Here is a 112,971-nt window from a genome sequence, read left to right as displayed (position 1 = left end):
ATATAATGACCATGGTTTTTGAGTTGGGACGCCCTGGTGCTGCTGTAATGGGTAGCACGCTAACGGGGCGTCCTTTCCTTTCATAAGATAAGGTCATTATACCTAGCAGTTGTTGGACAGGCAATACCGTCAACTTATGGGCTATATGGCTCAGCAAAAACAGCGCTGACAAAGCCTCCTACGGTTTGTTACCTGTACAAATCGATGGTCAAGTTAAATATTGTCAGTAAGATGCCTCGATATCTGTGTTCAACTTAATCGGGATGGTAAGTTAGTGCCCTACATTCTTTTGTGAGGTTAAGGCCAGGCCCGGCTTTGACAGGGCCTGGACCAGCTCAAGAGTTATCTGAGTAATGCCAAGCAGTCGGACGCCAGCTATAACAATGTGTTTAGTTTTCCCAGCACTTCCTGCATCTTTGCTTGTGGTAGTGTTTCAATAAACTTAGCATTACGCGCCTTCCAATCAAAACTTTTTACTTGGTCTGCCAGGATAACTCCAGAAACGTGTAATGTAGACGGTAGCGCTACCTCGTAAGGATAACCTTTGCTCTGGGCGGTAATTGGACAAAATAAGGCGAGACCTACCTTCTGATTATATTGTCTGGGGGACAGGCAGACTGCTGGTCTGTGCCCGGATTGTTCGTGGCCGGTTTGCGGTGAGAAATCTAACCAGACAAGATCACCTCTTGCAGGTACGTAACTTACCATTGTTCATCGCCAACTGGTTTATCGACAAGATATTCTTTGTGGAGATTGTCTTCTGTTACTTTAGAAAGTAATTCCTCTAGCTCGTATTCACCAGTGTCTATAGGCTCAATAATTAATCGATTATCTTTCAGTGACAGGTTGACGGTAGACCCATTTTGCAAGTTGATTTCTGTTGCGAAGGATTTGGGGATGCGCAACGCTATGCTGTTGCCCCACTTCTGCACTTTAACACGCATTATAATCACGCTCCATTTAACGTATCTACAATGATTATACATGTAATGTCTGAAGTGTGCAACTTTGCTGATTACCGCCAAGCCCAGTGGCCATACGGTGGTCGCGGGCTCCGGCAAGACTACCCTTGCAGTATACCGGGAGGAGTTCTTGCTGGATAATCATTGCATTGATGACAAATGGGTTAGGTTGGACAAAACACAACCAGCCATTTTAAAGGCTGGTTGTATATGCATATCGATCTTTGGCATCGAGAAGAAGAACATTGCGGAAATTAGTAGCGGATCTTTGATAACTCGTCCTGGAAGGCAGGTCGTTGGGGATATCTCTTCTTTAGTTTGTTAACTATGGCCTCAACGGCATCTCTGTCGGCTATTTTTCTTAGTTTCCGGATAAGTGAGCAGATTTTCCGGTAGTGGCTGCGATTACCGGCATCCGTTGCCTTTTCCAGAATTAGCTCTGTCATGATGACTGTTACTTCTTCTTTGTAATCAGGCAGCAAATGACGATAATAGTCAGTCACTTGGTATTTATGCTTGCTTAGGTATTTCATTAGCCTGGGCATGTCTTCTTCGGCGAGCAATACTTCGGTGTAAATGCGGCTTTGCTTTTGTTCGAGCATTTGGATTACCTCAGAATATACTTCTGGCCATTGGTCAGTCGGGTAAGCGGCCTTTAGTTCTTTGTAATGCTCAATGCTGTTGCCGAGGACTAACTCCTTGGCCAGGGTGCGTTGCTTTTCCAGCTGCCCAGATTTTTTGTATGTCTCGTAGCGCATTTTCTTCCAGTCACTGACCAAGCCTCGGAATCGGGCGTCATGGCTTTCACCGTCAAGGGCTAATTTTTCTGCGGTAGAGTAATCTTCCGCCTCCAGGGCAGAATTGATTGCCATTCTCCGGAAGTCGGGGCGATGGATGTTTTGTTGCAGATATTCTGCAGCTAGTTTCGGGTTGTCTTCGTCTAGCAATTGATGGCGGAGTAAGGCTATTTCATCCTCGTAATACTTGTCCTGACTGGATTTTGAGATTTGGTTAAGATAGTGATCTAGTTTGCTTCGTTCGCTGGAAGTTGGCGCCAGCAGTGCGCAAGTTTCCAGGAGGGATAATTGCCATTCATTATTCCAGGTTGAGTAGATATCTTTTTGGGCTTCCGAAAAGGTTTTCTCAAACAATTCAAGAATGTTAATTTCAGGGTGTACTTGGGCCTTGTGGCTTAGTACGCTTATTGAATCGAGCGTTTCATTGATTAGACCGCTCATGAAGCCGTCGGAGTCGTCACAATAGTCCAGGGTAGGGACAATTTCTTGGAGAATTGTGAAATACACGACTAAGGCTGTACTGAATTCTTCCTCCTCAACCAAGGTATTCGCCTTGTTCAAGACCATTTCCGCACCAGTGAGGGCTTCATCAACTTGGTGGTAGCCGATAAATCCGGATTGGTCGCTATGGCGGTCCAGGTAAGTGTGAATTAGCCTCCGGCAATGAATCAGGGTTTCGGATTTGGTATCGCCAGAAAATTGCAGGTTGATTTTTTGCCGGATTTCTGGGTAGGAGTCAGTTAAACCGAGGATGAATTCCACCAGCTTGTCCTTGCTCTGGCTGGAAAGTGTGTTGCGGATGTCTTTGTGGTTGGTAGTTGATTTAAATTGTGTGACAGTGGTGGACTCTTCGTAAAGGTCGCGTATGGCAAAGAATACGGCAACTTCATGTTTGCAAAATGGTCCCGCATCGTAAGGACAGTCGCAATTAGAGTGTTCGATGTTCTCTGCGCCATCTAGGGTGACGGTCACAGAGTAAAGGTCTGTTCCCTCGACAAATGCTACATAGGTAATAGCATCTTCCTGTTCAAGGGATGTGACTCGGTCTGTCTGAAAATAGTCCCAGCCACGTTGGAGAATTACTTCGGAGATATTTTTTTCAAAGTCCCGGATATTCATCTATTAGCCCCCCCTGTGAATAAATCTTTACTGTGATTATAAAGCATGTAATGGGTTTCGTCATTCTAAAATCGGAAGGCTTTCTTTAATGCCCTGCCTTATTAAATGCTAATTGGATGAATTTTAAATTGGATTAGTTACACTTATGCATCTTGAGTGAAGCGGTTTTGTCTAGATGGTTCAACTGGTACTCTACCGGTAGACATTGGAATTGTCCACAATTTGGCCAGTATTACTTTGGGTGGGGGGCATGCACGGCGTTGGAGTGGATTTACCTCTTGACGGCTACCAGTACACCATCACCAATCGGAAGCACGGTGCTTTTTAGGTTCTTTGCATTCAACCACAAGTTTGTTGAATTCTTTAATCGGTTCAATCAGGTCATGCCATCTAGGGTTGGTGTTTGATTTTGCATAGTAAATCTGGGTAAAGGAGCTGGTAACAGTTAAACATCTTAAGTGGGTGCCGTTTGTCTATATTGGATTGCTTATCTTTTTGTCTATTCTTTTCTTTGAGCTGAGGATAATCTTGGAGCTGGGCGGGCAGGTAATCTTCTGGCTGCTGACGATTGTAGCTCTGTGGGCGGTTTGGAAGCGAGTAAGTTCACCGTGGTTGCTGCTCGCGCTTTGTATGATCTCTGGGGTATCGCTTGGCCTTAGTTACGTACCTGTCTCAAACCTGGTTTATCTTGTCGCCCTTGGTCGCTGGGTGCCCTGGGCAGTTTCTCTGCTCTTTGTGCTAACTGCGTTTAAATTGTTCCGCAGTGGCGGCTTCGGTGAAATTGTGCCTGCACTCAGGGCAACGCTGGTTACGGTGCTGTTCATTGTAGGCGTCCTGCCTGTTTTGTTGCTGGTTGGGTTTTCCACTGTGATGGGCAGTGATACAGTCCTAGGTATAGTTCCGTCCCCTGGGGGGCAGTATGTAATACACGCTAGAGAAGTTAATGCAGGAGCGCTTGGTGGGGGTACCAGTGTGCATATTCGGGAGGCGATGGTTCCGGGGGTGTTGAGCCGGGATTGGCTAGTGTTTCATGGGGAATGGAATGAACGCTGGAATCTTGACTGGCAGGATGAAGATACCTTTCTCATCGATGGTGAGGCTTATACCATGGATGGCTTGAAGTCTGGGATGTATGTGATTATTGGCGATTAAACGGTCTTTTTGTTTTGTGCCCGACTATTTTTCGTGGTATCATTAAATGAAATTGTATGATTGAGGTGGATTATGAGCAAACACAAAATATATACAATGAGCTTTGCAAAAGTCTATCCCATGTATGTTGCAAAGGCGGAGAAGAAAGGACGGACGAAAACAGAGGTCGATGAAATTATCCGCTGGTTGACAGGCTATAGTCAGGAAGAGCTTGAAGCGCAGCTGGAAAGCAGACAGACTTTGAGACCTTCTTCGCCGAAGCTCCTGGGATGAATCCTGCCCGGGAATTAATTAAAGGTGTGGTCTGCGGCGTGCGGGTGGAGAATGTTGAAGAACCAACCATGCGGGAAATTCGCTATTTGGATAAGCTGATTGATGAGTTAGCTAAAGGAAAAGCGATGGAGAAAATTCTGCGGAAATAATTAGCAAGGCCCAGCTGGCATGCCAGTAGGACCTTGTTATTTCTTGTTATGCTTCTGGAACTCTTGGAGCTACAGGTTACTCCTTAATCAGATAATAGATTTCAGTCATTTCCTGCTTAGACATAATTTTAGGAACAGGATAAAGGGGATGGGCCTCTGCTAAGGCTCTTTCCACCATCAGGGGAATATCCTTTTCCTCGATGCCCTTAATCTTTTCTGGAATGTCCATCTTCTGGTTCAGTTCTTTAATGGCCGCAACAAAGCGTTTGGCTTTCTCGGCGTCTGTATCCCCCGCCTGACTTAATTTCACCAAATCCGAAAGCTCTGCTAACTTGTCGTGGATTGACTGGCCGAAGTATTCCAGGACATATGGCAGGATTACAGCATTAGCCAGGCCGTGGGGAATCGAGTAAAAGCCCCCCAGGGTATGGGCGATTGCATGGACATAACCGACATAAGCCCTTGTAAAGGCTGCCCCTGCCAGGTATGCTGCTTTCATCATATTGGAGCGGGCAGCAATATCCGTGCCGTCACTATAGGCGCGGTAGAGGTTGGCAAAGATCAGTTCAATAGCTTCCCGGCTGTCCTTTTTTGTTTGCACGGTATTAGCTCGGCCGATGTACGCTTCAACTGCATGGGTTAAGGCATCGATGCCGGTGGTGGCAGTAATATGGGGTGGCAGGTTTACGGTCAAGAGCGGGTCCAGCACTGCGTAGTGAGGGATAAGGGCTGTATCGGTAATTGCATACTTCTCATGGGTCTTGCTATTGGTTATAACTGCGACCAGGGTAACCTCGCTGCCAGTGCCTGCAGTGGTAGGTACCGCCACAAGCGGTGGAATCTTTTTTAGTACCTTGAGGAGGCCTTTCATCTGAGGGATGCTTTTTTTGGGTCTGGCCACCCTGGCAGCCACACCCTTGGCGCAGTCCATAGGCGAGCCGCCGCCAAAGGCAACGATTCCAACACAGCTATTGCGCTTGTACATCTCCAGGGCTTCCTCGATATTGTCGATGGTCGGGTTGGGTACAGTTTTATCGTAGACTGTGTACGCAATCCCATTCTCAGCGAAGCCGGCGAGCATATCATCCATAAGCCCTAGAGCAACAAGCCCTGCATCAGTAACTATAAGGACATTGTTTAGGTCCTTTGCCTTCATTAATTTGGGCAATTCCTGCAGGCTCCCCTCGCCTTCCAACAAATAGGGCTGGCGCCAGGGCAATACATACGAGGAAAGCTTTAACACACCCTGATATGTTCGGCAATACAGTTTAAACATAATATCCCCCCATTGTTTATTTATTAGAGAATTATTCTTGAGATTGGCCTGATATCCCTCTAAATGTCCGAACATTTTTGTCGCGGCGACCTGCTATAATTTTATGTGGTTAGTGTGGGAGGGGGATTGCCATGGCTAAGGTACGGGTGCATGCCGGGGATTTTCTCAAAGGTTCAGGTGAGTTTGGTTTTGGTGCCTTTGCACTGCGGACAGCTCAACACCGTTTTTTTGGCGAAAGGATCCCTGCCAGTTCAATTGAAGAGCTGGAAGTGGTGACAGAAAGGGATGTTAAAAAGCTCAGTGGCACCTTGGGTTGGGGGGCGATCGGCGGGATTGCCTTTGGTCCTGTCGGCCTGCTGGGCGGCTTACTGATTGGCGGGAGGAGGACACAGGTCACCTTTGTTGCCCGATTTAAGGATGGTCGGAAGTTGCTGGCCAGCACAGACAGCAAGACATATTCTAAAATTAGGGCTGCCTGTTTTTAGATTAAGCTTTAAGTATAATAAGGGAAGAGGACGAGGATGGTAGCGCCGTCTTCAATTTAGCCTACTGGAGGAAGCTATGTTTAAAATTGTTTTATCAGAGTCCGAGAGGAAGTTATGGAGCCATTGCTGCGAGAGGTGAAGGGGTCTGGAGGATTCCAGTCGCTGCTAAGGAGGCTGCAGCAGGGCTACAATCCTGAGGCGAACACGTACACACTTAACTCTGAAGATATCGAAGCGATTATCAGATATGCGACGCGATATAACCAAGGGGGATGGCAGGACAGATTGCGGCCGTTGCTGGAGGAAATTGATGTTGTTAAAAATAACCTGGTGAAGATGATTGATTCGTTCTGAATCGCAAAATGATATGGTATGGGGTAAATGGCTCTCAGTTTTTTCAAGCTGAAGCCATTTTTTTCAGCTTTACTGCTACCAATTGGTTGCATGAACTATTTGAATTTGTTACAATATTCCCAACCAGGATAACTAATTAGCTGGAGGTATGGCCTAAAAGGAATAAATATATTAGAACAAAGTCTAATTATAATAAACTAAAAACCTTAAAAAGATTGGAGGGTGTGAAAATGAAAGATGACCGTGAAAACGTTTATTACTGTCCCGAGTGTGACCAGGACAGTGATACTAGAGTTGAGGAGCAGCAAGAAGTATATGCGGTTCGAGGAGAAAATATTGATTTAGAGACAGCGGTCAGAATTTGTAACAGATGTAACACCCCGATATTTGACGAAGAGTTAGATGAGTTAACTATTCAAAAGGTATATGACAAATATCGTAAGCGGCATAAACTGCTTTCCCCTAAAGAAATACGGGCGGTACGGGAACGTTACGGGCTATCTCAACGTGGTTTTGCCACTTTGCTAAAATGGAGTCCAAATACAGTTGCCCGCTATGAAACCGGAGCTTTACCCGATTCTGCCCACATGAACACTTTGATTTTGATTAGAGACAATACTGATTTTGTCCAGCGAATGTACTTGCGAGTAAAAGAAAAATTGGGACGACTGGACCGAAAGAGATTAGAAGCTTCTTTAGCTGGGAACAATCCGGACATCCAGGTAGATTTAGGTGAACTTTTGTCTGAACGTTATAAGTACATTAATCCTCATTTTCTTGGTTTCAGAGAGTTTGAAATAGATAATATGTGTAATATGGTTTTGTTCTTCTCCAGTGCTAACCCCGAGCTAGCGAAAAGCAAGCTGATGAAGTATTTGTTTTACGCTGATTTCGTCAACTACAAGAGGTTTAGCCACTCCGTAAGTGGAATTCCGTACCAACATTTACCTTATGGACCCGTTCCCCTGAATCACGGCCTACTCCTGGATTATCTGACTGAAAACAATATTGTATCTATACAACCATTCGGAAGCTATGAGGGGGAATATATCGAGCCTCATAAACAGCCAGATTTATCGGTTTTCACTGAAGGAGAGTTAGCTACAATGAAGGATGTTCTTGAGTTTTTCCGAAGCTTTAATGCAAAAGAGATCTCTGAATACTCTCATCAGGAGGAGGCCTACGTTAAGACTAAAGAAAGACAATTAATCTCCTATAAGTATGGGGATAGCCTGAAGAATTTTGAGTCCTGAAATGGTTTATCCGGATAATGTAGGCTTGCAACAATAAAGAGGCGCCGCGGCGCCTCTTTGCTATATGATGGTTTGTTAGTCCTGATTGTCATCGGGCTTAGTTGATTCAACTTTGCGTTTGCGGAAACGGCTCCAGACCAGAAGAATTAAAGCTAGTGGTAGGAGAATTGGTAAGGCAGCTATTATGAGGATAAACAGGTAGCTGATGAGGTTAAGAAACAGGGTTACGCTCTGGCTGGGGCACCCGCAGGACGATAAAAGCTGAAGGAGATGTAGAATCCCACTGCTGGGAGTCTTCGATATATCCACCAAGCGATTCAGCCCTCTGACTGAGCTCCTTGACAGCCGCCTCAGTATCCTCAACCTTTACTCGGAGGGATCCCTGGTAGATGCGGTAGCGGGGGCCTTGCTCCTCACCTTCACCGGGGGCTTCAGCATAATCGTCGCCCCCCCGATCTTCTTCGAAATCGGGAGCGCCAGGCATGGAAGAATCCGATGAGCCACAGCCGCCGACAATAAGGGCAATGGCAAGCAAGATGACCAGCAAAACTTTATGTCTCTGCATAGCTGCAATCCTCTCCCTTCAATATAGTGCAGGGACAATCCCTGCGCGGATATGCTGTTAGTAAGACGAAGTAGCGGGTTGGTTGGTTCTATTTCGCCCGGGAGTCAGTCTTATTTACTGCACGTAAATCTTTCTGATTAAGGAGTTTACCAAGGCATTGGGCAGCAACTTGTTGAGGAAGACAAAGAGTTTGTATTTACACCCTATGGTGTACAGAGGCTTAACTCTGGGTTTTTTAGCAATTTTGTAGATGGCCAGGGCAATCTGCTCTGCCGGCATTCCATTTTGTTCGTCCCGCTCCATAACGGCGACGCTGTGGCTGATGGCGCCGCCATAAACATCATCCCCGGCCAGAGATTTGGCCCGGGCAGCGGTGAAGTCTGTTTTCACATCCCCCAGCTGCAGAGCGCACACGCTTACGCCAAATGGCTTCAACTCATTGGCCAGGGCATTGGTCAGGGTGTTTACCGACGCCTTGGTTGCAGAATAAAAGGATTGAAAGGGGATGGCAAATACAGCGGCTACAGAAGAAACAGAGATGATCCTGCCCCTGTGTTTTTTCAGCATGGGCAGAGCAGCCTTTATGCTGTTAAGGGTGCCAAAGAAATTGACATCAAATTGACGTCTGACTTCGTGCAGCTCAGTAAATTCCACCGCGCCGGCAATGCCAAAGCCGGCGTTGTTAATTAGTAAGTCCAGGCGGCCGCTTTGTTGCTGGATTTGGTCAAAAGCTGTTTTGACCGCTTTTTCATCGGTTACGTCCACTGAAATATCAGTTACCTGGGGGAGGCCTGACGGCCTGCGGCTGAGGTTGTAGACAGTCCAACATTTCTTGGCAAACAGTAGCGCCGTTTCTTTGCCAATACCGCTGGAAGCACCAGTGATCGCAACAACCTTTGGCGTCTGGCTCATGCCAGATTTGCCTCCTTCATTACTGCTTCGATTATATCTGCAGCTTCGTCCAGTAGGGCTTCGGTGTGGGTTGCCATCAGGCTGAGACGGAGCAGACAGTCATTTGCCGGCGCCGCCGGTGGCAGGACAGGATTGACATATACTCCGGCTTCAAACAAGCGTTTGTTTACCGTGAGGGTGGTGATTACATCTGTAGTATAGATGGGGATTATCGGGGTGGGTGAGTCCTGAATCTTGATGCCCCGGTTTCTTAAGGCAGCTTTCATATACTTAGCCAGATGGGCAAGCTTGTCCACCCGTTCCGGATTGTTCTCGAGGATTGCCAGTGCTTTTATGGCCGCGGCACAGCAAGCAGGTGGGATGGAGGCAGAGAAAATGAACGGGCGGGATTTATGTTTGATATAATTTGCGACAACTTCCGAGGCAACCATATACCCACCGAGACTGGCCAATGATTTGGAGAAGGTACCCATGATCATGTCCACTTCATCCTCCAGGCCGAAATGGGAGGCGGTGCCCCGGCCTCCTTCGCCGAGAACCCCCAAGCCGTGGGCGTCATCCACCAACACCCGGGCTTTGTATTTGTTTTTAAGCTCAATTATATCCGGCAGGCGACAGATATCGCCGCTCATGCTGAATACACCGTCGGTGACAATTAGTTTGCCGGCATCTTCCGGAATCGAGGCCAGCACCCGTTCCAGGTCTTCCATATTTGAGTGTTTGAAGCGCAGATGCTTCGCGTAACTGAGCATGCAGCCATCGTAAATGCTGGCGTGGTTTTCCTTGTCGGAAATTATATAGTCATTGCGTCCGCAGATTGTGCTGATGATGCCCAGGTTTGTTTGAAACCCAGTAGAAAATGTCAAGGCGCTTTCTTTGCGTAGGAAACGGGCTAGATTGCGTTCCAGCTCTGTGTGCAGATCCAAAGTGCCGTTCAGAAACCGGGAGCCGGAGCAGCCGCTTCCGTATTTTTCGATTGCGGCGATTGCTGCCTGTTTCACGCCTTCATCGGCGGTTAGGCCCAAATAGTTGTTGGAGCCCAGCATAATACGGCGTTTACCTTCCATGATTACTTCCACATCCTGCTGGGAATGGAGCTCATGAAAATAGGGGTAAAGTCCCATTTTTTGCGCATCGGTTGCGTCGGTAAACTTCTCGCACTTAGTAAATAAAGACATTATAATACCTCCTTCGTCCTTGGTGCCTGGAATGGTAAATCCAGGTGATAAAAGTGTACCGAGCTCCTGCCAGGCCAAACCTCCCATCTATTACCAGTAAATGGAGTTGTGCAATTACATTATATTACATTCGGCAGTCCAGTGGGAAGACCTGTGGAAAAGTTTTTGTGCAAGTTTATCCGCTAGTGGTCGGACTACCTTGACCGCATATCTGTATATTGATAGAATATGCATATAACATGGCTGGAGGTGTGCACTATGCCAAACATCAGACCAAGTTCTGATTTGAGAAACAAGTACAACGAGATTTCGGAGTTTTGCCACCAGTATTCCGAACCTGTTTATATTACCAAGAACGGGCGGGGAGATTTGGCGGTCATGAGCATAGCTACGTATGAAAAGCTTGTTGGAAAGCTTGAACTGTATAAGCTGCTGGATGAAGGAATGGAAGCTGTAAAAGACAACAGAGTTGTATCTGCAGAGAGTGTATTTGAAAAAATTGAAAACCGATTGTCAAAATGAATCAATATAAGGTTCTAATGACGAAACCGGCGGCGGACGATTTGCAAGCCATTGCCGAATATATTTCCGAGGAACTGCTTGAGCCTGTCATAGCAAAAAAACTGGTGGGTAAAATCAAAAAAGCTGTGATGAGTCTGGACAAATTACCGACCCGTCATGCTATGGCAACAGACGAACGCCTTGCCACCCAAGGGATTCGCAAGCTGATTGTGGAAAATTATGTCGCTTTTTATATGATTTCTGAACAAGATGACACCGTTACGGTTATTCGCATTCTATATGGAAGACGGGATTGGAAACATTTGTTGTAGCCCCGAGATGCTTGGGGCTGCTGTACTTTATACTATCCGTGCTCTTACAATGTACGACTGGGCCGCGAGACGCAACCTGGAAAGTGGTTGGGGGTCAACTAATTCTCAACTAGCTAAGAGAATTATCTCAATTCCTAGAGTTCATTTGCAGCTGTTTGAGAAAGCTATAAATAGATTAGAAGCCGAAAAGATAAGGGGATGGCGATGAGTAAAGTAAAAGACAATCCCGGATGGAATTTTGATAACAGCTATGCGAATTTACCGGAGAAATTTTTCAGTCGGCAGAAGCCGGAACCGGTCCCGTCGCCCCGGTTAGTTGTGCTCAATGAGTCGCTGGCCAAGGAGCTGGGCCTGAAACCTAAGGTGCTTCGGGGTAGTGAGGGGGTGGCGGTGTTTGCGGGGAATAAGCTGCCGCCGGGCGCTCTGCCCCTGGCCCAGGCGTATGCCGGGCATCAATTTGGCCATTTTACGATGTTGGGGGATGGCCGGGCAGTTTTGCTGGGGGAACAGATTACGCCCCCGGGGGAGCGTTTTGACATCCAACTGAAGGGCTCGGGAAAAACCTTGTATTCCCGCGGGGGAGACGGTCGCGCTGCCTTGGGGCCGATGCTCAGGGAATATATTATTAGCGAAGCGATGTATGCCCTAGGTATTCCCACCACCCGCAGTCTGGCAGTGGTGGCCACCGGGGAAGAGGTTTACCGGGAATCGGTGCTTCCTGGCGCTATCCTTACTCGGGTGGCAGCCAGCCACATCCGGGTGGGCACTTTTGAGTATGCGTCCCAGTGGGGCAGTGAGGATGACCTCCGGGCCCTAGCCGAGTACACAATTGAACGGCATTTTCCCCATATCGGCCGGGAGGACCGCTATCTGAAGCTGTTACTGGAAGTTGCCAAGCGCCAGGCGGCGCTGATTGCCAGCTGGCAGTTGGTTGGCTTTATCCATGGCGTAATGAACACAGACAATCTGGCGCTCAGCGGCGAGACAATCGATTACGGACCCTGTGCGTTCATGAACGCGTACGATCCGGAGACAGTTTTCAGTTCGATAGACAGACACGGCCGCTATGCCTATGGCAATCAGCCACAGATTGGCGCCTGGAATCTGGCGAGGTTTGCAGAAACCCTGCTGCCGTTGTTGGCTGATGAGCAGGACAGGGCGATTAAACTGGCGGAAGATGCGATTGCCGATTATAATGCCCTCTTCGACTACAATTGGTTGCAGGGCATGCGCGCCAAACTGGGGTTATTCAACGAGGAAGCGGAAGATGAAGCCTTGGTTGATGAACTCCTAAAGCTGATGCAGCAGCAGGCGGCAGATTTTACCAATACCTTCAGGGCTTTGACAATTGAGGAGCTGGAGGGACCTTTCTTTGCCAGTGAAGAGTTTTCCCAGTGGCACGAGAAATGGCAGGCGCGGCTGGGCCGGCAGCAGGAATCTCGGTCCCTAAGCCTGGACTTGATGCGGAACACTAACCCGGCAGTGATTCCCCGCAACCACCGGGTGGAAGAAGCGCTGGCCGCCGCCGTCGATGACGGCGACCTGGAAGTGATGGAGCGAGTGCTCTTGGTGCTGAGCGATCCCTTTGCCCACTCTCCGGAGCAGGTGGCATTCACCGAACCGCCGCCACCATCGGCTGAGCCGTATCAGACTTTCTGCGGCACTTAGAAAATTGGTTGGAAAAACCTGATACAAGTGCATATGTGGTATTATAAAAGTCCGGGCCTGGCCTGGACTTTTGGCTTGAGAAATATACGTAGCTTGGGAATGGAGGATGCATGTCTTGAACACCCCAAAGCAGGAGTACGAGAACAGAGAAGCTCGTTATAATAGGCAGCTGAAGGGGCTGCAGAAATTTGAACGCCGGCTCAGCAATCTGAGATTGGCAGTGTTTGTCCTTGGTGTGGTGGCAGCAATTACTACATACCAGCAAGCTAATTATTTTTTGCTGACAATTAGTCTATTGCTGTTTGCCGCCATCTTTGTTTCGCTTGTTGTGTCACATGCCAAGTCGCTTAAAGAGATTAAGCAGATTACGTTGCTCCGGGATATCAATAGCGAGGGCCTGCAGCGGCTGGCTGGAGCATGGGATCAGTTTGCCGATGCGGGCAAGGATTTTGTCGGTGACAAGCATAGCTACACCAGTGATTTGGACATTTTCGGTCCTAGGTCGGTGTTTCAATGGATCAGTGTTGCCAAGACTTTTGCCGGCAGGCAGAAGCTCCGGGAGTTGTTGTCCGAACTCCAGGGCAATCGGGCCGCTATCCTTGAGCGCCAGCAGGCGGTTGCCGAGTTGGCGGATAAACTATCCTGGCGGCAGCGGTTCCAGGCCGCCGGGATGCTGGCCAAAGGTGCAACAAGGGATTCTGGGGAGATTATTGCCTGGGCAATGGAGGCAAATCAGTTCTTCCGCAAGCCGGTGGTGATTGCGCTGATGCGGCTGTGCCCCGCGCTTACGATTGTTCTACTAATCTTGGCCTTTGGCTTCGATTTGATTCCCAGCATACTGCCGGCAGCTGCGCTGGTATTGCAGTTCGCCCTCCTAAACTATAAACGGCAGGAGCGGGAGCGGGTGTTTAACCTAGCGGAGCGTTATGCAACCGACTTGCAAATCTATCACCAGTTGCTGCGCTTGGTTGAGGAGGAGAAGTTTCAAGCTCCGCTGCTTGTTAACATTAAAGAAGGCATGAAGGGACAGGTGGGGGTAGCGGCATATCGGCAGTTGGACAAATTAGCTGCTTTGATGAATGCTGCCGGCGACCGGAGGAATATGTTCTTTATGGTATTCAATATCTTGCTGCTCTGGGATTTTCGCAACCTGATTGCCCTGGAGCGTTGGAAACAGCAGGCAGGTGCATATCTGGAGGACTGGTTGGCGGCACTGGGGAGGGTTGAGGCCCTGGCCAGCCTGGCGATTATTCGCTTCGAGAATCCCGACTGGGTGTTTCCCGACCTGTGCGTCGACGATGGTGCGGTTTTGGAGGCCCAGACAATCGGCCACCCGTTATTGCCGGAGCGCAAGGGGCAGAATGACATTGCTTTGGGTGGCGGAACCAGGGCGTTGTTGGTCACCGGCTCCAATATGTCCGGGAAAAGCACATTCTTGCGGACTGCCGGTGTGAACCTGGTGCTGGCGTATGCCGGCGCGCCGGTATGCGCTCGGGAGTTTCGGGCTTCCCTCATGGAAGTAAATACCTGCATGCGCATCGGCGATAATCTTGGCGAGAGCGTGTCCTCTTTCTATGCGGAACTCTTGCGGATTAAGGAAATTGTTCAGAAAGCGGAAGCGGGCAGAAGCGTTTTTTATCTGCTGGACGAGGTGTTTAAGGGCACGAACTCCCGGGATCGGCATACAGGGGCGAAAGTGTTAATCAACAAGTTGACAGGGACCAACGCCATTGGGCTGGTTTCCACCCATGATTTGGAGCTCTGTGGGCTGGAAGCGGAGAATCAGCGAGTAACGAACTTTCATTTCCAAGAGTACTACGAGGATGATAAAATCTATTTTGATTACCAGTTGCGGCCGGGGCCATCGGAAACCCGCAATGCGCTATATCTAATGAAGCTCGCGGGGATTGTTGAAGAAGCAGATTAGAGCAACCATGGTTGACAAGCTGTTGCTGGATTGGGTGCAATTTTGCTGTTAACGAGCTAAATACTTGAGATCCAGCCCCAGAGGGGGGCTGGATCTTTTGTCTGGCGCCAATTCTGCGATTTGGCTGGGTTAATGGTTTGCGATTTGGCTGTAGGAAAACGACGGTGAAAACACCTATAATAAAACTGAGCCAGTTTAAGCTGGACCTGTAACATAGTTGTAACACGCGGGACAAATTTTTTTACCCCGGGGGTTGACAGTTTGTAGACTATAGTTACACCGTTAGTAAAGGTTGACAGAGTGTTAGCACATTTCGACAATTTGGATCTAATCTCCTTATCTAATCTTCTATCTAATCACGACAATCTAATCACCTGGTCTAATCATTTTATTTACTCGACAGAATCTAATATGGGTTTGGGAGGGGTTTATGAAGAAGCTAGTATCTGTAGCGCTGTAATTAAAATGAGGAGGGGAAATGAATGAAAAAATTGTTAGCCCTTTTGTTTGCGTTAACATTAGTTGTGTCTGCGGCAGCTGGCTGTTCAACGCCGGCAGAATCTGACGGAGAGAAGATTTTTACCTATGCCGATGCTGTTGAGCCCGTCAGCATTGATACCAGTCTAACCAGTGATAGCATGGGCGGGGATGTGTTGTACCATCTTTCCGAAGGCCTTGTCCGCTACAGTGGCGGCGAGATTATTGCTGGTGTCGCTGAGGACTGGGAAATTTCTGAAGATGGACTGACCTACACTTTCTTCCTGCGTGACTCTGTTTGGGAAGACGGGGAGCCTGTTACTGCATATGATTTTGAATACGCCTTCCTGCGCTTTCTCAGCCCTGATACAGCTTCAACTACAGTCGAAATTGCCTACGACATCGTTAATGCCCGTGCATTTAATACCGGCGAAATTACCGACGCCAGTGAAGTCGGGGTAAAAGCGCTTGATGAAACTACCTTTGAAATTACGCTGGAGCGCTCGCTTCCCTATTTCTTGTCGCTCTTAGCTTCCAGAGCATCATTCTATCCTTTGCGCCAGGACTTTGTGGAGGCGGCCGGCAGTAATTATGCCACCAGTCCCGAACACTTCTTGTCCAACGGTCCCTTCATCTTGGCCGAATGGCAGCATGAGGCCTCGCTGACGATGACGAAGAATGAGACTTATTGGAATGCCGATGCTGTCAATTTAGATGGGATCGAGCTCTTGGTTATTCCTGATGCCAACACACGGTTGAGTATGTTTGACAGCGGCGAGTTGGACTATGTTTCTTCACTGCCCAGCGGTCAGGAAGTGAATTATCCCGACCACAACCTCCGTTCTGCGGGTAATGTCGCGTTCCTGCAGTTTAACATGGCCGGCAAGACCGCGGAGAGCGGCGCGCTGACAAGCAACGCTAACTTCCGCAACGCCCTGAGCTACGCAATTGACCGCGATGCTTACAACGCGGCCGCGGTGAGTCCGTTTGCCGAGTCCGCCAACCGGTTTGCCCATCCCACTCATGCCGGGGTAAACGGCAACTTCGTCGATGAATATCCGGTGCAAAATACCGTTCCCCTGACTGGCGATACCGATAAAGCCCAAGAATATCTGGAGCTGGCCCTGGAGGAATTGGGGACAAGCATCGACCAATTGCCGACACTTACGTTTGTGACCTTCGAGATTCCAGCCCGAAGGACTGTTGCAGAAGCGCTGATTGACACCTGGGAACGGGTTCTCGGTTTGACCAATATTGAGATTCAAATGCTGCCGATTCCCCAGGCAATTCAGGGCGCCGCCATGGGCGAGTATGACATCTATTACCAGACAATGGGGGCTGACATCGATCCCTATATCTTCTTGGCATACTGGCGCAGCACTGGCGGCATCAACTGGACCCGCTGGGGCAGCCCTGCATATGATGAGCTAATTGATGCGGTTAACAACATCCTCGACCCGGCAGAACGTTTTGCCAAGTTGCAGGAAGCTGAACAGTATCTCTTGGACAATGGTCCGTTTGTAATGCTCACCTACGAAAACTTCGCCTATGTCCAGCAGGACTATGTAACCGGCTTGGATACCTCGTATGGGGGCGCAGCTGCTAAGTTAATCTATACCGACCTGACAAAATAATAGGCGCTATTCGTTCCGAGAAACAAGTCAAGGCGACAAAAGAAGATATAATCCTTTTTGTCGCCTTGACCTTTCTATATTAAGAATTATCGGATATGTTTTTGCCTCCACATGCAGGCCCTGCCTGCACTGCGTTACCATTTGGGCTGAAGTTGTTTTGTTTGCTGCCCTGACAGGAGGAATTATTGTGAAACGTTATATTATTTATCGGATTTTTATTTCCCTGGCCACAATTTGGCTCTTGGCCACAGTTTCGTTTTTCCTGCTGCGCTCACTGCCGGGCAATCCTTTCCAGACAGAGATGCCAATATCAGTTGAAATGCAGGAACAGCTGATGCAGTACTACGGCCTCGACCAGCCTATACTCAGACAGTATGTTTCCTATATGGGCAATTTGCTCCAGGGGGACATGGGCTATTCAATTAAATATACCAATCGGACAGTCAACGGCATCATCGCCAACGCCTTCCCTGTGTCTGCCAGTTTGGGCTTACGTGCTTTGGCCTTTGCGATACCTGTGGGCATGTTCTTTGGCATTGTTTCGGCCCGGAAGCGTGGACATGCCTTGGACTACTCGTTGGTTCTGATTGCCGTAATCGGCATGTCTGTGCCCAGCTTTATCCTCGGGTCGGCGCTTCAGTATCTGTTCGGAGTCCAGTGGTCAGTGTTGCCGGTGGCCCAGTGGAAAGGGTTTGCGTACACCATCCTGCCTACATTGGCCATGGGCATGACGATGGTTGCCTCCCTCACCCGGACGATGCGGGCCTCGATGCTGGAGGTTATATCCCAGGACTATATTAAGACGGCCAAGTCCAAAGGGGTTTCCGAGCGCCAGATTGTCTGGCGGCATCAGATTCGTAATGCCCTGCTGCCGGTGGTCACTAATCTGGGCCCGTTAATTGCTACGACTTTGATGGGCACGTTTGTAATCGAGCAGATTTTTGCCATTCCCGGTCTAGGGAGACATTTCGTGATGTCTGTGCAAGCTCTGGACTATACGATGGTTTTGGGGCTAACAGTTTTTTACGGCTCATTCCTGGTATTTTTGAATTTCGCCGTCGACCTTGCATACGGGCTGATTGACCCGCGCATACGGATCACAAAGTGAGGTGCGCTGAGATGAATAACGTCTACAAAGAGCTTCCGGATAACGCATTCCAGCCGGTTGGTGCAGACAGGGGCAGCGCGGAAGCGATTGTCCGGCCCAGCATCAGCTTTTGGCGTGATGTGGCGCGCCGCCTATTTAAAAATAAGGTTGCTGTCGCCAGTCTGGTTTGTATAGTTGTAATTTTGCTCTTGGCCATGATTATTCCGGAACTGTCTCCATACAGATTTGATGAAACCAACTTTTCCAACCTTAACGCTTCGTCGTCGGCGGAGCACTGGTTTGGCACCGACAATCTGGGCCGCGATATTTGGACCCGGGTCTGGGTGGGGGCCAGGGTTTCGCTATTCGTCGGATTCTTTGGCGCGATTATTCCATCCTTGTTTGGGATTGTCATCGGCGGCATTTCGGGCTATTTCGGTGGCAAACTGGACATGTTGATTATGCGGATAATCGACATTTGCATGTGTATCCCCCAGCTGATCTACGTAATCCTGCTGATGATTTATCTTGGATCCGGGCCGAGCGCAATTATCATCGCTTTGGCGATAACCGCCTGGATGGGGCCTGCCCGCACCGTCCGTGGCCTGGTGCTCTCCCTCAAGGAGCAGGAATTTGTGCTTGCGGCCAGGACCCTGGGCGCCTCGCCGGCCCGACTGATATTTGTGCATCTAATTCCCAACACCCTGGGGATTGTGATTGTCGGCATGACAATGATGGTGCCTGCCGCGATCTTTGCGGAAGCGACCCTGAGCTTTATTGGGCTGGGCGTCAAGGCGCCAATGACCTCATGGGGGCAGCTTGCCAATGCCGGTGTTCAGGTCTATCGCTTGTTTCCCAGTCAGATGTTTATTCCGGCGCTGTTTATCTGTATTACCGTGCTCTCGTTTAATTTGTTTGGAGACGGTCTGCGGGATGCGCTGGATCCCCGGTTGCGCGATTAATCTATTGTTAGGGGGCGCTTTTGCTATGAACGAGAAAATACTGGAAGTCAATAACCATCGCGTTACCTTCGACACCTATGCAGGGAAAGTACAGGCGGTGCGCGGTGTGTCATTCTATTTAAATAAAGGTGAAACCCTGGCGGTTGTCGGTGAGTCCGGCTGCGGAAAAAGTGTCACCTTTCAGTCCTTGATTAAACTGACGCCGTCACCACCGGCGCGCATCCAGTCCGACAGCATCAAATACAATGGCAAAGACATCGCCAAGTTTACGGACAGGCAGATGGAGAGTTTGCGGGGCAAGGAGTTCTCGATGATATTTCAAGATCCAATGACATCCCTGAACCCAACCATGCGTGTGGGACGCCAGATCACCGAGGGCATTCGCAAGCACCAGCAGCTGCAAGCCCGTGCTGCCGATGAGCGGGCAATCAACATGCTCAAGCTGGTGGGCATTCCCAGCCCGCAGCAGAATATGCTGCGCTATCCCCATACCTATTCGGGCGGTATGCGGCAGCGGATTATGATTGCGATCGCCCTGGCCTGCAACCCGAACATCCTGATCGCCGATGAGCCCACCACGGCTCTAGACGTGACAATGCAGGCACAAATTCTCGAGCTGATGAATGACCTCAAGGATAAGCTGGACACGGCCATCGTCCTGATTACCCACGACCTCGGTGTCGTCGCCCGGATGGCGCAGCGGGTCGCCGTGATGTATGCGGGCCAGATTGTCGAAACCGGTAGGTCAGAGGATATATTTTATACTCCCCGCCATCCCTATACCTGGGGTTTGCTGGGTTCAATGCCGATGGTCGGCGCCCAGGAAAGCAATAAGCTCAACGCGATACCGGGGACGCCGCCGGACTTGTTTGCGCCGCCACCAGGTTGCGCCTTCGCCGCCCGCTGCCCCCACTGCCTCGAGGTGTGCCGAGAGGTGGCGCCGCCGGAGTTTGAGGTCGGTGTGGGGCATAAAGCTGCTTGCTGGTTGCTGGATTCCCGGGCCCCTAAGGTGGCACCGCCCCGGTTTGAGCGCCATAAGTTTACCAGCGTCGAAGTATCCGAGACTCAGGATGGCACGCTGGCGGTTCGGGTCGAGAAGAGGGGAGGCGCAAGCGATGGTCACTAGTCCGCTTTTGCAAGTCAATGACTTGAAAAAATATTTCACCGTTGGCAAGGGCCAGGTCCTGAAAGCTGTTGATGGTGTTTCGTTTACGATTGAGCAAGGCGAGACCCTGGGGCTGGTTGGCGAGTCCGGTTGTGGCAAGACCACAGTTGGTCGCACAATTATCCGGCTATATGACGCCGACGGCGGCCAGGTGCTGTTTAATGGCAAAGATGTGCACAAGGCAAAGAAAACGGACAACAAAGAATTGACCCGGCGTATGCAGATGATTTTTCAGGATCCATATGCTTCGCTCAACCCGCGGATTACCGTCGGAGATTCCATCGGCGAGGGAATCATTATCCACGGGCTTTACAAAACCAAAGCGGAACGCCGGGAGCGTATATATGAGCTGCTGAATATGGTTGGGCTAAACAAAGAGCATGCCAACCGCTTTCCCCATGAGTTTTCCGGCGGCCAACGCCAGCGGGTGGGCATCGCCAGGGCTCTGGCGCTCAATCCTGATTTTATCATCTGCGATGAGGCGATTTCCGCCCTGGACGTTTCAATCCAGGCTCAGGTGGTCAATTTGCTCATGGACTTGCAGGACAAGCTGGGGCTTACCTATCTCTTCATTGCCCATGATTTGCGGATGGTCCGGCATATCTCGGACAGGACCGCCGTCATGTATCTGGGAATGATTGCGGAACTGGCCGCTTCGGAAGCGCTCTATACTAATCCTCAGCACCCGTATACCAAGGCGCTTTTATCCGCGGTTCCGGTTGCCGACCCCGAGTTCGAGCAGGCCCGCTCCCGGATTCTACTGGCAGGGGATGTGCCCAGTCCGGTTAATCCCGAAGCCGGCTGTCGGTTTATTGGGCGTTGTCCCTTGGCTTCGCCACTCTGCGCCGAAGCTGCGCCGGAGCTGCGGGAAGTGGAGCCGGGTCATTTTGTCGCCTGTTACCATGTTTAGCGCAGCCTATCTGGACGTATATGGATTAATATGGTAACTTGAACGGGCGAGAACTAGCTGCAAATCTTTACTTGGGGGGAAGAAGATGAATAAGCAAGAGGCCTTGGAATTCCTCAGCCGGACGGCAAAAGGACTGGCGGAAATGTTTGGCTCTTCCTGTGAAACCTTGGTGCATGACATGTCGAGACCTGACCACCCTATCCTTGCGATCTATAATGGTCATGTTTCCGGCCGTCAAGTGGGCTCAACGGTGGACATTCTCGGCGGGCATAACAAAATTGAAGCCCCGGGAACATCCGGGGAGGCGGACACTTCAGCAGGCGGAAAATTGAATATGGCCCTAATCACATACGACTATATCAATATGCTTGTCACTACACCTGAGGGTAAGAAGATCAAAAGCTCGACCTTTAATTTGGTCGGTGAGGATTACAGCCTGGCTTTGGGGATTAATTTCGACTTCACCGAGCTGGCATTCGCGTCCAGCGCCCTGGCGGATTTCGTCAGTGTCGGGCCGGATTTGCGCAGCGCCATCGCACTATCAAGCGACAACTTGCTCAACGATATCTTTGCCGAATGCGTGGCCGCGATTGGCAAACCAATATCGGCGTTTAAAAAGGCGGACCGCCTGCAGCTGATTGCGATGCTGGAGGAGAAGAACGCCTTTTCATTTCAGAAATCCGTGCCCTATGTCTCCGAGCGCCTGAATGTATCCCGGTATACAATTTATAAGTATTTAAACGAGCTCGCGGAAGGTTCGGCCGGATAGCAATAAAAAAGGGCCCTTAACGGGCCGCTGGATTGGTGCTCAGCTTTTGGATCTCTTCCGATAGTATCCGGATGCCGGTGAATAAGTCCGCATGGTCGGCATAGGCGAATGAGATGCGGATGTGCTGATTTGATTGGGCAAGGTAGCTGCTGCCGGGGTTGATAAGCACACCCCGTTTAAGGCAGGTATCGAAGAGTTTTTGCATGGACAGCGCTTGCTTTAACTTGAGCCAGATGAAGAAACCGCCGCTAGGGATTTGCCAATCTGCCAGCTCCCGGCAGTGGCGGTCCAGGGCCCGCAGGGCCAGGTCGCGCCGGGCTTTAAGCTCTTTGCGCAAATTCTGGAGATAGGCATCGAGGCCACCGCTTGCCAAAAGTTCGGTCACCGTCAGTTGGGACAGGGAGCTGGCGCCAAAGTCCAGCTGGGTTTTGATATCTGCCAGCCGTTTGATGGCGGCCTGATTGCCCACCACCCAGCCGATACGCAGGCCGGGGCTGAACATCTTGGACATGCTGCCGACAAACAGGACCAGCTCGTTGCGGTCATAGGCCTTGAGCGGTTTTGGCGCCTCGGCGCCAAAATATAGTTCTCTGTAGGTATCGTCTTCAATCACCGGTAGCCGTTCCGCTTCGCAGATCGCGATTAGCTCTTGCTTGCGGGCAGCACTCATCGAGATACCGGTGGGATTGTGGAAGGATGGAATCGTATACAACATGGCGGCGTTGGTCATCCGCCGGCGCTTGATGATGGTACTTGCCTGGATGCCCTCCGCGTCCATGGGCACGCCGTAGACCCGCAGGTCCACCGGGCCCGGCAGGTTGATTGAGTACAGGTAAGAAGGGTTTTCGGTGAGAATAGTTGAGCCCCGGTAGACCATGCCCAGGGCGATCAGGTTCAGGGCCTGGAGCGCGCCGGAGACGATGAGGATTTGTTCTGGCGGGGCTTCGACCCCGGATGTGGCTAGATAGGCACTCAGTTCTTTGCGCAGTTCATACGAGCCCTGGCCATGTTCATAGCCCAGGGAGTCCGCCCGTTTTATCGCTTTCGTTACGGAATCTTCCATCAGTTGTCGAGGATAAAGGGATGGCGAGAGTTCCGCCGCTCCCAACCTGATGGCCTGGGAGGAAAAGTATTTGTTTATCTGGTCGGCGGCCGAGAAATCCGGCTGGTAGGTGCCGGCGCGGATGTACGATTGCCAGTCCGGCCGCGGGTTGCCCGGAAGCTGAGACCAGACATTGGCGGTGACAACTGTCCCGCCGCGGGTGTTTCCCTCCAGCAGTCCTTCGGCTATCAGGTCTTGGATTGCCGCAGTCACCGTGCTTCGGTTTACGGCAAATTGCTGCGCCAACTGTCGCTGGGTAGGAATTTTGGAACCCACCGGCCAGCATTCATTCATGATTTGTTTTTTAAGATATTTCTTAATCTGTTCATACAGCGGAATTGGTGAAGCTTTATCCGGCTTCCAGGTCATTTGTGTACACTCCTTGCTGGATAGTGGGCCCGCTTTATATAGTTAAAGTTATGATAACAGAAACTGCGCCGGCGGGAAAGATGTCAGTCCGCCAGGCATATAAAAATTATCGGTAATATAGCTAAATCTATGGATGTCTAATCTGAGTAGTGAAGCATGAGTCAATAAATTTTAATCTAATTGGGGGAATGATGATGAGCGTATACGCACTTAAAGGCAGGGTAATCGATGGTGTTGCCGGGGAAGCTGTGGAGCAGGGAACTGTGCTGGTTCGGGATGGTAAAATCGAAAGTGTCGGCCCGCGTGAACAGATTTCTATACCGCCAGAGGCCGAGGTGATTGAAGTCAATGACGGCACGATTCTGCCCGGTTTTATCGACTGTCATACGCATTTTACCGGTGGTTTCGGAGGCAATATCTACACAACGTCTCATCATGAACTGATTCTCCAGGCTGCCCACGGGGTGGGGATTCTGCTGGATGCCGGCTTTACCGGCGCCCGGGATATGAGTATGTTCGGACCGTACCTAGCGAAATCGATTGACAAGGGATTCACCCGCGGGCCGCGGATTATGCCCGGTGGCCGCCTACTCAGTGTCACCGCCGGCCATGGCGACATGGATACCAATTTCTCGGTGGAGCACTGCCAGCGTCAGAATCCGATTACCCTGTTGGTGGACGGAGTCGATGAATGCCTCAAAGGCACCCGCAGCCAGTTTCGGATTGGCGCTAAATTCATTAAGATCAGCGCCACCGGCGGGGTTTCAAGCTTGGCCGACGGCCTGGACGATGTCCAGTTCTCCTTTGAAGAGGTAAAAGCAATTGTGGAAGAAGCCCGTCGCCACGGCACTTACGTCGCCGCCCACTGTACTGGCACCGCCGGCACTATCCAAGCCCTGGAGGCCGGTGTAACCAGCATCGAACACGGGGTTTTCTTGGATGAGCGGTGCATCGAGCTGATGGTAAAGAATGATGCCACCTTGGTCACGACCCTGAGCGTGTCCTTGGGGATCCCGAATATGAAGAATTTCCTGCCGCCCCATGTCTACGAAAAAGGTGTGCAATGCGCGGAGGCGAATCTGCGCTCGATTGAAATGGCCAGAAAAGCTGGAATCCGGATTGCCCTGGGTACAGACTTCTCCAATTCTAAAAACAGCCCCTATGCGGAAAACGGCAAAGAGTTCGTAAGCATGGTCAAGGCAGGTCTCACTCCCATGGAGGCGATTTGGGCTGGCACCCGAAACGCAGCCCATTTGATGAAGCTGGAATCAGAAATTGGTACCTTGGAGGCAGGTAAGTTGGCGGACATCGTGATTGTGGAAGGGAATCCGCTGGCGGACATCTCGGTGCTGGCCCATAAGGATAGTGTCAAGGTTGTGCTTAAAGACGGCGTTGTGGAAAAAAACGCTCTAGCTTAATACGTTGCGGATATAATCAAGATTTAATCGGGAGGCAATCTAATGGAAAAAGTTTTGCTTGCGACATTGGCGGCTTTAAGATCCAGCGGTGAAAACCCGGAACAGCCCGTGTTGAACATTACCCTCAAGCCCCATAGCGGCGCTGATTATCAGATTAAGTATGTGGATGTAATTTATGGTCTGGAAAACCCACAAGTTTCGGCTGATGTGCCTCTGGTTGCTCTGCCGCTGAATGTGGCTTCCATTCCCTGTAGTGAATTGTCGGAGAAGGGAGTTGTCGCCTGGGACGAAGCCGGACCTCTGACGCTTAATGAAACTGATGGCGTCGGCCGTCTCGGCCCGGAAAAGCAATGGCGGCCTGACCGGCAGCTCATTGGAAATGTCGCCCTGGCCTACCGCTTCTACCCCAGGGTAGTGCCCGAGGATTATCGTTCCAGCCCCTACTTTGACTTCCGGAACGAGCAGTACGGCGCCAACGGCGCCGGCCTGACCTTTCTCATGGCGCCTGAGGAGAAAACTTATACTGTAAATCTGCGCTGGGACTTATCCGAAATGCCTGCCGATGCTTGGGCGATGACCTTACAAGGCAAAGGGGATATCTCCTACGTGGGCACGCCCCAGGACTTCCGATTTACGTACTATCAAGTGGGGAAGATTCAGGAGTTTACATTTGCAGAAGACAGTCGGTTTTCAATGTATTTGTTGAGCGACCCGTTGTTTGACCCCAAGGAAATCTCTGCAAAGCTGCTGGATTTATATGCGTATATGACCAAGTTCTTTTCCGACGAAGCGCTGGAATACAAAGTACTGTTTCGCAAAGATCCGTTCAAACTCAGCGGCGGCGGCACTGCGCTGCCGGGCGGGTTTATGTATGGCTATAGTGAGGCGGTGCGGCCGACTCCGGAAACGGCCCTGGATACGCTGGCCCATGAGATGGCGCATAATTGGCCGAAGATGGAAGATCTGGGTGGCGAGGGCACATGGTTTAACGAGGGAACAGCAGAGTTTTATTCTCTGGTTCTGCCCTACCGCGCCGGCATAACAGATTTGGATTTTGTCGCAAGGCAGATTAGCAAACGCAGCACCAGGTATTTCTTCAATCCCTATATCGAGTATGCCAACACAGATTTGTACAAGCTTTACTGGAAGGACAGAAGATCCCAGGAGTTTCCCTATGGACGCGGATTCTTCTACCTGGTGGACACCGATATGAAAATTCGCCGTAAATCCGCGGGCGCACGCTGCCTCGATAACATTGTGTTGGAGCTGGTCGCCAGGCGGAAAAGCGGGAAGACCGTGAAAGTGGCAGACTGGGAAGAACTGATTGAAAAAGAGTTGGGGCCCGCTGGCGTGGAGGAGTTCCGGGCGATAGCCAATGGCAAAGTGATGGAGCCAAACCCAGATTGGTTTGACGGCGCTTTTACCTTCCGGCGCGGGCAGGTCCTGCACAGGCTGTCCCAGACGATGATCGAAGGTTATATCTGGGAGAAGCGGCCGGATGTATCGGAAGATAACGTTCAATTATAAAGACCGGATTTTTAGTTCAGGTATAGATAAGTATTTGTTTCTGGTCGGAGGGGGTTTGGGAAATGTATGATTTTGATACTTTGGTGAACCGCAGTGGAATTGGCAATATGAAAGATTTGCTTCTGCCCGAATCAATTCGCAAGCAGGGCATGATTGCCTTTTCCGGCGCTGAGATGGATTTTAAGACTGCCCCGAGCGTTGTCGGGGCTGTGAACAAAAGGGTTGAAAACGGACTGTTTGGGTTTACGGTCAAGGACAGAAGTTACTTGCAGGCCGTAGGCTGGTGGCTGCGGGAGGTCAGGGCTTGGCCTGTGGACGCAGACTGGATTGTGCCAACACTGGGGACCATCTTTTCGCTGGCCACTGCGATCCGGATGACCACCAAGGTAGGTGAGGGGATTATTATCCAGCCGCCGGTGTACTACCGCTATGAGCAGGCGGCCAGCAGGCTGAAACGGAAGACAGTTAATAATCCCTTAATTTTGGAAAACGGGCAGTATCACATGGATTTTGACAACTTGGAAAAGTGTATGGCTGATCCGAACAATAAGTTATTTGTGCTCTGTAATCCTCACAACCCGATTGCTCGCGTCTGGCCGGAAGCAGACTTGAAGCAGCTCGCCGGCCTTGCCCGCAAGTATGGTGTGGTGGTGTTCAGCGATGAGATTTTTGCCGAAGTGGCCTTTGAAGGACACAGGGTGACGCCCTATGCGGCCCTGGCGGAAGCCGAGGAATTGGCAATTGTCGCCACATCCCTAGGCAAAACGTTTAATTTCACCGGTGTCAACCATGCCAATATCATCATCCCGGATAATAGGTTGCGGGAGGCGTTTATTGCCCAGCGGGACGCCGACCATTTCGGCAGCATTGATCCGCTGGTCCATGCTGCGGTCTGCGGAGCGTATTGTCCCGAGGGCTTGGAATGGGTGGAGGCGATGCGTGAGTACGTCGCCGCCAATATATGCTTTCTCCAGGAGTTTGTGGGTAAAAAGCTTCCCAATATCAAGGTGTTGCCGGTGGAAGGCGCCTTTATCGCCTGGCTGGATATGCGCGGGCTTGGCCTTTCCGAGCCAGAACTAATGACATTTTTGGAGCAGCAAGCGTATCTCTGCGTTGACCCGGGTGGCGATTATGGTGTCGGGGGTAAAGGGTTTGTTCGGATGAATATCGCCACGCCCCGCAAAGAATTGGAACGGGCGTTGAGCTTGCTGGCGGAAGCGGTGAACACGCAGTTTCCAGCAGCGTGTCTAAGCTGTGCCAGGTAAACTTTCCGGGGTAGTGATCTAATCGGAGGTGTGGGTATGTCGAATAAACCGCGAAGATTATTTAAGATAGAAGATATGGAAAAGATTGTCTATGTTTCGGCGCCAACTGTGGCGCCGGCCGGGGACGAAGTTGTGTTTGTCAGATACAGCATTGATAGCGAGACCAAGGCACATGTTCCCCATCTTTACCGGGTGTCTGTTGAAGGCGGCGAGGCAAGGCGCGTACTTGAGACTCCGGCGGACAGGCCCTTGTTTTCACCGGATGGCAGTAAACTTGCCTACTTGTCCAAGGGCAGGCAGGAGACACAAATCTGGCTGCTGGATCGGCAATCCGGGGAGTCAACTCAGCTAACCCGCCTGCGTCATGGCGTGAGCAATTTCGTTTGGTCGCCGGATGGCAGGAAAATTGCTTTTGAAACCAAAGCGTGGCAAGAGCAAGACGAGGCGGAAATTTTTCTGGAAATGACCGCGAAAGAAATGGAACAGTGGCAATGGGAACAGGAAAACATGCCCCGGGCCACCGAAGAATTAATGTATAAATTTGATGAGACCTTTGGCTTTGCCGACGGCAGCGTGCGGCAGATTGGCATCGTCGACCTGGAAACCGGGTCGGCAAAACTGGTCACGGATAGAAAGCACCATGCCAACACTCCGGCCTGGTCCCATGACAGCAAAGTCATTGCCTATTATAAATTCCCGTACAGTCATCATCAGGCAAAACGCTTCGAAATATTCGTCACTGACCTGACAAGCGGCGAGACAAAACAGGTGACCCAAGACACGAAATTCATGGGCTCATCAGCGCCGATTTTTACCCCCGATAACAAGGGAATTTTTTTCGCGGCGCTCCTGGCCCAAGACAAGTATTTTGTGCTCAAGCTGGCGAGAAAGTCTTTAGCTGGCGATGAGGTGATAAACTTATTTCCGGAAAAAGAGGTATGCCATGGTGTCAGCCCCGCCTGGACCGGCCGAACCGAATACGGAGCAATGAATCCGGATTACCAACTGGCGGGGGATTATATCTACTTTACATCCACCTGGGACGGACAGGCCCATTTATACCGGCTTTGTTTGACGGGGACTCCGGAGATCGAAAAACTGACCACAGGTGAGATCAGCGTCCGCACCTTTTGCGCTCCGGTAGGTGGCAAACTTGTCTATACCCGTGGCGGTTACGAGGCCCCGGATGACGTATTTTGCCTTGACCTGGAAACCCGCAGGGAAAAACGTCTGACTGATAGCAACGAGTGGCTCGCTGAAATCGTCAACAGCAAGCCGGAGGAGATGTGGATAGAATCCCTAGACGGCAAAGCGCGGATCCACGGCTGGGTGATTCCGCCGGCCCAGGTGGAGCCGGGCAAAAAATACCCGGTTGTTCTTTACATTCACGGGGGACCCCAGGTCTCCTGGACCGCTGCCTGGTGGCATGAATTCCAGGCGCTGGCGGCCTCCGGCCACGCAGTGGTCTATTGCGATCCCCGGGGCAGTGCCGGCTACGGGCACGACTTTGTCAGCGGCGCTTATGCCTGGAGCCAGGAACCGATGGATGATTTGATGGCCTATGTGGATGCCGCTCTTGAGAAGTATCCGTACCTGGACGGAGGGCGCCTGGGCGTCACCGGCGGCAGCTATGGCGGCTATATGACTGTAAAGCTGGTCGGCAGATTGAACCATCGCTTCAAGGCCGCCGTGGGCCAGAGAATTTTATGTAATCCGGCGACATCATACGGGACCGGGGACATGGGCTTCATTTCCAGTTCCCCATCCAAGCCCAGGAGTTTTAAGGAGTATATCTTTAATCGTACCAAGGGCAACCCGATTACCTGGATCGACAAGATGAAAACGCCGTTTCTGATCTTGCACGGCATGCTGGATTACCGCTGCTCGGCGGAGCAGGCGGAACAGCTTTTCATTGCGATGAAAGAGCGCAACCCGGAGATTCCGGTGCGGATGGTTTTGTTTCCCGGGGAAAACCATGACCTGACCAGGAGTGGCAAGATTACCGCTCAAATGCGCCATCTGGATGAACTGGTGAACTGGTTTGTGAACTATCTAAGTGAGGGGGAGCGGTAAGATGGGGCAGGAAAATAGATTTCCCAGGACCGAAGATTTTTATGATATAGAGTATGTTTCCACACCTGATTACTGCCCTGCCAAAAATCTGCTCGCTTATGTATTGAGCCAGGGAACGAAAAGGGATTATGTTCAGCGGGTTTTGGTAAAGGACTTGGCCACTGGCAAGCTGCAACAGATGTCAGCAGGGGGCAATGTTGAAACAAGCCCGCGGATTTCGCCTGATGGCAGCAAGCTCCTGCTTTGCTCAAACGCTACTGGAGACCCGCAAGTCTGGGTGGTGGATTTGACAACCGGCGAAAAACGGCGATTGACCAGCATGCGCTACGGGGCGACAGAGCCAGTTTGGTCCCCCCATGGCGACAAGATTGCCTTTATTGCCGGGGCGCCTGGAACAGACGCTCCGGATGCGTTGCAAGTGATGCGCGATCCCGGGGATGTGGCCCGCGAGGAGCGGGAACGCCGTCGCCAACCGGTGGCTGCCGAAGATTACGGCTATAAGAGTGATGAGAATATGGGCTTTGCCCGGGATGTGCCGCCACCCCATATCTGGGTGATTGGTCTTGAGGACCAGCATGCCAGGTGTCTCACCGATGGGGAGAAAAAGCATGTAATGCCGGTGTGGGCGCCGGATGGCAAGACGATTCTCTTTGCCAGCAACCGGGAACGGGAAGCCCGGGAGTTTCTGGGCATGGATCTGTTCACTGTAGCGGTGGATTCGGGAGAAATAACGCGGCTCACCGAGGATGTGCTGGTGGCCCACTACCCGAAGCGAATCGTGCCCCGCTACACGCCCGATGGCAAGCAGATTGTATTTGGTGCGTTGGTACCCAATGGTGAAGGCCTACCCCCCTGTTATTTGTACAGCATTCCGGCCGGAGGCGGCAAGCCGGTACAGCTCTTTGGCGCCGATGCGCCCTGTGACGGCGCGACTAGGTTTCTGTACAATGCCACCCGCTATGGCGATGTCTATGAGACCATGCAAATAAGCGAGGACAGTGAATTTGCCTACTTTATTTCCGGCTGGCACGGCACGGGCAATGTCTACCGGGTCAAGCTGGACGGGACTTCATCGGTGGAGGCGGTGACCAGCGGCCAGGAAAATTACTGCTCGCTCAGCGTACCTGAAGAGAACAAGTCCATTGTGGTAAAATGCGATGCCCTGCATTTCGAAGATATTTTCCTGCTGGATTTGGGGACCGGTGAAACAGAGCAACTGACCAGACACAATCAGTGGCTGGAGGATGTGGCCCTGAGCGCTATGGATGAAATGTGGATCGACACCCTGGATGGTAACAGCAAAGTCCAGGGCTGGGTACTCAAGCCCCAGCAGGCCGAATCCGGGGAAAAGTATCCGGCTGTGCTCTATATCCACGGCGGCCCGACACCGTTTTACGGGTATGCCCTCACTTATGAGTTTCAGTGCCTGGCCGCCCAGGGGATTGGCGTCATCATGGTGAACCCCCGGGGCAGCTCCGGGTATGGTCCGGAGCATGGGCGCATCTCCCTGGCCTATGACGGCAGCGCCTACTACGATTTGCTCCAGTTCACCAGTGAAGCGGTGCGTCGTTTCGACTGGATTGACGGTGAGCGCCTGGGAGTCTGCGGCGGCTCCTATGGCGGCTATATGACCAACTGGATCGCCGGTCATTCCAAGCGGTTCAAAGTGGCCGCCACCCACAGGAGTCCGGTGAATAATTTGATCAGTTACGCTTCATCAGATATGGGTGCCAACGGGCGCGCAAAACAATATGCCTCTTATGAGGAGTTCATGCTTGCCGAGCTGGAGAAATCTCCGGTGACGTACAGCGACAAAATCGACATTCCCTTCTTGATACTGCACAGCACCCAGGACATGCGCTGTCCGGTGGAAGGGGCGCATCAACTGTACACGGCGGTTAAAGATCAACACCCGAATCTGCCGGTGCGCATGGTTTTGTTCCCCAACTCCAATCATGGCCTGACCATGTCCGGACCCATGTATTTGCGGATCATTCATTACAATGAGAATATCCGCTGGTTTAAAAAGTATCTCTAAATAGGAAATATAGAAACAACCAGCCAATTTTGACTGGTTGTTTCCTGTTTATTGCGGCGGCTAAAGGTTCAAAATTTCCTGTATTCTATCCAAGTTTATCTCAGTTGAGATCTCCGACTGCCGCCAATGCTTACAGCCCGGGTAGTCAAGAAGCACGCACTGAGCCGGTAGGCCCAAGTTTTGTGCCTTTAACCCGCCATCAATCAAGGTTAAGGCGCAGGCTATCCCAACAACACCCTCATTTGCATGGCCTCTCCCCATCCAACGGGAAAAGGTTTCAGATTCGTGGGGAATGATGAACACCGAAAAATCATTTTTCACGCCCAACACCACCAAGATAGCTACCTGACAATCCCTGGTACAAACCTGACATTCGTACCCGTTTTCTGTTCACTTTGCTTTGCAGTGCTGGCCTGCCTTTCTCATACAGCGGGGAACAAGGACAACCTTTTTAGCCGAGCCCGAAAAATCCCTGCGATAGGCCCAATTGAGGATTTCAGAACCCACCATGTTGAGGAAATACTCCACCCTGCTTCGTCCGCAGAGGATAACCTCCTCGCGCCAGTCTCGTCTAGGTAGCTCAATCCGGAGGAACTTATCGTAGCCCTGTGTATACTTACCAAGTACATCTAAGCTGGTCTTATCAAACCATTGGGCAAAATCCTTGAGGGCTTGAATAAACTTCTTATTTTGGGGCACGGACAGTGAGGAGGCAAAACTGACCCAGCCCCGGAGATTACTTGTTTCCAAGATAAATTCCCGGTCGCCTCCATCCAGGTTATCAGGGAATCAAGCTCTACTTCACCCTCCGACTCACCGCCCCGCCCAGCGAAAGCCGTGAGCAGTAGACCTCGCCCTTGGTCAGCAATGATTTTTACCAGTCCACCACGACGTCTTTTCCTGGCCAGAAAGTATAACAAGCTCTTTAATGGCAAGAACTTTGCAGCTCTTCCCCCATATACTTGGAGGTACACTCCAATGCTAAGGAATTCCAAAGCGTATTCCAAATCCGTCTTTTTCTTGCCCGGGAACCAATCTCGGTATAACTCAATCCATATCCTGTAGGACTCAGCCTGGGCTAAGACCCGGGATGCAAATTCTGAAACATCTTCATAAAAGGCGGAGGAATTTTCCTCTCCTTGCCTAAGGTCATACACAGTCACATCTATTCCCCCGTTTCGAGTAGAACTAATTTTAGAATAGCATATTTTTTCCAAAGCAATGGTGTTACTAGCAGCTTTTTTTACTAAAAAAACTCCGGCGAACCGGAGCATTATTGTAGCACTAAATAGTGCAGTATAAAGGGTATCGCTGAAACATGTGCAACCAATAAACTGGGGTATAGGATGTAAGCATACTATGGTGTTACGGAACTTTTCACCAGCAATCAGCCCCAATAGAAACAATGCAAAAACGGTGATTCCAATTAGGACTACAACAGTCTTTTTAAAGAAGGTTTCTCGCTTCAATTAAAACACCTGACTGATTGTTAGTTGGTTGCCTCCAGGTTGGCAGTGAAGTGGCAAGATTATGCCTCTCTATTGGTGTATAATGGTATCAAAGACTTCTAGTTTCCAAAGGGAGGTATCGCCATGAGTATTCACAAGAAGTTGAAGCTGAACACTGTCTGCCTGATGAAAGTTAGTGGAGAGTTGATTAAATCGGGCAGGCAATCGTTGCAACCGGATATGCATGTCGGCGTTGAGAAAGTCTCTGAGGAAGTGGTGTTTATCGGGGTTCAATTCCATCTGGAAAGCCGAAACTATCAGCTGGCTTTGCGCTGGTTGGTCCATTACGATGTCCTGGAGCCGGTGACCCGGGATGAGGTGGTAGCGGAGATGAATAGTCTGCTCATTCCCTGTCTACAACAGAACTCGATTTTAGTGGGGATTTTGACCGAAAAGATTGTCGGTCAGCCGGTGGTTCTGCCCCCAGTGGCCAAGGGAACCAAGCCGAAACCGGAGGTCAAGCACTAAGGATCAAAGGCCGATGTATTCGGCGTACACCGATTTGGCGACGGACTCATCTTTGACATTCTTGATGATTGCCCGCCCGTCAGGAAAGAGATTAAATTCAATTTTGTCATCGCTAAACCGGAGCATGAATCGGTTGTATTTTACTCTGCCAGCCTGCTTGAGCTTGGCGGCAATGGCTTCCAGGTCCAGGGTTACGCTTGTCCCCGGCACCACTTGAATTGAATCACGGCCACAGAGACTTGTTGTGTAGGAGCCTGTGGACTGACCGAGGCGTTCATACTGATGATGAGCGCAGACAGGACAGTCAGGGCTTCTTTTTATGTCCAGGTAATCGGTGAAGTTATGCCAGAGATCAATGGTGACCATTGTCTGGCGGACATCGGGCGAACCAATGAGGATTTTAATTGCTTCGGCAGATTCGATGCTAGCGGTGATGCCAGTAATCATATTGATAACCCCGGCTGTGCTGCAGGTGGGATAGGAACCGGGCGCCGGCGCATGGGGGTAGACACAGCGCAGGCATGGTGTTTCCCCCGGCAAAATATTCAGGGAGGCGCCGGTGCTCATAATCGCGCCACCATAAATCCAGGGCGTTTTTGTTTTTACGCAAGCCTCGTTCACAAGGTAACGAACCTCAAAATTGTCTGAGCCATCTACCACCAGATCAACATCGGCAATTAGTTTTTCAACATTGGCCGGGTTGACATCGGCCACCACCGGCTCCAGGGTGATTTCTGAGTTAACGGCTTGTAGTTGTTTGCCGGCAGCCACCGCCTTTGGGGTTTGCTGGTGGGCATCAGCTTCGGTGAACAGGGTCTGGCGTTGTAAGTTGCTCAACTCCACATAATCCCTGTCGATGAGCCGGAGATAGCCGACCCCGGCCCGACAGAGGTTGTTGGCGATGACCGTGCCCAGGGCGCCGATGCCGACAATCGCAACCTTGGCAGCCAGCAATTTTTCCTGTCCCTCACTGCCGATCTTCTTGAATTGCATCTGTCGGGAGTATCTTTGCATGGTCATGACAGCACCTCCTTGAGTCCGCCTTCGGCCGCCAGCGAGTTAATGGCTTCTATGCATTTGTCTATGTCCTGCTCGCTGTTAAAACAGCCTATGCTAATCCGCAGGGTGCCGCCGCTGGCCAGGGTGCCCAAGGTATTATGGGCATCGGGTGCGCAATGGAGGCCGGAGCGGACTGAGATGTTGAAGGCATTGTCCAGGATGAGCGCCGCTTCCACCACATCCATGTCTGCAAATGTAACAGAAACAACGCCGCTCCTGGTTGGTCCCGCAGGCGGCCCGTGGATTGTGAGACCGGGAATCCTCTGCAGGCCGGTAATAAGGCGTGATGCCAGCTGGGCTTCCCTGTGCTGGATAGTCTCCACCCCTGCTTCTAGAATGTACCTGATACCTGCTGCCAGGCCGGCAATGCCAGGGGTGTTGGGGGTGCCGCTTTCGTAACGCTCAGGTCCGGTCGGAGGTTGGGTGAGTAACTCGGAACGGCTGCCGGTGCCGCCCTCCCGTATTGTTTTCAGTGACAAGCCATCCCGGATATAGAGTCCGCCGGTCCCCTGGGGGGCCAGCAAACCTTTGTGGCCGGGAAAGGCTAAAAGATCAATATTGCACTTATTAACATCGATTGGGATTGTTCCAGCTGATTGGGCCGCATCTATAAGTAGACGAAGCTTCCGCTCCCGGCAGAGGACGCCAATTTCGGCGATTGGATTCACGGTGCCGGTCACATTGGAGACATGGGTGATGGCTACCAGTTTGGTGTTGCTTTTAATCGCTGCCTTCAGCGTTTCCATATTGATTCCGTCAACAGGGGAGGTTTCTACTTTTGTTACCTCTATGCCGCGGGCCTGGAGTTCTTCCAAGGGGCGGGCGACAGAATTATGTTCCATGCTGCTGGTAATCACATGGTCTCCCGGTTCTAAGCAGCCCTTAAGCGCTAGGTTCAGGGAATCGGTTGCGTTTAAGGTAAAGACGATAGTTTCCGGATTCGATAAGTTAAAGAGCTGCGCCGCCAGCAACCGCGCTTCTTCTATAGTCCTGTGGGCGGCCAGGGATAACTTATGGCCGGAACGACCCGGGTTGCCACTGGCTTCGCGCATTGCCTTTGTAACTGCCGAATATACTGATTCTGGTTTAGGCCAGGAAGTGGCGGCGTTGTCGAGATAAATCATGGACTCACTCCTTCGCAAATGTTTGCAAAGTGATATCTAATATTATAGCAAAGGATTGAGGCGGGGGGGAATAAACTGCAGGTTCTGTCGAATTGGCGGACATGGAAATGCTAGTATTTTCCTGAGAACAGAATTATAATGCAGTTAGATAGGGAGGTGTGACTTTGCGCATATTATGGTTGTTATTGTTACTATGCATGTTAAGCGCTTGTGCTGGACCGTCGCCTGTTGCCAATCCTGACCCTGTCCAACCTGAGCCGTCTGGACCGGTAGAGATTAGGGCGGCGCCTGCTCCCATAGAAAAGCCCGCTCCGGTTGAGAAGCCAGCTTCCCCGCCGGATCCAATGCCTCCTGTCACAAGCAAGGAAATGTTGGCTGACGGCCTGGATGCAGAACTGCTGGCCTTGGCAAAGGTCATGGAGCAGAGATATGGTGATTTGACTCCTCGGGAATGGGGCGAAAGGGTTACCGGTGTGATTACCCGCATTGATACATCAGACAAGGTTATAGCACTCACCTTTGATGCATGTGGCGCCAGTGGGCTCAGCGCTGGCTACGACCGGGAGTTAATCGACTTTTTAACCCAGGAGCAGATACCGGCGACTTTATTTTTAAGCGGTCAGTGGATTGAAGCCAATAAACAGATTGCGCGGGAACTGGCCCAGAATCCGTTGTTTGTAATCGAAAACCATGGTTACCGTCATCGCCCGCTTTCGGTGGCAGGCAAGAATGCCTATGGGATTGAGGGGACCGGGAGTATCCGGGAAGTTGTGGCGGAAATCGGGCTGAACGACCGTCTGATAAAAGAGCTGACCGGACGCGCGCCGGTTTATTATCGTTCCGGCACGGCATATTATGATGAAGTGGCAGTAATGATTGCCCGGGATATGGGCAAAGAAGTAATTAATTTTAATGTGCTGGGTGATGCCGGGGCAACCTTTTCCAATGCTCAGATTGAGAAGAACCTGCTGGGCGCGAAACCGGGAGCAATTATACTCTATCATATGAATCGCCCGGAATCGGATACTGCCGCGGCCCTGATAGAAACCCTACCCAAGTTGCAGGAGCAGGGTTTTCGGTTTGTGCATTTAAGGGAATACCATAAGCACTTGAAATAAATGAGGGCTGTCTCGTCTCAGTTTGCCACTGATGCTGAGGCAGCCCTTTGAGTTGAAGGTTTAGATCAGCGCGTCTGCCAGGGGAGGAATCGATCGATGAGGGAGATCAACACGTCTGTTGGGTTGGGTGGCCGCCCGGCCGGCAATCAGCAGCGCATAGACCAAAGCCACGAGCCAAAGCGCACTAAAAACTGCCAACTCCCGCCAGCGCTGCTTTCGTACGATGATTGGCACTTGAAACAGGGCGATTACTGCCATTATTGCTCCTACTAAAATCATTCATTTCACCTCTAGCGGAACCTTAGTGAATCATTTATCAGCCCGGAACGGCGGATGTTGGCGTCTACCTCGATGTTTACAACAAGCCGTGTGAAAAGCTCATCCCACTGATCTTCAATCTGACGCCATTCTTTGGGCATTCTTCGGTAAATTGATTGCCCAAAACCGAAAATATCACTGTTAAATCCCTGGGCTGTGGACAGCGCAGCTTCAATATCGTTGCGAACTGTTTGGGCCAAACGCCGTTCAAGAGAATCCAGTGTTTCCGGGGTCATTTCCAGTGGACTGGTGGTATCCTCAATTCGACCGTCCACACTAACCCTGACCCGAATCTGAACTTCTCCGTCGCGGATAACCGGCTCCATCCGGCTCTGGACTTCGTTGATTTCCACAGTTGCGTACTCAGCAGTTGTTTCTGGTACCTTGATTACCTGTAATGCTCTGATTATCTGCCCCTCGACCCGGATAATCTGCCAAGAATTTTGCCTGTTTGCAGGTTATTTTCGGTTTGGTGTCGAACGCTCTCAACGGCATCATGTTTAGGGAGGCACTAATATGCATTTTGTGTGTACTTACAATGAAGTTAGGGATCTGATTGGGAATCTGGAGCGGTTTTGGGTATCAAACTGTGGTTGCCGGGAAAGTGCGGGGAAATGCAATCAGTCCAGGATGGACGTATGTATCGGTTTTTTCCCAGATGCAACCTCTGGCGGCAGTGAGCACAGGGAAATAACCCGGGAAGAGCTTGAGGCAATCATCTCTGAGGCCCGTGATAACTTTCTGGTACCGAGGCCCTATCGGGATAAGGCCGGAGAGACTGTTGAGGGAATTTGTCTCTGTTGTTCGTGCTGCTGTCATTATTTTGTTAACCATGATTCTGATTGCGAGAAGGGTGAAATGATCGAGGAGACGGATTTTGAAACATGCACCCATTGCAGCAATTGTATCGACATCTGTGCTTTCGGTGCCCGGGTGATTGAAAATGGCGAGTTGGTTGTCAAACGGGAGTTATGTTATGGCTGCGGGGTGTGCGTGGATGTCTGCCCCCAGGAATCGATTACGATGATTGGTCGCTAATAAAAAACCGCCTTTCGGGGCGGTTTTTTGATGTCAGTGATTGTCAAATATCCAATTCAATACAGGATCTTGATTATTGATAATGTCATCGCGAGTCAAAGGAACAGGGATATCTGGCATCACTGCTTCTTGATAATTATCTTCGGTGTTGGGCATTATCCATTTTCTTATCGATACCCCATAGGTCAACCCACTGTTGGGGAGTTCCAGCCATTCGCAATGGCCGAATGCGGAAGTGGCGTTGCCTGTGGGGTCGCCGATGGTTTGGCCTAGATCATTGAATTTAAGGACAGCCGCCATGAGCTTGCCGGAACTGAAGGTGGTGTTTGAAGTGGCAATGTACAAATCGCCGTCAAAGACATGCTCCGCTTGTTGCTGATTGCCACGATTAATCGGGATATTGACGACTTCGTAAAAATCGGCGTAGTTTTCAACGTTTAGGTAAATTCTTCGATAACCCTTGAATCACCGCCAATATTGTTCCTTAAATCGAGGACTACAGTGGGAATATCTTGTTCATCTACCTGCTGAAAGAAGGAGGCGAGCGCTTCCCGGTATTCTGGATTATTGGTACACCGGTTTAGCCGGAATAGGGCTGTGTCTTGCTCGGGATAGAACTCCGTTTCCACCAGCTCGTAGTCAGGCAGGACCTGTTCAGCGATGAGTTGGACTGTAACTTCGTTTACTTCGTCGGCTTTGTTTTTTACATTCATTGTTACAGTTCTGTCACTGTTGAGTAAACCCAGCCCGTAGGGTATAGTCATGGGTTAATAACCCAGCGCCCCTGTGCCGTACCCAGTAGATATTCTCTGTTGAGATAATTTCATGGAGCTCAGCGAGGATATCCGCTGCATCCTTATCATTGATGCTGATAATTTGGTCCCCTCTTTCGATTTTGTCGCTCTGGCTTATGGTAACTACTGGACCTTCTTCCAGCCAAGCGAACCGGATTGGCAGGGATTCCACCTCGCCCCGATAGTAGATTAAGGCGTGGCCGTCATCAAGGGGTTTAACAATCCTCATTAGCTCGAGCATAAATTCTGTCTTAGCTAAAGGTTTGTCGATACTTTCAAAAATCTCGTCATATGTTGCCTCGAAAGCTGCTGCCAGCTCCGGGTCTGTGCGGTATGCTGGGTGAATCAGTTGGTAATAATGAAGAAATTCTTCCAGGTCTTCGCGCATCTCTTGCACGCTCAATTTTATTCGGATCGGGGCTGCAAGCGGTAAGCAAAATTGTAAAGGTAATGCAGATAATAAGCAGTCGTTTTCTCATCGTGGCCTCCTATGAGCTTATTTGCTTAAAATTATAAACTGATAGCAGTAAATGGTAAGAGATGTCACAGTATTGTTATAAATACTTGACAAATCAGGGATTGCTATATATCCTATACATAGATATACGATGTATAGGAGTCCGAGAGTGAGGTGGGGAAATTGAAGGTCAGCAAGGAGCTTGTCAAGGGCAGTACGGTGATTCTGATCTTGAGTTTGCTGGAATCAAAATCAATGTATGGCTACGAGATGATTAAGGCGATTGAGGAGAAGTCGGCCGGGACATTCAGCTTCAAGGAGGGGACGCTGTATCCAATCCTCCATGCCCTGGAGGCAGACGGTTTGGTGGAAGCGTACTGGGAGCAGGCAGCAGGGACTCGCAAGCGCAAGTATTATCGGATTACTGCCAAGGGGCGGGCCCAGGCCCAGGCGAAGAAGGAAGAATGGGTGATGTTTAAGACAGCGGTAGATAGGGTATTGGGGGGTAAGCTGATATGGAATTAATGCAAAACAGTCAGTTCCGGGCCTATGTGCAGGCTGTCTGCGAGCAGATTCGCTGGCAGGAAGTGCACGGGGAAGTGGCCAGGGAGTTGGCTACACACGTGGAGGAAACCGCTCAGGAATATGTGGAGCAGGGGCTGGAAACTGATACTGCGATTGTCAAGGCGCTGGAGCGGATGGGCGATGCGGCAGTTGTTGGCGCAGATTTGAATAAGGTGCATCGGCCCAAGCCGGACTGGCTGCTTGTCGGGCTTACGATTATGTTGGCAGGTTTCGGGTTTTTGATTGCTCAAGTGTGGGACTTGGGAATGACTAACTGGCTGTTTATTTGTATCGGTCTTGCTTTGGCGGTTGTATTTCCGGAGCGAAACTGTGGCATTTAATTTTGTCCGCTAGCCTGGGGATTGGCTTCGCGGTATTCAGTATGTTTGCTTCAGCGTATCGATTGAATCGACTACGGACATTAATTGAGCCGACCCGAGACTCGCTAGGTTACGGATGGTTGCCATTGCAGCTGGAGTCAATGCGTGAGCAGGCTGGACTTTTTGGCCAGGGCCTGGGGCGAGAGCAATGGATGGCACCGGTTTTTGAAGAGACTGTTTTGACCAATATCATCTATACCTTCGGGTGGCTGGCGGGGATTGCCTTACTCGTGGTAATAGGTTTGTTTATTTTCCGCACGGCGACAATCGGGTTCCGGACCCGGGATCAATACGGTCAGTTTGTTGTGGCAAGCATCGCCACCATTTTTGCAGTTCAACTTGCACTAAACATCCTGGAGATTTCAGGCTTTGTATCACTTATCGCATTTAGCCTGCCATTCATCGGGTTTGGCGGAGTAGGGTTTATCTTGAACATGGCCATGGTTGGCTTGGTGATGAGTGTCTACCGGCGCCGGAAACTGAGTATTCAGGGAGAGGTTAGTCGGTGACGATTTATGTAATTCTACCCGGATTGTTGCTTCTGTTTATCTACATCATAATCGACTTTATTCGCCACCGGACGCGGAATTTGCTCTGGCGCTTGATATTTTACAGCCTAGCGTTTTACGGGATTATGGTTTTGCATGTGACGACAGGCGGGATCAACATACCGCCGCGGCCGTTCCCTTGGGCGCCGCCAGTTCAACTGGTGCCTCTGGATATTGTCCGGGAAATGGTCCAGGGTGTGGCCAGCCGTGGGTTCGTTTGGTTTGGCTCCAGCACCGCCCGTCTGAATTTCCTCAATCTGTTGATGTTGATGCCCTTAGGTGTTTATCTGCCTCTGTTGTTTAAAGTTAAGAGTGTAGGCCGTGTCGCGCTCACTGCTGGACTGGTTTCGTTCTTTATCGAGGTGGGACAAATGATTACAACTTATACTGGCCTCACCCGGCCCCGGGGTTTTAATGTCGACGATATCATTCTCAATACCCTGGGGGCAGTGCTAGCGTTTTTGGTCTACCGGAGTCTTAGTCCATACTTGGCGCCGGTTATTGAGAAGGTGGAGAAAAGCGTGTGAAAAAGGGCAGAGAGCCGGGAATCCCGGCTCTCTGCCCTTAGGCATTGGTATTACAGATGGCTGAAGTTAATCAGCTCGACCTGGTTTTGTTGAACCCACTCCCGGACTGCCGGAGATTTTAGGACCTGCAGTTCCTTCACCCGGGGCAGGTTGTAGCTGCTACCAGTGAGGATTACATCATCCAGCCAGGCAGCGTGGCTCATAATCTCCACGGTTTTGTCCTTGAGCTGAGGATAGTTGGTGAAGAAGTTGAGGAAATACTCCTCGCTGACACCGGTGTCGTAAAAGTCGGTAAGGCAGTAATCTGGATGCTTTACCGTGGGTAGTTCTGCCGAATAGACTTCTGTGTAGGGCCCCCGGTCATACTGGGGCGGCACACTGCGAATCGGGAGTTGGAATTCCCTGGCCAGCTTGCAGCTTATCGGCAACAGTTGGGGGTGGTAGTGGAAATGGTGGTGGCCGTCCAGGTGGGTCGGTGTGAACCCGCGGTCGATTAGGAACATGATTTGCGCCCGCCATTCCCGTTCCACTTCTTTGATGTCAAAATCTAAGGTTGTGTTAAAAGGCGGCTTTCGAAAGGAGCCGTCTTTGTTGATTAACGACGGAACCGTGTTGGGCGGCGACAGGGGTTTGCCCATGTCGATGACCAGGTGAATGCCGATGCCTAACTCAGGGCGCGGTTTCGCAAGCTCCAGGGCCTGGAGTGCGGCTGGTGCATTGGCCAGCAGAGTGGTGGAGCGAACGATGCCGTTTTCAAATGCATCGATGATGCCAAAGTTCTGTCCTGGGGAGTAACCGAAATCATCGGCGTTAACTATCAGTTGCATCACAAGCCTCCAAATGCTTTACTACCTCCTGAAACTGAGGCAGATAATCTTTATGGGCGAGGAGCATTTCATCAAGTACCTGGCGGGCGATTCTTTCGTCCTGGACCAGAGGGTTGGTGACCATGGCCACCAGTGCAGTTTCATAACTGCCGGACATGGCAGCCTCACAGGCGAGAATTTCGAATGCCTTCATTTGCTGGATCAGGCCCAGACCGGCGACGGGCAAGCTGCCCATGGTTATGGGGCGGGGTCCGTCTTTGGTAATAAGGGAGGAGACTTCGACAACTACATCATCGGGCAGCGAGGATATCGCGCCGTTATTCACGGTGTTGACCACCTGGATATCCTGTTTGTCGGTGTAGATTGAGGTAATCAAGTCGCAGGCGGCGTCGCTGTAATAGGCGCCGCCTCGTTGTTCCAGTTCAGCCGGCTTATCAGCTAGGTTCGGGTCGGCGTATTTTCTGAATAACTCCGCTTCCATGGTTTTTACCTGTTGGCCCCGGGAAACGCCTGCTTGGTAATCCTTAAGGTTCTCAGAGAGCATTCCCTGCTTGAGCCAATAATAGCGGTGATACGCACAGGGAATTGCGCCCAAACCCTTTAGGAAGGAGTGGGACCAGGGCAGGTCGGTGACATTGTTCATGCTCATTTGCGCCGCTTCTTTGCCCATTTTCGCAAGGGTTTCTTCGAGGACGCTTTTGCCGTCGAGGTAGACATCTAGGCCGAAGACCATGTGGTTTAAGCCGGCTATGTCCATTCGCACCCGGGATTTTTCGACACCAAACATGCGCGCTGCCGCCATCTCCATGCCTATCGGCAGATTGCAGAGGCCGATGAATTTCTTCCACTGGGTGTGGCGGAACACCGCTTCGGTAATCATGCCCGCGGGGTTGGTAAAGGAAATTATCCAGGCATCGGGACAGAGACGTTGGCAATCGTTGATGATATCAAAGATTATGGGGATTGTTCGCAGGCCTTTGAACAGTCCGCCGGCGCCGTTGGTTTCCTGGCCGAGGAGGCCATACTTTGCAGGAATTGATTCATCGAGGATACGTGCTTCAAGTTGACCAACCCGGAACTGGGTGAGGACGAAATCTGCACCGGCCAGTGCCAGCTCCCGGTCGAAGGAAGAGTGGACGGTGATGTCTAGACCCGCTTTGGCAATCATTCGTCTGGCAAGGGCGGTTATTTTTGCCAATTTGTTTTTACCCGCCTCCACGTCCACGAGCCAGAGTTCTGCGACCGGCAACTCATGATGTCGGTTGATGAGCCCCTCTATCAGCTCTGGTGTATAACTGGAACCGCCGCCAATTGCAACCACTTTACATGATTTTTTCATTTATGCCCCTCCCAGTTTATAGATATGATTAAAAAGTGAAGTTGCGCATATTTATTAGTAAGAAAATAAGATATGGGCACTAATTTGTGTTATTAGCTAAAAAACTCTTTACAGATTTATATTAACAATATATAATCATAAATACAAGAGATACCAATGAATTTTTACATAGTCTTCTGGCATCCGAAATTATGGTAAGCTGGAAGAAAGGGAGGGGGAAACATGAAGATTCTGTTGGTTTGTTCTGCAGGGATGTCCACCAGTTTGTTGGTTACAAAAATGGAGCAGGCTGCTAAGGCGAGGGGGATTGAAATTGAAATTCTAGCTCATGCCGCCAATGAAGCCAAAAAACAGCTGGACAAGGCAGACATCATTCTTTTGGGTCCCCAGGTACGGTTTATGAAGGATGAGTTTAGCAAAGCAGCCAGTGTGCCGGTGCAGGTTATTGACATGCGGTCTTATGGCCGTATGGATGGCGCCGCTGTGTTAAGTGCTGCAATAAAGGAGTTGGGAATCGAATAGGGTTAAAACTCAAACCTGGTTGTTGGCATCCAACTGTGGGGAGAGTTTCTATATATACCAATTTCAATACCCTAAGGGGGAGAGAGAATGTCAGGTTTTATTCAGTTTCTGGAGACCCGGTTCGTTCCTATCGCAGCTAAAATTGGCGGTCAGAAACATCTCGTAGCGATCCGTGACGCGTTTGCCGGACTGATGCCACTGATTATGGTTGGGGCTTTTGCCGTACTCTTAAATAATGTATTCTTCGTGCCCTGGTCATTGCTTGCAGAGTTCATTGGTGAAGAGCACGCCTTCATCCAGTGGACCAATGCCAACCTTGCCCCATTGTTCAGTTTCATGGAAAGTGGAACCCTGGCGATTTTGGCGTTGGCGCTTGCTTTCTCGCTGGGTTACAACCGTGGGGTCAGTGAAGAGAAGGACGCTTTGTCCGTCGGTCTGATTAACGTTGCTGTGTTTATCATGTTGGGCGCTTTGGTACGGGATAACCCGGATGTTGCCGGTTGGGTAACTAACTTCCTGGGGGCGCAGGGTATCTTTATCGCCCTTGTTGTCGGCCTGATTGCACCGGAGATTTACTTCGCCATCGTTCGCAAGGGCTGGGTTATTCGAATGCCGGAGCAGGTGCCGCCGGCAGTAACCCGCGGGTTCTTGGCTGTAATCCCGGGCTTTATCACTGTGTTTGTCTTTGCACTCGTCGCGTATTTCTTCAGCAGAGTTCCTGAAATGAGCATTTTCACCTGGTTTGAGACCAATATCTCCGAGGCCCTGATGACTCTGGGGCAGCATATTGGGTCGATTGTGCTGATTTCCTTCCTGATTCCGCTGCTTTGGTTCTTCGGTCTCCATGGCGCCAATATGCTGGAAGCGGTAATGAGCCCTGTATACGGCACTTTGGGACTAGAGAATATCCAGCTCTTTGGCCAGGGAATCACTGAAGTGGGCACAGGCGCCAACGAATTGGCAGTCTGGGTGCGTGGCTCCTGGGATGCGTATGTGTTCATGGGTGGTTCCGGCGCTACATTGCCTCTGATTGCAGCCTTCCTGTTGTTCTCAAAGGTCAAGGAGCATAAGGAAATTGCCAAGTTGGGGACCGCGCCTGGAATCTTTATGATCAATGAACCGATCCTCTTTGGGATTCCGATTGTGTTGAACCCGATTTTCCTGATTCCGTTTATCCTTGTGCAGCCGGTGCTGACGGTTGTAGCTTATTTCGCCACAACTATGGGGATAGCCGGACCGCTAGTCAACGCAGTTCCCTGGACCACACCGCCGATTTTGAATGCATATCTGGCGACCAACGGTTCCTTGGGGGCGGTATTGGTTTCGGTAGTGAACTTGGCGCTTGCTTTCTTCATCTACCTCCCGTTTGTTGTAGTTGCAAATAAGCACCAGCAGAAGGTAGAAGAGGAAGCACGTAAACTGGCCAGCTAACGGCAACCAAAAGCAAAGGGTAGTCCCGGGCAACCGGGGCTACTCTTTGACAATCAAAGGGTGATTCAATGGTTTCGAGTGAAAAGTTAATTAGCAGGAATGTGCACACAGTGTGGCGTCAAATTGAGGCCGAGTTCGCCAAGGCCTTCAAGTGTAAAGTTGATGAATTGCCTGGACGCGAGATTCGGCACAAGACTAGAAGCTATGTGGGAAACCCGATTGAGGTCGTACAAAAAGTGATTGATTATGTGCCGGAAACAACCATCGCCATCCGTTCGGAAAACAATAGCGATATCGTAGTCTCCCGGTACACTGTAACAGAAGTTGATGAAACCATAACGAAAGTAGAGCTGGAGCTGGAGGGTAAGAATGACAAGAGCGTGCTCCGTTCCTGGAATTATTGGTTGATGAGCCTGCCAGTTTTGCGCAGCGGGACTAAAAAGCGGCTGGATTTGCAACTCAACCAGTTGAAATCGGTTATTGAAAGTGAAGGGGCATAAGACAATGATTATTGTGCAGTCACCCTTGAAAAGAGATTATATTATTTCGTTATTGGATGGAAAGACCATCGATTCGGTAAACTTCAGGTTTCATAAACGGGAAGAAATGAGTCTGTATTTTGAACATGATGGAAGCAATGAAGAAGCAGCCGCCATCGCCAAGAAGGCAATAAAGAACTCTGAATTCGGGCCTGCTCTGTTCTTCCGGGTGACATATGACTAGGGCCGGCTTCCCCAAAGACTTTCTCTGGGGCAGCGCTTCCGCTGCCTACCAGGTGGAGGGGGCTCATAGCGCCGACGGCAAAGGCGAGTCTATTTGGGATCGCTGGGTGCGGATGCCGGGCAAGACCTACAAGGGAACAACAGGTGATGTGGCTGCAGATCACTATCATCGTTATTTAGAAGACATTCAGTTGATGAAGGAGCTAGGCCTAAAGTCCTATCGCTTTTCCATTGCCTGGACCAGGATTTTTCCCAATGGTACGGGCGAGGTGAATCAGGCGGGGCTGGAATTTTATAAAAATTTGGTGGATGAGCTGGTAAGCAGCGGCATTGAGCCGATTGTAACGTTGTATCATTGGGATTTACCCCAGGCCCTCCAAGATAAGTATGGCGGTTGGCAGTCCCGGGAGATAATCAAAGATTTTGCTCGGTATGCCGAGACTTGCTTTGTGGCTCTGGGGGACAAAGTAAAATACTGGATTGTATTAAATGAGCCAAATATCTTTACCCAGTTGGGTTATTTGCTGGCCCTGCATCCCCCCGGCATGTCATGTCTCAGGGAGTACCTGCACACATATCATATCACTGCCCTGACCCATGCAACTGTGGTAAAATTGTTTAAGGAGCGAAGGTATCCCGGATATATCGGTTCTTCCATCGCCTTTACCCCCGGTTATGCTGCCAGCGATAGTGTGGAAGACCGTAAGGCGTTGGCTAATTATTATGCTACCACCTGCTGGTGGCTGCTGGATATCTATTACCGGGGAGGGTATCCCGACCGGGGAGTGGATTACTTTTCTCAGCTTGGTGTAATGCCAGCTGTGACCGAAGACGACAACGCCGTGCTCCAGGAGGGGGCCAGGTTGGCGGACTTCATCGGCATCAACTATTACCAAACCGCCATGATTGCCCATAACCCCCTGGATGGTGTGTCCCTGGGTTCGCTAAACACTACTGGCAAAAAGGGGACACAGGCCGAAAGCGGAGTGCCGGGTCTTTACAAGCAGGTCTTTAATCCCAATATTGAATATACTGATTGGGATTGGGCCATTGATTCCGACGGCCTGCGCTATGGAATGGTTCAGCTAAAGGACCGTTACAACCTGCCGGTATTGATCAGTGAAAACGGCCTGGGCGCCTTCGACAAGGCGGAAAACGGAGCGATTAGAGATCCCTACCGCATCGATTATCTGGCAAAACACATTGCTGCCTGCCATGCTGCTCTGGTGGAAGGGGTGGAGCTTTGGGGATATTGCACCTGGTCTTTCACCGATTTATTCAGCTGGTTGAACGGATTCCAAAAGCGGTATGGCCTGGTCTATGTCGATTATGAGGGCGGTAGCCTGAAAAGAATAAAAAAAGACTCATTTTATTGGTATAAGCAGGTAATTGCTGCCAATGGCGCCAATTGCATGGAAAGTCAATGCACAGGGGGTGTATGATGGAAGGACTGGAGTTAATCTGTTTTGAGATGATATCCTTTAACGGCTCTGCCCGCTCAAGCTATGTAGAGGCCATCACCGCCGCAAAAAACAGCGATTTTGCCCGGGCAGAAGAACTGATGGCGGAAGGAAACGAAAGTTTTGAGCAGGGACATAAAGCCCATGCCAAGTTAATCCAAAGGGAGGCAGCAGGTGAGAGTACCGAGATTAAGCTGCTACTTATCCATGCCGAGGATTTGATGATGTCGGCAGAAACCCTGCGGATTATGGCTGAAGAAATGATTGAGCTTTACAAACGAGTTCCATAAGCAAACGGCGCTTGCCTGGGGGCAGCGCCGTTGAATTTTAGACGAAATTGGACAGCTTTAGAAACTTGGTATATTTGTAGTTGTGGATGTCGATGGAGTAATCGAAGATTACACCGCTTTTTAGCATTGCCCGGTTGATGGAGACAAGAGCGGGGTCCCCCGGTGACAGATCGAGGATTTTTGCGTCATGCTCAGTGAGCTTGGCAGCTTCGATAATTCGGTCGACATAGCCAATTTGTTTTTTCAAGTCTTCAGATATATAGCGGTAAATGGAGCCGCTTATTATTTCCCGGTTCAAATAGGGGATGATTTCCTTGTTGAAGTGTGAGTACTCGATGACAAATTTTTTGCCGTCAATTATACGCAGTCGTTCGATAAAGTAAAGCGGGGTCCCGGGAGCGCATTGCATAATTTCGGCCAGGTCTTCGCTGGCGTCAATCAGCTTGAAGTCGATAATTTCCGATTTGACATTGCTGAAACTGGCAGTAAGGCCGCGGAATTCTTCCAGATTGATACAGCCTTCGGTGGGGGCCTTACGCAAAAACATGCCGCTACCCTGGATTGGCATAATAATGCCGCGTTTGACCAGCAGATCGATGGCCTTACGTACGGTGTTGCGGCTAACCTGATGCAGTTCAATCAGGTCGTCTTCGGTAGGCAGTTTGTTGGTCGCATCGTATTTTCCGCTTTTAATATCATGCTCAATGGCGGCAGAAATTTGCTTATATTTAGGACTCATATATTCTTCCTCCGATTATAAGGTTAGCGTCAATGCTAGAGCGCTACTGAATATTATAGCATAAAATTCCATAATAAATATAAGTTATACCATTGAATTTTTCTGTGAGGGAGGAAATCTACGACCGGTAAAGAAATTACTTATAATCGGGACAAGCTCTCGATAAAGTTTATTATAATAAGCGGGGGAGACAATTTGAAACTTATATCCTGGAATGTCAACGGCCTCCGGGCTTGTATTAAGAAGGGCTGCCTTGAGTTTATTGAAGGGGCAGATAGCGATATTATCTGCCTGCAGGAAACCAAATTGCAACCGGGGCAGGTGGAGCTGGAGTTGCCTGGCTACCGACAGTATTGGAATTACGCTGTTAAGAAAGGTTATTCGGGCACGGCGGTATTCAGCCGCAGGGAACCAGTATCGGTGGAATACGGACTGGGTATTGAGGAGCATGACCAGGAAGGGCGGGTAATCCGCCTGGAGTTCGAGGAGTTCTATTTGGTCAATGTCTACACTCCCAATTCCCAACGCGGGCTCGCCCGGCTGGACTACCGAATGGAATGGGAGGATGTTTTCCGTAACTACGTCAGAGAGTTGGATGGGCAAAAGCCGGTTATTGTTTGCGGCGACTTGAATGTGGCCCATAAAGAGATTGATATCAAAAATCCGGCTGCTAATCGGAAGAATGCCGGGTTTACTGATGAGGAGCGGGAGAAGTTTGGTCTGCTCTTGGAGCAAGGCTTTATTGACACTTTCCGGCACTTTTATCCCGAGAAAACCGGCGCATACACATGGTGGTCATATATGCGTAACGCGCGGGAGCGGAATTCCGGCTGGAGAATTGATTATTTTCTGGTTTCACAACGACTGAAAGACAAACTGACGGACGCGCAGATTGAAGCAGAGGTAATGGGCAGCGATCATTGCCCAGTGGGGTTAGAATTAGCGCTATAAAAAAACACTGACCAGCCAATAGGGTTGGTCAGTGTTGGTATCAACCTACAGGTAGTGCTTAAGCAGCAAGAAGCCAGCTGCCACTGCGCTGTAGCCTAGTGCAAACAGTGGCATGGTGGCGCCACCGGTGACCGGGAGGCTCTCTTCGGTGTCATCATCACCGTTGTCGTCGCCGTTGTCATCACCGTTGTCGTCGCCGTTGTCATCACCGTTGTCATCACCATTGTCATCGCCATTGTCATCACCGTTGTCGTCGCCATTGTCATCACCGTTGTCGTCGCCGTTGTCATCACCATTGTCATCGCCATTGTCATCACCGTTGTCGTCGCCATTGTCATCGCCGTTGTCGTCGTCTAACTCCAGGAGTTGCCAGCCGAACCAATCAGTATTTGGCGCAAAATTGTTATCGGTTGTGGTGGTCATGGTGTAATATAGTGCAGTATCGATATTTTCTTTGAGATGGTTAAAGGGGACTTTCCAGCGCACTATCTTACTGTCAACAGGCAACTGATAGTAATCTTCATGATTGTAGGTTCGGAGAACCGTTAGGTTCTGTCCCGGGCTTCCGAGTTTACCTAATACAATCTTTATGTCGGATTTATTGCCGCTTTTACTAGTTTGCAACCCAACCATCAAGATGGCCTGATTAAACTCACCGGTGTTTTTTGGGAAAGTTTTGTCGGTCAGGAAAAAGTGCGCAGTCCATGATAATTGATGGTTGCTTTCTAAATCAACAAGTCCATTGATATGAAGCTCAAAATACATATAATTTTCATCTATTGCGTAGCGTCCTGCTGTTTCACCTACGATGTCCAAGGCAGTGGGTTTGCCAGATATATTATTCCCCATTGGGTTTATGCCTGCGATGGCAGGTTTGTCACTGGCCATGTCTACCCATACCAAGTTATCCCAAGAGTTCTCAGCCGTTTGCCCAATACCTGGGGTAAGAACCAACACCAATGCGGCAGTAATAATTAAGAGTTTGTTCCGCATGTTTCTTGCACCTCCTTATTTTTTTGGTAGCGGGTATTCTGCCAATTTTTTCCGGAATTATGCCGGGATGTCTGAAAATTGTGCAGGTGAGCTAGATATATGAGGCTGGAGGGTGAAATATTCAAAAAAAATAGCCCTTTTGGGCTATTTGGTATACAAACGCAAGCGATTATCTGGTTTGGGAGACAAAAAGAAATATGTTTTCAGACGAGGAGGAGATTTATGCTGGATTTACTCGCCAAACGTTGTAGCGTACGCAAGTTCAGCGACAAGCCAATTCCGAAGGAAGTGGTGCCAATCAATATTAGAAGCGGGCAGGCTGTCGCCCTCGGGTGGAAATGAACAGTCCTGGAAATTTGGTGTACTTACCGATAAAGACTTGATTGCCCAGGTCGCCGAGGCTGCCTATAATCAGCGCTGGTTGAAATCAGCGCCATTGTTAATTGTCTTGGTAACTGTAATTGTGGCGGCTGAACGGGGAGGCAGAGATGTGCAGGCGGCGCGGTTTCCCCATTTGGCGGCGGAATTTCGGGCGCTGGACAACGAACTTTACGGCAGCCTGAATATGGAAGAGCATCAGACGAAGATTCCAGGCACCCATATGGTTCTGCAGGCGTTGTCGGCTGGCATCTATTCGACTTGGGTTTCGTACTTTGATGTTACAAAAGTAGGGAGCCTGTTGCATTTACCGGCAGACAGTATTGCCTCGGAGATTATCGCTTTCGGTTACCCGGATTCTCCCCCGAAAATCCAGGCCAAGAAGTCACTGGAGCAATTGGTTTTCTATAATCTATATCAACCATAATCCCTAAAGGACTGCCTTCGGGCAGTTCTTTTTTGTGAGCACTAGGGACATTAATATTGAGCAGGTTTTGCCCCTGTTTTTGGGTGTGTCGTTGGGAGGTAATGGGTAAGGCTTGTCAAAGTACACTAAATTAGAGTTTATACTGTATGTTGACAAGTGAGAGTTGGTATTCGTCTAGATTTGTAAAGCAAAATTATGCGCGGAGGTGTATTAATGGCCGAAATTGCCATCTTGACCCCTGGTTGGGATGTACTTTCTGCGCCGCTCTGGTATGCTAATCAGAATGGCACAGTCGTGTATTTCAATAAAGCATGGCTGCAGTTTCGGGGCAAAACTGCAGCTGAAGAAGCGGGTAATGGGTGGTATCAGGGTGTATACAGCGCGGATTTGCAGTCTTTTCTGGAGACGTTTCAGACTCATTTTGAGCGACGAAAACCGTTTTCACATACTGTCCGCCTGATGCATCGTGACGGGGTTTATAAATGGGTGACATTAGAAGGGCAGCCGCTTAGCTCAGAAACAGGTGACTTCCTGGGCTATATAGGGCTGTGCCAGACGGCATTGGATTGTGAAGTTGCTAATCAAGACTGTAGCAAGATTTGTAAGAGTTTGTTTGAGACTAGCCATGCCGTTATTTTGCTCATTGACACAGTCACAACGGAAATTGTTGACGCCAACACTGCCGCATGTAATTTTTACGGCTATTCCCGGGAAGAGTTGACTTCATTGAAGTTGACCGACATTAACATCCAGAGCCAGGAGGAAGTTATGGCGAACATTAACCAGACAATTGCGTCTGGTCATCAGCATTTCTTGCTGAAACATCGTCTGGCATCCGGAGAGCTGCGGGATGTGGAGATCTACAGCGGTCCGATTTTCTCTGACAGCAAGCCACTATTGTTTTCCATCGTCAATGATGTCAGTGAGCAAAAAAGGGCCGAGGCGGAGCGGAAGGTGTCTGAGAAATTGCTGCGCTCAATCGGCGACAGTGTGACAAATCAAATACTGGTTCTCGATGCGAAAGCCAATATCTTGGCTTATAACAATCCCTGGCTGGAAAGCATACAGAACAGATTGACTCTGCCAGCAGGCAAAGATGTACTAGTGGGGAGTAATTTTGCCGAACTCTGCGGATTGTTGTCCGGGGGTAAAAATACCGCCTGTCAGCGGGTGCTGGCGGAATTAGGGGCACTGGTTGCCAGCGGCGAAGAGCTGCGGGAATTTGAACATATGTGTTCTGTTCAGGGCTCAAACAAGTGGGGGTTGTGGCGGATTCGGCGGATGGAGGCCCCAGGAGAACAGTTTATTGTCAGCCATGAAGATATTACAGCTCAAAAATGCGAGGAAACACGTTGGCGTCAGGAAGTTGCTGCTGCGGAGGCCGCAAACCAGCTGAAGGGACAGTACCTGGCCAATGTCAGTCATGAGATCCGGACCACCCTTAACTCAATAATCGGCATGGGTGACCTGATGAATGACACAGAACTGACCAGCGAGCAAGAGCATTACGTCCGGGTTTTTGCCACTGCCGGCAATCATCTGTTGGAGCTTATAAATAATATAATGGATATATCTAAACTGGAGGCTGGGGCGACGCAGCTGACCGAAACCAGATTTAGCGTGCTGAAGCTGATTGAGGAAATTGGTGAGTACATGGGGATCTCAGCGCTGAAAAAGGGCCTCGCTTTCGCCTGGTACATAGAGCCGGGAATTCAGGAAGAGCGACTGGGAGATCCAATTCGCCTGCGTCAGGTTCTGATCAACCTTCTGCAGAATGCAATAAAAAACACCTCCGACGGTAATGTCTTTCTACAGGTAACACGAGGTTCAAATCCCGATGAATTGTTGTTTTCGGTCTCTGATACAGGCATTGGAATTCCGGTCCATAAACAAGTGTATATTTTTGAACCCTTTACTCAACATCAAGCCAGCGCTGGGGAGGTTCGCAGCAGCAGCGGGTTGGGACTTTCAATTGTCAGGCACTTAGTGCACCTAATGGGCGGAACAATTACGGTGACCAGCGAACCGGGCAAGGGCAGCAAATTTTGCTTCAATGCTCGGCTGGTTGCCACTGAGCAGATGGCTGCCCCGTTGCAACCACCTGCCTTCGCTGGAGAGATTATTGTCTTGGACAGCTGTTGGGTGACCAGGAAAGCAATCGGGTCAATGCTCGCGGGCACACGAGTTAATTGTTTTGGCGATAAATTAGAATTTGAAACGTTTATCCTCGCCCAGGAGGGAAATCCCAGGGGACAAGTTCTCTTGCTCATTGCCTGGGAAACCCCAGACTTGGCGGAGTGTATATCGAGAATTCAGTCATTGTATGAACAGGCACAAGTCCTGGTCTTGATTAAGCCAGGGGATATCGACCGGTTTCTCTGCCTTAACGCCTCAATTGGCGCTAACAATTATTTGACAAAGCCAATTCGGCAAGCGGAACTTTACGCACATTTGCGGGAAACGATTGCAATTTCAAAAAACATTGGTCCTGGGAGCCATCCAGCTTTTATAGGTAGTGGCGAGCGGGTGCTGCTGGCAGAGGATTCAGAAGACTCCCGAATGTTAATCAGTGCATTTCTGCGGAACACCGGTGTGCAACTTGATATTGCTTGTAATGGCCAAGAGGCTGTTTCCAAGTTTAAGACCAATTTGTATGATTTAATTCTAATGGATATACAGATGCCGAAGCTCAACGGGTTAGAAGCGACGAAGCTGATACGGCAAATAGAGAGGGCCCAGGGGCGGCAGCCGGTCAAGCTAATTGCACTAACCGCCTATGCCTATGATGACGAGGTCATGACGATGATGGAGGCTGGCTGTAATGGTCATTTGGCAAAGCCCCTGAAGCGCGCCGAGCTGCTGAGGTTGTTGTCCGCAGAGCTTTCACGTTAGGCCTAGAACACTATTCTAATCGGGGGCGAAACTTATGAATTTAATTGATGTGTTATTAAGAATCCGTACAATCTTGCTGCCTGACGGAGATTTGCAAAAACAATTTGCAGATATCTGTGCAGTATTTGATTGTCGATTCGGGTTTGTTTTGAGTTTGGAAGAGCCCAATGGATTTGGCGCTATTCATGCCAGTAGAAATGTTGACTCAGGTGATCTTAACTGGATATACCAGCTGTCCTCCAAGTATATCGTTGATTCAGTTCTTAGCCATTGGCAGTATCGCGCGGTCAGCAACGACCCGGGGTCACTGACGATGAGTGAGGAAATGCGAAAACTTGTGAACAAGTATGGTATTAATGCCATGGTTGTCTTCCCGTTGGGCACTGATACTGAGCCACAGGGGCTATGTTTTTTTCTTAACGACAAGCCAATAGATTGGGCACCGGAGGAACAACAACTGCTGGAGCTCTGCTGTCAGTTTTTTAGTCATACTTTAGGTTCTCAAAGGAAAACAAAAGTGCTGCAGGCAAAACAGGCGGAATTGGAAAAGGAGATTCATTGGCATCAGAAGGCACAGCAGGTTGTCCATGATTTGGAGCGCTATAATCGCCTTTTATTGGATAGCTCCGGCGATGGTATCTACGGAATCGATATGGAAGGAAATTGCGAGTTCGTTAATAGCAGAGCTTTAGAACAGCTGGGTTACCAGCGCCACGAATTGCTAGGCAAAAATATGCATGCTCTGCTGCACAGGGATAGCCAGGGAAACAGCTTTTCTTTGAAACAGTGCGAAATTCACTACCCCACTAATTACACCGGCGCTCGCAATGAAAAAAGCATGATCCAACGCAAAGACGGAACTTTGTTTCCAGTAATCTATTCTGCTAATCCAATCAACCAGCGGGGGGAAATAACTGGTGCAGTTGTGACGTTTACGGATATCTCCAAACAGGTTCAGTATGAAAAGGCATTGCGAAGTTCAGAGCGCTTCGCCCACTCAATTGTCGACGGCCTCGCGGCGCATATTGCAATCGTAGATGAAGCAGGAGAAATTATCGCAACTAATAAAGCATGGAAAACATTTGCTATTAACAATGGAGGCGAGCCAGAGGCCAATCTTGGTTTAAACTATCTGGATGTTTGCCACCGCGCTCGGGGGAAATGGTCCGACGGGGCAGCAGAGTTCGCCGCTGGTATTGAAGCAGTACTCAATGGTGAAGCTGATACTTACACCCAGGAATACCCCTGCCACAGTGAAGAAGAACAACGATGGTTTATGGGTCGGGTGACCCGCTGTGCTGGCGCCAATCCTGTGCGGGTGATAATTGCCCATGAAAATATCACTGAACGTAAACTGGCGGAAGCGGAGGCGCTTAATGCCAGTCGGGCAAAGACCCAGTTCCTGGCCAACATGAGCCACGAAATTCGAACGCCGATGAACGCGGTAATCGGCATGTCTGAGTTGCTTCTGGATACGCCTCTTAATGATGAGCAGGCCAAATATGTCTCTACCTCTTTGGCCGCTGGGGATCATTTGTTGAATCTGATTAACAATGTCCTGGACATGTCGAAAATAGAGGCGGGCGGTATCGAGGTCAGGGAGTCAGATTTTGATTTGGAAGATACATTGGAACGTAATCTGGACTTTCTGGCGGTGCGTGCCCACCAAAAGGGCCTGGAACTAACTTTGTATATCGCTCCCGATGTCCCACGAACGTGGCGGGGGGACGTGAACCATCTCCAACAAATACTCGTAAACCTTGTGAATAACGCCGTGAAATTTACCGAGTCTGGCGAAGTTAATGTCGAAGTTCAGTTAAACAGGCAGGCATCCATACCGGGAACGCTTCAGGTGACGGTTTCTGATACTGGGCCCGGGATCCCCCGGGACCGACAAGAATTTATATTCGACAGTTTTTCCCGCCTGTCAACTACCCGGGAGGGGACCGGCCTTGGTCTTGGCATCGCCCGTTCTCTGGTTACTACCAACAACGGACGGATCTGGCTGGAAAGCGAACCGGGCCAGGGGAGCCGCTTTTACTTTACACTGGCGTACACCCCGCTTACAGAGCCAGACATAGAACAACGTCATCTGGAGGGACTAACCGGCCTGGTGGTGGATGACAATGCAACCAATCGGCTAATTATCCGGGAAATTTTGAGCCGGCAGGGTGTTGAGATTGTCGAAGCCGATGGCGGGCGCGGGTGTTTGCAGGCAGTAAGCGCCAGACGGAGACAGGGACAGGCCTTCGACCTAGTGATTTTGGATTATAAAATGCCTGATTTGGATGGCTTGTCCGTTGCCCGGCACATATGTTTAAACTCTGAAAACCGGGAGCCAGTGATACTGATGCTGACATCCGAATCGCAGAACGCCAGCATCCAGAAATGCCGGGAAGCGGGAATAGACACCTACCTTGTCAAGCCTGTTAAAAGACGAGAGCTGGTCGCTGTCGTGGAAAGGATTACAGGCAGCAAGCAAGAAACCAACAGAATTGTTGCTGAAAAGAAACCTATGCGTCCGTTGCAGATACTTCTGGCAGAAGATTCTGAGGACAACCGCTTGTTGGTCGGAGCATTGTTGAAGAATAGCGGTCATGCTCTGGATGAAGCCGAAAACGGTCGCCAGGCGCTGGCAATGTTTGCCGCCAAGAAATATGATCTTGTTCTCATGGACATGCAAATGCCCGAACTTGACGGACTTCAGGCGACAGAAGCGCTTCGGCAGATGGAGGGGCTGGCCGGGGCCGAGCGTACTCCGGTTGTCGCCCTTACAGCATACGCGTTTGAAGAAGACAAACAAAAGAGTCTGGACGCCGGATGTGATTTCCATTTGTCCAAGCCGATCAAGAAACAAAGATTGAGGGAGGTTCTGGATATGTTTTCAGAGAAAATACCGACAAACCCGAAAAAGCCGATAGTGCCAGAGTCTGTCCTGGATCTTGTGCCGGGATTTTTGGGTAATGTTCGCAGAGATTTAAGCGCGATTAGCGATGCTCTGGAAGCTGAGGAGTATCAAACGATTAAGGTGCTGGGGCATCGGCTGAAGGGTGCAGGCGGTGGCTATGGTTTCGACTACATTACCGAGCTTGGCCATGCGCTAGAAGCTGCAGCTGCCAATGAGCGCCGGGATGATATCGTCTATTTGACCAGGCAGCTGGATGAGTACCTAAAGGAGGTTGAGCCGGAGTATGGAAACACCAATAATCTTGACAATAGATGACGATGAAAATATCAGCATGCTGATACAACGTTTTCTGGAGCCTGAAGGGTATGAGGTTCTGGCCGCCGGCAGCGGCGAAGTTGCGCTAGCGATGGTAAAGGAAACTGTGCCGGATTTGGTGCTGTTGGACGGCCTGATGCCGGGGATGGACGGGTTTCAGGTTTGCCAGCGACTGCAGCAAGAGTTTGAGGACCAATTTGTGCCAGTTGTGTTTTTAACAGCATTGGATGGCGAGCAGGATCGTGCCCGGGCCCTGGCAGTAGGAGCCGCCGGCTATCTGGTGAAGCCGCTGACCAGGGATGCGCTGTTGGAGACAGTGACCAAACACCTGGATATGAAACAAAAGTGGGGTAGCATCGAGGCCGGATCTTCGGCCCCTGTCCAGCTCAAGCATGTGGATTTTGTTCAGCATGTTGTTAAGCAGTTGGCGCTGTCCTCCGAGGCGGAAAGCTGTCTCAATGCCGCAAAATCGGGAGATTTATATGCTGCAGCAAGGGAGATAGGGATTAGCGACAACCGGCTGGCTAAACTTATTGCCGAGTATATGGGGTTCCGCTTAGTGCAATATATCGAGCCCGATAAGATAAAACTGGAGGCGTTGCCGGCATCCTTCTCCCGGGCAAATAAAGTGGTAATACTGGAAGATGATACGATAGTGCTCAGCAACCCCTTTGACATGTTGCTGATGGATTCTTTGTCAGCGGTAGTTGCGCCCGAAGCCATGAATCAAATGGCGATTGCGGAACCGCAGATTTTCGAGGATATGCTCAGCAAAACCCCGGTTGAATATTGGTCGGATCGGCTGGTCACCACTGCTATTAACATGGGCGCTGGCGACATTCATCTTGAGCCAGAAGCCGGTAACGGCCTGGTTAGTATTCGTGCCAGCGGGTTTCTGGTGCACAGGGTTAAGCTGGCAGATAATCTTGCCACACGGGTCATCTCCCGGTTTAAAGCCCTCAGCGGGATGAACATTGCTGAAAAGCGCAGCCCTCAGATTGGCGTCTGCGCCTTTGACTATGGATTTAACCATTACCGCTTGCGGATTTCGACGCTGCCAACGCCCATCGGCGAGACCATGCATGTGCGTGTGCTGGCCCAAGATGCTGTTAAACTTGGCCTTAGCGGGTTGGGAATGGAGGCGGGGCTGGATGCGGATTTACGCGGGCAGGTCCGGGGAGCAAGGGGGTTGTTCTTGTTTATCGGCGCCAATGGCGCGGGGAAAAGCACCACAGTCAGTTCACTGGTCAACGAGCTCAGCGAATCCCTGTCAATTATCAGCATAGAGAATCCGATTGAGTATTTCCTGGTAAATGTCAATCAGCAACAGGTGAACAGCAAAGCTGGCAACGACGAGCAGCAGTTGTTGAACAATTCATTGAATAAATTACCGGACCTCTTGTTTTTGGGGGAAATCCGGGACAAGACCAGTGCCCAGGCGGCAATGAGCTGTGCTCGGAAGGGAACTGGGATTATCAGTACGATGTCCGCCAAGGGAGTTGTTTCGGCGCTGGAACTGCTTATGACGCTGGATGTTTCTACGGACGATCTGGCCCGATATTTATCCGGACTGGTCAGTCAGCGTCTGGTGCGCAAACTGTGCCCGGAGTGCAGTCATCGTTATCAGGCAATGGAGGAAGAGTTGTACAGACTCAGTAAGTATGGCTTAGACTATACCGGGGAAATATGCAGACCTGTGGGTTGTTCCAAATGCGGCAACTCCGGCTACATGGGCTATACCGCTATTTACTCCCTGGTGACTGCGGAACAGTTGCGCTCAGCGTTAGCGGGCGCCGAATCGGTACGGTTGGCTTTGGAGAAAATCAGGGGACATGCTGTAGAGCGGCTTATCGAGCAGTGCCGCGTCAAGCTCCAGAGTTGTCAATGTGACATATCGGAGATTGCCCGGGTTTTGGAACGGGAAGTACCGGTGGTTGCAAGGGGCTCGGTGTTGGTTGTCGACGATGACCCTAATATCTGCTCGCTTTTGGAACGATATCTTGCAGATTCCGGCTATCAGGTCACCACCGCAGGGGACGGTGTTGCCGCCCTTTTTGAATTGGGGCAAGGGCAGTTTGACTTGGTAATTTCGGATATCAACATGCCGACCTTGGACGGCAAAATGCTGGTGGAGTTGATGCGCCAGAAGACGATTGAGACACCAGTGCTGCTTATTTCTGCTTCCGAAAATCTTGCTGACAGCGCCCGGTTGCCGATTGCCCATCGCTTGCCAAAGCCCTTCAGCCGGGAACAATTGCTGGAGACTGTGCAAACAGTGATGAGTACACAGTGATTATCCGGCATTCGCTAGCAGGGGATGAATCAAAATTTGAAGCATGTCATAATGTAAATACTCACAGTATGACCTGGGATAGCGGGGTGTTGTTATGACCGAGGAACAGCCTGTGTTTGAGGATATGACAGTTTTATACGAGCTAGCGCTGGTGGCTGGGGACTCGCTGAATTTCGTAGAAAATTGCCGCCGTTTTACTGCCAAGCTGCAGGAGTATAAACAGCTGGCTTATTGCTCAGTCTGGGTGCGGGATAATTATCTCTCGGAAACCGGCGAGGAGAATACTTTATCCCGGATTTTCTCCACGGTTATTCAGACTCGAACTACTCAAATTCCTTTAGAGCACAGCATGTACCAGCGAGTAGCTGCAGATAGTTATATCATCTATGAGTCGGACCATATAGAAGCCAAGCGAATTTGTGAGCTGTCAGGCAGCACGGGGCATGGGTTTGTCTTGATTGCTCTGGGTAATTTCGGGCTAATGAAGTTGGCTGTTAATGGGCGGGTTGCCGAAATTTTTACCGACAGGGAACTGGAGAATCTAAAACCGATATTCAGGAAATTCGCCGCCATTCTCCGGGGAGCGTTGGCCCATGGCAAGCTACTGCGGGAGATGGGCGAGCGGAAAACTGCTGAATCAGAGCTGCAGCAAGCGAGGAATTTTCTATCCAGGATAATAGAAGCTGTTGGCGATCCAATTTTTGTAACGAACAGTCAGCACAAGATAGTGATGGTTAACACAGCATTTTCCACACTGGCGGGAAAAGAGTCGGAACAACTGGTGGGGCTCAGCGGTGAGGACATTTTTCCGGAAGATGTGGCTCGGGAGATGCGGGAGACGGATGCCCGGGTGTTGGCCACTAATGCTGAGCAGGTGGTGGAGCGGCAGTTTACAAGCGTCGACGGCGTAACCAGGTTTTTTAGCGCTAAACTGTCACCGTTTACAGATCCTATCGGCCAGCGCTATGTGGTCGGTGTGATCCGGGATGTTTCTGATTACAAACACCTGGAATTTAAACAGCAAAAAGCGGTGGAGTCGGCACGCAGAGCAAGCAGGATTAAAAGTCAGTTTATTGCCAATGTCAGCCATGAGCTGCGGACGCCGTTGAACGTAATATTGGGAATGGGTGACTTGGCTCTGGCTGATGAAACTGAGCCCGCCCGGCGGGAAATGTTGGCGATGATTCGCGAGTCGGCCGGAGACTTGCTGCGTCTGATAAACGACATTCTCGATTTCTCAAAGATTGAAGCCAGCAAAATCGAAGTTGAGATGCAGCCCTTTGATCTACGTGAGTTGGCGGAAAGCGTTGTTTCCTCCCTGGGAGTCCAGGCCTATCGCAAGGGTCTGGAGCTTTCGGTTTTCATTGATCCGGAAATTCCGCAAACTGTTAATGGTGATTCGTTACGACTAAAGCAGGTTTTGGTGAATTTGCTGGATAACGCGATAAAATTTACCGAGGCTGGTTCGGTACATTTACAGATCACCCGGACCACTTGTACACAGGAGCGCCCCCGATTGCAATGTGAGGTTATTGATACCGGAATCGGCATCGAACAAGCAGAAATACCGCGGGTGTTTAAAAGTTTTTATCAGTCCGATAGCAGCAGCGCCAAAAAGTTTCAGGGTACCGGCCTCGGCTTGCCGATTTGCTCACGGCTGGTGAAGTTGATGGGTGGGAAACTTTCAGTTCAATCCACCATCGGCAGTGGCAGCAATTTTCACTTTTCCCTGGATATGCTGCCAGAAGATGCCCGGCCCATCCAGCACTCATTTGGCAAGCTCCGGGGCAAGAATTGTTTGTTAGTGGACTGTCCCCAGCCAACACAGTCGGCAAAAGTTGTATCGCAGTATCTGGAATATGTAGGCATGGAAGTTTGTGTTGCCTATGGCCACAGTCGGGCTGAGGAACTTCTTTCTAAAGAGAGTTTTCAACCGGATGTAGTGCTCTTGGGATTGGGCGCTGCCAAACATTTGGCTGAAGCCGGAGTCGGACGCCCGGAGCGGTTTGTGGTTGTTGTTTCGCCCCTGGCGCTGGGCACAGCAACCAAGGCCCTGAAGAGTATAGGATGCTTTCAGCCTATACTCAAACCAGTGCGCTGGAATGAGTTGCTGACTGCGGTAGCCAACACTGTGACAGGGACCCACACAAGTTCAGAACAAATTGCTGCCGCGACCAGCCCTGAAATCAACCGGAGTTTGTCGGTAGATGTCAATATTTTAATTGTTGAAGATAAACTGATGAATCAGCGTCTTTTGGAGTTAATGCTCCAAAAGAAGGGGTGGTTGAGTCAATCGGTGAGCAATGGCGATGACGCCCTGAGCTTAATCGCCCAGCGTCAGTTTGATGCTATCTTAATGGATATCCAGATGCCAGTTATGGATGGGTACGAGGTGACTGCGGAAATTCGCCGTTTGGAAACCCGGTTAGGCAGAAGAACACCAATCATTGCCCTGACTGCCCATGCTCGCCCTGAAGACAGGGCGGCCTGCATTGCAGCAGGAATGGATGATTTTTTGCCCAAACCGATTAATGCCCCAGATTTGTATGCAGCAATTGAAAAGGCTGTTTCAACAACCAGCATGAGCAAAGAACCACTCGAAATGCCGCCCATTGAATTTAGTGATAATCATATCTTGGCGGATAAAGATTTACTCACCGAGGTATTGACAATCTTTTTGGAAGAGGCAGAGACTGACATAGAGAATGCGCGTGCCCAGATTAAGAATGGCAATCGGGAGGAGCTTGCTCGTTCCGCCCATGCTCTTAAGGGTGAGTTGGGTAATTTGTCTGCCTGGCAGGGTTACCGCGAGGCCAAAAGACTGGAATCCATGGCCCGGCACGCTGAGTTTTCACTGCTGGCTGAGATTTTAAACACACTGGAAGCGGAAATCGAGCGAATAAAGCAATACCGGGATAGTCTTTAGGAGTGTGACTTATTATGAGCGAAAATGACAACATTACAGTTTTGGTGGCCGACGATAAAAGAGCAACCCGGACTTTGATATCAAAAGTGTTAAAAAGAGAAGGTTACAATGTGGTAGAGGCCGTTAACGGCCTGGATGTTCTTCATTTGGTCTCCTCCGCGAGCCCTAGAATCATTCTCATGGATTTGCAGATGCCGGAGATGGATGGGCTTACCGCCTGCACCCACTTGAAACAATCGCCCCGGAACAAGCAGATTCCAGTGCTGGCCTTTACCGGTATGGAGGCGGGGGACACAATTGACAAGGTTTTTGAGGCCGGTGCAGAGGATTTTATTGTCAAGCCGATGAACTGGCAGGAGCTTCTATATCGTATTCAACGTCTGTTGTCTATGAGCAAATTGCAGCAGGAAAAAATCGAAGCTGAACGTCGGCTCAATATCAGCTATAAAGAATTGCGTCACTTATCCCTGCGGTTACTGACAGCATTTGAAGAAGAGCGGGAACGCATCGCCAGAGACCTGCACGATGAAGTGGGAATGGCATTGACGACGCTCAAGTTGGATTTGCAGCTTATGGGCGAGGAATTGATTGCTGGGAATTCGGAGCTGCGCTCCCGGTATCTTGCAACAATTGATTTGGTGCAAGGCGCTATAAACAGCACCCGCAATACAGCGGGCATGTTGAGGCCGCCCGCCCTGGAAAATGAGGACTTTTGCTCTGCGGCCCAGGGTCTAGTGGAGAGCATACAGGCACGCTCAGCTTTGCGAATTAGGTTTCACTGTTCCGATGATTGCCGGCAGCTGACCCGGATCGTCAGTCTTGCGCTCTATAGATGCTTGCAGGAGGCCCTTACCAATGTCCGGCGTCATTCCCAGGCAACAGAGGTGGACATAAATTTTGAGATGGGAAAGGATGATGTCAAGTTGCGCATCGCAGACAACGGTGTTGGTTTTGATGTCAGCGCTGCCTTAAGCAGCGACAGTTTGGGCTTAAAGGGAATGCGGGAACGAGTAAACTTGTTGGCTGGCAGCCTGCAGATTCATTCCCGGCCGGAGCAGGGTACCCTGATAATATTTACTGTTCCCATTGGAGGTGTGGAGCAATGAAAGTCTTGTTGGCCGATGATCATCCGATTTTTCGCCAGGGCTTGCGGTCATTATTGGAGAAAGACTCCGCCGTGGAGATTATCGAGGAGTCGGGTGATGGTCTGGAAGCGGTGCGCTTAATCGACAAGCTGGACCCTGACATGGTGATAATCGACATAGAAATGCCAGGAATCAATGGTCTGGAAGCTACATATCAAATTAAAAAGAAGAATCCAAACACAAAAGTGATAGTTCTATCGATGCACGCGAATGGTGTTTATGCCCGGCAGGCGCTAAAAAACGGCGCCAATGGCTATGTAGTAAAAGACAGCGCCTATGAAGAATTAAAATTGGCAATGGATGCGGCCCAGAAGAACAAAGTGTTTTTGAGTCCGGCGGTGTTACAGCCGGTGGTCGACGATTTTCTCAGCCAACCCCAACAAGACGTTGCTCAAAAGGCATATGAGAACCTGAGTTCCCGGGAACGGGAGGTGTTCCAGCTTTATGCCCGGGGCCATAGCCGCAAAGAAATTGCTAATTTGTTGTTTATCAGTCCGAAGACTGTGGACAGGCATAAAGGTTCGATAAAAGAGAAGCTGCGCTTGACAAATGACGCGGAAATGCTTCGTTTCGCAGAGAAGATTGGCCTGCAGCAAAATGATAAAGCCTCAATTGAATGAGGCTTTTTTTTATGCCCAAAAATATTAGCAATAATCCAGCAGTAATTGGGGAAAGCCCAAGTACTTTATACGCATAGTTCCCACGCCTGGTGGGCATTGTGCTAATACTAGAAAGTTCCCGTGCAAGATACACTGATAAAAAGGGGGGCAATAGCAATGAAAAAGATTGTACGGATTGTGGTTGTTATATTGTTGCTCACCGGTTTGTTGTTTGCCGGCGTTGCCTTTGCCCGAAATTTTTCTTCCGGTGGAGGCATAACGGCATATACGCTCTTTCATGTCACCGGCGGTAGCATGGAACCCACGGTTTCTCTGGGCAGCCTTGCTGTAGTCAAACGAGTTGGCGCCGACGAGTTGGCCGCAGGTGATATTATAACTTACTACAGCCGGGAATACGGCAGCATCACAACTCATAGAATCATTGAAGTCAATCCCGATTTTGATAATACTGGGCGGACGGGTTATCGCACCCAGGGCGACGCCAATGCCACTCCTGACAAGAAGACGATCTTCAGTGAAGACGTAGTCGGCAGGGTAATCAAAGTCATTCCAGCTGTGGGAAAAGCGGTCCACTTTTTCCAGGCGAATTTTATCTGGGTCGCAGGCGCCTTTTTGACAATTGGCACCCTCGCTTTATCGCGAAAATAAATGGGAAACGAGCAGCCACGGCTGCTCTTTTTTTTGCTGTGAAAAATAATTTATCAGAGTTTACATAAATGTATTGTAACAAATTTCACGTTGTGCTAATATGAACTTGTGAAATCAATAACATAATCTAGGGAGGTAATCACATGAAAAAAGCTCTTGTAGTTTTTTTGGCACTCAGTATGTTCGCAGTAGTTTTCACCGGTTGTTCATCAGATGATGGCGCTGTTAAAATGGGTGTTGGCTCTGTTACATCTATAGATAAATCACGGGATGCTTCTGACGAGCAAACAGCACAAGCCCAGGTTGACACCACCATCGCCGTAGCAGCCTTTGACAAAGATGGCAAAATCACCGCGGTTCAAATCGACGTTGCCCAGGTTAGAGTCGCCTTTGATGAAGACATGAAGGTCACTACCGATCGCAACGCCACCATCCGGACTAAGAAGGAACTGGAATACGACTACAATATGAAGCGGGTTTCCGACATCGATAAAGAGTGGTTTGAGCAAATCGCCGCTTTTGAAGAGTGGATGATTGGCAAAACTGTTGAGGAAGTCAAGAATCTAGAAGTTAAGGTCGTTGACGATGCCCATCAGCACGTTCCCGATGTTCCTGAGCTCACTTCAACTGTAACAATTACTGTCGAAAGCTACATTGCCGCGCTTGAAAAGGCATGGGAAAATGCAGTGGAATACAGCGGAATCGACACCATTGGCTTAGGACACACCATTAGCATGGCCAGGTCCCGTGACGCTAGTGAAGAAGTTACTGCCCAAGCTCAGGTAGACACCACTTATGCCGGAACCGCTTTTGACAAGGACGGCAAGGTTGTTGGCACCCAGATTGACAACGCCCAGGTCCGCATTCCCTTTGATGAAGACGGCAAGGTAGCCAACCGGAATGCACAAATTAAGACCAAGAAGGAACTGAAATATGACTACAACATGAAGCGGGTTTCCGACATCGACAAAGAGTGGTTTGAGCAAATCGCCGCTTTTGAAGAGTGGATGGTTGGCCAGACTATCGAAGAGATCAAGAATCTGAACGTCAAAGTTGTTGACGAAGCCCACCAGCATGTTCCTGATGTGCCCGAGCTGACCTCAGCTGTTACAATCACCGTTGAAAGTTATATCGCGGCTGTCGAAAAAGCATACGCAAACCGTAACTAAGTTCATGTAATCACTTTCACTCCCCCCGGGCGGGGGGAGTGATTTTATCTCACAGGGGGTGAGAGCTTTGAAGAATGCATTTGTGGCAATGCTTGTTGTTTCCATATTTATTACGCTCGGAACGGGTTGTGAACCCGACCAGGAATCTGAATTCACTCGCTACACCAACAGTTTTTATGATACTTTCGATACGATGGTATCATTTGTTGCCTATACAAAGACCGAAGCAGAGTTTGATTCTTACTTCTCAAGCGTTCAGGCACGTTTTCAGGAGCTGCACAAGCTCTATGATCTCTATAATGATTATCCAGGTGTGAACAATATAAAAACTATCAATGATAATGCCGGCATTGAACCGGTGGCCGTTGCGCAGGAATTATTTGATTTGATCAAAATATCCAAGGAGTGGTATTTTGCGCACCATGGACGAATGAATATTACCCTGGGACCGGTGCTAAAGATATGGCATGATTACCGCACCGAGGGCCTGGATTTTCCCGAAACCGCGCAAATACCTCCCATAAAAGCATTGCGTCAGGCAGAAGAATTAGCTGTAATGGAAAATGTCCAATTGGATGAGGAAAATAACACTGTCTTCTTAAGCGAAGTGGGAATGCGTCTCGATATAGGCGCGATTGCCAAGGGGTATGCCGCCGAGCTGGTGGGTAGGGAATTGACGGCCGCTGGCCTGGAATCCGGCGCAATCAATGCCGGCGGCAACATTCGCACCATAGGACAACCCCTGGGCGGTCAGCGTGCTCACTGGAGTGTGGGTATTTTTGATCCCGACAGTCATTTGGTATCTGCCGATAGGAATTTAGACACGGTCTATATTAATGATGGCGCTGTTGTCAGCAGTGGTGACTATCAGCGATACTACTATGTCGATGGACAAAAGTACCATCATCTAATCGATCCGGTGACATTAATGCCAGCCGATTATTATCGCGCCGTAACGGTGGTGTGTGAAGATTCCGGTTATGCTGACCTGGTTTCGACAGAGCTTTTCCTGCTGCCATATGAGAAGAGTCGTGCTTTGGCTGACAGTCTGGATGACGTGGAAGCATTTTGGGTGATGCCTGACGGAGAAATCCGCGTAACTGAAGGTTTAAAGGATATTTTGCATAGTTATACCAGCAGCGATAATTAGGGCAGCAAAGCTGCTCTTTTTTATTTTTTTAAGACAGGCATTCTAGTATTCAATTTTGCATACATTGTTAATACTTTCTGGGAGATACTTTCCGCATCTTAAAGTATTCTCTAAAAAGGGGGAGTATCTCGGGCGCATTCAGGATAAATAGATTTAAATTGCTGTTAATTACTGATGAGGAGGCCATCGATTGAAAAGGATTATTTTGTTGTCATTGGTGCTAGTTTTGGCGCTTGGCACCGCAGCAGTTGCATCGCCACCTCCTAAAACAGTTGCTGTCGACCTGTGGGCGTCGGAGACTGTTGAATATAGCTTTACAATCACTGACATCCCCCGACCGGAATAAATATAAAGGGTCTCTCACGCTGAGAGACCCTTTATTTGCGTCAAGATTTGCCAGCTACTTCGCAGATACACGCCACTGATTGTAGAGGCCGGCGACGATTTGTTCAATGGGGGCCTTCCGGATTTCGATGTCCATAATTCCACTTAGGGCAGAGATCTGGGTGAAAATTGTTTGCATCGGCGTTTGCGAGGTATCAAATTCATACTCGTAGATATTATTCTGTTGCGTAATCAACTGGCCACCGTTAAATTTCAGGACGCCGTTGTGGCTGCGGGTGAGGCGGATGCGACAGATATTCCCGGCAATCGCCCGCAACTCTTCAAAGCTGCCATCGAATGCCAGCTCACCTTTGGAGAGCAGGACGATTCGCTGGGCCATCTCCTCCAGGTCATCCATGTCATGGCTGGTTACCACTATAGTGGTTTGACGTTCCTGATTGATACGCTTGAGGAAGTCAATCATTTGTCGTTTAGCCAATACATCCAATCCCAGGGTTGGTTCATCGAGGAAAATCAGTTCCGGTTCATGGAGCAGCATCAGTGCCAAATCTGCGCGCATGCGCTGGCCAAGGCTTAGTTCCCGGGCAAAGGTATTGAGGAGGTCACCCAAACCCAGGAGTTCAGTAACCAGCGCCAGATTAGCCCGGTATTTCTGTTCCGGTATGTCCCAGACGTTTTTTTTCCACTCAAAGCTCGCAGCCACAGGATGATCCCACCAGAGCTCGGTGCGTTGTCCAAAGACAATGCCCACTCGCCGCATCAGGCGCACCCGGTCGCGCTCCGGCCTTAAGCCCAGGACCGAGACCTGGCCCCGGGTGGGTTGCATGATTCCAGATAGAATCTTAATCGTTGTGCTCTTGCCGGCACCATTGGCACCGGCGTAGGCGACAAACTCACCTTTTTTTATTTCCAGCGAGAGGTTTTTCAACGCGGAAATCACCCGTTGTTGGGGGTGAAACAGATTTTTGAGGATTTCTGTCGCTTTTCCGGAGCGTTGCCATTGCACAAATTCCTTAGAGACCCTGTTAAGTCTAACGGTGGTGTCCCCGGTCTGCATAGCGGATTGAACCGTTTTTTGCATAATGTTTCATTCCTTTCCTAAACAGCGTTGAGGCTGTGAGCGTGAAGATAATTGTCAGGATAATCAGCAGGGTCTCGGGAAACCCTGCAGGAGGCAGGCCCAACAGTAGATTGGCAGGAAACCAGGCCGCCATGCCCACCGGCAGCACTGTGCATAGCACCGTTCGGGCGGCTGTTGAGAGGCCGTCTAAAGGAAAGCTTTTTAGGGCTGCAAACAAACTTATCGCAGTTGTGGAAATTTCCTCTCCCGCCACCGGGGCATAGAAGGCCACACTGCCGGCAATAAAGGAACAACTGAGAATAACCGCTACGGAGCAAAGCATTAGAAACACAAATTGCAGCAACCAAGGCCCGCTGATTGTCAGGCCAAGTTGGGACGCCGCGTAGATGGTAATACCGATTCCACATAGGAGCATGCTGTTTCCAGACACCGGGATGAAGCCCTCGGTTAAAAATTGCTTCCAAAGCGGCACGGGTTGTATCAGGCGATGATCTAATTGGCCGCGACCAATCAGGCGGCTAATCCAGGCAATGTTATTCATAGAGAAAAACATCAAGATGATTCCATCGCAGATTGTCGCGTACCCCAACATGAACAATATTTGCAGTTTATCCATACCGCCAATCCCGCCAAATTGTTCTGCCAGCAGGAACACGCCGGCGATTGCTGAAAGACTAGATACAGTGTCGGCAATAATGTTATAGATGCAGTATTTTGTGTCTCGCAAAAACCAAGTCAGGTCAAGCCGGGCGTAGGCACCCCAGAGGCGTAATAACTGTCTGATTTCACCCCCCATAGGACACCATCCTTTCTTCGCTGCGCCGGAACGCAAGTAACGCCACCGGCCAGAGGACTAGGTTCCAAAAGATTTGCAAGCCGAGCAAACGCCAGATATCGCCGGCGCCGACAAAAATCAGGAGCGGCGCGCTGGCAATTGAACCAAAGGGCAGAAGCTCCAGAATGTTGCCTAGGCCCCAGGGCAAAAGCGCAAAGGGAATAATGGCGCCGGAAAACAGTCTGATAATCGCCTGTCTAATCGCGTAGGCAGTGTAATTGGCGTTCTTCAGGTGGATGACCAGCGATGCAAACAGATAATCAAAGGCAAAACCCAAAGCCAGGGCAAGGGTGAAACTAACAAGGAATAGGGGACCATTGGCAAGCATGCTGGAGAAAAACTCAATGTTCAGGAATGGAGCAGCTATTAGCATCGGCAGGGTGTATAGCAGAAGACCGGGAATCCAGCTGCCGATAGTCTCTGAAGTCAGCTGGGCCAACACAGGCGCCGGGCGAGTATAGCGGGAAATAATCGCGCCTTCCCAGAAAGCTGTCGTTGCCGGGGTGGTGATATTTAGCTGCTCCCTGAATATCGATGAAAGCAATGTATAGACAAGTAATTGTTCCAACGTAAAACCGCCAAGGTCGGCGCCCTGGGCAGCAAGCGACCTCCAAATTAGCATGAGAATAATCATTTGTGCTACCTGTAGCACATAGTTGCTGAGGATGTACAAAACGCCGCCATCAAAGGCGCGGGTAGCAGAAAGTTTAATCGTTGATAAATATTTTTTCATCCTTCATTCCTCCTCGAAACACAAAAAACCGCGGGCTTGCCCGCGGCTGCGTACAGATGTACAGGGAAATTTCCTGTACGTCCGTGCAAAATAAAACACCGCGGGCCAACACCCGCGGTTTGAGTGCATAATAATATTACTTAGCGCTCAAGGACCTTGGGTGTTAAAAAAGTACATATTACTCCCATGGTGTTTGCGTTGGTGGATACTTGGGTACGGGTTACAACAAACCAGTCACCGTATAACATGCAAGGTCCCTCCTTTCACTAAGTACATTCCAATTATAGTCTTTAGCTGCAGAGCAGTCAAACTAACTAACTAAGTGTCTGATGGAGAGTTTCACTCAACTCGTAAATGGTGTAGGGCTTCTTCAGACAGCCTTCAAATCCGTAACATTGATATTAAGCCGTTTCGGACAAAGATTAATAAATATTCTTTCTCTATTTGGATAGATTCTCCTGCATCAATACTCAGTAAAGACTAGAGATGATATAAAACCTGTTGACGGCAATTATATGTTAAAATTAGATATTATGGTTTTAACGGGTGATGGCGATGCTGAATTTAACAACTGAAAAAATTGCCGGTGGCTGTCAACGCAGGGCTGTATTTTTGACAGGGGTTGAATATTATCGCTCCGGATTGGTGGAAGATGTTGCAGTAGAGGATGTTCGGGGAGTATTCTGCGGCTATATCAGGGGTACCTGGCGCTACCGGATTACGGCACAATTGACCCCCCAGGGCGATGTGGTTAACGCCACCTGCCAGTGTTCCGCATTCGCCCGTTATTTCGGATATTGCGAGCATATTGTCGCTCTGCTTCTAACAGTCCGGGACAAGTTTCCCGATTGGGATCCGAGCCGGGCCAGAGCTGAACAGGTGGCGGATAATATGTTTGGCCTTTTGTCCGATACTGGGGAAACCTTGGTTGCTGGAGAACAACTTAATCTGGAAGCGATAATTAAATATGATGCTAACTATTACGGCACCAGATACAGCCTCGGGTTTCGTGTTGGTCTGGACAGGCTGTATGTAGTCAAAGATGTCGGCGAGTTGGTGCAGGCCATGGACAGCGAGCAACCGCTATATTTTGGAAAAGAATTTACCTTTGACCCCCGCCACCATTGTTTTGACTCTGAAGATGAAGAGCTGTTGCGGTTGTTTGCGGCAATCCTGGACACAAATATGTTGGCCCGGGAACAGGGCGCTAGGGTAGGCGGACGCAAGGACGTACTGTTTGCGCCGTCCATGCTGCCCCGGGTTATGGATTTACTGCGCGACAAGCTGTTTACGTTGGTACTCAATGGGCGCTCGTACCGTGAGGTGGCACTAAGAGATGAGGATCTGCCCCTGAATGTTGCGGTTGGCGCTCAGGGAGAAGAACTGGGAATAACCGTAGATGTGCTGGATTGGGTGGTACCCTTGGACCGGAGGGGGAAATTTTGGTTTTTCAAGGGGACTGTCTTCAGAATATCCGGTGAACAGCACGCGGTGCTTCCAGCCCTTTACTACGGCTTAAAGCAATCCCAAGCGGGGCGAATTATCATTCCTTCCGGACACCGCAGCCGCTTTGCTTCAGAACTGTTACCCCTGCTCCAGAAGTCGGCGGCTGTGAAAGTTGACAAGGAATTAGAGTCGGTATTTTATCGAGCGCCCCTGGCGGCGAAAATGTTTTTGGATTTGTGGGAGCAGGGGCTGGCTGCCCGGCTGGAATACACATACGGCGACTATAGTTTTAACCCCCTTGGCGGGGAGCCGGAAATGCCTGCCGGTCAGATCATGGTCAGGGACCGGCAAACCGAACACCGATTAATGGAGTTTTTGGAGCGGGCTCAGTTCACTGTCCTTGGGCAGGAGTTACATCTAGAGGGCGATGAAGCAATGTTTGAGTTCCTGGTTGAGATTGTTCCCGAGCTACAGAAAATCTGCGCCGTCTATTATAGTGACAGATTGGCAGCAAAGCGACTGCTTGTTACTCCCCGTATGCGGGGACGCATGGAACTAAATAATGAGAATAATTTATTGGAGTTTGATTTCGATATCGAGGGAATTGAGCGTTCTGAGCTTTCTTCCGTGCTAAGGGCCCTGCGGGAAAAACGACGCTATCATCGACTGCGGGACGGCTCCTTCATTGATTTTGCCGGGGAAGAGCTCACAGAGATGGCTCAGCTCATCAGTGACCTGGAGCTGTCGGATGCAGATTTGACCCAGGATGTGCTAAAGCTTCCCCGTTACCGAGCGCTGGCTTTCGATACTTGGTTCCGGGACGGCAAGTTCCAGTCGGTCCAGCGTGGCCGGGAACTGCGCAACTTTCTCCAGACGATCCGCGAGGCGGGAGAGGCAGAGTTTCCGGTTCCGGAAACTCTCACCGCGACTTTGCGGGATTACCAGGTCACTGGTTATCATTGGTTGCGAACCCTGAGCGCCTGTAATCTTGGCGGCATTCTCGCCGATGAGATGGGGCTAGGCAAGACGGTGCAAATGATTGCGCTCTTGGCCGCGGAGCGGGAAGTGAACGCAGATCCTGCTCTGGTTGTGGCGCCCACATCTTTGGTATACAACTGGCAGGCGGAGCTGGCAAATTTCGCGCCTGGCCTGAAAGTCCAGTTGATCGTCGGCAGCAAAGAGGAGAGAAAGCGCCAAGTGGCGAGTCTCGCGGGGGTGGATGTTGCTATTACTTCGTACGCCCTGTTGCGTAGAGACCGGGATCTATATCGTGATTGTACATTCAGTCATTGCATTTTGGATGAAGCCCAGTACATTAAAAACCCGGGCTCGCTGACTGCTCGGGCCGCCCGGGATTTGCGGGGGCGGCGCTATTTTGCCCTCACGGGGACGCCGATAGAAAATTCTCTTTCCGAGTTGTGGAGCGTTTTTGAGTTTTTGATGCCCGGTTTCTTCGGCAGTTACAAAAACTTTATCGCCAAATACGCTAAGGGTGTGGCAAATGGCGATGAGCTACAATCCCAACGCCTGGCAGCACGTGTTGCTCCGTTTGTACTCAGGCGGCTAAAAAAGGACGTATTGCCGGAGCTGCCGGCTAAAACCGAACAACGAATGTTGTCGGAACTTACCCGGGAGCAAAAAAAGATTTATCTGGCCTGGCTTGATAAAATCCGCGGCGAGGCGGCGGTAGCGCTGGCGGAAGATGGGTTTGACAAAAGCCGGGTGAAGATTCTTGCCGGTTTGATGCGTTTGCGGCAGATCTGCTGTCATCCCGGCCTCTTCCTGGAGGGGTATACCGGGGGCAGCGGCAAGCTGGAGCAGCTTCAGGAGGTGACGGCCGACAGTCTGGCTGCCGGACACCGGCTGCTGATATTCTCTCAATTCACAAGCATGCTGAAGTTGATTCGGACTGCTTTGTCGGGAGATGGACGTACAATCTATTACCTGGACGGCGCCACGCCGGCGGCAGAGCGGCTGGCAATGGCCAGTTCATTCAACAACGGTGATGGGGATGTGTTCCTGGTTTCCCTGAAGGCGGGGGGCACCGGCCTCAACCTCACTGGCGCTGATATGGTGATTCATTACGACCTCTGGTGGAATCCGGCAGTGGAGGACCAAGCCAGCGACCGGGCCCATCGTATCGGCCAGGAGCGGGCGGTGCAGGTGCTCAAATTCATCGCCATGGGCACGATTGACGAAAAGATCTACGCTCTGCAGCAACAAAAGAAGGAGCTGTTTGATCGCGTGATTAAACCCGGGGAGCAGTTGTTGTCAACTTTGACAGAGGAGCAGATTCGGGAGATTTTGGGACTATCCTGATTGGTTGATGACCGAGTAGAAAGGGTGAAGTTATGTATATTTCATTAGGCATGTCCCTTGGGCTGATTTTCGGCCTCTTATTTGATAACCTGGCGTTGGGGCTGGCTTTGGGCGTCGCCATCGGCTGAGGCTTAGAAGCATCGCAGCAGCAAAAGAAGAAAAAAGATCGCGAATAGCTGGCGGTCTGATTGAGCGCCACAGGAGATTAAAAATTGGGTAGGCGCCAAGCTCTACCCGGACAAGGAGATGATTGGATGGAAAACCGGATTGTCAGCATTGCCATTAATAATTTGTTGCAGGGACGCAAAGAGTGGGACATGCTTGTTTCCCGGGTTGACGAAAAAGACATGAATACACCCGGCGTATGTGGGCAATGGTCTGTGAAGGATATTCTCGCCCACATTAGTTGGTACGAGCGGGAAATGGCAGAAATGTTCACAAACCTGACTTTGGAGGGGTCGTCCCTTTGGGAGCTTCCTCAGGATGAACGGAACGAAGCGATTTTTAAAGAGTACAGGTTTAAGTCATTAGATGAGGTTTTACAAATGTATCGCAGCGGTTTTGCGCAGCTGCTTTCGACGGTTGAAGTTGTGGAGCCAAAAGCGCTGCTCGATCCGAACCTGATTGAGGGAATGCCCGCAGACTGGGATCCGATGCTGATTCTCGCCAGCAACACCTGGGGCCACTATCCCCAGCATTACGGACATATCGAAGCGTTTCTGGAGACCATACGCTGATTGGTTACTAATTCGCTGGCTCTTTTTTTCACATATTGACAAGGAGTAACCGGGTAGTAGCTAGAAGTAATTTAGAAAGAACATCTGAAAGGATTGATCAAATGTCCAAGCAGTTATCTAATTTTTCCCGTTGGTTGAAAGAAGAAAACTACAGCTGTGGCTTTATAAACTCAATTGCCAACGTGTTTTACTTCAGTAACTTCTACTGTGACCCTCATGAACGTCTTTTGGGGGTGATGATTTTCCCTGAGGATACCCCACTTGTTGTCTGTCCCGAAATGGAAAGGGAGCGGGTTCGGGACGCAGGCTGGGAGCATGAGATTATTGGTTACACCGATATCCAAAATCCCTGGGAACTGATGCGTGAGCATGCTGAACGGGCAGTGGGAGCCAAGCCGGTTATTGCCGTGGAAAAGGACTTTTTGCCTATGAATCGGGCAGAAGCCCTGATGGGAATTTTCCCTGGCGCCACACTGGTGGCCGCCGATGCGAAAATTGCTGCCCTGCGCAATATCAAAAATGAAGTTGAGATTGAAAGTATGCGCAAGGCAGCCCGTCTGGCAGACAAGGCAATCGAAACCGCCGCCGGCCTTCTCACCGAAGGGGTTACGGAACTGGAAGTTACCGCCGAGGTTGAACATCAGATGCGCAAACTGGGTGCGCCGATGGCATTCTCAACGATTATGCTGTTTGGCCCCCGTTCTGCCTATGCCCATGGTGTACCGGGAGACGCCAAGTTGAAACCTGGCGATCAGATTCTTATCGACCTGGGCGTAGTTTACAATGGCTATTGCTCAGATATAACGCGCACTTTTGCCTATAAATATGCAAAACCTGAGTTTCAGAAAATGTACGATGTGACTTTGGAAGCTCAACTTGCGGCTGTAGAGGCCTGCAAGCCGGGGAATAAGATTGGCGCTGTCGACCAGGCCTCCCGGGAAATTATCGTCCGGGCCGGGTATGGCGATTACTGTGGCCTTCGGGTAGGGCATGGCATTGGCATCGAAGTGCACGAATATCCGTCTATGACCAGCGATAACGAAGCTTTGCTCCAACCGGGTATGACCTTCACCGTTGAGCCGGGCCTGAACATCTTGGGAACCGGGGGCGTGCGGATTGAAGACGATGTCCTGATTACTGAAACCGGTTATGAGTTATTAAATAAATTTCCCAAAGAATTGAAAATCCTCGGTTAAGCAAACAGGGACCTCTCGGTCCCTGTTTAACGTACTTTGTTATTTGCACTTGACCTGGAGTCAACTCCAGGTGGTATGCTAGTGACAGAGGTGATTGAAATGCAAATTGGCGCTGTAGGGGAAAAGTTCGGGGTACCGGTGGAGACATTGCGTTATTATGACCGCATTGGTTTGCTTTCGCCGGCCAGGGTCGGAAACAGGCGGGTATACTCAAGTGAGGATTGCCAAAGGCTGGCAAGTATTCTGGCAATGCGCAAATTGATGTTCAGCCTGGAGGAAATCAGAACGGTGTTGGCTGCGGATGCGCAGATTGATCGCAGTTTGGCGGTGGGAGAGTTAGATTTTGAGGCCTTGACTCTTATCCGCGGTGAGTTGGGGCGCAAGCTGGGAGAAATCGAGGAATTAGAACGGAATTTAAGTGAAGTCAAGGGGAAGCTGCAACTACTGATTGATAAAGTGGAAACAGTGCAACAAGGAGGTGGTCACAATGACTGACCTTACTCTGCCCCAATTGGGCTACGGCTGTTATGCATTGGCAGGAGCTTATGGAAACTGTTTATCAGAGCAACAGAAGCTGAGTCAAATTCAATTGGCCTATGATTTGGGCATTAGGTTTTTTGACACTGCCGGTAATTACGGAGATACCGAGATTACCCTGGGTCGGGCTGTAGCGTCATTTCGGGATAAGATTCTCGTCGCATCCAAAGTGGGGCCGACTGATGACGGGAAGGTCCGGCTTACCCGGAAACATGTGATGGCCAGTTGTGAACAGAGTCTCCGCCGTCTAGGCACTGATTATCTGGATTTGCTGCAAGTGCATTTTGACGATCCCGATACGCCGGTGGCAGAGACTGTCGCTGCCTTGGAAAGTTTGCAAGCCCAAGGCAAAATCCGCGCCTATGGTGTTGGTCATCTGCCGGTGGACAGGGTCAGAGAGTATGTCCAATTTGGCTCAGTTGCCACCGTGCTGGCAGAGATGAACGCAGTTTCGCGACTGCGTTATCAGGAACTTATGCCGCTGCAGGAAAAGTGGGGATTTGCGATTATTGCTTTCAGTGTTACCGGCCGGGGATTGTTGACTGGAAAGGTAACGCCCCAAACCCGATTTGCCTCAGGCGATATCCGTCAGCTGGACCCTATGTTCAGACGGGCGAAACTGACAGCAGGCTTGCGCTTGGCGGATGAACTGGCAGCTATTGGCGCCAAATTCGGCAAAAGCCCGGCCCAAATTGCAATTGCCTGGGTATTGCAGCATTCAGGAGTAACAACCGCACTTACCGGCCCACTGGATCCAAACCACCTGCGGGAGAATGTTGCGGTCGCCGATTGGCGGCTGCCTCAGGAATACTTTGCGAGGATGAATAAGGTTATTGAGCAGCAGGAGAAGCTTGTCCGGCACCAAATTGTCCAGGAAGTGCGTGAGATACTTGTTGCGCCGCTTGCTGCTGACCCGGGCCAGGCACAGGTTGACCTAGTATATGTACTCGAGCATGCTCTTGAGTATCAATGGCTTGCTTATGACACCGGAATCGAAATTTTCCGTGCGGTACTGGGGGAACCGGAAGCTTCTGCATTAACGGCGGCGCAAGCGCACCTCCGTGACCATGTCAGGGCTCATTTATGAAGTTCAAGGAACCGCAGCATGTAATGATTAAACAATTGGCTGTATATACCGCCAAAATGTATGTCAGCCGAATGCCCGGCCAAGGGAAACTTTAATAGCGCCAGGTTTACCTCTGGGTAGGCATTGTAGTGCTCCGAGAAGGCCTGCACATTCTCAACCGGTACCATGACATCATTGACGCCCTGGAGAATCAAACAGGGCGGACTTACGGCATCTACAAGCAGCTCCGGATAGAGGAAATCCTCCCGGCCTGCCAGACCCAGGGCCGGGGCCAGCTGGTAGGCGGGATACAAAGAAATAATTCCTCGTATCTTAAGTTGGTCGTTAAACAGCTCCGGATAGCTGCCGGCGGCTGTGGCAAGCCCGGCCACTGTTGCTAGGTGGCCGCCTGCGGAGTTGCCAGAAATAAACACCGACTCCAGGTCAGCCCCATAGCGATCGGCATGCTCAGCAAGGTAATAGGTGAAATGCCCGATATGCTCCAGCATGTCATCAATGGAATAATCCCCTCTCAGGTAATCTGGGGGCGTGGTGAGGCCGATGTCGAGAACATTCGCTAATCCGTACTGGATATCAAAGACCACATAGCCCTGCTCCGCCAGGAATTTGCTCAGTTGGAGCCGGTTGCCTTTGCCTTTGTTGCCCACACTCCAGCCCCCGCCATGGAGGCGGATAATTGTGGTGTTGCCTTCTGGCTTCAGCTTTTCCGGGGGCGGGATAAACGCATCGTAATACAGCTCCAACTCACCTTCCTGATAGAAGAGTTGATGTTCAACAATCTGGCACCTGGCGTGGGGGACGCCGAGGAAGTAGGCCGGCAGCGAAAAACTGAACTTAAAATCCTCACCTTGGTCGCCAAATGTCCGATTGAACTCAGCTTCCGCCTGGCGGGCCATTTGCGGTGTCAGCAGAAGCGGCAGTGTGAAGATGACGAAAATCAATGCCCCCGACAAGCCGAGGAACCAATTCTCCAGACTGGGGCGCCAGTGGTTTAGTTTCAGCAGCAAAACAGTGACATTGAGGAAAATAAAGGCGTAGAAAAGTGAGAAGGGCGCGACAAACATTTCCAGGCCAAAACCATGGCGGCTGATTAATACATAGGCCAGGCTTGCGCCAAAGGCCAAGAGAATTGCCAGCAGCGTCTTGCTGGGGCACCAGTTGTTGCGCAGGCGGTAGTTGCCCGAACCCAATCTCAGTCTTGAACCCAGGGCGAACAAACCAAAAAAAGCGCCGTAGAGGAGGATTGGCAGCAAAGGATGGACTGCGGTGTAGCCGCTGATCTTGCGGGCATTGGAGATCCCAAACAGGGCCAGAGGCATTACTGCCACAGCGAAGATTGCAAAGTGCAGATAGATTGTGCCAAATTTTCCGGAGCGGGTATGACAGGCAACAAGTGTGTTGGCAAGCAGGGCCAGCGGTATTGCACTGCCGGCGAGATTATTGACATGTTCAGGCGTCAATATGTAAACCAATCCTGCGAGCATAGCGGAAATGTTTGTGCCAAATAGTAGTATAGAAAGTATATGTCTATTCATTGGCTATCTCCTTGTTAAGGGTTCGTTTTAGAATGTGCATTTTTCAACAGCTTAATCACTGGCTTGAAGAAACTTATTAGTGATATGCTATAATTATATAAGACTGGCTTAAGTTTTAGCCTCAATGCTTAAATCAATCTTATAGGGGTGATCAGACAATTGAGCTATTTGTTTATTATCAATGATGGCCCATATGGTACAGAAAAGGCGTTTAACGCGCTGCGTCTGGCATTGACCTTACAGAAGGAAAACAAAGCTGAAATAACAGTGTATTTACTTGCTGACGGTGTTGCAAATGCGGTGGCCAATCAAGAAACTCCGGAGGGATACTATAATATCGGCCGGATGCTAAAGGGACTTCTTGTCAAGGGAGGCAAGGTCAAGCTTTGAGGGACTTGCCTCGATGCTCGGGGTCTGAGCAATGTCCAGTTACTGGCCGGTGTAGAACGCAGTACTATGGTTGAACTAGCGCAAATTTCTGAGAGTGTAGACAAAGTCCTGGTTTTCTGATAGCTGAATCTGATATACTGATTTTATTACATGTAAGGAGGGGAAAATATTACTTGGTTAATTGATAATTCTGCTCGTGCCTGATTGGGGACGATGCCTAAGCCAGTGCGGTTGACACACACATACCAGTGGAAGGCGGGGAGGCCCGTCTTACAGTGGCCGGCATAATTCTAAAACCGGTCGTGGTCCGGATTTGGGGATGGAATATGCCCCGATGAAGATGGAATTGGAAGTAATCGCTGTCTCAAGAGGAATGGCGGTGAATTAGTCCCTGGTCTGCCAAGCCTGGTACCCTGTGGAAGAGTAAACGGAACCCAACTCCTTGATTAACTAAAAATCAAGGAGGACGGGTATGAGCAGAATTCAAGAAAATACTGGCTTTATATGTGAATGGTGTGGTGCGGAAGTTCTGCCCCTAAACAATGGCAGCTACCGCAATCACTGTCCCTTTTGTTTGCATTCCAAACACGTGGACGTCTTGCCGGGAGACCGAAAAAACCAGTGCCGCGGGCTGATGCAGCCGCTTACGGTGCGCCACAATCCAAAAAAAGGCTGGCAAATAGTCCACCGCTGTATTACGTGTGGAGCAGAGCAGGCAAATATCATTGCCGATGCCGATGTTCAACCCGATGATATCGGGCAGTTAACCCGATTGTCCGGCTAATATTAAAGAGTGGAACTGATTAAGCGGTTCCGCTCTTTTTTTGGTAATACTAGTGGCAGGACAAGGATTGCGGGAGGTAATGCAGTGCAGAAGGATGAAGGACAGAGAAAATGGGGAGAACTGAAGCGGGTTGAGCTCTATCCCTGGCAGGCGGAGGCAACAGAAAAGTGGCTATCGCAGAAGCAGGGAACTATTAAGGTTGTTACCGGTGTGGGCAAAACCCTTTGTGCCCTGGCAATAATTGACCGTTTGCAGGAAACTGACCCTAAGCTTCGGGTTGCCGTGGTGGTGCCGACCAAGGTTTTGGTCCGGCAATGGCGCAAGGAGTTGAAGAAGCGTCTGGACTTAACGCCGGGGGAGATTGGCATCCTGGGGGCAGGGCGCTCGAACAGCTTTGACGGTGAGGTTAAAGTTTTAATATGCGTAATCAACAGCGCCGCAGCCAAGCTTCCTGAGTTAGTTGATGCCGGGACCGGGGAACACCTTTTGCTGGTTGTGGATGAATGTCACCGGGCGGGGGCGCCAAGTTTTCAGCGTGTTTTCAAGACACACAGAGCATACAGTTTGGGCCTCTCGGCAACCCCAGAGCGTTCAGAGAGTGAAGAGAACTACTCGCAAACGGTTCTGGGGCATGAACTGGGTCCGATAATCTACAAGATGAATTATTCTGAAGCCAGTCGTGCCGGCTTGCTGCCGGATTTTGAAGTCAGGCATTACGCCCTTCCCCTCAGCGTTGAAGAGGCCGAAGAATATCAGCAATTGACCCGGCAAATTCACGATCTGCGTCGCAAACTGAAGCAGCAGTTTGGCAAGCGGGAGCAAAAACAGTTCCATGGCTGGGTGCAAAGGCAGGCCAACAGCGAGGATTCAGAAGTTGGAGCTGTTGCCCAACGCTATTTGGGGCTGAGTATAGTCCGCAAGCATCTGTTATTTAAGGCTGAGGCCCGGGAACAGGCGGTGCAAAAAATCCTCAAGTCGACCTTTACCATCAATCCCGAGGCCCGTGTGATCTTGTTTCATGAGACAATTGAAGAAGTTGAGGAAATCTATCGTCAAATGCAGGCAGACGGCTATCGGGTAGTGCTGGAGCATAGCGGACTCGCGCCCGGTGAACGTAGACAGAATATCGAGGCGTTTCGGACCGGCGCGGCCCGGATAATTGTCTCAGCTCGAACTTTGATTGAAGGTTTTAATGTGCCCAAGGCAGATGTGGGGATTGTTGTTGCCTCCAGCGCTTCGGTTCGGCAGCGAATCCAGACAATCGGCCGGGTACTGCGCAAGGATGAAGCGGATAAGCAGGCCGTTGTGTACGTGCTGTACATGCACAAGACCACCGATGAAGCTGTTTACCGGCGGGCAGATTGGGAGGAAGTGGTGGGGGCAGACCGCAACCGCTACTTCTTCTGGGATTTACAACATCTTCCTGTTGAGACCAATGACCCCGCTCCCGGGGTGTGGAATGAGTACCAGTAAAAAATTTATTTCACTAAATCTCTGACGTAAACAGGAAAAAGGCGTGCGGGAGGCGAATTGTGATAGTAACAAATCAGGGAGGTGGTTGTGGCTTGAACCCGGAAAAGTTGCAGGATAATCTCACCGACTCTTTACTTGCTGACCACAATCTTGTGTTGCTGGTCGGCCCGCCTGGCTGCGGTAAAAGCCGAAAGTTACGAGAATTGCCCGGTGTTGGCATCATCAATGTGGGCAAGGAAGTGGCCCGGGAGTTAATGCCCGTTCCCCGGGAGGAACGTGCCGGAAAGGTTCCGGAAATTCTCAAAGATTTAGTAGAATCTCATGCCCAATCTGTAGTAGCCCTGGATAATATCGAATTACTGTTGCTGCCGGAATTAGAACTTGATTTATGGTCAAACTTAGACACTCTCAGTTTGTCAAAAAAACTTATTGTTGCCTGGACCGGACGGGTGGATGGAGACAAGATTGAATGGGGCGATCCTGGTGTGCCGGGACATTTGGTGCTAAGCCTGGAAAACTATACCGCCGGTATCGTCAGCATCACAGATTGAGCTATACAATGATAGAAACGGGGGCGCTCCATCTGGGGCGTCTCTGTTAGTTCTTGAACACCTAAATGCTTCTATAAAGGGGTTTTGTGCGCTAGTAGCGAATTAGGCCATAAGTTATATCATTTTCAGGGGGTGTTGACAATGGAGTGCAAGCAGTGTGGCAGCGGGAATATTAAACAGGGGATTATCATGGGGCAGACCTCGGGCGCCGGTTATATTGGCCCCCAGTACAAGGCAACCTTCCTGACCTCGGTCGCCAGGACTTACTGCGATTTATGTCTTGAATGTGGAGAAATTCTGCGGATGTACATAAAACAATCCACCGACAAGAAGTGGACTTTGGAGGAACAATAATCCTTTTTCGGGCCTTTTAGGCCCTTTTTTGTTATTATTCTTTTTCCAGGGGGAAACTACTCGGGGTGATGTGCATGCTACGGTTTATTGTAAGTTTGTGTCTCGTGCTTATTATTTTGCTGGTTCCGGGAAGGGCAGTCGCTCATCGGCCAATTTTTGCAGTTGAGAATTCTTGTCCCAGCGAAGCGATAGCGATTAATGATCCTCTGATTTCCTGGGCAATTTATGCCGAATTGACGCCAGGTGCGGTAGACTATTACACCTTTACTGCTGAAGAACAATTAGATTTCTATGCACAAATGACAATACCCACATTAAAACCAGAAACAGGTTTTGCGCCAGCATTTGCGTTGGTTGGCCCCGGACTTGGTGAGGCGCCACCGGATTTTCCCGGTGCAGTCTTCCAAGGTCACGGGGTTGAAGTTTTTCTGCCGACCCAGATTCAACGGACTTTTTTTGAGCCCTTTACCCAGACCCGCTATTGGATACGTCAGGAGCAGCGGATAACGTTGGGTCCGGGTGATTATTATCTGCTTGTGTATAATCCAGAAGCCGAAGGCGGCAGATATACCCTGGCTGTCGGCGAAGAAGAGGCGTGGACCTGGAGAGATTTGCTCGCTTTCCCGCAGCTGTGGCTCCGGGTGCGTTGGTGGTACAATCCGTTTCAAACCGTGGCGATATTGGTGGGACTGGGCATAATTATCGGGTTGGTAATTCGGCTGCTCTTGCGGTTGCGAACCCAACGGGGTTGATTGCCGAACGTATGTGCGGTATAATTATGGCGAACGAGTGTTTGCGGGGGTGGGGAGATGCAATGCTTTACAATCGGCCATTCCAACCATAGTTTTGAGAAGTTTAAGTCTTTGCTGGCCGCCCATGGTGTCAACTATTTGCTGGATGTTCGCTCTCTTCCATACAGCGGCTATGTCCGTCATTTTAATCGTGAAATCTTAACACGCCTATGCGCAGAAGCCGGCATCGGCTATCGCTGGCTTGGCCGTGAGTTAGGCGCGAAAGTTTTCCAAGTTGACAGCGATAGCAATTATAAAATTAAAGCCCAAGGGCTGGAGACCATACAGAAAACAATTGCTGCCGGCTTTAGGGTCAGTTTGTTATGCACTGAGCAGGATCCACTGCGCTGTCATCGGTTTTTGGCAATTCCAATCGAGCTTTCTAGATTGGATATAAGTGTTAAGCACATACAGGCCGATGGCATGGCCGTAGAGCAGGCAGAACTGGAACAAGGTTTGTTGGTTCAGACTTACGGGGGTTATAAACAATTGAATATGTTCGAGGCATCCTGTAGCTCAGGTTGAATTAAGCAAGCATTTTCTGACTTATCTGCAGTTTTGGCTTGCTTTTTTTGCACATGAGGGGATATAATGAAAATATTGGTAAGTGAAATTATTAACAATAATTAGGAGTGATTAGATGTTTGGCGGTAGGCCAGGGCCATTGGAACTAATTATTATTTTTGCAGTGATTTTGTTGATAATCGGCCCCTCTAAGTTGCCCCGAGTGGGACAAGCCTTTGGTAAAGCGATTGGTGAGTTTAAATTTGCTTCCAAGGGAGAAAAAGCTTCAACTGAGGGTGACGACAGTTAGCAGCCGAATAGATCGGTATGTCGGGGGGGAGAGTTATGGGCGCTAATCAGCCATTGACTATTATGGAGCATTTTACAGAATTGCGCCGCCGACTTATCAGGGTGGCAATTTTCGTGGTGCTTGCTTCTATCGTCGGATTTGTGTTTGCTCCCCGGCTGTTAGACGTGTTAGCCATGGAGCATGTGCTTATTTATATTCGCCCCTCAGAGGCGTTTATTGCACATATTCGCTTGGGTCTGCTGGCAGGGATAATGGCTTCTACACCGATGATTTTCTATCAAGTTCTGGCTTTTTTGCTGCCTGCCCTCTCAAAAAGGGAAAAACTAGTGTTAATTGTTGCGACGATAATGATGTTCTTTTTATTTATCGGGGGGCTTGCCTTTGCATGGTTCTTGGTCTTCCCAATAGCGCTTGATTTTTTTGCCAGTTTTGCCCACGAACAATTATTGCCTTGGTATACCGTTAGCGATTATGTTTCTTTTACTTCAGGGTTTTTATTGGCCTTCGGTTTGGTGTTTCAGTTGCCACTGGTATTTTGGGTGCTGGGGGCATTGGGCCTGGTTTCCTCTCGATTTCTTCGGTCAGGACGTAAATACGCCATCCTTATTATTGTGATTCTGGCGGCATTGATAACACCTCCAGACGTGGTCTCCCAAATTCTAATGATTTTACCGATGTTGGTGTTGTTTGAATTTGGAATTCTCTTGGTGCGGCTGAGTGAACGCAGACTCAAAATGCAGGAAGCGACGCTGGAAACATAATCATCAAAAAAGGGGTTCGCACCAATATGCGACCCCTTTTAATATCTGTGGACCAAGTAGCGGGAACGATAGCGGGAGCGACGTGCCCGGCGGGTTCGGCGCCGAATAAAGATCAGGCCGGTGCCAACAAATGTTGCGGCGCCAGGAAAAAACAAACGTCGCCACCAGGGATAAGCTGCAATTTCTCTTTCCGCCAATAGACTTGTTCGATGCAGCTCCTGGTCATTTACGCTTAGTACTAGCTCGCCAATTATCTGGCCCGCGGTGAGCGGAGCTTTTAAGCGCTCAGAATCTTCGTCAAGAAATTCACTATTGTAATTGAGTGTGGTTTTAACTTCCTGGTCTTGGACCGGAAGCACCGTGTCAAATCCTTCTGCAGCAATGATATCCACTGTATTCGGTTCACCGGGGGCCTGATTGGTGACCGGCAGGCGAGCGACCATTTGGTTATCTGAGAGCAGCGATAAGTAAGTGTAGTTTTCAAATCCATATTCCAACAGTCGCACCGAATCGGACCAGCGGCCCTCCCGGGTGGTATTTAAGACAACTGATACCAGTTCCATTGCATCCTGCTGGGCCGTGGCAACCAGAGTGAATCCTGCCTGTGGTGTATAGCCAGTTTTACCGCCGGTTGCTTTTTCGTAGTAGTTAGTGTAATGGGAGCGGATCAATTGATTGCCGTTGCCCCAGGGGCGAACCTCCGGGCCTGTCCAATTTTCTGGCGTATGGTGACCGGTCCCAACTACATCCCGGAACAGAGGGTGCTCCATTGCGGCTTTGGTTATAAGGGCCATGTCGCGGGCGGTAGAATAATGATCTGGGTGGTGAAATCCATCGGGATTGGCAAAATTGGTATTGGTAGCGCCCAGTTCTCTGGCCCGCTCTGTCATCATTTCGGTGAAAAACTCAATTGCTTCAGCGCGATTAAGTTCTGGATCGCCAAGCGAACGGGCTAAGTGAATGGCAATGGTGTAAGCAACATCGTTTCCGGAGGGCAGCATCAGGCCATAAAGCAGTTCTTCCATGGTAATCTGGTCGCCAACCAGAATTCCAGCTTTACTGGCACTTAAAGGGATAGTCAACACTTCAGTGCCGACAGTAACCAGCTCGTCGGGTTTGCCGTACTCGACAGCCAACAGGGCAGTCATGATTTTGGTTGTGCTGGCGGGATACATGATCTCATCTGCCCGTTGCTCAAAAAGGACTGCACCTGTGTTCATATTGACGAGGATGGCGCTTTCCGCTTCCAGTTCGGGAGCAGCGTTAGTTTGAGCTGGATAAATAATGAACATGGCTGAAAGGATTATGAGTAAATACAAGTGGATTTTCTGCATCGTCTTAAACTCCTTATACAAGGGATGTTCTTCTCTATTGTACAGCAGTAGCCCTGTGCTGCCAACAAAAAATTGCTTACAACTAATGTAAAAAAAAAGGCACCATAGGTGCCTTTATACCCGAAACCAGGGGAAGATACGTTGCAACCAGCTTGCGGCCGGGAATTTCTGGTCGGCTATTAGTTCAACCCGCTCCAATTCTTCACCTTTCAGTCTGAACACGGCTTCACCAACGATTTGGCCTTCATCTATCGGCGCAATGAGGGTTGGCACGTCGCTCTTAGGATCTTTTAGTTCCGGATCCAGTAGAATTTCTGTTTCAACTGCTGGAATGTTTCCGTGTTCTAATTCAGTTGCCATAGTGTCCTTGGGCCGTAGTCCGATGAGATCACGTCTGCCACCGGCAGTAGCATTGATCATGGCTAGTCGTTCCCCTTGCTTGCTCAGCACGTGATGGCGAAAGTTGGAAAAACCATGCTCCAATAAATTCCGGCTGTCCTGCCACCGACCATCGGCATCGGTTTTTAGGACAACGGCTACCAAATCCATCTCGTCAGCGGAGGCGGTGGCAACCATGCAGAAGCCGGCAGGAACGGTATAGCCGGTTTTGCCGCCGATGGCGTTGTCATAATAGAAGCCAGAACCGGTATTCAACATGAAGTTTGTATTTCTCCATGTCCGCATGTTATCGCTGTTCCAGGTTTCCGGAGTATATTGGCTGACAGAATCCAGTTTGCTGTATTCACTGTATTTCATCGCCTCTGCCTGAATTAAAGCCAGGTCGTATGCGGTCGTATAGTGATTGGGATGGGGATAGCCGTCAGGGTTTGAAAAATTTGTGTTAGCAGCGCCTAGAATTTCAGCCCGTTCGTTCATCAAATCAGCGAACTGGTTCAGGGCAGTGGCGGCAGGCATCTGCGGCTGCTTCGCAGTCTTCCGGACGATATGCACTGCAATCGAGTAAGCGGCGTCGTTGCCCGAAGGCAACATCATTGCATAGAGTAAGTCTTCCAGGCTTAGCTGGTCGCCCGGTTGCAGATGGGCGCGACTGGAATCCCAGCCAATCATGGTGACTTCTTCGCCGATGGTGATGATTTCGTCAAGCTCCCCATATTCAATGGCGAGCAGTGCGGTCATTATTTTGGTAGTGCTGGCAGGATACATTCTTCTGTCAGCATTTTTTTCATATAAAACAATCTTTGATTCGGCATCAATCAAGATAGCAGCTTCTGCTTTTACCTGCGGCAGCGCGTCGGCGTGTACGGACTGAAAGCCCGTGGTTAAAAACGCAAGCGCGGCGATGACAACAAAAATCCAACGCAGAGCTTTCATATCCTTCACCCTCTCATGTGTTTTTTGGTATGATTACTACAGCAGACAATCTTAACAGGTTTCGTCGTTGTTGCCAACACAAAATTATTACCATGGATTTTTATTGATATGGGGTGGTTGTTCTGAAATTATTAAAGGAAAAATTGCAAAAAATTGATCGTCGGGGCTATAAGGCGTATCAGGAGCTTACTGGGAATTACCAGGACCCCGGCTGGCAGCTATTTATTGACTATGTCCAGCCAGATCCCTTTGCAAACCCTTCCCGGTTGCGGGTTTTCATCCCCAGGGAACGGTTCGCTGTTAAACAAGACTGGATTAGTACATATCAGCGTCGAATTGCCTGCGAAGATTTCTTTGCCCGGTCAGTGGCCGATGCCCTCAAGGAGTTTGGGACCGCCGGTGGCACCGGTAACAGTGGCCAATTGACCATTGATGCTCCCGGACAAGCGGTTCTAGAGCGCACTTGCGTGCGGGCCCGGACTGGGGGATTGGAAATCCGGCTTTCTGCGGGATTACCAGCCCGGGGGCGGACAGTTCTGGGGCGTCAGGCCGAAACCATGCTCTGTCAGCGCCTGCCCGATGTATTAAATAAAGTAATCGACGGGTTTTCGCCTGCTGCCCTGCATGCCCAACTCCAATTGGCCGACCGCCAGCAGGCAATCCGGGAGTATCTGGCTGCAAATGATTTGGTTGCCTTCGTTGCCAATGGTTCTGTCCTTCCCCGGAGAAGCGGTGTCAGTGATTTGCCAGTGCAGGGAAAGGGTGTTGTCCCGTTTGAGGCGCCGCCGGAACTGACTGCCACAATCTCGCTGCCCACAGGCGAAAAAATTAACGGCCTAGCTATCAGGAAGGGCATAACTTTGATAGTTGGCGGTGGTTATCATGGCAAGAGCACCCTGCTCCATGCACTGGAGCGGGGCGTCTATAATCATGTTTTGGGGGATGGGCGCGATGATGCGACAGCGGTGAAGATTCGGGCTGAGGACGGGCGTCGGGTTGCCCGGGTCGATATTTCGCCCTTTATTTCTGATTTACCTGGGGGTAAATCTACCCGTGGCTTTTACACCGAAGATGCCAGTGGCAGCACATCCCAGGCAGCGAATATTATCGAGGCCCTGGAGGTCGGCAGCAAACTGCTGCTGATCGATGAGGATACCAGCGCCACTAATTTCATGATTCGTGACGCACGGATGCAAGCCCTAATTCATCGCGACAAGGAGCCGATTACTCCGTTTGTTGATAAAGCGCACCAGTTATACAGGCAGCATGGGGTCTCCAGCGTGCTGGTCATTGGCGGTGCCGGTGATTATCTGGATATTGCTGACACGGTCATCATGATGGACGCTTTTCGACCACGGGACGTGACTGCCCGTGCCCGTGAGGTGGCTGCCAGTTTACCAGCCCGGAGGAGTAATCAGGGAGGCAAAGAGTTTGGACCTATTTCTGGGCGGATAATCTCACCGCGGGGAATTAACGCCAGCAAAGGAAGACGTCAGCGGGCCGACGCAAGGGGGAGGCATGTCATCCTTTTGGGGACGGAGACTATTGAGCTAAGTGCAGTGGAACAGCTGGTAGACCCAAGCCAGACCCGGGCTTTGGCGCGGATGCTCCACCTGATTGCCAGGGAAATGCGGACATCGGCTCCGCTTTCATCTGTGGGCGAGAAGCTGTTTCAGCGTTTGGATGTGGAGGGGTTGGATACACTCTCACCGTTTCCGGGACAGCATCCCGTCGATATGGCTTTGCCCCGTCCCCTGGAACTGGCTGCCGCTATAAACCGCTTGCGTACACTGGAGGTGGAGTGATGCAGCTTGTCTGTTCCTGGAGTGGAGGTAAGGACTCTTGTTTGGCTTTGTACCGAGCGCTCCAGGCCGGAGGTACCGCCAAATGTTTGCTGACGATGGTAAACGAGCAGAATTCCCGTTCCCGGTCCCATGGGCTGGAACCGGCCTTTCTCCAGGCCCAGGCGCGCCTGCTCAATGTTGAGCATCGGTGGTGCCCGGCTTCCTGGGATAATTACGAGCAGGTTTTTGTCCATGAATTGCGGAAACTGGCGGGATGCGGTGTTACCCATGCGGTGTTTGGCGATATTGATATTGCCGGACACAGGGAGTGGGAGGAATCGGTCTGCCGTCAGGCCGGGATTCAGGCGCTCTTGCCCTTGTGGCGCCTAGGACGTGACAAGGTGCTTGACCAGTTCATCGATGCGGGATTTAAAGCGGTGATTGTTGTTATCAATCGGGAGTTGATGGACACACGGTTTTTGGGACGGGTTTTGGACAGGCAAACAATAGAGGAATTAACTGCCTGCGGTATCGATCCCTGCGGTGAGCAGGGCGAGTTTCACACGGCTGTTGTGGATGGACCGCTGTTTGCTCGGCCACTTGCCTGGCAGCCACGAGGGAGCGTGGCCCGGGAAGCACATGTGTTTTTAGATATCGAACTAAAGGAGGAGAAATAATGTATATATTAAACATGAATTCGGCAGATTTTGCCGCTGCTACGAAAGATATAAGCACTGCGGTTATACCCATTGGCATGATTGAGGCCCACGGACAACACTGTCCACTCGGCACAGATATGTTGATACCCCGCCGGTTTATGGAGTTGCTGGATGCTGAGCTGGGCGGAAAAGTTCTGATTGCGCCGGAGATAACCTACGGTCACTCTTGGTCACTGGCGCCATTCGCCGGCACCCTGAACATCCCCAACGAGGTGTTTGCCGAATATGTGTATCATATCGGTCTCGAACTTAAACGCTGGGGGCTGGACAAGCAGTTGTTTTTCAATGGCCATGGTGGGAACATCCCGGCATTGACAACAGTTGGCGAACGTCTGGCCGACCAGGGTGTGACAGCGATGCTGATCAATTGGTGGCAGGATTTCCAACCGGAAATTCTCGGAGTGTGTAGTTCCCAAGGCCACGGCGGCGAGGATGAGACTTCTCTTGTTTTGGCGCTTGATGAGAACCTGGTCGATATGGAGCAGGCCACGGTCAACAATGTCCGAACCGTGGCGCAAGTGTTCTATCCCGGTATGGAAGCGGCGGTGCTTCCTGAGGGTATGAGTGGTGATGCAAGACAGGCCAGCAGGACCAAAGGAGAAAAGCTGTATGAATTACTGCTTCCTCAGGTGGTTAAACTGGTAAAAAGTCTGCAGACAGGAGATTTGGTAACCAAATGAAATTCTATCCGTTGAAGTTAAGACCAGTGTACAATGAACGTCCCTGGGGCGGCGGGTTGGAGCAGACCTTTCCCGGAAAAGGCGGGCAGGGCATCGGTGAAAGTTGGGAGTTGTCTTTGTATCCCGGCAATCAGTCAACGGTGGCAAACGGCAGCATGGCTGGACAGCCCCTGGCGCAACTGGTCGCAGAGTATCCCCAGCAACTGTTGGGGGACAATTGGTGGCCACTGCAGCAGAAGTTTCCGCTGTTGATAAAACTCATTGGCGCCCGGGAGGATCTTTCTGTCCAGGTACATCCCGATGACCAGTTTGCGGCGGAACATGAGCAGAGTCTGGGTAAGGCGGAGATGTGGTATATCGTGAGCGCTAAGCCGGGCAGTCGTCTAATCATGGGCGTGAAGCCGGGAGTGGATAAAGCGGCGTTTTCCGCGGCTTTGGAGCGGGGAGAATTGGAGTCCGTCCTCAACCAAGTGCCTGTCCACCCGGGAGACGCGTTCTATATTCCCCCCGGAACTGTGCATGCCATTGGCGCCGGCATCGTTTTGGCAGAAGTTCAACAAAGTTCCGATGTTACTTATCGGGTGTACGATTGGAACCGGACTGACAGTTCTGGCAATCCCCGGGAGCTGCATGTGGACAAAGCGCTGTCAGTATTAGATATAGAATCCGGCCCCCCGCAAATATTGCCTGCAGCGCCGGTGACAGATGGTGTTTACCGCCTGATTGCTACGCCCTGGTTCAGCGTAGAAAAACTGGTGGTTGCTGAAAAATTACATTTCAGCCGCGAACAAAACCGTTTTGAGACCCTGGTGGTGCTGGATGGACTGCTGAACATTGCCGCAGGGGAAATCTACCTTGACCTGGAGCCTGGTGACACCGTGTTCATTCCCGCTTGTGTTAAGGATTATAGACTCAGAGGTAGGGGAGTTGCCCTGAAGACATATATCTAAGTTAGAAGACAGCGCTGGTGCCTTTTGCTTTTTTGTACTAGTTGCCTCACTTGGCCAGAAAAAATATGAATAAAAAAAGAGAGTCCGAGACTCTCAATAGGGAAGATAATTTTGCCAGGGCAGTTCAGGCACGCCCATCAGGCCGACAATAGTAATTATAAGCACCGAGAGCAGCATCATGATTAAACTGATGATAAACAAAATACCGGTGATATGAAAGTATGCGGCCAAGTTCCGGAAAATGTTTTCCATTTGTGAATTGTCGCCGTCTGCAGCAAGGGCCAGGGCACCGGATTTTGCGGCAAGTAACTTGGTTGCCAAGATAATCATAATCACACCTGGAATGATGCCGACGATGGTGATAACCTGAAGCACCCCCATGATTAGAGTGATGATACCGACAAACCCCGTCCACTTAGCAAGCTTCGAGAGGATTTCATTGTTTAACATTCCCCTCACCTCCTGTTATCTGATAGTGCAGTTTATGATTGCTTTGTGCCATTGGTTTCAAAGATTAGATTTTTTGCTTATATTGGCTGTAAATTTATTGGCAAATGCAGTAAAATGGGAGCAGGAGGGGGAATAGATTTTGTCAATTCGCGAAATTACCAATGAGAACCTTATTGACTTGAACTTAAAAGCGTTTACACGTACAGAGGCAATTAGAAAGCTTTCGCTGTTATTGAAAGAACAGGGCCTGCTCAGTTCTCTCGATTTGTTTCTGGTGGATGTGCTGAAGCGGGAACAGGAAGAGACCACTGGTTTTGGTATGGGGTTTGCCATTCCCCATGGCAAGAGCAAGGCCGTTAAAGAAACTGCTGTTGCGGTGGGTAGATTGGCGGCGCCGGTGGAATGGAAGTCATTAGATGATCAACCGGTAGAGATGATTTTCCTGCTGGCAGTGCCCGAAGCAGCCGCCAGTACAGACCACTTGGTGATGCTCTCCAGAATAGCCGGGGTGCTGATGGAAGATGATTTTCGGGAGCAGTTGCTTGCAGCGCAGCAACCACGTGAAGTTATTGATTTGATGAACATCAAAGCCCAAGAAGACCCGGAATTTTAACGAATTTTACATAGTCTCGCTGATCCGAACAAAAACAGGGGCTGTCAGATGGCAGCCCCTGTTTTTCTATACTATTATGTTGTTTTATAACATTCCTGGATTTCACCGTAATAGATGATGTGATAATCCAGCTCCCGATAATAACGGTTGGCGATCTTTTCTGCCACCAGAGCCGGTTCCATGGCCTGCTGATAGATGACCTTGCACTCATAATGCAGTTCGCACTCGCCTACCACAGGTGTAGAAACCGTCACCCCCGGCCTGGCTGTGAGTTTGCAGACGGAAAATTTGTCGATATCCCTTCCAGAGCGGGTTCCACAAATTTGCAACGCATCGCGCAAGTCCACCGCGAGCGGGACGCTGACTGTGAACTCCTGCGCTTTTTCCAAGAGTGAATAGGTGTGGCGGGAATAGCGCACCAACACGGTGAAAACGGGCCGGCTCCAGACTACACCGACAGAACCCCAGCCGATGGTCATTGTGTTGAGCTCATTCTGCCATTTGGTGGTCAAAAATGCGCCCCGGGGCAGTTGGGTTGTAAGTTCCGGTAAGTAACGGTTATACGGGACCTTTTCCAGCATTACGCAACTCCTTTCACAGTTTAGAGCCAAAAATATAACGCCATGGCGATCACTCCGCCGGCCAGCGAACAGACCCAGTTGACGGCGTCGTTTTCAAACCAATTGAGCCCCCTGGCCAGTTCGGTGGGTTGGCCATGGTGATGCCTCTTTTCGGTTAGTTTACCACAGACCGGACATCGATACATGGCCTGGACGCTGGCGCCCAGAACACTGTCCAGCAGTGACCCGATAAACCCGCCCCCGGCAGAGACGGCAGCGATCCCCAGCCAGCTGACTGTGGTTGTTAGGGAGAGACCTAGGGCTGCTAGAATAGAGATAAAGGCAGCGCCGGCCAGCGCTGCGCCGGTACCCAGCAGGCTTACGGCCCCGGAAACCCCGGCTGCAACCGGCTTCAGGGTGAGGATTGACAATGGTTCCTTGGTGCTTAAAATCCCCAGCTCGGTTGCCCAGGTATCGGCGTTTACGGCCGCGAAGCTGGCGAAATAACCCACCGCGTAGATCGGATCGTTGCCGGAGAAATACCAGGCGCCGGCCATGGCAAGCCCAATGCTGCCGTTGGCCAGCACCTGTAACCAGTCGCGGCGACCGGTCTTGGCAAAATCCGCTGCCACTGTTTGCTTGGCTGCGGATTTAAATTTACTAAGCAGGCTGGATGTGAGGAAAAAACTGATCAGAACGGCCCAAAACAACCAATTGCCAAGGATGTAGATCAGGGTGCCCAGCACTGTTGCCGCGTACAAACCGCTGAGAGATAAGGAGCGTTTGCACCATGCCGCCAGGGCGACAACAAGACTCAGTGCCAGCCCCGGAAGCAGGTCGGTCAATAAGAAATTCATCTGACAGCCTCCTTAGAGTCAAACGAAAAAGAACAACCAGATTAGAGCAGTGCCCAGGGGCACTGTTAAATTATCCAGACCCTTGGGGGTAAGCGCTTCGATGGCAGTTGCCGCCACAGCAAGCAGCAGTGCGCCACCCAGCGCCCAAACCAGTCCCAGGCCTGGTCCCAATAACAAAATTACAAACAACGGAATGAATGAAGCTACCAACATTGCAATACTGCCTTCAACGCTTTTGGTCGCGCCAAACAGGGTGTACTTGGTTTTACCAAAGTTTGTGCCGATTAAGCCTGCAAACCCATCGCCATAACCCATTGCCATAATACCCAGAGCACCGATATACGGATGAACGCCTTCAAATACCGGACTGTCAAACCAGGTGAGGAGAACCAGAATCAGAAGGGCAATCGGAAAATAGACTGTGCCCAAATTATTGATATCTCTGGTTTTTCGTTCCATGGAGTCAAAGATGCCGGTGTACCACGATACAAGATTGAGAAAGATGAACGTGATTGGCGGTATAATTGCCCATTGCCATTCAGTGAAGAAGAACATGGCAATCAGCCACCAGTGGCTTACACCGATATGTACGAATTTACGACTCTCCTCCTTTGGCAGATGGAATAGTCTCACCAACAATTCGGAAATTCCGATGATGGCGAAGATGAGAAAATACGACATGAACATCCCGGTCGAAATCATATGTGTGCCTCCCTTTTTTTGCTAACAATGATATTATAGCTTGTCCATGCTAATCAGCCAACACCAATATTGCAAAAAGCAAAGTCCTTGGCGACAGCAAAGTATAATGGCTGAGATAAGACAAACACTATTGCTTGAGACAAGGAGGGGATGATATGCCTCAAGTCGCGAGCAAAAAATTATTGCAAGAAATAACGGGAATTTTTGCCCGGCAGTTGGCGGAAACTTTTGTTGACTGCTGGCAGACCCGGGCCAGTTTGGGTGCAGAATGGTCAAAACTGCGACAGGATTTAACTGTACGGCATCTTAACCGACTGGGCAGGAGATTGCAGCATCTGGGGGAGCCACCGGAGTTAAAGCTAGATTTTACAGCGTCAGCCCAGCGGTCAGAAGCAGATTTACTCAAATCGGCTCTGAAAAGTGAAGCAGCATTAATAAATTTGCTGCGTATGGCAATCCCCCAACTGCATGCTTGCAGGGATTGGGGTAGTGAAGACTTGGTGAAAATGCTTCTGCACGAGCGGGAAGAGCTTGTGCAGCAAATTGAAACAGACTCTGACCCGATACTAGAACATCTCTGGGATGACGAGGGGCTGTCGATGTCGCCACAATCGATCCATTGAGCACTGAGAGTGTTTCCCAACGCCGGCATGTGCTATAATTAGTCTGAACTGAATTGTGGCAGGTGAACAGAATGAAAATAATTGGATCTTTGCTTTGGCTTGTTCTAACTATTTTTGCATTGACACTGGCATTACTGCTTTTGCCGGTTGTCTGGCTGCTGAAGCTACTGGGGATCGAGTCAACCCGGAGACGGGTGGCGCATGGTTTTGCCCATTGGTGGGGCCGGTTTGTGTTTCGGGCCAGTGGCAGCAAGGTCAGGGTCCATGGCTTGGACAAGCTGCCCCCGGGGCCGGTGGTTGTAATGGGCAATCATCAGGGGATTTTTGATATCATGCTGGTGATGGGGTTCATCCCCAAGCCGTTGGCCTTCATTGCCAAAAAAGAACTGACGAAAATGCCTCTGATCAGCACTTGGATGCGAAACATAGGCTGCCTGTTTTTGGACCGTAAGGATGTGCGGCAAGCAGTTGCAGTTATCAACACGGGCGTGCAGCAATTGAAGGATGGGACATCGATGGTTATATTTCCCGAAGGCACCCGCAGTCGATCATCGGAAATGCTGCCCTTCCGTCAGGGTAGTATGAAACTTGCAGTGCGCGCCGGAGTGCCAATAGTGCCAGTAAGTATCAAGGGCACCTATGGTATTTATGAACAAAATCGTCTCATTGCCCCGGCACGGGTCATTCTTTGGATCAGCGAGCCGGTGCTGCCCGCAGAATTTGGCAGCAAAACCGGCGAACTCAGCAACCTGGTGCGTCAGCGCATTGAGGATGGTCTCAAACAAATTAGCGCTCAATAGTACTTTGCCACCAACCCAAAAAAATGCTATCTTAGCGAAGAGGGGGAATCACTATGGGGTTTACTGACGAGTTACGCAAAAAGTTGTTGCTCACTGTATCAACCGTTGGTGTTTCCGTGATTTTGGTGGCAATTGTAATTGTTGCCGCCGTTTCCCCGCCGTCACCGGAGGCGGTTGTCAATGATTTTGTTGCCGCAATCCGTTCAGGTGACGGTGAAAAGATGGAGCAATTGACAGAGGGTGAGGCGCTTGCCCAGCTGGGCGACACCACGGTGCTTGATGTTGAACAGAGCCAGCCCTGGTACAATCTGAAAACAAACGGCGAAGAAATTTACCGGGAGTTTAGAATCGGCGAAGTCGAGGTTTCTAACGATACTGCCAGAATTGTGGTGTTCTATGGCGCCGGGTTGTTTCAGGAGCATGAGTACTATTTGCTGCGCCGGGACAAAGCCTGGAAGATTTATGATATTCGCTAAATAACTAAAGGGTTGGCTCAGGCCAACCCTTTAGTTATATGTTTTGTCAATTCGTCCACAAACAATTCCAGCCCCCGTGTATCTTCCGCATCAAATCGGTCCTTTTCCGGACTGTCTAAATCCAGAACAGCAACCAGCTCACTGTCAAGTTTAACTGGCACCACAATTTCTGAACGTGAAGCCGCGTCGCAGGCGATATGCCCCGGAAAGGCATGGACATCGGGCACTACCTGAGTTTTTTCCCGGGCGGCAGCTGTCCCGCACACGCCTTTACCGACCTTAATCCGGGTGCAGGCCGGTTTTCCCTGAAATGGTCCCAAAACAAGTTCATTGTCTTTCAAGATGTAAAATCCTGCCCAATTTAAGAGTGGCATTTGGTCATACAGCAGTGCGCTGGCGTTGGCCAGGTTGGCGATTGAATCAGTTTCGCCTTGTAACAGCGCTGCCAGAAGTTCACTGAGTTGCTGATAAAATTCAGTTTTTTCCGCGGCCTGTAGTTTTTCAGCTTCATACATATGTCTTCCCTCCTGAGTTTTTAGTTTACAGTTTGCAGACAGATTTGGCAAATAGACGTCACCGGTTGACAGCAGATGCCCTTCTGGTAAAATCTACATGCAGTTTTCTGATTCGGAGGATAAACATGGATAAAAAACGGATTCGGCCGTTGTGGAATTTCCTGTTCTTCGGGAACAGTCAGTTAATCCTTGCGGTCTTGGTGCTTGTTGGTTTTGTAGCGCTGCGTGTACTCATGGGGCCGGGGATAGTTCCTACGGACCAAATGGCCTATAGCAGCAGTCGGCTTGATTGTCCAGGGGCCGTGATTTACAGTTCTGAAGCAGGTAGGTTGTTATTGAACCAGGATGAGTTACTGCTTTGTCGGCGTCCTGAGGCGCCGGATGTTTTGGCCTCTGAAGTGGTGAATTTATATACTTCCGGCGGCGATGTATTGGTCAAAGCAGCCAAACAGGTTCACCGGCTTGATTGGGAGGCCGCGGAACTTAAGCCAATCGCAGCGCCTGCAGCTATTCCTGCTGGAGCCCGGCTGGTGGGCGTCGGTGAATACGGAACTGATTATTATGTTGACGGCGAGGTTTATGCCGATGGTGCTACGTATCAGTATACTGGTACCCGCAAACATCCGCTGGTGGAATCAGAGTGGCGTGGGGGAGCGCTCTTTTTCTCCGAGAGCAGCTGGACGGTGTACCGGGAGCACCAGCCCCGGATAAATCATATTCTGCCCCTGGAGCGGGGAATAATTGTCTCTGCGCATTTGGCACCCGATGGGAGTCGGGTAATCTTTGCCACCGTTAACAATATGGAGACCGAAGTTTGGGTAGCGGACAGTTCCGGCGGCAACGCCCGGCTTTTGTTTTCCCAGGCGATGGAATTCAGCAGCCTTGAGGTTGTATGGGCCGAAGATTCCCGCCAGGCTGCCTTTTCAGTCCTGGGGTTTGAGGATCAAGAGACCTACCTGACGGCTACAATAATCTACCAGCCCGGCAATGCCGCTCTGGAATTGCACAGCTATCAGGGTGAGTTTGTCAATGCGCTTCTGCCAACTGCGTGGGGGGGCGATGGCAGGAGTGTTTACTTCATCAATCCCAGCGAGGAACAACAACGTCCATATGTCTTTTCGTTATACAGGAACTAAGTGGACATCCGGGCAGTGGGATGGTATAATTTATATAATATTTCCTGACGATGACGGGGATAAGAAATGGCAGACTGTTTACAGAGAGCCGGTGGCTGCTGTGAACCGGTAACAGCGCTGTTTCGGTACACCCCTGAGTTCTGTACCGAATGGATCTTTCCTGTAGGCTGCAGCGGTTTGCCCCGTTATCAGGCACTTGAGTGGACCCTTCTGGTCAATCAGGGTGGTACCGCGGGCAAGTCCCGTCCCTGTTCCGGACGGGTTATTTTGTTATCTGGAGGCTGAGATTATGACAAATGCATTGGATATTCTGGAACAAAGGGGATTCGTTAAACAGATCACCCATCCTGAGGAATTGCGCAAGCGTTTGGAGCGACCCCTGACCTTTTATTGTGGGTTTGACGCTAGCGCAGACAGTCTCCACGTGGGACACCTGTTGCCTTTGATGGCCATGGCCAATTTGCAGCGTGCCGGTCATCGGCCGCTGGCGGTAATCGGCGGCGGCACAGCGATGATTGGTGATCCCAGCGGCAAAACCGAGATGCGGAAAATGCTTAACCGGGAGACTATTGATGCCAACGCGCAGGCCTTGGCAAGACAGGTGGCCAAGTTTATCAATCTTGAGCAAGCCGGGGCAGGTGTGGTCCTAAACAATGCTGATTGGCTGTCCGAGTTGAATTACATTGAGTTTTTGCGGGATATTGGCAGCCACTTTTCCGTGAACCGGATGCTTACTTATGAATGTTTTAAGTCCCGGATGGAACGGGGCCTGTCATTCATCGAGTTCAATTACATGCTGCTCCAGTCCTACGATTTTCTTACCCTGTACCGGAAGCATGAATGTGTGCTCCAGGTCGGCGGCGATGATCAATGGTCCAATATTATCTCCGGCGCTGACTTGATTCGCCGGGTAGATCAAGGAGAAGCATTTGGCCTCACCTTTCCGCTGCTGGAAACCAGCGACGGTAAAAAAATGGGCAAAACAGAAGCGGGCGCTGTCTGGTTGAGTCCCGAGCGGCTAAGTCCCTACGATTTCTATCAGTTCTGGCGCAACACCCATGATGATGATGTGGCTAGATTTATGAAGTTATATACCTTCCTGCCGGTGGCTGAGATTGAAGAACTTACCGCCCAAAAGGGTGAGGCAATAAACAAGGCAAAAACTGTTCTGGCCTACGAAGTAACCAAACTGGTTCATGGCGAGGCTGAGGCCGTCCGGGCACGGGAAGCGGCCAGCGCCCTCTTTGGTGCCGGCGCAGGGGGCGATTCTGTCCCTTCCACCACGCTAAAGGCGGAGCCTGTGAATATTCTTGACTTGCTGGTGGCCAGCGGGCTGGCAGCCAGCAAAAGTGAAGGCCGGCGTTTAGTTAGTCAAGGTGGGATTTATCTGGCCGATGAGCGGGTTACCGATATTGAGCTTATGGTCGACCCCCAGGATTATGGCGACAAACTGATTGTCCGCAAAGGCAAGAAAGTTTACCATCAGATAACTTTTCAATAATAGTTTCGGAGGTGCATGGTAGTGAAGGTTGGCGCCGTTACCGCGCGACGGGTGCTGTCAATCATGTCCGAAATCAGGGATGGCCAAAACCAGGCAGATTACTGGTTGGAACTTCTATACGGATCTGAGTTTGCTCCTTTGCTGGTCCATTGTGGTCATTGGGAAGATGGTCGGCAACAGCCGCTATCTCCCGAACGATTTTTGTACATTTTACAAAACAGTTGGTCCCGGCAGGGCACCTTTCAGCTTCCTCCGCGTCAGCAGCGTTTGGAACGCCATTTTGCCCGGGCTTACTCGTTTTTGGACCGTCTCCAGGAAATCCTCAGCTACTACCATGAATATTTGCGGGATAATCTGGAGCCATGCCTGGACCGGGAAGTGAGACCGTACCTCCCGGAATCGGTCACGGTGGGACAAAAGGTCGAATTGACTTTGGGCACAGATCAGCTGGCTTTTGTTGCCGGCGATATCTATCTCGACCTGCTTGGTGTCAGGGAACTGGGAGAGCAGCGAGTGGAACAGTATGTCGCCCATGAAGTGTTCCATGAAGCCCACAACCGGCTGGCTGCCAATAGCGCCAAACGTTACTCGCGCCAGTTATTTGCGTCCCTCTTCGGCTTGCAAAGTGAAGGGGTGGCCAATCACGTGATTGGTGGCGCCCGGGAAGTTCTAGAACTGCGGTATAAGCACAGTCAATCTCCGGAGCGGGATCAATTGCTTCAGCGGCTGCAAATGTATGCGGATTTTGAAAGGGCGCCGGGTGCCGGATTTGAAGAGCTGTTTTCGATGCTGCAACGGGCGGCAGAAGGGAGAACCGAAGGTGTTGCTGCCTGGTTTCGCAAGACCAGCCCCGGGCATTATCAGGGAGTGGCCATGGCCGATGCAATTGAAGAGAAATTGGGTATTGACGCTTTAGTAGCAACCCTCAAAGATCCCGGGGAATTTGTTCTTGCATACGCCCAAACTGGCGCCCATGTGCCGCCAAAACTTTTGTCAATATTGCAGAAAATCAGCGCCGAATAACCCCATTACCTGGCCCGAATTCCAGGGCCGGCAATTATAGAATCTTAGTTCTGGAAATGGAGGATAACCGATGAAATTGCTGGAAAACCCTGAAGACCGTTACGGCCCGCTCCCTACCCGCAGCTTTGTTGAGCGGGAACTGAAGCCGCACAAACATTTGCAGACCAACGAAGGCGCTTGGGAATACCTGGAATTGCACCTGGCCCGGGTGGAGGAGTGTTTTGCAGAATTACAAAAGGAAGACAACAATATATGGGGGTGGCTTGCCCGCAAGCGTGCGACCAGCAGCTTCACCAACACAACCAAGGCATTACGGGTGATTATCAAGTATCACGAAGAGGATTTGGAACTACTAACGAAAATGCGCAAACATATCGAGACCAAGGCAGAAGAGCGGAATGGCTTGGAACCTCATTACAGATATTTACTTGGTTTGCTGGATGAATTATTGGCAAAACATAAATAAACCCGGAGTCAGGCAGGAGATTTTACCAGGCTCGGAGAAATACTGTCTGACAGGCTCTGTACGAAGGAGGGATGGAAGTGGATGAATATATTGAAATTGCCCGTTATGTACTAGGAGAGTTTCTAATTCTTATCGAAGCATTTTGGCAGTATTTCGCCCTGTTTGTTCTTATACATCTCTTATTGGCCTTGGTGTGGAGCCGGAGAAAGAAAGCCCGCCAAGCGGACGGGGACAGCAATGGGGACAGTCAATCCGGGTGGCAGATTGAAGATTCTGACACGTCAGAGCCCGCCGCCCGTGACATAGAACCCGAACAGGAACCTGAGCAAGAACTATATCCAGACGAGCTTTTGTACCGGGAAGGGTGGCTGGTGGAGAGTTTTGACGCCGAGGACCCGCCGCCAAAGAAGCCGAAAAAGGCCCCGCGGCAGAGCAAATCAAAGCAGCAAGCCGCCCCGCCGCCTGCAAATACTGAGGCTGCGCCTAAGCCGCCGGAATCGGAGCCGGTTTCACAACCCACGCCGTCGCCAAAAGAACCAACACCGCAATCAACGCCACCACCGGCACCGCCAGTGGTTGAGCAAAAGCCGGCTACGCCACCTGCTACAGAGCAAGCTTCCAGGCAACAGCCGTCTGAGCTGCCTCCGCCGCCGTCACCGGCCGTATACCAGATTTTGCGTGCCGGCGCCTATAACGAAAAATCGGAACAGCTTATAGCAGTTTTCCGCACCAATCTATACCAGATCGAGCAAATCATATATGAGGGTCGTTTTGGGATGGATTTTGTGGTCTCGAAGCTGGGGGCCCGAACTTTGGTCAATGCCAAGTGGTGGAAGAAGAAGGTCGGCGAGCGGGTTGTGCAGGCTGCGATTGAGGGCAGCCATCATCACAGATGTGATTTCGCGGTGGTAGTGAGCCCCAAAGGGTTCAACCGCGCCGCTAAAAAACTGGCCAAAGCCCATTCGGTGGCCTTATGGGATAATAAAACCCTGGCCAGGGAAGAAAAAAATGCCCGCAAGGGCAAAATTGAGTCGGGCCAACTGGTCGCTGTGACCAGGGACCGCTAGTGTTGAGCGCGTGTTAAAATTGTCGGGGCTGAGTGCCCCGGCAATTTTTTTGCCCCAGTGGCTCTGCCCAATGTTATAATATCTGGAGGGAGTGGTTACTATGGCCTTGGAATTATTGGTCGGCTGCGCCGCCTCGGGCAAGACCGAGTACCTTTTGGAGCGCTATAAGCATCTGGCTGACTCGGAACAGACCGACCGGATTTTAGTGTTGCTTTGGAATGCCCGGGATGTTAAATACTGGCGGGAGAATCTGGACTTGGCTCAGGCAGGTCTACTGAACATCTATACATATTTTGGCTGGGTGCAGCGGGAATTGCGTCGTCACTGGTTAAACCGCGGCTTTACGGCCAATTGGCTGGAGCCGGAATTTTTAACAGTTGAGACATCCCAATATCTTATGCTGGAACAATTACAGGCCGAAGCGGCGGTGTTTGACGAACTCACCACCAGCCCCGAACGGCTTGCGATTCAGTTGGGCAGCTGTCATGTGCTGGCTAGTTTAAACAGCATTGAGTTTGATCATATCGGGGAACGGCTGCAACAGGCCAATCCTGGAACCGATCCGGCAATTTACAGGAGCGTGCAAAATATTATCAACCGGCATCGGGATCAGCTCTTGGATAACGGCGCCATGGACTATGGTTTGGCCGTTGCCGCTTATCAACGGCTGCTTGCGGACTTAAATTATGTGCATGAACTGAGGAGGCAGTTCAGCCACCTCTTGGCTGATGATGTGGGCGAACAGGCACCTGCCGCCCACGATCTTATTGAAGCTTTGTTGCCCGGTTTACAATCTGCCCTATTGGCATTTGCAAGCGACGGCGGCCACGCCGGATTTTTTGGCGCCGATCCCCGGGGCGCCTGGAACCGTTTTAGCAAACAGGGGACGGTGCGCCTGATTCGGCCTCAGGGGCAGCAATGGCTGGCCGCGTCCGCTCACCTGGGCGCCCGGCTTATCCGCCCGGAGACTCCGCTGAGGAATTTTGCCGGGACAGGACCGGATTTGGAAGTAATCCATGAAGACCTGCGCAGTCAGGTGTTGACCAGCGTTGGTCAGCGGATTACCCGTCTTGTGGTTGCCGGTACACCCCCGGGGGAGATAGCTGTTATTGCCCCGCTGGCGGATAAAGTTATGGAGCATTCATTGGCAAGGACGCTTGGGGAAGCGAATATTCCGTTACAGGTGCTGGCCAAAAACCGGCGCTTGATTGACCAGCCCTTTGTGCGGGCAATGATGACAATTTCGCTGCTGGCCCACCCCCAGTGGAAGCTGGAGTGGGGAGTTCCCGATCTTGTGCAATCGCTGGAGATTCTGTTGAAAACAGACCCGGTGCGCGCCTGGCTGTTGGCGCGGCAATTCCGTGATGACGGTTTGCAGCCTTTGGACTACTGGTTGCGGGAGCGTGCAGGATTCCGGGTCTCTGAAGGGTATGACCTCTTGCAGGAGTGGCTGGCAGCATATAAAGCCGGGCCAGTGCAACCAATTGACGTGTTTCTCCAAAGGGTGTTTGGCGAACTCTTGTCCCGGCTGCCGCCCACAGAGGATGATCTTGTGGTTGTGCGTCAGTTAATTGTCTCGGCGCAAAAATTTGCTTCAACCTCCCGTCGCTTTCCCCATCTTGCTGAAAACCCGGGCGCTGCGTTTATGCACATGCTTTCTGCTGGCACAGTGGCCGCAGAAAGTTTGCTCACAGCCGACACCGACGCGGCTGTAATTCTCACCACCCCGTATGCTTACCTTTCGGGGCATTTGACATCTTCGGTCCAGGTGTGGTTGGACTGCACCAGTGAACGTTGGTTTCATAACGACAGCCGGGAGATTCTCAATCCCCATGTCCTGAGCGGAAATTGGCAGCTGGATCGTCAGTGGAGCGATGAAGATGATGTTCGCAATCGACTAGAAAACGGCGCCCGCACTGTGCGTGCGCTGCTCCGCCGGTGCAGGGAGCGTTTACTGGCGACCTACGCCAATGTGGACAGCCAGGGATTTGAGCAGGAGGGACAGTTGTTGGAGGCGATTTACCAGACGCTTGGAAGGAGGAGCTCGTGATGCGATTTAGGCCGGGTCAGGATAAGGTTGCCGGTTATAAAGGCGGTTTCTTGGCGGTGCCGGCAATCCCCGGGGCCGGCAAGACAACGGTGCTCTCCTGGCTGGCGGCACGCCTGATAAGTGAGGGCTTGCCCCGGGGCGGCAAAATTCTGGTGGTTACGGTAATGAATTCGGCGGTGGCCAATTTTAACCACAAGATTGGTGACTGGCTTGAGACCAGGAACCTGCCTCGGCATGGAGGATTTGAGGTGCGAACTCTGCACTCGCTGGCCATGCAGGTTATCCGAGAGCGACCGGCAGCTGCTGGCTTACGGGACGATTTTGTTTTGGTGGACGGCGCCCAGCGCGAGCAAATGCTGCGAAGTATCGTCGACCAGTGGATAGACAACAACCCTGAACGCTGGCAGGCGGTCCTGAAGATCGATAAGTCCCATGGCAGGTTTGAAAACGTTCTGGAGCACTGGCGGACGTACACCCACAATCTGGCACGTGAGCTGGTCAGCCATTTTAAATCTTCGGGAATCAAGCCTGGCGATAACGATGACGACGGTTTTCTCGGCTGGGCCTGGGAATTCTATGGCGAATACTGCCGACAGCTCACCCGGTCGGGTATGTTGGATTTTGATGATCTACTGTTGAAAGCGTGTACGCTGGTGGAATCCGATGACCAGTTGAGTGCCCGCTTGGCAGACAAGTGGCCCTTTATTTTTGAGGATGAAGCCCAGGACTCCAACCCTTTACAACAGCGGCTTTTATTGAAGCTTGCTCAGCAACACGGAAATCTTGTCCGTGTCGGTGATTCCAACCAGGCGATTATGGGGACATTTACAAATTCTGACCCTAGTTTGTTTAGGGATTTCTGTCGCCACCCTGATGTCCGCCTGGAGCCAATGCTCCAGTCCAGTCGCAGCAGCCGCGACATAATCAGTCTTGCCAACGAGTTGGTGCGCTGGAGCAATGAACAACATCCTGTGGATGCCTGTCGCCAGGCGTTGGAGACGAATTATATTGAGCCGGTTGCCGCTGATGATCCGGATCCCAACCCTAGCCCCGCAGGTTATACTTTGGCTGTGCGGGCGTACGCTGATCAGGAGCAGGAAATTGCCGGGATCTGCAAGCATGCATCGGAATATATTGAGCGCAGGCCGGAGCATACTGTGGCAATCCTTGCGCCCACTAATTTTTTGGTTACCCGTTTCCGAGAGCACCTAGAAGCAATGGCCACACCATGTTATGAGATAACTACTTATCCAGCGGGGCGGCGCAAGACGATTGACGACCTCCAGGCGATTATCGCTGCCTTGGCCAGTCCCGGAAATTCTCAGCTGCTGGCGGCCGCCCTGGAACGCCTGCTTCCGGAGTTGATCGACGAGCCGGGCTTAAAAGAATATCTGGAAACAATACCTCCGGAACAATTGTTGTTCGGATACGGTTGGCCCCAATCGTTGGTGGAGCATCAGCTTTGGGAGTTGCTCAAGCCCCGACTGGGTCAGTTTCGCTCCTGGTTGGAGGCCCGTCATCTGCCCCCCGATATGTTATTGTTGGAGATCGCGGTTGATCTCGGATTGCAGGATCAGGAACTGGCGATTGCCCAGAAAATGGCGTTAGATATCAAGTTCCGGTTGACTTTGTATCCCAATTGGCGGCTGCCCGAAATATCTGAGACCCTGATACAGCTCACCCACAGTTTTCTTGGCGCCGCAAATCTATTCTATGAGCGTGCCGGATACCGGGCGGAGCCGGGCGTGGTCAATCTCGTTACTGCCCATCGGGCCAAGGGGCTGGAATGGGATACGGTGTATGTCGTGGGACTGACTGCTGGTAATTATCCTGGTTTGATGGCAGATAAAATTCGTTCTGAGTACGGTTATCTTCCCGAAGACCTGGTGAATCCGGTGGCTGTGGCCAAGGCGCAATTTGCCGGCGCTGATCCCCGAAAAGCGGTGCTTATTGCCAAAGAGGAGCTGTTGGCGGAACGTTTACGTCTGTTGTACGTGGCAATCACCCGGGCGCGGATGAATCTGCTTTTAACCTGGCACCGTAAAAATGACTATGGCAGAAAACAAAAGCCGGCGTTACCGATAGTGCACTTACAAAAGTTTATGGAGGTGGAAGCCCGTGGGCGCGAATCTTGAGAATATGTACTTCAGTCAGGCTGCCCTCAATGCCTGGTTTAATTGCCCGCTGAAGTTTCGCCGTCGCTATGTGGACGGACTCTATTGGCCACAGGTGGCGGAGTCTGATCCCTTGGAACGGGGGCGCAAATTCCACCTACTGGCCCAGTCTTACTATGCCACGGGTTCGACATATGTTCCTCCCGGGGACAGGGAGAGATTCCGGCCGCTTGTCGAGGCCCTCACTCAATTTTTGCCCCGGACAGAGGACCGCAAATTTTTGCCCGAGTATGAGCTTCGAATGAATGACGACGGCCTTAAGTTGCTGGCAAAGTATGATTTGCTGGTTGTAGATGAACAGACTGTGACCATCTATGACTGGAAGACCGACAGCAAGCCCTTGCGTCCGGCAATCGCAGACAGCCCCCAGACACGGCTCTATTTGTTTTTGCTTTGTTCTCTGCCCCGATATTTTAATCTCGTACCGGAGGCGGCCTCGATGGTCTACTGGAACCCGATATTTCCTGAGCAGACGCTGGAGGTTAAATACAATCAGAGCAAGTTTGTTGCCGACCGCCAATGGCTACAGGACACAATCGGCCAAATCCGCAAGACCCAAAGCTTTGTGGCTGCAGAGCAAAAATGCCGGTGGTGTGAGTACCGACCGCTTTGCCATGGCGAAAGCCTGGAAACAACCGAGGCGGAGGAAGAACAATTTGAAGAAATCGATTGGGATGAAATATCCGAGATCGCCTGGCAAGGGGTGAATATACCATGAATAAGCTGAATGTACTGCCGCCCCGGCAGCGCCAGCCTGATCCGGACTTAGTTTTGCTCACTGGTCACCGTGAGCTGGCCTTAATACTTGCAGCCCGGGGCATTACCCGGAAGGAGCAAATTTTGCAAATTCTCAACCCGTTGGCAACGCCGGAGCCCGACCTTGCGGACTATCCGCCGGTGGGGAGTGCAATTACGAGAATATTAACCGCCTTGGAGCAAAAGGAACAGATAACAATCTATGGCGATTATGACGTGGATGGGATTACCGCCACTTCAGTTCTGGTTAGCGCCTTGCGCACTGCCGGTGGCCAGGTAAATTACCATATTCCCAACCGGTTCAGCGAGGGGTACGGTATGCACGCTGACCGGGTGCGGGCATTGGCGGCGGCGGGCACTAATTTGATCATTACCTGCGACTGTGGAATCAGCAATGCCGCTGAGGTGGCCCTGGCCAGGGATCTGGGCATGGATGTGATTGTTACTGACCATCATACGCCGCCGGAGGATTGGGACGAGCTGTTTGCAGGCGTAACTGTTCTCAACTTTAAACTGTTGTCTGGGGAGCACCCGTCACGGGAATTGCCTGGGGTGGGAATCGCGTTTATCTTGATGCGTTGCTTGCTGACAAAGTTGGGAAAGTCAGCGGAGGATCTCTTGGATTTAGTGGCCCTGGGAATCATTGCCGATGTTGTCCCGCTGGTTGGCCACAATCGTCAGCTCCTGAAAATAGGGCTGCCCTCGCTACTGAATGCCAACCGCCCCGGTGTACAAGCTCTGTTTAATGTGGCTGGTCTCAGCCCGGGCAGGGTTGATGAAGAGGTCATGGCGTTTCAAGTAATTCCCCGACTGAACGCAGCCGGACGTCTGGATGACGGCGGCATCGGTGTAGAATTGTTGCTGGCGCCGGATAATGAACAGGCGCTGCCGCTGGCGCAAGAACTGAACCAGCTCAATCAACAGCGTAAAGACCTGGGCAAGTCAATCACCCAGGAGCTGACGGCGGAAGCGGGTAAGCCGCTGATTGCCTACGGCGCCGACTGGCATCAGGGAGTAATCGGCATCAGCGCCGGCCAGATTTGCAATACATATCAGATCCCGGTGGCGCTGATGACAAGCACCGGCACAGGCCTGGTTGTCGGCTCCGCCCGCTCGGTTCCCGGCATCGATATTTACCAGGCAATAAAAGATTGCTCTCAACATCTGGATAAATTTGGCGGTCACCCAAGCGCCGCCGGATTTTCGCTGCAAAGGGATAAGCTCAGCGCATTTAAAACGGCCCTGACGGAACGATTGCAAGCTGAGTTGGAACGCTACTCGCCACCACCTCTGGAGGCTGAACTTGAACTCCGGGCCGCCGATATAAATCTGGATTTATTGGTCGCGTTTAGAAAGGTGGCGCCCTTTGGTGAAGCCAACCCCCGTCCCCTTTGTCTGTGCAAGCGGGTACGGGTGTGGAGCATTCGCAAGGTGAACGGCGGCCACATTCTTACAGTGGGAGAGGGACGGCAAAGTTTTACCGCCGGACTTTGGCGCCTGGAAGATGTGCCGACAGCTGGGAGCTGGATCCGAATGGCGGTAACTCTCTCCGAGGATTATTTCCGGGAAAAACCCACGGTGCGGGCGACGGTGCTGGAATGGTGGCCGGAAGCGGAAGCCCCGGCGCCTGAAGTTGAAGTAAATATTATTGATATGCGGGGGCAGGGTCAGCAGGCATTGGACCACTACCCCGGAGCGGCTCTGTTCCGCGAGGGCTTAGACTGGCTAGAGAATCAGGAATATGCTCGTAATCAAGTCCAAGCTGCTGATACGCTCTTAATGTTGACGCCGCCCGCTTCGGAGCAATTGTTTCGCCAGCTGGCGGCCAGGGCGGAACGGGTTGTCCTGGCATTTTCCCGAGAGCACGAGCCGGTGACCCTTTCAGGAATATTTGCCAGCCTGTTGGCGGCGATAAAATACAGCATCAACAAGCATGGAGGTAAGGCGGCACTGATAGACCTGGCCGCGGCAATGGGGCTGCCTGAGGAACTGGTGCTAGAGGCGGTCAAACAATTGGCACGGCACCGGGTTATCGATTTTCAACTCTTGGATGGTGTATTTTATTTCGAACGGGGCGAGTCATCGCGGGTTACCGAGGCAGTGACAAAATCACGTTTGCTCACCAGTTTGCTTGGTGAAGTAAATGCTTATATGCGTTGGTTGCGGCTGGCGGCATTGACTGAAATAGAAAAAATCCAGGTCTAGTACCTGGATTTTTTAAACCCTAAGCTTGCAAGCAGGTCGGGAAGATCCCGCAAGTGGCGGTAGAGAACAACGACAGCAATCAGTGGCGACCACAGCCAGCTTTGGGGCAGGTCTGTCAACAGCGGCGTCAGCAGCGGAAAGCTGGCGATGATAAAAAATGCCGCCGGATTGGTGCGCCTGGTGATAGCCAGGCCCAGTGCCCCTGAGAAGAGCAGGGTGAGGGTTAAAACCGGGTTTAAGTAAAGGGTGGCGCCGGCGGCCGCGGCCAGGCCTTTTCCGCCTTGGAATCGTAGCCAGAATGGGAAGTTATGTCCCAGTATAACCGCAAATGCAGCCACAAGCAGAAGCTCGCTGCCACCTAGTTTGTCGGCCATGAAAAGAGCGAGCCAGCCTTTGGCAAAATCGCCAATGAAGACTGCAAGGGCTGCCGGCAGGCCGAGACTGCGCAGGGTGTTTTTCGCTCCCAGATTGCCTGAACCCTGACGGCGCAAATCACCCCGGCCTGCCAGGCGCACGGCCAGCCAGGAAAAGGAGATACTGCCAAGCAGATAAGCCAGGCCTGCCACATAAATCATGAGTTATCGGCTCCCGGGACCCAGACCCTAAGCGCTCCTGGCAGTAGTTCAGCGTCAATGGGGCTTGTGCCATATACATTGCCGTCAAAGAGTTTGGGCAGCGGCTCAAGGGTGGTCACCTTCAGTTTGCGGGTGCGCAGGAATTGTACCTTGGGGTGAGTGGTGTGTTTGCCTTTATATGCCTTGGGCAAGGTGGTGAGAAAGCCCAGTTTATTCATTTCGTGCATAATCACCACGTCTAGAAGACCATCATCGTACCGGGCTTCCGGGGCTATTTGTAGGCCGCCGCCGGTAAAACGCGTGTTGAGGACAAACAGACCCATGACTGTAGCTGATAGTTCATCATCATCCAAAGTGATATGCATTGGGTAAGGTTGCAGTTTGTTAACCACCTGCAGAATCGAGGCCGTGATGGCCAGCGGCCCCCGGAAGATATTTTTTCTTGTATTCACATGCTGCATCACATCGCTGGGAAACCCGAGTCCGAGTATGATGCTGAAATATCCATCACTGTCTTTGCCCACATCCATACTAATCATGCGTCCGGTTTTGAACACTGAAACTGCTTTTTCTAGATTAAACGGTATGTTTAAAGAGCGGGCGAAGTCATTGCCGGTGCCGCAGGGAATAAAGCCCATTGCTGCTCCCGTCTCCATGACTCCGTTCAAAACTTCATTCATTGTGCCATCGCCACCGACTCCAATCACTGTTTCAAAATCATGCCCTGCCTGGCGGGCTAGTTCTGTGGCATGGCCTGGCCCAGAAGTCTCGACGAGTTCAAAATCAAGGTCTTGAGCCACGAACAGGCGGCGAATCTTCGGCGCCAATTTGGCGACCTTTCCCCGACCTGCGGCGGGATTGGCAATTATTTTAAAACGCATCTTTGTTCCCCCTATCATTAGAAACCAACCCTATTTCAATTCGACCAAGAATAGCAAATACCTTTATCCGGACTTTTTATGCATTTGTCGGTGCTGATAATTCCTGATAAACTTAATGCTGATTAGGATATTAACGACGGGGAGTTGAGGATTTGAAGCGACAAATCATGAGTTGGCAGACGATAGAGAGCAAGCACATTTTGAAAACCTCCTTTATCGGGGTGCGGGAAGACCTTCGGACTGCGCCTGGTTTTGGCCAGCACAGTTTTTATATACTGGAGTTTCCCGATTGGGTGAATGTGGTGCCGGTAACAAAGGACCAGCAGCTGGTGCTGGTGCGTCAATTTCGTCATGGTCTGGCGGCTTTTAACCTGGAGATACCCGGCGGCATTGTTGACCCAGGAGAAAGCCCGCAAAAAACAGTTGTCCGGGAGCTGGTTGAGGAGACTGGCTATGTGCCGGAAACAGTGGAATTGCTGAGTAAAGTAAGTGTGAATCCGGCAATCCAGGACAATTGGTGTCATCTATTTCTCGCCACCGGTTGTCAGTTAACTCAGGAGCAGCAATTGGATGGCACAGAGGATATTGCCGTGGAACTGGTGCCGCTGGCTCAATTGCCTCAGCTGCTGGCCCAGGGGGAGATCCATCATTCCCTGAACTGTTTGGCTTTAAGTCTTGCCTGGAGTAAACTCATACAATAACTCGCCGTCTGTGCGGCGTTTTTTTAGACGTTTTCCTGTCACTGCAACCGGGCTTTTGACATAGTGTGATAGGGGAAACGTCTAAAGTGTTTAGAGGAGGATTTGTATGTATAACGAGCAAGACGGAGTCTATATTGGTCTCAAGGGAGAAAGTCTCTACCTGGTTGCCCGGCGGGAGGGACTGAGCGTCAAAGAATTGGCAGCTCTTAACCCAGAGATTCGGTCAGTAACGGAAGACATCGACGGCAAGGTCCTGAAAATGCCGAAGAAGAAGTGTCCTGGTTTCCTGTATACAGTCCAGGCCGGCGACACCTTCTTTCTGTTGGCAAAGCGGTTTGGCACCACCGTGGAGGCAATCCAGGCTGCGAACCCGGGTGTGGATCCCCTGAACCTGCAAATCGGGTCGCAAATCTGCATCCCGGTTAGGAAGCCGGCGCCACCCAAGTGCCCCAACGGATTTTTGTACACCATCCAGGCCGGGGACACTTTCTTCCTGCTGGCCCAGCGGTTTGGCACCACCGTGGA

At 50.7% G+C, this 112,971-nt stretch carries 108 protein-coding genes, 4 pseudogenes and 1 other annotated feature; of the genes and pseudogenes, 78 read left to right on the top strand and 34 right to left on the bottom strand.

Annotated features, from left to right (window positions below; translation table 11 throughout):
- Positions 1-375 precede the first annotated feature (375 nt).
- The 3 genes from mazF to FH749_10680 all read right to left on the bottom strand — a co-directional run bounded on the left by mazF (position 376) and on the right by FH749_10680 (position 2,878).
- Positions 376-708, bottom strand: coding sequence for an endoribonuclease MazF (gene mazF / locus FH749_10690; protein MTI95931.1), 333 nt, complete (start codon positions 706-708; stop codon positions 376-378).
- Positions 702-944 carry an AbrB/MazE/SpoVT family DNA-binding domain-containing protein gene (locus FH749_10685; protein MTI95930.1) on the bottom strand — a complete coding sequence of 81 codons (243 nt, stop codon included), beginning with the start codon at positions 942-944 and terminating at the stop codon, positions 702-704. The genes mazF and FH749_10685 overlap by 7 nt, the downstream gene beginning before the upstream one ends.
- Positions 945-1,216: 272 nt before the next feature.
- Positions 1,217-2,878, bottom strand: a complete 1,662-nt coding sequence (locus tag FH749_10680) for a hypothetical protein (GenBank protein MTI95929.1) — start codon at positions 2,876-2,878, stop codon at positions 1,217-1,219.
- Positions 2,879-3,373: 495 nt separating this feature from the next.
- On the opposite strand from FH749_10680, the gene FH749_10675 reads away from it, so the two are divergent.
- Both FH749_10675 and FH749_10670 read left to right on the top strand, forming a co-directional pair.
- On the top strand, positions 3,374-4,030 hold the full coding sequence (locus FH749_10675; GenBank protein MTI95928.1) for a hypothetical protein: 657 nt from the start codon (positions 3,374-3,376) through the stop codon (positions 4,028-4,030).
- Between the two features lie 72 nt (positions 4,031-4,102).
- A pseudogene (locus FH749_10670) lies at positions 4,103-4,452 on the top strand (DUF2200 domain-containing protein).
- A gap of 76 nt (positions 4,453-4,528) precedes the next feature.
- On the opposite strand, the gene FH749_10665 reads toward FH749_10670, so the two are convergent.
- On the bottom strand, positions 4,529-5,728 hold the full coding sequence (locus FH749_10665; protein ID MTI95927.1) for an iron-containing alcohol dehydrogenase: 1,200 nt from the start codon (positions 5,726-5,728) through the stop codon (positions 4,529-4,531).
- 131 nt (positions 5,729-5,859) lie between these two features.
- Here FH749_10665 and FH749_10660 point away from each other — a divergent pair, with 131 nt between their 5' ends.
- From FH749_10660 to FH749_10650, 3 genes are all read left to right on the top strand, one after another.
- Positions 5,860-6,213: a hypothetical protein gene (locus tag FH749_10660; GenBank protein MTI95926.1), complete on the top strand. Its 354-nt coding sequence runs from the start codon at positions 5,860-5,862 to the stop codon at positions 6,211-6,213.
- A gap of 114 nt (positions 6,214-6,327) precedes the next feature.
- A complete protein-coding gene (locus FH749_10655; GenBank protein MTI95925.1) occupies positions 6,328-6,567 on the top strand; it encodes a hypothetical protein in 240 nt (79 codons plus the stop codon).
- A 230-nt stretch (positions 6,568-6,797) separates the two neighbouring features.
- On the top strand, positions 6,798-7,820 hold the full coding sequence (locus FH749_10650) for a DUF4065 domain-containing protein (protein ID MTI95924.1): 1,023 nt from the start codon (positions 6,798-6,800) through the stop codon (positions 7,818-7,820).
- 211 nt (positions 7,821-8,031) lie between these two features.
- On the opposite strand, the gene FH749_10645 is transcribed toward FH749_10650, so the two are convergent.
- The 3 genes from FH749_10645 to FH749_10635 all read right to left on the bottom strand — a co-directional run bounded on the left by FH749_10645 (position 8,032) and on the right by FH749_10635 (position 10,475).
- On the bottom strand, positions 8,032-8,385 hold the full coding sequence (locus tag FH749_10645; protein MTI95923.1) for a DUF4349 domain-containing protein: 354 nt from the start codon (positions 8,383-8,385) through the stop codon (positions 8,032-8,034).
- A gap of 114 nt (positions 8,386-8,499) precedes the next feature.
- A complete protein-coding gene (locus tag FH749_10640) occupies positions 8,500-9,297 on the bottom strand; it encodes an SDR family oxidoreductase (GenBank protein ID MTI95922.1) in 798 nt (265 codons plus the stop codon).
- Positions 9,294-10,475 (bottom strand): pyridoxal phosphate-dependent aminotransferase family protein, encoded by a 1,182-nt coding sequence (locus FH749_10635; GenBank protein ID MTI95921.1) that lies wholly within the window; start codon positions 10,473-10,475, stop codon positions 9,294-9,296. Before FH749_10635 ends, FH749_10640 begins: the two co-directional genes overlap by 4 nt.
- A gap of 258 nt (positions 10,476-10,733) precedes the next feature.
- On the opposite strand from FH749_10635, the gene FH749_10630 reads away from it, so the two are divergent.
- The 10 genes from FH749_10630 (at position 10,734) to FH749_10585 (ending at position 21,907) form a co-directional block, all read left to right on the top strand.
- Positions 10,734-10,997 (top strand): type II toxin-antitoxin system prevent-host-death family antitoxin, encoded by a 264-nt coding sequence (locus tag FH749_10630; GenBank protein ID MTI95920.1) that lies wholly within the window; start codon positions 10,734-10,736, stop codon positions 10,995-10,997.
- Entirely contained in the window at positions 10,994-11,308 is a 315-nt protein-coding gene (locus FH749_10625; protein MTI95919.1) for a type II toxin-antitoxin system RelE/ParE family toxin, read from the top strand. Before FH749_10630 ends, FH749_10625 begins: the two co-directional genes overlap by 4 nt.
- 204 nt (positions 11,309-11,512) lie before the next feature.
- Positions 11,513-12,976, top strand: coding sequence for a YdiU family protein (locus tag FH749_10620; protein MTI95918.1), 1,464 nt, complete (start codon positions 11,513-11,515; stop codon positions 12,974-12,976).
- Positions 12,977-13,082: 106 nt separating this feature from the next.
- Positions 13,083-14,903: a DNA mismatch repair protein MutS gene (locus FH749_10615; protein MTI95917.1), complete on the top strand. Its 1,821-nt coding sequence runs from the start codon at positions 13,083-13,085 to the stop codon at positions 14,901-14,903.
- A 482-nt stretch (positions 14,904-15,385) separates the two neighbouring features.
- Positions 15,386-17,014 carry a peptide ABC transporter substrate-binding protein gene (locus tag FH749_10610; GenBank protein ID MTI95916.1) on the top strand — a complete coding sequence of 543 codons (1,629 nt, stop codon included), beginning with the start codon at positions 15,386-15,388 and terminating at the stop codon, positions 17,012-17,014.
- A gap of 187 nt (positions 17,015-17,201) precedes the next feature.
- Positions 17,202-18,122: an ABC transporter permease gene (locus tag FH749_10605; GenBank protein MTI95915.1), complete on the top strand. Its 921-nt coding sequence runs from the start codon at positions 17,202-17,204 to the stop codon at positions 18,120-18,122.
- A gap of 11 nt (positions 18,123-18,133) precedes the next feature.
- Positions 18,134-19,063 (top strand): ABC transporter permease, encoded by a 930-nt coding sequence (locus FH749_10600; GenBank protein MTI95914.1) that lies wholly within the window; start codon positions 18,134-18,136, stop codon positions 19,061-19,063.
- A 25-nt stretch (positions 19,064-19,088) separates the two neighbouring features.
- Positions 19,089-20,189: an ABC transporter ATP-binding protein gene (locus FH749_10595; GenBank protein MTI95913.1), complete on the top strand. Its 1,101-nt coding sequence runs from the start codon at positions 19,089-19,091 to the stop codon at positions 20,187-20,189.
- Positions 20,179-21,138 carry an ABC transporter ATP-binding protein gene (locus FH749_10590; GenBank protein ID MTI95912.1) on the top strand — a complete coding sequence of 320 codons (960 nt, stop codon included), beginning with the start codon at positions 20,179-20,181 and terminating at the stop codon, positions 21,136-21,138. Before FH749_10595 ends, FH749_10590 begins: the two co-directional genes overlap by 11 nt.
- Positions 21,139-21,223: 85 nt before the next feature.
- Positions 21,224-21,907 carry a transcriptional regulator gene (locus FH749_10585; protein ID MTI95911.1) on the top strand — a complete coding sequence of 228 codons (684 nt, stop codon included), beginning with the start codon at positions 21,224-21,226 and terminating at the stop codon, positions 21,905-21,907.
- A 16-nt stretch (positions 21,908-21,923) separates the two neighbouring features.
- On the opposite strand, the gene FH749_10580 is transcribed toward FH749_10585, so the two are convergent.
- On the bottom strand, positions 21,924-23,378 hold the full coding sequence (locus tag FH749_10580; protein ID MTI95910.1) for a PLP-dependent aminotransferase family protein: 1,455 nt from the start codon (positions 23,376-23,378) through the stop codon (positions 21,924-21,926).
- 194 nt (positions 23,379-23,572) lie between these two features.
- Between FH749_10580 and FH749_10575 the strand changes: the two genes are divergently transcribed.
- From FH749_10575 to FH749_10555, 5 genes are all read left to right on the top strand, one after another.
- Positions 23,573-24,796: an amidohydrolase family protein gene (locus FH749_10575; GenBank protein MTI95909.1), complete on the top strand. Its 1,224-nt coding sequence runs from the start codon at positions 23,573-23,575 to the stop codon at positions 24,794-24,796.
- 42 nt (positions 24,797-24,838) lie between these two features.
- Complete coding sequence (locus FH749_10570; protein MTI95908.1) at positions 24,839-26,323, top strand: hypothetical protein; 1,485 nt, start codon at positions 24,839-24,841, stop codon at positions 26,321-26,323.
- Between the two features lie 62 nt (positions 26,324-26,385).
- Positions 26,386-27,588: an aminotransferase class I/II-fold pyridoxal phosphate-dependent enzyme gene (locus FH749_10565; GenBank protein MTI95907.1), complete on the top strand. Its 1,203-nt coding sequence runs from the start codon at positions 26,386-26,388 to the stop codon at positions 27,586-27,588.
- Positions 27,589-27,624: 36 nt separating this feature from the next.
- Positions 27,625-29,661 (top strand): S9 family peptidase, encoded by a 2,037-nt coding sequence (locus tag FH749_10560; GenBank protein MTI95906.1) that lies wholly within the window; start codon positions 27,625-27,627, stop codon positions 29,659-29,661.
- A 1-nt stretch (position 29,662) separates the two neighbouring features.
- Positions 29,663-31,699, top strand: a complete 2,037-nt coding sequence (locus FH749_10555) for a S9 family peptidase (protein MTI95905.1) — start codon at positions 29,663-29,665, stop codon at positions 31,697-31,699.
- 60 nt (positions 31,700-31,759) lie between these two features.
- On the opposite strand, the gene FH749_10550 is transcribed toward FH749_10555, so the two are convergent.
- Complete coding sequence (locus tag FH749_10550; protein MTI95904.1) at positions 31,760-32,038, bottom strand: DUF116 domain-containing protein; 279 nt, start codon at positions 32,036-32,038, stop codon at positions 31,760-31,762.
- A 290-nt stretch (positions 32,039-32,328) separates the two neighbouring features.
- Positions 32,329-33,168, bottom strand: coding sequence for a hypothetical protein (locus FH749_10545; protein ID MTI95903.1), 840 nt, complete (start codon positions 33,166-33,168; stop codon positions 32,329-32,331).
- A 123-nt stretch (positions 33,169-33,291) separates the two neighbouring features.
- Between FH749_10545 and FH749_10540 the strand changes: the two genes are divergently transcribed.
- Positions 33,292-33,675, top strand: a complete 384-nt coding sequence (locus FH749_10540; protein MTI95902.1) for a hypothetical protein — start codon at positions 33,292-33,294, stop codon at positions 33,673-33,675.
- Between the two features lie 3 nt (positions 33,676-33,678).
- On the opposite strand, the gene FH749_10535 is transcribed toward FH749_10540, so the two are convergent.
- The gene (locus FH749_10535; protein MTI95901.1) at positions 33,679-34,695 is read right to left on the bottom strand and encodes a thiazole biosynthesis adenylyltransferase ThiF; all 1,017 of its coding nucleotides are present in this window, start codon (positions 34,693-34,695) and stop codon (positions 33,679-33,681) included.
- Positions 34,692-35,858 carry an aminotransferase class V-fold PLP-dependent enzyme gene (locus FH749_10530; GenBank protein ID MTI95900.1) on the bottom strand — a complete coding sequence of 389 codons (1,167 nt, stop codon included), beginning with the start codon at positions 35,856-35,858 and terminating at the stop codon, positions 34,692-34,694. Before FH749_10530 ends, FH749_10535 begins: the two co-directional genes overlap by 4 nt.
- Positions 35,859-36,202: 344 nt before the next feature.
- Between FH749_10530 and FH749_10525 the strand changes: the two genes are divergently transcribed.
- On the top strand, positions 36,203-36,976 hold the full coding sequence (locus FH749_10525; GenBank protein MTI95899.1) for a polysaccharide deacetylase: 774 nt from the start codon (positions 36,203-36,205) through the stop codon (positions 36,974-36,976).
- Between the two features lie 60 nt (positions 36,977-37,036).
- Here the strand turns inward: FH749_10525 and FH749_10520 are convergent, their stop codons facing one another.
- The gene (locus FH749_10520; GenBank protein ID MTI95898.1) at positions 37,037-37,255 is read right to left on the bottom strand and encodes a hypothetical protein; all 219 of its coding nucleotides are present in this window, start codon (positions 37,253-37,255) and stop codon (positions 37,037-37,039) included.
- An 11-nt stretch (positions 37,256-37,266) separates the two neighbouring features.
- Complete coding sequence (locus FH749_10515) at positions 37,267-37,725, bottom strand: hypothetical protein (GenBank protein MTI95897.1); 459 nt, start codon at positions 37,723-37,725, stop codon at positions 37,267-37,269.
- A gap of 85 nt (positions 37,726-37,810) precedes the next feature.
- Between FH749_10515 and FH749_10510 the strand changes: the two genes are divergently transcribed.
- Positions 37,811-38,332 (top strand): hypothetical protein, encoded by a 522-nt coding sequence (locus FH749_10510; protein MTI95896.1) that lies wholly within the window; start codon positions 37,811-37,813, stop codon positions 38,330-38,332.
- Positions 38,333-38,365: 33 nt separating this feature from the next.
- On the opposite strand, the gene FH749_10505 is transcribed toward FH749_10510, so the two are convergent.
- Genes FH749_10505 through FH749_10495 form a run of 3 tightly spaced genes read right to left on the bottom strand, consistent with a single transcriptional unit; the run spans position 38,366 to position 39,514 of the window.
- The gene (locus tag FH749_10505; protein MTI95895.1) at positions 38,366-38,779 is read right to left on the bottom strand and encodes a hypothetical protein; all 414 of its coding nucleotides are present in this window, start codon (positions 38,777-38,779) and stop codon (positions 38,366-38,368) included.
- Positions 38,770-39,096: a hypothetical protein gene (locus FH749_10500; GenBank protein ID MTI95894.1), complete on the bottom strand. Its 327-nt coding sequence runs from the start codon at positions 39,094-39,096 to the stop codon at positions 38,770-38,772. The genes FH749_10505 and FH749_10500 overlap by 10 nt, the downstream gene beginning before the upstream one ends.
- The gene (locus tag FH749_10495; protein ID MTI95893.1) at positions 39,059-39,514 is read right to left on the bottom strand and encodes a hypothetical protein; all 456 of its coding nucleotides are present in this window, start codon (positions 39,512-39,514) and stop codon (positions 39,059-39,061) included. Before FH749_10495 ends, FH749_10500 begins: the two co-directional genes overlap by 38 nt.
- A gap of 252 nt (positions 39,515-39,766) precedes the next feature.
- Between FH749_10495 and FH749_10490 the strand changes: the two genes are divergently transcribed.
- From FH749_10490 to FH749_10475, 4 genes are read left to right on the top strand one after another with little or no spacing between them, the layout of a single operon-like run.
- Entirely contained in the window at positions 39,767-40,108 is a 342-nt protein-coding gene (locus tag FH749_10490; protein MTI95892.1) for a PadR family transcriptional regulator, read from the top strand.
- Positions 40,099-40,488 carry a hypothetical protein gene (locus FH749_10485; GenBank protein MTI95891.1) on the top strand — a complete coding sequence of 130 codons (390 nt, stop codon included), beginning with the start codon at positions 40,099-40,101 and terminating at the stop codon, positions 40,486-40,488. Before FH749_10490 ends, FH749_10485 begins: the two co-directional genes overlap by 10 nt.
- Positions 40,422-41,036 (top strand): FtsW/RodA/SpoVE family cell cycle protein, encoded by a 615-nt coding sequence (locus FH749_10480; protein MTI95890.1) that lies wholly within the window; start codon positions 40,422-40,424, stop codon positions 41,034-41,036. The genes FH749_10485 and FH749_10480 overlap by 67 nt, the downstream gene beginning before the upstream one ends.
- The gene (locus FH749_10475; GenBank protein MTI95889.1) at positions 41,033-41,602 is read left to right on the top strand and encodes a VanZ family protein; all 570 of its coding nucleotides are present in this window, start codon (positions 41,033-41,035) and stop codon (positions 41,600-41,602) included. The genes FH749_10480 and FH749_10475 overlap by 4 nt, the downstream gene beginning before the upstream one ends.
- A gap of 50 nt (positions 41,603-41,652) precedes the next feature.
- Here the strand turns inward: FH749_10475 and chbG are convergent, their stop codons facing one another.
- Positions 41,653-42,429 carry a chitin disaccharide deacetylase gene (gene chbG, locus FH749_10470; GenBank protein MTI95888.1) on the bottom strand — a complete coding sequence of 259 codons (777 nt, stop codon included), beginning with the start codon at positions 42,427-42,429 and terminating at the stop codon, positions 41,653-41,655.
- Positions 42,413-43,768 (bottom strand): 6-phospho-beta-glucosidase, encoded by a 1,356-nt coding sequence (locus FH749_10465; protein ID MTI95887.1) that lies wholly within the window; start codon positions 43,766-43,768, stop codon positions 42,413-42,415. The genes chbG and FH749_10465 overlap by 17 nt, the downstream gene beginning before the upstream one ends.
- Before the next feature lie 222 nt (positions 43,769-43,990).
- Here FH749_10465 and FH749_10460 point away from each other — a divergent pair, with 222 nt between their 5' ends.
- The 6 genes from FH749_10460 (at position 43,991) to FH749_10435 (ending at position 48,193) form a co-directional block, all read left to right on the top strand.
- A complete protein-coding gene (locus FH749_10460) occupies positions 43,991-44,290 on the top strand; it encodes a PTS sugar transporter subunit IIB (protein ID MTI95886.1) in 300 nt (99 codons plus the stop codon).
- A gap of 87 nt (positions 44,291-44,377) precedes the next feature.
- Positions 44,378-45,721: a PTS sugar transporter subunit IIC gene (locus tag FH749_10455; protein MTI95885.1), complete on the top strand. Its 1,344-nt coding sequence runs from the start codon at positions 44,378-44,380 to the stop codon at positions 45,719-45,721.
- 68 nt (positions 45,722-45,789) lie between these two features.
- Complete coding sequence (locus tag FH749_10450; protein ID MTI95884.1) at positions 45,790-46,221, top strand: hypothetical protein; 432 nt, start codon at positions 45,790-45,792, stop codon at positions 46,219-46,221.
- Positions 46,222-46,225: 4 nt separating this feature from the next.
- A complete protein-coding gene (locus FH749_10445) occupies positions 46,226-46,444 on the top strand; it encodes a hypothetical protein (GenBank protein MTI95883.1) in 219 nt (72 codons plus the stop codon).
- Positions 46,437-47,885 (top strand): glycoside hydrolase family 1 protein, encoded by a 1,449-nt coding sequence (locus FH749_10440; GenBank protein MTI95882.1) that lies wholly within the window; start codon positions 46,437-46,439, stop codon positions 47,883-47,885. Before FH749_10445 ends, FH749_10440 begins: the two co-directional genes overlap by 8 nt.
- Complete coding sequence (locus FH749_10435) at positions 47,885-48,193, top strand: PTS lactose/cellobiose transporter subunit IIA (GenBank protein ID MTI95881.1); 309 nt, start codon at positions 47,885-47,887, stop codon at positions 48,191-48,193. Before FH749_10440 ends, FH749_10435 begins: the two co-directional genes overlap by 1 nt.
- A gap of 37 nt (positions 48,194-48,230) precedes the next feature.
- Here the strand turns inward: FH749_10435 and FH749_10430 are convergent, their stop codons facing one another.
- A complete protein-coding gene (locus tag FH749_10430; GenBank protein ID MTI95880.1) occupies positions 48,231-48,932 on the bottom strand; it encodes a GntR family transcriptional regulator in 702 nt (233 codons plus the stop codon).
- Between the two features lie 195 nt (positions 48,933-49,127).
- Between FH749_10430 and xth the strand changes: the two genes are divergently transcribed.
- Positions 49,128-49,883: an exodeoxyribonuclease III gene (gene xth, locus FH749_10425; protein MTI95879.1), complete on the top strand. Its 756-nt coding sequence runs from the start codon at positions 49,128-49,130 to the stop codon at positions 49,881-49,883.
- A 150-nt stretch (positions 49,884-50,033) separates the two neighbouring features.
- Here the strand turns inward: xth and FH749_10420 are convergent.
- Positions 50,034-50,234, bottom strand: a pseudogene (locus FH749_10420) (hypothetical protein).
- 864 nt (positions 50,235-51,098) lie between these two features.
- Between FH749_10420 and FH749_10415 the strand changes: the two are divergent.
- The 10 genes and pseudogenes from FH749_10415 to FH749_10370 all read left to right on the top strand — a co-directional run bounded on the left by FH749_10415 (position 51,099) and on the right by FH749_10370 (position 67,747).
- A pseudogene (locus FH749_10415) lies at positions 51,099-51,681 on the top strand (nitroreductase).
- A gap of 195 nt (positions 51,682-51,876) precedes the next feature.
- Positions 51,877-54,573 (top strand): PAS domain S-box protein, encoded by a 2,697-nt coding sequence (locus FH749_10410; GenBank protein MTI95878.1) that lies wholly within the window; start codon positions 51,877-51,879, stop codon positions 54,571-54,573.
- A 34-nt stretch (positions 54,574-54,607) separates the two neighbouring features.
- Complete coding sequence (locus FH749_10405) at positions 54,608-57,796, top strand: response regulator (GenBank protein ID MTI95877.1); 3,189 nt, start codon at positions 54,608-54,610, stop codon at positions 57,794-57,796.
- Positions 57,765-60,089, top strand: a complete 2,325-nt coding sequence (locus FH749_10400) for a response regulator (protein MTI95876.1) — start codon at positions 57,765-57,767, stop codon at positions 60,087-60,089. Before FH749_10405 ends, FH749_10400 begins: the two co-directional genes overlap by 32 nt.
- Before the next feature lie 94 nt (positions 60,090-60,183).
- Entirely contained in the window at positions 60,184-63,015 is a 2,832-nt protein-coding gene (locus FH749_10395) for a response regulator (protein MTI95875.1), read from the top strand.
- 14 nt (positions 63,016-63,029) lie between these two features.
- Positions 63,030-64,121 (top strand): response regulator, encoded by a 1,092-nt coding sequence (locus FH749_10390; GenBank protein ID MTI95874.1) that lies wholly within the window; start codon positions 63,030-63,032, stop codon positions 64,119-64,121.
- Positions 64,118-64,780 carry a response regulator transcription factor gene (locus FH749_10385; GenBank protein MTI95873.1) on the top strand — a complete coding sequence of 221 codons (663 nt, stop codon included), beginning with the start codon at positions 64,118-64,120 and terminating at the stop codon, positions 64,778-64,780. Before FH749_10390 ends, FH749_10385 begins: the two co-directional genes overlap by 4 nt.
- Before the next feature lie 156 nt (positions 64,781-64,936).
- On the top strand, positions 64,937-65,428 hold the full coding sequence (locus tag FH749_10380; GenBank protein MTI95872.1) for a signal peptidase I: 492 nt from the start codon (positions 64,937-64,939) through the stop codon (positions 65,426-65,428).
- Positions 65,429-65,571: 143 nt separating this feature from the next.
- Positions 65,572-66,597, top strand: coding sequence for a hypothetical protein (locus tag FH749_10375; protein ID MTI95871.1), 1,026 nt, complete (start codon positions 65,572-65,574; stop codon positions 66,595-66,597).
- Between the two features lie 88 nt (positions 66,598-66,685).
- Positions 66,686-67,747 (top strand): FAD:protein FMN transferase, encoded by a 1,062-nt coding sequence (locus tag FH749_10370; GenBank protein ID MTI95870.1) that lies wholly within the window; start codon positions 66,686-66,688, stop codon positions 67,745-67,747.
- Between the two features lie 400 nt (positions 67,748-68,147).
- Here the strand turns inward: FH749_10370 and FH749_10365 are convergent, their stop codons facing one another.
- From FH749_10365 to FH749_10355, 3 genes are read right to left on the bottom strand one after another with little or no spacing between them, the layout of a single operon-like run.
- Entirely contained in the window at positions 68,148-69,173 is a 1,026-nt protein-coding gene (locus tag FH749_10365; protein MTI95869.1) for an ATP-binding cassette domain-containing protein, read from the bottom strand.
- Entirely contained in the window at positions 69,124-69,969 is an 846-nt protein-coding gene (locus FH749_10360) for a hypothetical protein (protein ID MTI95868.1), read from the bottom strand. The genes FH749_10365 and FH749_10360 overlap by 50 nt, the downstream gene beginning before the upstream one ends.
- Positions 69,959-70,741 (bottom strand): hypothetical protein, encoded by a 783-nt coding sequence (locus FH749_10355; protein MTI95867.1) that lies wholly within the window; start codon positions 70,739-70,741, stop codon positions 69,959-69,961. The genes FH749_10360 and FH749_10355 overlap by 11 nt, the downstream gene beginning before the upstream one ends.
- A gap of 549 nt (positions 70,742-71,290) precedes the next feature.
- On the opposite strand from FH749_10355, the gene FH749_10350 reads away from it, so the two are divergent.
- The 5 genes from FH749_10350 (at position 71,291) to FH749_10330 (ending at position 78,063) form a co-directional block, all read left to right on the top strand.
- On the top strand, positions 71,291-74,506 hold the full coding sequence (locus tag FH749_10350; protein ID MTI95866.1) for a helicase: 3,216 nt from the start codon (positions 71,291-71,293) through the stop codon (positions 74,504-74,506).
- 254 nt (positions 74,507-74,760) lie between these two features.
- A complete protein-coding gene (locus tag FH749_10345) occupies positions 74,761-75,243 on the top strand; it encodes a ClbS/DfsB family four-helix bundle protein (GenBank protein MTI95865.1) in 483 nt (160 codons plus the stop codon).
- A gap of 101 nt (positions 75,244-75,344) precedes the next feature.
- On the top strand, positions 75,345-76,439 hold the full coding sequence (locus FH749_10340; GenBank protein ID MTI95864.1) for an aminopeptidase P family protein: 1,095 nt from the start codon (positions 75,345-75,347) through the stop codon (positions 76,437-76,439).
- 75 nt (positions 76,440-76,514) lie between these two features.
- Positions 76,515-76,934 carry a MerR family transcriptional regulator gene (locus tag FH749_10335; GenBank protein MTI95863.1) on the top strand — a complete coding sequence of 140 codons (420 nt, stop codon included), beginning with the start codon at positions 76,515-76,517 and terminating at the stop codon, positions 76,932-76,934.
- Positions 76,927-78,063, top strand: a complete 1,137-nt coding sequence (locus tag FH749_10330; protein MTI95862.1) for an aldo/keto reductase — start codon at positions 76,927-76,929, stop codon at positions 78,061-78,063. Before FH749_10335 ends, FH749_10330 begins: the two co-directional genes overlap by 8 nt.
- Here the strand turns inward: FH749_10330 and FH749_10325 are convergent.
- Positions 78,054-79,598 carry an alpha/beta hydrolase gene (locus FH749_10325; GenBank protein ID MTI95861.1) on the bottom strand — a complete coding sequence of 515 codons (1,545 nt, stop codon included), beginning with the start codon at positions 79,596-79,598 and terminating at the stop codon, positions 78,054-78,056. The genes FH749_10330 and FH749_10325 overlap by 10 nt on opposite strands.
- Before the next feature lie 159 nt (positions 79,599-79,757).
- Between FH749_10325 and FH749_10320 the strand changes: the two are divergent.
- From FH749_10320 to tatC, 9 genes and pseudogenes are all read left to right on the top strand, one after another.
- Positions 79,758-80,108 (top strand): annotated as a pseudogene (locus FH749_10320) (hypothetical protein).
- 165 nt (positions 80,109-80,273) lie between these two features.
- Positions 80,274-80,385 (top strand) — a sequence feature (possible 16S ribosomal RNA but 16S or 23S rRNA prediction is too short).
- Positions 80,386-80,460: 75 nt separating this feature from the next.
- On the top strand, positions 80,461-80,772 hold the full coding sequence (locus FH749_10315) for an RNHCP domain-containing protein (GenBank protein ID MTI95860.1): 312 nt from the start codon (positions 80,461-80,463) through the stop codon (positions 80,770-80,772).
- A gap of 9 nt (positions 80,773-80,781) precedes the next feature.
- Entirely contained in the window at positions 80,782-82,245 is a 1,464-nt protein-coding gene (locus tag FH749_10310) for a DEAD/DEAH box helicase (protein ID MTI95859.1), read from the top strand.
- A 17-nt stretch (positions 82,246-82,262) separates the two neighbouring features.
- Complete coding sequence (brxF, locus tag FH749_10305; GenBank protein ID MTI95858.1) at positions 82,263-82,796, top strand: BREX-3 system P-loop-containing protein BrxF; 534 nt, start codon at positions 82,263-82,265, stop codon at positions 82,794-82,796.
- A gap of 141 nt (positions 82,797-82,937) precedes the next feature.
- Entirely contained in the window at positions 82,938-83,150 is a 213-nt protein-coding gene (locus FH749_10300) for a hypothetical protein (protein ID MTI95857.1), read from the top strand.
- 74 nt (positions 83,151-83,224) lie between these two features.
- A complete protein-coding gene (locus FH749_10295) occupies positions 83,225-83,902 on the top strand; it encodes a hypothetical protein (protein ID MTI95856.1) in 678 nt (225 codons plus the stop codon).
- A 57-nt stretch (positions 83,903-83,959) separates the two neighbouring features.
- A complete protein-coding gene (locus FH749_10290; GenBank protein ID MTI95855.1) occupies positions 83,960-84,466 on the top strand; it encodes a DUF488 domain-containing protein in 507 nt (168 codons plus the stop codon).
- A gap of 115 nt (positions 84,467-84,581) precedes the next feature.
- Positions 84,582-84,755, top strand: a complete 174-nt coding sequence (locus FH749_10285; GenBank protein MTI95854.1) for a twin-arginine translocase TatA/TatE family subunit — start codon at positions 84,582-84,584, stop codon at positions 84,753-84,755.
- A 17-nt stretch (positions 84,756-84,772) separates the two neighbouring features.
- On the top strand, positions 84,773-85,516 hold the full coding sequence (tatC, locus tag FH749_10280; GenBank protein ID MTI95853.1) for a twin-arginine translocase subunit TatC: 744 nt from the start codon (positions 84,773-84,775) through the stop codon (positions 85,514-85,516).
- A gap of 38 nt (positions 85,517-85,554) precedes the next feature.
- On the opposite strand, the gene FH749_10275 is transcribed toward tatC, so the two are convergent.
- Positions 85,555-86,850, bottom strand: a complete 1,296-nt coding sequence (locus tag FH749_10275) for a D-alanyl-D-alanine carboxypeptidase (protein MTI95852.1) — start codon at positions 86,848-86,850, stop codon at positions 85,555-85,557.
- 114 nt (positions 86,851-86,964) lie between these two features.
- Positions 86,965-88,182: a D-alanyl-D-alanine carboxypeptidase gene (locus tag FH749_10270; GenBank protein ID MTI95851.1), complete on the bottom strand. Its 1,218-nt coding sequence runs from the start codon at positions 88,180-88,182 to the stop codon at positions 86,965-86,967.
- Between the two features lie 122 nt (positions 88,183-88,304).
- On the opposite strand from FH749_10270, the gene FH749_10265 reads away from it, so the two are divergent.
- Genes FH749_10265 through FH749_10250 form a run of 4 tightly spaced genes read left to right on the top strand, consistent with a single transcriptional unit; the run spans position 88,305 to position 92,315 of the window.
- A complete protein-coding gene (locus tag FH749_10265; GenBank protein ID MTI95850.1) occupies positions 88,305-89,987 on the top strand; it encodes an ATPase in 1,683 nt (560 codons plus the stop codon).
- Positions 89,987-90,643 carry a diphthine--ammonia ligase gene (locus FH749_10260; protein ID MTI95849.1) on the top strand — a complete coding sequence of 219 codons (657 nt, stop codon included), beginning with the start codon at positions 89,987-89,989 and terminating at the stop codon, positions 90,641-90,643. The genes FH749_10265 and FH749_10260 overlap by 1 nt, the downstream gene beginning before the upstream one ends.
- Positions 90,643-91,365, top strand: coding sequence for a creatininase family protein (locus tag FH749_10255; protein MTI95848.1), 723 nt, complete (start codon positions 90,643-90,645; stop codon positions 91,363-91,365). Before FH749_10260 ends, FH749_10255 begins: the two co-directional genes overlap by 1 nt.
- A complete protein-coding gene (locus tag FH749_10250) occupies positions 91,362-92,315 on the top strand; it encodes a mannose-6-phosphate isomerase (GenBank protein ID MTI95847.1) in 954 nt (317 codons plus the stop codon). Before FH749_10255 ends, FH749_10250 begins: the two co-directional genes overlap by 4 nt.
- A gap of 93 nt (positions 92,316-92,408) precedes the next feature.
- Here FH749_10250 and FH749_10245 read toward each other — a convergent pair whose 3' ends face one another.
- Positions 92,409-92,765 carry a hypothetical protein gene (locus FH749_10245; protein ID MTI95846.1) on the bottom strand — a complete coding sequence of 119 codons (357 nt, stop codon included), beginning with the start codon at positions 92,763-92,765 and terminating at the stop codon, positions 92,409-92,411.
- 145 nt (positions 92,766-92,910) lie between these two features.
- Here FH749_10245 and FH749_10240 point away from each other — a divergent pair, with 145 nt between their 5' ends.
- Positions 92,911-93,378 carry a PTS mannose transporter subunit IIAB gene (locus tag FH749_10240; protein MTI95845.1) on the top strand — a complete coding sequence of 156 codons (468 nt, stop codon included), beginning with the start codon at positions 92,911-92,913 and terminating at the stop codon, positions 93,376-93,378.
- A gap of 74 nt (positions 93,379-93,452) precedes the next feature.
- On the opposite strand, the gene FH749_10235 is transcribed toward FH749_10240, so the two are convergent.
- The 3 genes from FH749_10235 to FH749_10225 are packed head-to-tail and all read right to left on the bottom strand — an operon-like array spanning position 93,453 to position 95,497.
- Positions 93,453-93,959 (bottom strand): flavin reductase family protein, encoded by a 507-nt coding sequence (locus FH749_10235; protein MTI95844.1) that lies wholly within the window; start codon positions 93,957-93,959, stop codon positions 93,453-93,455.
- Positions 93,960-93,979: 20 nt separating this feature from the next.
- A complete protein-coding gene (locus tag FH749_10230; GenBank protein MTI95843.1) occupies positions 93,980-94,783 on the bottom strand; it encodes a DUF92 domain-containing protein in 804 nt (267 codons plus the stop codon).
- 30 nt (positions 94,784-94,813) lie between these two features.
- A complete protein-coding gene (locus FH749_10225; GenBank protein MTI95842.1) occupies positions 94,814-95,497 on the bottom strand; it encodes a phosphatidate cytidylyltransferase in 684 nt (227 codons plus the stop codon).
- Between the two features lie 155 nt (positions 95,498-95,652).
- Between FH749_10225 and FH749_10220 the strand changes: the two genes are divergently transcribed.
- The 3 genes from FH749_10220 (at position 95,653) to FH749_10210 (ending at position 97,396) form a co-directional block, all read left to right on the top strand.
- Entirely contained in the window at positions 95,653-96,120 is a 468-nt protein-coding gene (locus tag FH749_10220) for a hypothetical protein (GenBank protein ID MTI95841.1), read from the top strand.
- A gap of 71 nt (positions 96,121-96,191) precedes the next feature.
- Entirely contained in the window at positions 96,192-96,920 is a 729-nt protein-coding gene (locus FH749_10215; GenBank protein MTI95840.1) for a 1-acyl-sn-glycerol-3-phosphate acyltransferase, read from the top strand.
- Between the two features lie 53 nt (positions 96,921-96,973).
- On the top strand, positions 96,974-97,396 hold the full coding sequence (locus FH749_10210; protein ID MTI95839.1) for a nuclear transport factor 2 family protein: 423 nt from the start codon (positions 96,974-96,976) through the stop codon (positions 97,394-97,396).
- A 17-nt stretch (positions 97,397-97,413) separates the two neighbouring features.
- Here FH749_10210 and FH749_10205 read toward each other — a convergent pair whose 3' ends face one another.
- Positions 97,414-97,911: a GAF domain-containing protein gene (locus tag FH749_10205; GenBank protein MTI95838.1), complete on the bottom strand. Its 498-nt coding sequence runs from the start codon at positions 97,909-97,911 to the stop codon at positions 97,414-97,416.
- A 125-nt stretch (positions 97,912-98,036) separates the two neighbouring features.
- On the opposite strand from FH749_10205, the gene FH749_10200 reads away from it, so the two are divergent.
- The 10 genes from FH749_10200 (at position 98,037) to recJ (ending at position 110,289) form a co-directional block, all read left to right on the top strand.
- A complete protein-coding gene (locus FH749_10200; GenBank protein MTI95837.1) occupies positions 98,037-99,047 on the top strand; it encodes a hypothetical protein in 1,011 nt (336 codons plus the stop codon).
- A 66-nt stretch (positions 99,048-99,113) separates the two neighbouring features.
- The gene (locus FH749_10195; GenBank protein ID MTI95836.1) at positions 99,114-99,332 is read left to right on the top strand and encodes a hypothetical protein; all 219 of its coding nucleotides are present in this window, start codon (positions 99,114-99,116) and stop codon (positions 99,330-99,332) included.
- Positions 99,333-99,336: 4 nt separating this feature from the next.
- Positions 99,337-100,548 (top strand): tyrosine--tRNA ligase, encoded by a 1,212-nt coding sequence (locus tag FH749_10190; GenBank protein MTI95835.1) that lies wholly within the window; start codon positions 99,337-99,339, stop codon positions 100,546-100,548.
- A gap of 21 nt (positions 100,549-100,569) precedes the next feature.
- Positions 100,570-101,571, top strand: a complete 1,002-nt coding sequence (locus FH749_10185) for a hypothetical protein (protein ID MTI95834.1) — start codon at positions 100,570-100,572, stop codon at positions 101,569-101,571.
- Positions 101,572-101,641: 70 nt separating this feature from the next.
- Positions 101,642-102,037 (top strand): hypothetical protein, encoded by a 396-nt coding sequence (locus FH749_10180; protein ID MTI95833.1) that lies wholly within the window; start codon positions 101,642-101,644, stop codon positions 102,035-102,037.
- Positions 102,038-102,108: 71 nt separating this feature from the next.
- Complete coding sequence (locus FH749_10175; GenBank protein ID MTI95832.1) at positions 102,109-103,104, top strand: restriction endonuclease; 996 nt, start codon at positions 102,109-102,111, stop codon at positions 103,102-103,104.
- Between the two features lie 100 nt (positions 103,105-103,204).
- The gene (locus FH749_10170; GenBank protein ID MTI95831.1) at positions 103,205-105,154 is read left to right on the top strand and encodes a hypothetical protein; all 1,950 of its coding nucleotides are present in this window, start codon (positions 103,205-103,207) and stop codon (positions 105,152-105,154) included.
- The gene (locus tag FH749_10165; protein ID MTI95830.1) at positions 105,154-107,289 is read left to right on the top strand and encodes an ATP-dependent helicase; all 2,136 of its coding nucleotides are present in this window, start codon (positions 105,154-105,156) and stop codon (positions 107,287-107,289) included. Before FH749_10170 ends, FH749_10165 begins: the two co-directional genes overlap by 1 nt.
- Complete coding sequence (locus FH749_10160; protein ID MTI95829.1) at positions 107,273-108,046, top strand: PD-(D/E)XK nuclease family protein; 774 nt, start codon at positions 107,273-107,275, stop codon at positions 108,044-108,046. The genes FH749_10165 and FH749_10160 overlap by 17 nt, the downstream gene beginning before the upstream one ends.
- Positions 108,043-110,289, top strand: a complete 2,247-nt coding sequence (gene recJ, locus FH749_10155) for a single-stranded-DNA-specific exonuclease RecJ (protein MTI95828.1) — start codon at positions 108,043-108,045, stop codon at positions 110,287-110,289. The genes FH749_10160 and recJ overlap by 4 nt, the downstream gene beginning before the upstream one ends.
- On the opposite strand, the gene FH749_10150 is transcribed toward recJ, so the two are convergent.
- Together FH749_10150 and FH749_10145 are read right to left on the bottom strand one after the other, a co-directional pair.
- On the bottom strand, positions 110,286-110,864 hold the full coding sequence (locus FH749_10150) for a glycerol-3-phosphate acyltransferase (GenBank protein MTI95827.1): 579 nt from the start codon (positions 110,862-110,864) through the stop codon (positions 110,286-110,288). The two genes, recJ and FH749_10150, sit on opposite strands and share 4 nt — an antisense overlap.
- On the bottom strand, positions 110,861-111,763 hold the full coding sequence (locus FH749_10145) for a diacylglycerol kinase family lipid kinase (protein ID MTI95826.1): 903 nt from the start codon (positions 111,761-111,763) through the stop codon (positions 110,861-110,863). Before FH749_10145 ends, FH749_10150 begins: the two co-directional genes overlap by 4 nt.
- 134 nt (positions 111,764-111,897) lie before the next feature.
- Here FH749_10145 and FH749_10140 point away from each other — a divergent pair, with 134 nt between their 5' ends.
- Positions 111,898-112,446 (top strand): NUDIX hydrolase, encoded by a 549-nt coding sequence (locus FH749_10140; GenBank protein MTI95825.1) that lies wholly within the window; start codon positions 111,898-111,900, stop codon positions 112,444-112,446.
- A 106-nt stretch (positions 112,447-112,552) separates the two neighbouring features.
- On the top strand, positions 112,553-112,971 hold a 419-nt coding region (locus tag FH749_10135), incomplete at its 3' end, for a LysM peptidoglycan-binding domain-containing protein (GenBank protein ID MTI95824.1).

The organism is Bacillota bacterium (genome assembly GCA_009711825.1).
Lineage (GTDB): Bacteria > Bacillota > Proteinivoracia > UBA4975 > VEMY01 > VEMY01.
This window is presented reverse-complemented; position numbering and strand designations above follow the sequence as displayed.

Coding starts and splice junctions, on each gene's coding strand:
- FH749_10395 (MTI95875.1), top strand. CDS start 60,184: ATGACCGAGGAACAGCCTGTGTTTGAGGATATGACAGTTTTATACGAG.
- FH749_10385 (MTI95873.1), top strand. CDS start 64,118: ATGAAAGTCTTGTTGGCCGATGATCATCCGATTTTTCGCCAGGGCTTG.
- FH749_10590 (MTI95912.1), top strand. CDS start 20,179: ATGGTCACTAGTCCGCTTTTGCAAGTCAATGACTTGAAAAAATATTTC.
- FH749_10390 (MTI95874.1), top strand. CDS start 63,030: ATGAGCGAAAATGACAACATTACAGTTTTGGTGGCCGACGATAAAAGA.
- FH749_10585 (MTI95911.1), top strand. CDS start 21,224: ATGAATAAGCAAGAGGCCTTGGAATTCCTCAGCCGGACGGCAAAAGGA.
- FH749_10495 (MTI95893.1), bottom strand. CDS start 39,514: ATGCGCGAAGACCTGGAAGAATTTCTTCATTATTACCAACTGATTCAC.
- FH749_10525 (MTI95899.1), top strand. CDS start 36,203: ATGCCTCCTGTCACAAGCAAGGAAATGTTGGCTGACGGCCTGGATGCA.
- chbG (MTI95888.1), bottom strand. CDS start 42,429: ATGCAACTGATAGTTAACGCCGATGATTTCGGTTACTCCCCAGGACAG.
- FH749_10580 (MTI95910.1), bottom strand. CDS start 23,378: ATGACCTGGAAGCCGGATAAAGCTTCACCAATTCCGCTGTATGAACAG.
- FH749_10260 (MTI95849.1), top strand. CDS start 89,987: ATGCAGCTTGTCTGTTCCTGGAGTGGAGGTAAGGACTCTTGTTTGGCT.
- FH749_10570 (MTI95908.1), top strand. CDS start 24,839: ATGGAAAAAGTTTTGCTTGCGACATTGGCGGCTTTAAGATCCAGCGGT.
- FH749_10355 (MTI95867.1), bottom strand. CDS start 70,741: ATGAAAAAATATTTATCAACGATTAAACTTTCTGCTACCCGCGCCTTT.
- FH749_10295 (MTI95856.1), top strand. CDS start 83,225: ATGCTACGGTTTATTGTAAGTTTGTGTCTCGTGCTTATTATTTTGCTG.
- FH749_10250 (MTI95847.1), top strand. CDS start 91,362: ATGAAATTCTATCCGTTGAAGTTAAGACCAGTGTACAATGAACGTCCC.
- FH749_10410 (MTI95878.1), top strand. CDS start 51,877: ATGCGCGGAGGTGTATTAATGGCCGAAATTGCCATCTTGACCCCTGGT.
- FH749_10350 (MTI95866.1), top strand. CDS start 71,291: ATGGCGATGCTGAATTTAACAACTGAAAAAATTGCCGGTGGCTGTCAA.
- FH749_10565 (MTI95907.1), top strand. CDS start 26,386: ATGTATGATTTTGATACTTTGGTGAACCGCAGTGGAATTGGCAATATG.
- FH749_10325 (MTI95861.1), bottom strand. CDS start 79,598: ATGAATAGACATATACTTTCTATACTACTATTTGGCACAAACATTTCC.
- FH749_10195 (MTI95836.1), top strand. CDS start 99,114: ATGGCAGACTGTTTACAGAGAGCCGGTGGCTGCTGTGAACCGGTAACA.
- FH749_10620 (MTI95918.1), top strand. CDS start 11,513: ATGAGTAAAGTAAAAGACAATCCCGGATGGAATTTTGATAACAGCTAT.
- FH749_10360 (MTI95868.1), bottom strand. CDS start 69,969: ATGGGGGGTGAAATCAGACAGTTATTACGCCTCTGGGGTGCCTACGCC.
- FH749_10235 (MTI95844.1), bottom strand. CDS start 93,959: ATGCTGGAAAAGGTCCCGTATAACCGTTACTTACCGGAACTTACAACC.
- FH749_10595 (MTI95913.1), top strand. CDS start 19,089: ATGAACGAGAAAATACTGGAAGTCAATAACCATCGCGTTACCTTCGAC.
- FH749_10430 (MTI95880.1), bottom strand. CDS start 48,932: ATGAGTCCTAAATATAAGCAAATTTCTGCCGCCATTGAGCATGATATT.
- FH749_10640 (MTI95922.1), bottom strand. CDS start 9,297: ATGAGCCAGACGCCAAAGGTTGTTGCGATCACTGGTGCTTCCAGCGGT.
- FH749_10685 (MTI95930.1), bottom strand. CDS start 944: ATGCGTGTTAAAGTGCAGAAGTGGGGCAACAGCATAGCGTTGCGCATC.
- FH749_10175 (MTI95832.1), top strand. CDS start 102,109: ATGGAAGTGGATGAATATATTGAAATTGCCCGTTATGTACTAGGAGAG.
- FH749_10335 (MTI95863.1), top strand. CDS start 76,515: ATGCTAGTGACAGAGGTGATTGAAATGCAAATTGGCGCTGTAGGGGAA.
- FH749_10555 (MTI95905.1), top strand. CDS start 29,663: ATGGGGCAGGAAAATAGATTTCCCAGGACCGAAGATTTTTATGATATA.
- FH749_10215 (MTI95840.1), top strand. CDS start 96,192: ATGAAAATAATTGGATCTTTGCTTTGGCTTGTTCTAACTATTTTTGCA.
- FH749_10625 (MTI95919.1), top strand. CDS start 10,994: ATGAATCAATATAAGGTTCTAATGACGAAACCGGCGGCGGACGATTTG.
- FH749_10635 (MTI95921.1), bottom strand. CDS start 10,475: ATGTCTTTATTTACTAAGTGCGAGAAGTTTACCGACGCAACCGATGCG.
- FH749_10285 (MTI95854.1), top strand. CDS start 84,582: ATGTTTGGCGGTAGGCCAGGGCCATTGGAACTAATTATTATTTTTGCA.
- FH749_10220 (MTI95841.1), top strand. CDS start 95,653: ATGCCTCAAGTCGCGAGCAAAAAATTATTGCAAGAAATAACGGGAATT.
- FH749_10560 (MTI95906.1), top strand. CDS start 27,625: ATGTCGAATAAACCGCGAAGATTATTTAAGATAGAAGATATGGAAAAG.
- FH749_10600 (MTI95914.1), top strand. CDS start 18,134: ATGAATAACGTCTACAAAGAGCTTCCGGATAACGCATTCCAGCCGGTT.
- FH749_10180 (MTI95833.1), top strand. CDS start 101,642: ATGAAATTGCTGGAAAACCCTGAAGACCGTTACGGCCCGCTCCCTACC.
- FH749_10520 (MTI95898.1), bottom strand. CDS start 37,255: ATGATTTTAGTAGGAGCAATAATGGCAGTAATCGCCCTGTTTCAAGTG.
- FH749_10485 (MTI95891.1), top strand. CDS start 40,099: ATGGAATTAATGCAAAACAGTCAGTTCCGGGCCTATGTGCAGGCTGTC.
- FH749_10380 (MTI95872.1), top strand. CDS start 64,937: ATGAAAAAGATTGTACGGATTGTGGTTGTTATATTGTTGCTCACCGGT.
- FH749_10205 (MTI95838.1), bottom strand. CDS start 97,911: ATGTATGAAGCTGAAAAACTACAGGCCGCGGAAAAAACTGAATTTTAT.
- FH749_10200 (MTI95837.1), top strand. CDS start 98,037: ATGGATAAAAAACGGATTCGGCCGTTGTGGAATTTCCTGTTCTTCGGG.
- FH749_10340 (MTI95864.1), top strand. CDS start 75,345: ATGTCCAAGCAGTTATCTAATTTTTCCCGTTGGTTGAAAGAAGAAAAC.
- FH749_10660 (MTI95926.1), top strand. CDS start 5,860: ATGGCTAAGGTACGGGTGCATGCCGGGGATTTTCTCAAAGGTTCAGGT.
- FH749_10465 (MTI95887.1), bottom strand. CDS start 43,768: ATGAAAAAATCATGTAAAGTGGTTGCAATTGGCGGCGGTTCCAGTTAT.
- FH749_10405 (MTI95877.1), top strand. CDS start 54,608: ATGAATTTAATTGATGTGTTATTAAGAATCCGTACAATCTTGCTGCCT.
- FH749_10315 (MTI95860.1), top strand. CDS start 80,461: ATGAGCAGAATTCAAGAAAATACTGGCTTTATATGTGAATGGTGTGGT.
- FH749_10530 (MTI95900.1), bottom strand. CDS start 35,858: ATGATTTATCTCGACAACGCCGCCACTTCCTGGCCTAAACCAGAATCA.
- FH749_10510 (MTI95896.1), top strand. CDS start 37,811: ATGCATTTTGTGTGTACTTACAATGAAGTTAGGGATCTGATTGGGAAT.
- FH749_10330 (MTI95862.1), top strand. CDS start 76,927: ATGACTGACCTTACTCTGCCCCAATTGGGCTACGGCTGTTATGCATTG.
- FH749_10300 (MTI95857.1), top strand. CDS start 82,938: ATGGAGTGCAAGCAGTGTGGCAGCGGGAATATTAAACAGGGGATTATC.
- FH749_10665 (MTI95927.1), bottom strand. CDS start 5,728: ATGTTTAAACTGTATTGCCGAACATATCAGGGTGTGTTAAAGCTTTCC.
- FH749_10210 (MTI95839.1), top strand. CDS start 96,974: ATGGGGTTTACTGACGAGTTACGCAAAAAGTTGTTGCTCACTGTATCA.
- FH749_10275 (MTI95852.1), bottom strand. CDS start 86,850: ATGCAGAAAATCCACTTGTATTTACTCATAATCCTTTCAGCCATGTTC.
- FH749_10245 (MTI95846.1), bottom strand. CDS start 92,765: ATGTTAAACAATGAAATCCTCTCGAAGCTTGCTAAGTGGACGGGGTTT.
- FH749_10225 (MTI95842.1), bottom strand. CDS start 95,497: ATGATTTCGACCGGGATGTTCATGTCGTATTTTCTCATCTTCGCCATC.
- FH749_10170 (MTI95831.1), top strand. CDS start 103,205: ATGGCCTTGGAATTATTGGTCGGCTGCGCCGCCTCGGGCAAGACCGAG.
- FH749_10630 (MTI95920.1), top strand. CDS start 10,734: ATGCCAAACATCAGACCAAGTTCTGATTTGAGAAACAAGTACAACGAG.
- FH749_10575 (MTI95909.1), top strand. CDS start 23,573: ATGAGCGTATACGCACTTAAAGGCAGGGTAATCGATGGTGTTGCCGGG.
- FH749_10655 (MTI95925.1), top strand. CDS start 6,328: ATGGAGCCATTGCTGCGAGAGGTGAAGGGGTCTGGAGGATTCCAGTCG.
- FH749_10435 (MTI95881.1), top strand. CDS start 47,885: ATGGAAGGACTGGAGTTAATCTGTTTTGAGATGATATCCTTTAACGGC.
- FH749_10190 (MTI95835.1), top strand. CDS start 99,337: ATGACAAATGCATTGGATATTCTGGAACAAAGGGGATTCGTTAAACAG.
- FH749_10345 (MTI95865.1), top strand. CDS start 74,761: ATGGAAAACCGGATTGTCAGCATTGCCATTAATAATTTGTTGCAGGGA.
- FH749_10290 (MTI95855.1), top strand. CDS start 83,960: ATGCAATGCTTTACAATCGGCCATTCCAACCATAGTTTTGAGAAGTTT.
- FH749_10540 (MTI95902.1), top strand. CDS start 33,292: ATGAGTATTCACAAGAAGTTGAAGCTGAACACTGTCTGCCTGATGAAA.
- FH749_10440 (MTI95882.1), top strand. CDS start 46,437: ATGACTAGGGCCGGCTTCCCCAAAGACTTTCTCTGGGGCAGCGCTTCC.
- FH749_10445 (MTI95883.1), top strand. CDS start 46,226: ATGATTATTGTGCAGTCACCCTTGAAAAGAGATTATATTATTTCGTTA.
- mazF (MTI95931.1), bottom strand. CDS start 708: ATGGTAAGTTACGTACCTGCAAGAGGTGATCTTGTCTGGTTAGATTTC.
- FH749_10650 (MTI95924.1), top strand. CDS start 6,798: ATGAAAGATGACCGTGAAAACGTTTATTACTGTCCCGAGTGTGACCAG.
- FH749_10150 (MTI95827.1), bottom strand. CDS start 110,864: ATGATTTATGTGGCAGGCCTGGCTTATCTGCTTGGCAGTATCTCCTTT.
- recJ (MTI95828.1), top strand. CDS start 108,043: ATGAATAAGCTGAATGTACTGCCGCCCCGGCAGCGCCAGCCTGATCCG.
- FH749_10455 (MTI95885.1), top strand. CDS start 44,378: ATGTCAGGTTTTATTCAGTTTCTGGAGACCCGGTTCGTTCCTATCGCA.
- tatC (MTI95853.1), top strand. CDS start 84,773: ATGTCGGGGGGGAGAGTTATGGGCGCTAATCAGCCATTGACTATTATG.
- FH749_10270 (MTI95851.1), bottom strand. CDS start 88,182: ATGAAAGCTCTGCGTTGGATTTTTGTTGTCATCGCCGCGCTTGCGTTT.
- FH749_10365 (MTI95869.1), bottom strand. CDS start 69,173: ATGCAAAAAACGGTTCAATCCGCTATGCAGACCGGGGACACCACCGTT.
- FH749_10370 (MTI95870.1), top strand. CDS start 66,686: ATGCTTGTTGTTTCCATATTTATTACGCTCGGAACGGGTTGTGAACCC.
- FH749_10450 (MTI95884.1), top strand. CDS start 45,790: ATGGTTTCGAGTGAAAAGTTAATTAGCAGGAATGTGCACACAGTGTGG.
- FH749_10535 (MTI95901.1), bottom strand. CDS start 34,695: ATGACCATGCAAAGATACTCCCGACAGATGCAATTCAAGAAGATCGGC.
- FH749_10400 (MTI95876.1), top strand. CDS start 57,765: ATGGAAACACCAATAATCTTGACAATAGATGACGATGAAAATATCAGC.
- FH749_10255 (MTI95848.1), top strand. CDS start 90,643: ATGTATATATTAAACATGAATTCGGCAGATTTTGCCGCTGCTACGAAA.
- FH749_10680 (MTI95929.1), bottom strand. CDS start 2,878: ATGAATATCCGGGACTTTGAAAAAAATATCTCCGAAGTAATTCTCCAA.
- FH749_10645 (MTI95923.1), bottom strand. CDS start 8,385: ATGCAGAGACATAAAGTTTTGCTGGTCATCTTGCTTGCCATTGCCCTT.
- FH749_10610 (MTI95916.1), top strand. CDS start 15,386: ATGAAAAAATTGTTAGCCCTTTTGTTTGCGTTAACATTAGTTGTGTCT.
- FH749_10165 (MTI95830.1), top strand. CDS start 105,154: ATGCGATTTAGGCCGGGTCAGGATAAGGTTGCCGGTTATAAAGGCGGT.
- FH749_10615 (MTI95917.1), top strand. CDS start 13,083: ATGCATGTCTTGAACACCCCAAAGCAGGAGTACGAGAACAGAGAAGCT.
- FH749_10145 (MTI95826.1), bottom strand. CDS start 111,763: ATGATAGGGGGAACAAAGATGCGTTTTAAAATAATTGCCAATCCCGCC.
- FH749_10460 (MTI95886.1), top strand. CDS start 43,991: ATGAAGATTCTGTTGGTTTGTTCTGCAGGGATGTCCACCAGTTTGTTG.
- FH749_10500 (MTI95894.1), bottom strand. CDS start 39,096: ATGACTATACCCTACGGGCTGGGTTTACTCAACAGTGACAGAACTGTA.
- FH749_10375 (MTI95871.1), top strand. CDS start 65,572: ATGAAAAAAGCTCTTGTAGTTTTTTTGGCACTCAGTATGTTCGCAGTA.